Annotated in this window: 93 protein-coding genes and 1 tRNA gene (1 of these 94 cut by a window edge); 60 read left to right on the plus strand and 34 right to left on the minus strand. The window is 45.3% G+C overall.

From position 1 onward, the window contains the following. Positions 1-434: 434 nt before the first annotated feature. Together F0364_RS19860 and F0364_RS19865 are read right to left on the minus strand one after the other, a co-directional pair. Entirely contained in the window at positions 435-2,006 is a 1,572-nt protein-coding gene (locus F0364_RS19860) for a RagB/SusD family nutrient uptake outer membrane protein (protein ID WP_153799547.1), read from the minus strand. A 34-nt stretch (positions 2,007-2,040) separates the two neighbouring features. After that, positions 2,041-5,199, minus strand: a complete 3,159-nt coding sequence (locus tag F0364_RS19865) for a SusC/RagA family TonB-linked outer membrane protein (protein ID WP_153799548.1) — start codon at positions 5,197-5,199, stop codon at positions 2,041-2,043. Between the two features lie 707 nt (positions 5,200-5,906). On the opposite strand from F0364_RS19865, the gene F0364_RS19870 reads away from it, so the two are divergent. The 3 genes from F0364_RS19870 to F0364_RS19880 all read left to right on the plus strand — a co-directional run bounded on the left by F0364_RS19870 (position 5,907) and on the right by F0364_RS19880 (position 11,109). After that, entirely contained in the window at positions 5,907-6,947 is a 1,041-nt protein-coding gene (locus tag F0364_RS19870; protein WP_153799549.1) for a LacI family DNA-binding transcriptional regulator, read from the plus strand. Positions 6,948-7,148: 201 nt separating this feature from the next. Next, positions 7,149-10,478 carry a VCBS repeat-containing protein gene (locus F0364_RS19875; RefSeq protein ID WP_153799550.1) on the plus strand — a complete coding sequence of 1,110 codons (3,330 nt, stop codon included), beginning with the start codon at positions 7,149-7,151 and terminating at the stop codon, positions 10,476-10,478. 226 nt (positions 10,479-10,704) lie between these two features. After that, positions 10,705-11,109, plus strand: coding sequence for a DoxX family protein (locus F0364_RS19880; RefSeq protein WP_153799551.1), 405 nt, complete (start codon positions 10,705-10,707; stop codon positions 11,107-11,109). A 174-nt stretch (positions 11,110-11,283) separates the two neighbouring features. Here the strand turns inward: F0364_RS19880 and F0364_RS19885 are convergent, their stop codons facing one another. Further along, the gene (locus F0364_RS19885) at positions 11,284-12,306 is read right to left on the minus strand and encodes a LacI family DNA-binding transcriptional regulator (RefSeq protein WP_153799552.1); all 1,023 of its coding nucleotides are present in this window, start codon (positions 12,304-12,306) and stop codon (positions 11,284-11,286) included. Between the two features lie 473 nt (positions 12,307-12,779). On the opposite strand from F0364_RS19885, the gene F0364_RS19890 reads away from it, so the two are divergent. From F0364_RS19890 to F0364_RS19915, 6 genes are all read left to right on the plus strand, one after another. Then, positions 12,780-13,877, plus strand: coding sequence for a glycoside hydrolase family 43 protein (locus F0364_RS19890; RefSeq protein WP_153799553.1), 1,098 nt, complete (start codon positions 12,780-12,782; stop codon positions 13,875-13,877). 85 nt (positions 13,878-13,962) lie between these two features. After that, on the plus strand, positions 13,963-15,918 hold the full coding sequence (locus tag F0364_RS19895) for a sialate O-acetylesterase (protein ID WP_153799554.1): 1,956 nt from the start codon (positions 13,963-13,965) through the stop codon (positions 15,916-15,918). 346 nt (positions 15,919-16,264) lie between these two features. Then, the gene (locus tag F0364_RS19900) at positions 16,265-16,828 is read left to right on the plus strand and encodes an RNA polymerase sigma factor (protein WP_153799555.1); all 564 of its coding nucleotides are present in this window, start codon (positions 16,265-16,267) and stop codon (positions 16,826-16,828) included. Beyond that, entirely contained in the window at positions 16,812-18,275 is a 1,464-nt protein-coding gene (locus F0364_RS19905) for a porin family protein (RefSeq protein WP_153799556.1), read from the plus strand. The genes F0364_RS19900 and F0364_RS19905 overlap by 17 nt, the downstream gene beginning before the upstream one ends. A 106-nt stretch (positions 18,276-18,381) precedes the next feature. Then, positions 18,382-19,596, plus strand: a complete 1,215-nt coding sequence (locus F0364_RS19910) for an LVIVD repeat-containing protein (protein ID WP_207632784.1) — start codon at positions 18,382-18,384, stop codon at positions 19,594-19,596. Between the two features lie 10 nt (positions 19,597-19,606). Next, positions 19,607-20,203: a hypothetical protein gene (locus tag F0364_RS19915; RefSeq protein ID WP_153799558.1), complete on the plus strand. Its 597-nt coding sequence runs from the start codon at positions 19,607-19,609 to the stop codon at positions 20,201-20,203. Positions 20,204-20,465: 262 nt separating this feature from the next. Here F0364_RS19915 and F0364_RS29255 read toward each other — a convergent pair whose 3' ends face one another. Then, entirely contained in the window at positions 20,466-23,717 is a 3,252-nt protein-coding gene (locus F0364_RS29255) for a glycosyltransferase family 117 protein (RefSeq protein WP_235921164.1), read from the minus strand. Positions 23,718-24,134: 417 nt separating this feature from the next. Between F0364_RS29255 and F0364_RS19930 the strand changes: the two genes are divergently transcribed. The 4 genes from F0364_RS19930 to F0364_RS19945 all read left to right on the plus strand — a co-directional run bounded on the left by F0364_RS19930 (position 24,135) and on the right by F0364_RS19945 (position 28,390). After that, complete coding sequence (locus tag F0364_RS19930) at positions 24,135-24,779, plus strand: DUF502 domain-containing protein (RefSeq protein WP_235921167.1); 645 nt, start codon at positions 24,135-24,137, stop codon at positions 24,777-24,779. 242 nt (positions 24,780-25,021) lie between these two features. Next, positions 25,022-26,092 (plus strand): 3-phosphoserine/phosphohydroxythreonine transaminase, encoded by a 1,071-nt coding sequence (serC, locus tag F0364_RS19935; RefSeq protein WP_153799559.1) that lies wholly within the window; start codon positions 25,022-25,024, stop codon positions 26,090-26,092. Positions 26,093-26,126: 34 nt separating this feature from the next. Continuing rightward, positions 26,127-27,362, plus strand: coding sequence for a DUF1015 domain-containing protein (locus tag F0364_RS19940; RefSeq protein ID WP_153799560.1), 1,236 nt, complete (start codon positions 26,127-26,129; stop codon positions 27,360-27,362). An 8-nt stretch (positions 27,363-27,370) separates the two neighbouring features. Next, on the plus strand, positions 27,371-28,390 hold the full coding sequence (locus F0364_RS19945) for a tetratricopeptide repeat protein (RefSeq protein ID WP_207632785.1): 1,020 nt from the start codon (positions 27,371-27,373) through the stop codon (positions 28,388-28,390). A gap of 72 nt (positions 28,391-28,462) precedes the next feature. Here the strand turns inward: F0364_RS19945 and kbl are convergent, their stop codons facing one another. Continuing rightward, positions 28,463-29,650: a glycine C-acetyltransferase gene (kbl, locus tag F0364_RS19950; RefSeq protein ID WP_153799562.1), complete on the minus strand. Its 1,188-nt coding sequence runs from the start codon at positions 29,648-29,650 to the stop codon at positions 28,463-28,465. A gap of 441 nt (positions 29,651-30,091) precedes the next feature. Between kbl and F0364_RS19955 the strand changes: the two genes are divergently transcribed. Continuing rightward, positions 30,092-30,928, plus strand: a complete 837-nt coding sequence (locus tag F0364_RS19955) for a helix-turn-helix domain-containing protein (protein WP_153799563.1) — start codon at positions 30,092-30,094, stop codon at positions 30,926-30,928. Between the two features lie 426 nt (positions 30,929-31,354). Next, the gene (locus F0364_RS19960) at positions 31,355-31,852 is read left to right on the plus strand and encodes an anthrone oxygenase family protein (protein ID WP_153799564.1); all 498 of its coding nucleotides are present in this window, start codon (positions 31,355-31,357) and stop codon (positions 31,850-31,852) included. Positions 31,853-31,859: 7 nt separating this feature from the next. On the opposite strand, the gene F0364_RS19965 is transcribed toward F0364_RS19960, so the two are convergent. Both F0364_RS19965 and queG read right to left on the minus strand, forming a co-directional pair. Then, complete coding sequence (locus F0364_RS19965; protein ID WP_153799565.1) at positions 31,860-32,855, minus strand: hypothetical protein; 996 nt, start codon at positions 32,853-32,855, stop codon at positions 31,860-31,862. 217 nt (positions 32,856-33,072) lie between these two features. After that, on the minus strand, positions 33,073-34,002 hold the full coding sequence (queG, locus tag F0364_RS19970) for a tRNA epoxyqueuosine(34) reductase QueG (RefSeq protein WP_153799566.1): 930 nt from the start codon (positions 34,000-34,002) through the stop codon (positions 33,073-33,075). A 98-nt stretch (positions 34,003-34,100) separates the two neighbouring features. On the opposite strand from queG, the gene F0364_RS19975 reads away from it, so the two are divergent. Next, positions 34,101-36,146 (plus strand): DUF3858 domain-containing protein, encoded by a 2,046-nt coding sequence (locus tag F0364_RS19975; RefSeq protein ID WP_207632786.1) that lies wholly within the window; start codon positions 34,101-34,103, stop codon positions 36,144-36,146. Further along, positions 36,133-38,037 (plus strand): DUF3857 domain-containing protein, encoded by a 1,905-nt coding sequence (locus F0364_RS19980; RefSeq protein ID WP_207632787.1) that lies wholly within the window; start codon positions 36,133-36,135, stop codon positions 38,035-38,037. The genes F0364_RS19975 and F0364_RS19980 overlap by 14 nt, the downstream gene beginning before the upstream one ends. A gap of 229 nt (positions 38,038-38,266) precedes the next feature. On the opposite strand, the gene F0364_RS19985 is transcribed toward F0364_RS19980, so the two are convergent. The 3 genes from F0364_RS19985 to F0364_RS19995 form a co-directional block, all read right to left on the minus strand. Next, positions 38,267-40,927 (minus strand): TonB-dependent receptor, encoded by a 2,661-nt coding sequence (locus F0364_RS19985; protein WP_207632788.1) that lies wholly within the window; start codon positions 40,925-40,927, stop codon positions 38,267-38,269. Between the two features lie 382 nt (positions 40,928-41,309). After that, a complete protein-coding gene (locus F0364_RS19990) occupies positions 41,310-41,912 on the minus strand; it encodes a DUF445 domain-containing protein (protein ID WP_153799570.1) in 603 nt (200 codons plus the stop codon). Positions 41,913-41,969: 57 nt separating this feature from the next. Continuing rightward, positions 41,970-42,043: transfer RNA gene (locus F0364_RS19995), tRNA-His, on the minus strand. 329 nt (positions 42,044-42,372) lie between these two features. Between F0364_RS19995 and rpsA the strand changes: the two genes are divergently transcribed. Further along, on the plus strand, positions 42,373-44,373 hold the full coding sequence (rpsA, locus tag F0364_RS20000; RefSeq protein WP_153799571.1) for a 30S ribosomal protein S1: 2,001 nt from the start codon (positions 42,373-42,375) through the stop codon (positions 44,371-44,373). A gap of 81 nt (positions 44,374-44,454) precedes the next feature. On the opposite strand, the gene F0364_RS20005 is transcribed toward rpsA, so the two are convergent. Together F0364_RS20005 and F0364_RS20010 are read right to left on the minus strand one after the other, a co-directional pair. Then, the gene (locus F0364_RS20005) at positions 44,455-44,922 is read right to left on the minus strand and encodes a hypothetical protein (protein WP_153799572.1); all 468 of its coding nucleotides are present in this window, start codon (positions 44,920-44,922) and stop codon (positions 44,455-44,457) included. A gap of 356 nt (positions 44,923-45,278) precedes the next feature. Continuing rightward, positions 45,279-45,950, minus strand: coding sequence for a TetR/AcrR family transcriptional regulator (locus tag F0364_RS20010; RefSeq protein WP_153799573.1), 672 nt, complete (start codon positions 45,948-45,950; stop codon positions 45,279-45,281). Between the two features lie 133 nt (positions 45,951-46,083). On the opposite strand from F0364_RS20010, the gene F0364_RS20015 reads away from it, so the two are divergent. After that, positions 46,084-46,974 (plus strand): bestrophin family protein, encoded by an 891-nt coding sequence (locus F0364_RS20015; RefSeq protein ID WP_153799574.1) that lies wholly within the window; start codon positions 46,084-46,086, stop codon positions 46,972-46,974. Positions 46,975-46,992: 18 nt separating this feature from the next. After that, the gene (locus F0364_RS20020; protein ID WP_153799575.1) at positions 46,993-47,619 is read left to right on the plus strand and encodes a carbonic anhydrase family protein; all 627 of its coding nucleotides are present in this window, start codon (positions 46,993-46,995) and stop codon (positions 47,617-47,619) included. A 382-nt stretch (positions 47,620-48,001) separates the two neighbouring features. On the opposite strand, the gene F0364_RS20025 is transcribed toward F0364_RS20020, so the two are convergent. The 3 genes from F0364_RS20025 to F0364_RS20035 form a co-directional block, all read right to left on the minus strand. Then, positions 48,002-48,634 (minus strand): phosphatase PAP2 family protein, encoded by a 633-nt coding sequence (locus F0364_RS20025; protein ID WP_153799576.1) that lies wholly within the window; start codon positions 48,632-48,634, stop codon positions 48,002-48,004. 72 nt (positions 48,635-48,706) lie between these two features. Continuing rightward, on the minus strand, positions 48,707-50,071 hold the full coding sequence (locus F0364_RS20030) for an ATP-binding protein (RefSeq protein ID WP_153799577.1): 1,365 nt from the start codon (positions 50,069-50,071) through the stop codon (positions 48,707-48,709). Next, positions 50,068-50,766 carry a response regulator transcription factor gene (locus F0364_RS20035; protein ID WP_153799578.1) on the minus strand — a complete coding sequence of 233 codons (699 nt, stop codon included), beginning with the start codon at positions 50,764-50,766 and terminating at the stop codon, positions 50,068-50,070. The genes F0364_RS20030 and F0364_RS20035 overlap by 4 nt, the downstream gene beginning before the upstream one ends. A 60-nt stretch (positions 50,767-50,826) precedes the next feature. On the opposite strand from F0364_RS20035, the gene F0364_RS20040 reads away from it, so the two are divergent. Next, the gene (locus F0364_RS20040; RefSeq protein ID WP_153799579.1) at positions 50,827-52,554 is read left to right on the plus strand and encodes a M14 family metallopeptidase; all 1,728 of its coding nucleotides are present in this window, start codon (positions 50,827-50,829) and stop codon (positions 52,552-52,554) included. 156 nt (positions 52,555-52,710) lie between these two features. On the opposite strand, the gene F0364_RS20045 is transcribed toward F0364_RS20040, so the two are convergent. Beyond that, entirely contained in the window at positions 52,711-54,573 is a 1,863-nt protein-coding gene (locus F0364_RS20045; protein WP_207632789.1) for an alkaline phosphatase, read from the minus strand. Positions 54,574-55,241: 668 nt separating this feature from the next. On the opposite strand from F0364_RS20045, the gene F0364_RS20050 reads away from it, so the two are divergent. The 6 genes from F0364_RS20050 (at position 55,242) to F0364_RS20075 (ending at position 63,890) form a co-directional block, all read left to right on the plus strand. Continuing rightward, positions 55,242-55,868 (plus strand): TetR/AcrR family transcriptional regulator, encoded by a 627-nt coding sequence (locus F0364_RS20050; protein WP_153799581.1) that lies wholly within the window; start codon positions 55,242-55,244, stop codon positions 55,866-55,868. Continuing rightward, complete coding sequence (locus F0364_RS20055; protein ID WP_153799582.1) at positions 55,861-57,267, plus strand: TolC family protein; 1,407 nt, start codon at positions 55,861-55,863, stop codon at positions 57,265-57,267. The genes F0364_RS20050 and F0364_RS20055 overlap by 8 nt, the downstream gene beginning before the upstream one ends. Positions 57,268-57,304: 37 nt before the next feature. Next, entirely contained in the window at positions 57,305-58,471 is a 1,167-nt protein-coding gene (locus tag F0364_RS20060) for an efflux RND transporter periplasmic adaptor subunit (protein WP_153799583.1), read from the plus strand. A gap of 185 nt (positions 58,472-58,656) precedes the next feature. Further along, complete coding sequence (locus F0364_RS20065) at positions 58,657-59,040, plus strand: GxxExxY protein (protein ID WP_153799584.1); 384 nt, start codon at positions 58,657-58,659, stop codon at positions 59,038-59,040. Between the two features lie 34 nt (positions 59,041-59,074). Further along, positions 59,075-62,650, plus strand: coding sequence for an efflux RND transporter permease subunit (locus F0364_RS20070; RefSeq protein WP_153799585.1), 3,576 nt, complete (start codon positions 59,075-59,077; stop codon positions 62,648-62,650). 451 nt (positions 62,651-63,101) lie between these two features. Next, positions 63,102-63,890 carry a TIGR00266 family protein gene (locus F0364_RS20075; protein WP_153799586.1) on the plus strand — a complete coding sequence of 263 codons (789 nt, stop codon included), beginning with the start codon at positions 63,102-63,104 and terminating at the stop codon, positions 63,888-63,890. A 204-nt stretch (positions 63,891-64,094) separates the two neighbouring features. Here the strand turns inward: F0364_RS20075 and rbp are convergent, their stop codons facing one another. After that, positions 64,095-64,412 carry an RNA-binding regulator gene (rbp, locus tag F0364_RS20080; RefSeq protein ID WP_153799587.1) on the minus strand — a complete coding sequence of 106 codons (318 nt, stop codon included), beginning with the start codon at positions 64,410-64,412 and terminating at the stop codon, positions 64,095-64,097. A 242-nt stretch (positions 64,413-64,654) separates the two neighbouring features. Here rbp and F0364_RS20085 point away from each other — a divergent pair, with 242 nt between their 5' ends. From F0364_RS20085 to F0364_RS20095, 3 genes are all read left to right on the plus strand, one after another. After that, entirely contained in the window at positions 64,655-65,599 is a 945-nt protein-coding gene (locus F0364_RS20085; protein WP_153799588.1) for an aldo/keto reductase, read from the plus strand. A gap of 78 nt (positions 65,600-65,677) precedes the next feature. Continuing rightward, entirely contained in the window at positions 65,678-66,199 is a 522-nt protein-coding gene (locus F0364_RS20090) for a YdeI/OmpD-associated family protein (RefSeq protein ID WP_153799589.1), read from the plus strand. A 72-nt stretch (positions 66,200-66,271) separates the two neighbouring features. Then, positions 66,272-67,081: a glutaminyl-peptide cyclotransferase gene (locus F0364_RS20095; protein WP_153799590.1), complete on the plus strand. Its 810-nt coding sequence runs from the start codon at positions 66,272-66,274 to the stop codon at positions 67,079-67,081. Positions 67,082-67,092: 11 nt separating this feature from the next. On the opposite strand, the gene F0364_RS20100 is transcribed toward F0364_RS20095, so the two are convergent. The 4 genes from F0364_RS20100 to F0364_RS20115 form a co-directional block, all read right to left on the minus strand. Beyond that, entirely contained in the window at positions 67,093-67,581 is a 489-nt protein-coding gene (locus F0364_RS20100; RefSeq protein ID WP_153799591.1) for a GNAT family N-acetyltransferase, read from the minus strand. Positions 67,582-68,082: 501 nt separating this feature from the next. Beyond that, a complete protein-coding gene (locus tag F0364_RS20105; protein WP_153799592.1) occupies positions 68,083-68,685 on the minus strand; it encodes a phosphatase PAP2 family protein in 603 nt (200 codons plus the stop codon). Between the two features lie 16 nt (positions 68,686-68,701). Continuing rightward, entirely contained in the window at positions 68,702-71,455 is a 2,754-nt protein-coding gene (locus F0364_RS20110) for a valine--tRNA ligase (RefSeq protein WP_153799593.1), read from the minus strand. A gap of 138 nt (positions 71,456-71,593) precedes the next feature. Then, positions 71,594-71,851 carry a lipoprotein gene (locus F0364_RS20115; protein WP_153799594.1) on the minus strand — a complete coding sequence of 86 codons (258 nt, stop codon included), beginning with the start codon at positions 71,849-71,851 and terminating at the stop codon, positions 71,594-71,596. 404 nt (positions 71,852-72,255) lie between these two features. On the opposite strand from F0364_RS20115, the gene F0364_RS20120 reads away from it, so the two are divergent. After that, the gene (locus tag F0364_RS20120; protein ID WP_153799595.1) at positions 72,256-72,936 is read left to right on the plus strand and encodes a toxin-antitoxin system YwqK family antitoxin; all 681 of its coding nucleotides are present in this window, start codon (positions 72,256-72,258) and stop codon (positions 72,934-72,936) included. 5 nt (positions 72,937-72,941) lie between these two features. Here F0364_RS20120 and F0364_RS20125 read toward each other — a convergent pair whose 3' ends face one another. From F0364_RS20125 to fabD, 3 genes are all read right to left on the minus strand, one after another. Next, a complete protein-coding gene (locus F0364_RS20125; RefSeq protein WP_153799596.1) occupies positions 72,942-73,505 on the minus strand; it encodes a cob(I)yrinic acid a,c-diamide adenosyltransferase in 564 nt (187 codons plus the stop codon). A 493-nt stretch (positions 73,506-73,998) separates the two neighbouring features. Further along, positions 73,999-75,006 (minus strand): fatty acid desaturase, encoded by a 1,008-nt coding sequence (locus F0364_RS20130; protein WP_153799597.1) that lies wholly within the window; start codon positions 75,004-75,006, stop codon positions 73,999-74,001. A 154-nt stretch (positions 75,007-75,160) separates the two neighbouring features. Beyond that, complete coding sequence (gene fabD / locus F0364_RS20135; protein ID WP_153799598.1) at positions 75,161-76,054, minus strand: ACP S-malonyltransferase; 894 nt, start codon at positions 76,052-76,054, stop codon at positions 75,161-75,163. Between the two features lie 77 nt (positions 76,055-76,131). Here fabD and F0364_RS20140 point away from each other — a divergent pair, with 77 nt between their 5' ends. Next, a complete protein-coding gene (locus F0364_RS20140) occupies positions 76,132-76,674 on the plus strand; it encodes a Uma2 family endonuclease (protein ID WP_153799599.1) in 543 nt (180 codons plus the stop codon). On the opposite strand, the gene folE is transcribed toward F0364_RS20140, so the two are convergent. From folE to F0364_RS20160, 4 genes are all read right to left on the minus strand, one after another. Then, the gene (gene folE / locus F0364_RS20145; protein WP_153799600.1) at positions 76,671-77,270 is read right to left on the minus strand and encodes a GTP cyclohydrolase I FolE; all 600 of its coding nucleotides are present in this window, start codon (positions 77,268-77,270) and stop codon (positions 76,671-76,673) included. The two genes, F0364_RS20140 and folE, sit on opposite strands and share 4 nt — an antisense overlap. A gap of 41 nt (positions 77,271-77,311) precedes the next feature. Next, complete coding sequence (locus F0364_RS20150; protein ID WP_153799601.1) at positions 77,312-77,725, minus strand: 6-pyruvoyl trahydropterin synthase family protein; 414 nt, start codon at positions 77,723-77,725, stop codon at positions 77,312-77,314. A 75-nt stretch (positions 77,726-77,800) separates the two neighbouring features. Beyond that, positions 77,801-78,211: a 6-pyruvoyl trahydropterin synthase family protein gene (locus F0364_RS20155; protein ID WP_153799602.1), complete on the minus strand. Its 411-nt coding sequence runs from the start codon at positions 78,209-78,211 to the stop codon at positions 77,801-77,803. A gap of 516 nt (positions 78,212-78,727) precedes the next feature. Further along, positions 78,728-79,669 (minus strand): metallophosphoesterase family protein, encoded by a 942-nt coding sequence (locus tag F0364_RS20160; RefSeq protein ID WP_153799603.1) that lies wholly within the window; start codon positions 79,667-79,669, stop codon positions 78,728-78,730. Between the two features lie 115 nt (positions 79,670-79,784). Here F0364_RS20160 and F0364_RS20165 point away from each other — a divergent pair, with 115 nt between their 5' ends. Further along, the gene (locus F0364_RS20165) at positions 79,785-80,804 is read left to right on the plus strand and encodes a glycosyltransferase family 4 protein (protein WP_153799604.1); all 1,020 of its coding nucleotides are present in this window, start codon (positions 79,785-79,787) and stop codon (positions 80,802-80,804) included. On the opposite strand, the gene F0364_RS20170 is transcribed toward F0364_RS20165, so the two are convergent. Continuing rightward, positions 80,805-81,872 (minus strand): glycosyltransferase family 61 protein, encoded by a 1,068-nt coding sequence (locus F0364_RS20170; protein WP_153799605.1) that lies wholly within the window; start codon positions 81,870-81,872, stop codon positions 80,805-80,807. Between the two features lie 119 nt (positions 81,873-81,991). Between F0364_RS20170 and F0364_RS20175 the strand changes: the two genes are divergently transcribed. From F0364_RS20175 to F0364_RS20210, 8 genes are all read left to right on the plus strand, one after another. Further along, a complete protein-coding gene (locus tag F0364_RS20175; RefSeq protein WP_153799606.1) occupies positions 81,992-82,954 on the plus strand; it encodes a glycosyltransferase family 2 protein in 963 nt (320 codons plus the stop codon). A gap of 548 nt (positions 82,955-83,502) precedes the next feature. Continuing rightward, positions 83,503-83,985 carry a MarR family winged helix-turn-helix transcriptional regulator gene (locus tag F0364_RS20180; protein WP_153799607.1) on the plus strand — a complete coding sequence of 161 codons (483 nt, stop codon included), beginning with the start codon at positions 83,503-83,505 and terminating at the stop codon, positions 83,983-83,985. An 8-nt stretch (positions 83,986-83,993) separates the two neighbouring features. Beyond that, positions 83,994-85,505 (plus strand): histidine ammonia-lyase, encoded by a 1,512-nt coding sequence (gene hutH / locus F0364_RS20185; RefSeq protein ID WP_153799608.1) that lies wholly within the window; start codon positions 83,994-83,996, stop codon positions 85,503-85,505. Between the two features lie 49 nt (positions 85,506-85,554). Continuing rightward, on the plus strand, positions 85,555-87,183 hold the full coding sequence (gene hutU, locus F0364_RS20190; RefSeq protein ID WP_153799609.1) for a urocanate hydratase: 1,629 nt from the start codon (positions 85,555-85,557) through the stop codon (positions 87,181-87,183). 384 nt (positions 87,184-87,567) lie between these two features. Further along, a complete protein-coding gene (locus F0364_RS20195; protein WP_153799610.1) occupies positions 87,568-87,810 on the plus strand; it encodes a hypothetical protein in 243 nt (80 codons plus the stop codon). Between the two features lie 169 nt (positions 87,811-87,979). After that, positions 87,980-88,270, plus strand: a complete 291-nt coding sequence (locus tag F0364_RS20200) for a YciI family protein (RefSeq protein ID WP_153799611.1) — start codon at positions 87,980-87,982, stop codon at positions 88,268-88,270. A 413-nt stretch (positions 88,271-88,683) separates the two neighbouring features. Continuing rightward, positions 88,684-92,019, plus strand: a complete 3,336-nt coding sequence (gene secA, locus F0364_RS20205) for a preprotein translocase subunit SecA (protein ID WP_153799612.1) — start codon at positions 88,684-88,686, stop codon at positions 92,017-92,019. Positions 92,020-92,298: 279 nt separating this feature from the next. Next, the gene (locus F0364_RS20210) at positions 92,299-92,802 is read left to right on the plus strand and encodes a TlpA family protein disulfide reductase (protein ID WP_207632790.1); all 504 of its coding nucleotides are present in this window, start codon (positions 92,299-92,301) and stop codon (positions 92,800-92,802) included. Positions 92,803-93,052: 250 nt separating this feature from the next. On the opposite strand, the gene F0364_RS20215 is transcribed toward F0364_RS20210, so the two are convergent. Continuing rightward, positions 93,053-94,516 (minus strand): S41 family peptidase, encoded by a 1,464-nt coding sequence (locus F0364_RS20215; protein ID WP_153799614.1) that lies wholly within the window; start codon positions 94,514-94,516, stop codon positions 93,053-93,055. A 109-nt stretch (positions 94,517-94,625) separates the two neighbouring features. Here F0364_RS20215 and deoC point away from each other — a divergent pair, with 109 nt between their 5' ends. The 6 genes from deoC (at position 94,626) to F0364_RS20245 (ending at position 100,081) form a co-directional block, all read left to right on the plus strand. Beyond that, on the plus strand, positions 94,626-95,294 hold the full coding sequence (gene deoC, locus F0364_RS20220) for a deoxyribose-phosphate aldolase (RefSeq protein ID WP_153799615.1): 669 nt from the start codon (positions 94,626-94,628) through the stop codon (positions 95,292-95,294). 74 nt (positions 95,295-95,368) lie between these two features. Further along, on the plus strand, positions 95,369-96,622 hold the full coding sequence (locus F0364_RS20225; RefSeq protein ID WP_153799616.1) for an ABC transporter permease: 1,254 nt from the start codon (positions 95,369-95,371) through the stop codon (positions 96,620-96,622). Positions 96,623-96,962: 340 nt separating this feature from the next. Next, positions 96,963-97,631: a futalosine hydrolase gene (gene mqnB, locus F0364_RS20230; protein ID WP_153799617.1), complete on the plus strand. Its 669-nt coding sequence runs from the start codon at positions 96,963-96,965 to the stop codon at positions 97,629-97,631. Positions 97,632-97,667: 36 nt separating this feature from the next. After that, positions 97,668-98,108 carry a VOC family protein gene (locus F0364_RS20235; protein WP_153799618.1) on the plus strand — a complete coding sequence of 147 codons (441 nt, stop codon included), beginning with the start codon at positions 97,668-97,670 and terminating at the stop codon, positions 98,106-98,108. Positions 98,109-98,390: 282 nt separating this feature from the next. Beyond that, the gene (locus F0364_RS20240) at positions 98,391-99,248 is read left to right on the plus strand and encodes a 1,4-dihydroxy-6-naphtoate synthase (RefSeq protein WP_153799619.1); all 858 of its coding nucleotides are present in this window, start codon (positions 98,391-98,393) and stop codon (positions 99,246-99,248) included. A gap of 71 nt (positions 99,249-99,319) precedes the next feature. Next, a complete protein-coding gene (locus F0364_RS20245; protein ID WP_153799620.1) occupies positions 99,320-100,081 on the plus strand; it encodes a DUF5995 family protein in 762 nt (253 codons plus the stop codon). A 162-nt stretch (positions 100,082-100,243) separates the two neighbouring features. On the opposite strand, the gene purE is transcribed toward F0364_RS20245, so the two are convergent. Continuing rightward, positions 100,244-100,831 carry a 5-(carboxyamino)imidazole ribonucleotide mutase gene (gene purE, locus F0364_RS20250; protein WP_235921169.1) on the minus strand — a complete coding sequence of 196 codons (588 nt, stop codon included), beginning with the start codon at positions 100,829-100,831 and terminating at the stop codon, positions 100,244-100,246. 144 nt (positions 100,832-100,975) lie between these two features. Between purE and F0364_RS20255 the strand changes: the two genes are divergently transcribed. Then, the gene (locus F0364_RS20255; protein WP_153799621.1) at positions 100,976-102,343 is read left to right on the plus strand and encodes a methyltransferase RsmF C-terminal domain-like protein; all 1,368 of its coding nucleotides are present in this window, start codon (positions 100,976-100,978) and stop codon (positions 102,341-102,343) included. A gap of 84 nt (positions 102,344-102,427) precedes the next feature. Continuing rightward, positions 102,428-103,615 carry a thiolase family protein gene (locus tag F0364_RS20260; protein WP_153799622.1) on the plus strand — a complete coding sequence of 396 codons (1,188 nt, stop codon included), beginning with the start codon at positions 102,428-102,430 and terminating at the stop codon, positions 103,613-103,615. Positions 103,616-104,035: 420 nt separating this feature from the next. Here the strand turns inward: F0364_RS20260 and guaB are convergent, their stop codons facing one another. Together guaB and F0364_RS20270 are read right to left on the minus strand one after the other, a co-directional pair. Further along, on the minus strand, positions 104,036-105,535 hold the full coding sequence (guaB, locus tag F0364_RS20265) for an IMP dehydrogenase (protein ID WP_153799623.1): 1,500 nt from the start codon (positions 105,533-105,535) through the stop codon (positions 104,036-104,038). 21 nt (positions 105,536-105,556) lie between these two features. Beyond that, on the minus strand, positions 105,557-105,847 hold the full coding sequence (locus F0364_RS20270) for a hypothetical protein (RefSeq protein ID WP_153799624.1): 291 nt from the start codon (positions 105,845-105,847) through the stop codon (positions 105,557-105,559). A 15-nt stretch (positions 105,848-105,862) separates the two neighbouring features. On the opposite strand from F0364_RS20270, the gene F0364_RS20275 reads away from it, so the two are divergent. From F0364_RS20275 to F0364_RS20300, 6 genes are all read left to right on the plus strand, one after another. Then, complete coding sequence (locus tag F0364_RS20275) at positions 105,863-106,399, plus strand: RNA methyltransferase (RefSeq protein WP_153799625.1); 537 nt, start codon at positions 105,863-105,865, stop codon at positions 106,397-106,399. 1 nt (position 106,400) lies between these two features. Continuing rightward, positions 106,401-106,874: a DinB family protein gene (locus tag F0364_RS20280; RefSeq protein WP_153799626.1), complete on the plus strand. Its 474-nt coding sequence runs from the start codon at positions 106,401-106,403 to the stop codon at positions 106,872-106,874. 52 nt (positions 106,875-106,926) lie between these two features. Further along, a complete protein-coding gene (locus F0364_RS20285; RefSeq protein WP_153799627.1) occupies positions 106,927-107,844 on the plus strand; it encodes a UbiA-like polyprenyltransferase in 918 nt (305 codons plus the stop codon). 216 nt (positions 107,845-108,060) lie between these two features. Beyond that, positions 108,061-108,474, plus strand: coding sequence for a Holliday junction resolvase RuvX (gene ruvX, locus F0364_RS20290; RefSeq protein WP_153799628.1), 414 nt, complete (start codon positions 108,061-108,063; stop codon positions 108,472-108,474). 472 nt (positions 108,475-108,946) lie between these two features. Further along, positions 108,947-109,525: a peptide deformylase gene (def, locus tag F0364_RS20295; protein ID WP_153799629.1), complete on the plus strand. Its 579-nt coding sequence runs from the start codon at positions 108,947-108,949 to the stop codon at positions 109,523-109,525. Positions 109,526-109,582: 57 nt separating this feature from the next. Beyond that, a complete protein-coding gene (locus tag F0364_RS20300; protein WP_153799630.1) occupies positions 109,583-110,536 on the plus strand; it encodes a hypothetical protein in 954 nt (317 codons plus the stop codon). Positions 110,537-110,700: 164 nt separating this feature from the next. Here F0364_RS20300 and F0364_RS20305 read toward each other — a convergent pair whose 3' ends face one another. Then, positions 110,701-111,369 carry an FAD-binding oxidoreductase gene (locus tag F0364_RS20305; protein WP_153799631.1) on the minus strand — a complete coding sequence of 223 codons (669 nt, stop codon included), beginning with the start codon at positions 111,367-111,369 and terminating at the stop codon, positions 110,701-110,703. A gap of 108 nt (positions 111,370-111,477) precedes the next feature. Here F0364_RS20305 and F0364_RS20310 point away from each other — a divergent pair, with 108 nt between their 5' ends. The 5 genes from F0364_RS20310 to rplL all read left to right on the plus strand — a co-directional run. Then, a complete protein-coding gene (locus tag F0364_RS20310; protein ID WP_153799632.1) occupies positions 111,478-113,094 on the plus strand; it encodes a hypothetical protein in 1,617 nt (538 codons plus the stop codon). A 286-nt stretch (positions 113,095-113,380) separates the two neighbouring features. Next, positions 113,381-113,824, plus strand: a complete 444-nt coding sequence (gene rplK / locus F0364_RS20315) for a 50S ribosomal protein L11 (protein ID WP_153799633.1) — start codon at positions 113,381-113,383, stop codon at positions 113,822-113,824. A gap of 22 nt (positions 113,825-113,846) precedes the next feature. Beyond that, positions 113,847-114,542 (plus strand): 50S ribosomal protein L1, encoded by a 696-nt coding sequence (gene rplA, locus F0364_RS20320; RefSeq protein ID WP_153799634.1) that lies wholly within the window; start codon positions 113,847-113,849, stop codon positions 114,540-114,542. A 48-nt stretch (positions 114,543-114,590) separates the two neighbouring features. Then, complete coding sequence (gene rplJ, locus F0364_RS20325) at positions 114,591-115,124, plus strand: 50S ribosomal protein L10 (RefSeq protein ID WP_153799635.1); 534 nt, start codon at positions 114,591-114,593, stop codon at positions 115,122-115,124. Between the two features lie 171 nt (positions 115,125-115,295). Further along, positions 115,296-115,343, plus strand: the 5' end (the start) of a protein-coding gene (gene rplL / locus F0364_RS20330) for a 50S ribosomal protein L7/L12 (protein WP_153799636.1). Its footprint extends 327 nt past the window's final position; 48 of the gene's 375 nt are visible here — the first part of the coding sequence; the start codon lies at positions 115,296-115,298; its stop codon lies beyond the right edge, outside the window.

The raw sequence follows: 115,343 nt of genomic DNA on the forward strand, positions 1-115,343 counted from the left end.
TATTAATGGGCGCAACATTTGATTACGCGTATTTTTTTATGAGCCCAACTGGAGTAGTACTATGAAACCCAGTTGCGTCGCACTCGTGTACGTTCGGTACGTTATGCAGCTTTGCCCGCAATATAGCATTCGTTTCTGCCGCCTGCGGCGCCAAAAACTTTGCATGGCTTCTTACCCTAACCGCAGCTAATAATATTTCACTAACAGCAATGCAGCAAACATAACCGCCTGTTGCACCTTCGGGTGAGGGGTTGAAGCGGTTACCCCGGTGAGGCCATGGCAGCAGGGCTTTTGTGCCGGAGTAATAGCGGAAAGCCCGACCCCTTGCGATAGCTTGGGGGCACCCCCTTATTTTTTTTATTAAAAGCAAAGAGGGGAGCAAATGCCCCCCTCTTTTTACAATCGAAACTATTGAGTAACTGCTTGTGAACCGTTTAATAACCAGGGTTTTGTTTGGAAATGCCACCTTCGCCAAGCATGGGGTTGTTGTCAATTTCCTGCTGTGGGATAGGTAACAGTTCATCCCGGTTGGGTCTGAAGTAAGACAATGGGTCTGTAGTGTAATAACCTTTTTTGCGCCAGCGCAGTATATCGCGGTTACGCACTTCTTCATCACCCAGTTCAACCGTTCTCTCGTGCATGATGGCCCTGGTAACCTGGTCTTTATTGCCTGTTGGAAACTGTGCCGTTGGATAGTTGGGCATTTGAACAGAAGGCCTGTTTCTGATTTGGTTAAGGTAGCCTACCGCGGCGCCGGTGTTGCCGGTTTCATTTTCGCATTCGGCCAGCATAAGCAGCACATCTGCATAGCGTATGATGCGCTGGTTATTGCCACCAGGATGGAAGGAAGCCTGTGATAAACTTTGTTTGTAGATGATCATAAACTTGCGCCAGCTTACTTTTTTGGTAACGCCGTTAACTACTGAAGCGTTGCCGTTTTGCATACCGTCGGTCATAACATCCGCATCGTTGTTAAACCTGTCGCCGGTTTCGTATACCGTAAATTTATAACGTGGGTCTGTTTTAGTGGCGCCTGTGGCGGTTTTTTCAAACTCGTTTAAGAATTTGTTGGAAGGTATCAGGTTGCGCCATGCAAGCGGGCAGTATTCCTGGTTGCGTACGGTGCTCTGTGCTTCGCCAGAGCCATCGCCACTATAACCCCAGTTAAACGCGTTGTCTCCTTTGTCAAAAAACACGGCTTCAAAAATGGATTCAGCGTTAAACTCTGTCTCTTCCAAAAAGTTGTCCTCGTAGTCGCTCATCAATTGGTAAACGCCGGAATTAACCACTTTAAGCAGTGCCTCCTTAGCGGCGGCATAATCTCCCTTCTGCATCTGTACCCTGCCCAACATGGCGTTGGCGGCCCCGGAAGTTACCCGGCCCTGTTCAGCGGCGGGGTAGGTTGGGCTAAGCACAGCGGCAGCTTCTGTAAGATCTTGTACGATTTGCGCATAGATGGCATCTTCGGCTGTCCTGGGCTGAAACCCGTCAGGTCCATTTACGGTAGCGGTGTATAGAGGAACAGGCCCCCACAAAGTAACGAGCTCAAAATAGGCCCATGCCCTGAAAAATTTTGCCTGGCCAACACATTGGTCCCGTAAAGCGTCATTATCTGTAACGTTTGCCGCACTGCCAATAACAGTATTAGCCCGGTGGATGATAACAAAAAGGCCGTTCCACACATCGCTCATCACAGCATTGTCGGATGTGGTAGCGCCGTTCAATATCTGTGCACGGGGCACTTCTAATTGGCCGCCGCCGGATGATACATCGTCGCTCCTTAAATCGTGCAGGAAAAACCATTCACGGCCTACCAGGCGGGCGCTGTGAAAAATGGAGTAGATAGCGTTGGTGCCTTTTTGCAGTTCATCTGCGTTTTTAAAGTAATTATCTACCGTAATATAGCTGGGGTTGGTTTTATCCAGGTCTTTATTACACGCTACTATTAAGGCTGTTAATAGTAAACAGGCAATGGTAGCGTTCCTGTAAAAATGTATTTTTTTCATAATCAGTTTTTAAATATTCACAAACGGTTCCTTTTTAAAAGCCTACCTGCAGGCCCACCTGGAACGATCTTGCGGATGGGTACTGGCCATAATCTATGCCATTGGTAAGCGTTGTGTTTTTAGAACCTATCTCCGGATCCCAGCCTTTGTAACCGGTAAAGGTTAACAGGTTTTGAGAAGACACATACAAGCGGAAGCTGGTTACCGCGCCTTTGGTAATAGAACGCAGCGTTTGCTGTGGTATGGCATAACCGAGTATGATGTTTTTAAGCCTCAGGTAAGAGCCACTTTCAATCCACCTGTCAGATACACGGGCATTCTGGTTGGGGTCTCCGCTGATGGCACGGGGAATGTCTGTATTGGTGTTGCTCGGTGTCCAGGCATTGAGTACTTCAACACCGGCGCCGAACAGCCTGGCCATGCCTTCCCGCAAAACACGGGTGCCGTTGAATATCTTGTTGCCATGTACGCCCTGGAAGAAAAGGGAAAGGTCGAAACCTCTGTAGTTGGCGGTATAATTAAGGGCGTAAGAAAACTTGGGTATATAGCTGCCCAGGAAAGTGCGGTCTAACGCGTTAATAACGCCATTGCCATCTATGTCCTTAAACTTAATGTCGCCTGCGGAAGTAAGGCCTGCCAGTTGGGTAGGGCTTTTTGCCACTTCATCTGCACTCTGGAATATTCCTTCCACCACATAGCCATAAAAGGATTGTATAGCCTGGCCTGCAACGGTACGGGTCATGTTGCCGTTACCAAAGTCGGCATCTGCGCCGGCATCAACTGTAGCGTTGGGCGTGTTAAGGCTGTTTACTTTATTGCTGATAAAGCCGATATTGCCACTAACATTCCAGGTAAACTCGCCTTGCGTTTTGTTGTAGCCCACCTGAATATCAACACCGGTATTTGTCATGGATGCCGCATTTGCCTGTACGCCAGCGCCACCGTAGCCAATGCTGGATGGGGTAGGTACGGTAAGTATCAGGTTGTCTGTGCGGCGCCTGTACCATTCGGCGGTAAGGGTAATTTTATTCTTTAAAAAGCCTACGTCAATTCCGATATTGGTTTGTTTCGTTTTTTCCCAAACCAGGTCGGGATTAGCAATTTGGTTGTAATACGAAGCATTGCCTACGCTGAGGGTATTGCCGAAAGGATAGGTTGCGCCATTGGCCTGTACAATCGCCTGCCAGGGATACTCATTTGAAAGAATAGAATTCTGCAGGGCGGGGAAAATACCAATTGCGTTAAGACCAGTTATGCCCCAACCGCCCCTTAGCTTGAGTTCGGATATAAGGCTTACCGATTTCATGAAGTTCTCCTGGTCTATTCGCCAGCCGGCCGAAACAGAGGGAAAGTTTTCAAACTTTCTGCCGGGCGCCCAAACAGATAATCCGTCCCTTCTTATGGCGCCGCTTAAAAGATATTTACCGGCAAACTCGTAGTTAACCCTGCCGATATAGGATTGTATCAGGCTGGCTGTACGTGCAGAAAAAGCAGTTACGTTGGTAGCCCCTACCAGGGTGCGTATATCGTTGCTGCCCTGGTTACCGGTTTGCGATTCTCCAAAATTCCTTGCATCCTGGCGTTCAAAAACAGCAATGGCATTGATGTGGTGGTTGCCAAAGGTTTTATCAAAAGTCAACTGCTGCGTGTAAAGTAATGTGGTCCTGTTGGCACGTTGGTCACGTATGGTTGCAACGGCCGCATTTCTGCCCTTATCGTTATAGATGGGGCTGAATTCATGCTGGTATTGGCTGGAATAATCTGCACCAAAGGTTGACCTGAAGTTAAGCCAGGGTGTAAAGTTTACCTGTGCATATACGGTGCCCAGCAGTTTAAACAGCTCACGGTTGGCATCACCCAGCAATATGGCGTCTTCAACCGGGTTGGTGGGGTCGGCGCCATCTACGCTGTTCTCTGCGTTGCGAAAACCGCCCAGCGTGGTGGGGTCATAAACCGGAAGGTAGGGTAGCGCCCTAACAACATTCGCAATCCTTGTCCTGTTACCACCGGTGTTATCATAGCGTTGTTTTGAGAAGGCCAGCATCAGGTTTTGCCCAACTGTAAACTTGCTGCTTATGTTGTGCTCACTGTTTACCCTGAAATTGCCCCTGTTGTAGTTAACGCCAACGGCAATACCTTCTTGCTTAAAGTAGCCGCCGGATATGTAATACCTGGATTTTTCGTTACCGCCGTTAACAGACAGGTTGCTTTGTGTTATTATACCGCTGCGGAAATAAGCATCCTGCCAGTCAGTATTGGTTTGGGCAAATGTTTGCGATGCGCCGTCGTAGATGGGCTGGTTAAAGTTGGCATCTTCCAGCCGTGGTGGCTTGGCTATATTGGCGGCGCCGTTTAATGCCCTTTCGTATTGCAGGTATTGTTGAGTATTTAAAAGGTCAACGGTTTTCCATGCTTTCTGTGTACCTATATATGTGTCTAAGTTTACATGCGCCTTGCCATCTCTTGCCCCTTTGCGGGTAGTGATGATGATAACACCATTGGTGGCCCGGGAACCATAAATGGCTGCGGCGCTGGCATCTTTCAGCACTTCAACAGACTGTACGTCCTTACTGTCAAAGCTGGCCAGGTTGCCTGTGGGAAAACCATCTATTACATACAATGGGTCAGAGGCGTAATTGATAGAGCTGATACCCCTTATCCTTACAATAGGGTCGCTGCCGGGAGAGCCGTTGTTGGTTACCGTTACGCCTGCAACACGGCCTTGCAAAGCCTGCTGCACGCTGGCAACCGGCAGTTCATTTAATGCCTTGGCCGATACAGAAGCCACAGAACCGGTTAATGAGCTTTTCTTTTGTGTGCCATAGCCAATCACAACCACCTGTTCCAGGTTTTGTTGTTCGGCTTTAAGGCTCATATTGTATTCATTGGCGCTGCCAACAGTTAGCTCTCCCACGGCGTAGCCAACATAAGTAAACGTAAGTACCGCCCCTTGTTCAGCGCTGATGCTGTAGGTGCCGTCGTTTCCGGTAAGTGTGCCGCGGTTACTGTTTTTTATTGCAACAGAAACACCGGCCAATGCATTGCCGGATTCATCCGTAACCTTTCCCCTAATAGTTTTTTGTGCAAAACAGGTAATGGCAAATAAGGCCAATAGCAGGGTTAAAGCCGTTTTACCAACAAATCGCTTATTGGCAAATGCCGGCTGTAAAAAATCTTTCAGTAAAAATTTCATAAAGCAGTAATTGAATAGTTTAGATAATCAGGGCCAAAGCCCGTAGTTGAATAGCAGATGTCAGGCAGCAGTTTTAACTTGTATTCATAGCAAGCGTTTTGGTGAGTATTATGGTTATAAACTTTATTTAGAAAGGTTTGTGGTTGAATAAGTTATATGCCATGATAGCAGTTTCAGCACTCTCACGAATATGCCGTGCAACCCGGCGGCAGGGCAACTAAGGCTGCATACCTGTACACGCTTTTGCCGCTTAAGCAAATCCTGTGTATGGGCGTACCAATCGCCGGTATTTGTGCGGCAATAGATAGCATACACTTGCGCCGGCACGCTGCTTTAAAAGCATGCCTGTTACAATCTGCCGGTAGCTAAAAGCCCTTCTGTTATGTTCTGCCTGTCTGGTGTAATAGCAATTGCAATCCGTAAAAAAATCCAGAAAGAAAGTTCATGGCGCAATTCATCAGTTATGTTGTAAAAGCAGTTCCGTTTTATCTTGACAATTTAAAAGTAGGGAGTTTTTTTGTTTTAGCAACCGATTGCGTAAATATTTTATCCAAAATTTCAATTTTTTTATCATACTCTATTTTTAGATTGACTTTTTTGCAGAAAACAATGCTACTTTAGCAACGTAACCGATTGCGGCAGAAAACTTAGATAATTGTTTTTCCTTTAGACCGTCATTTATTTACAAGAAATTCCCCTACGCAACTATGAGCCGTGAAAAAGATATAACCATCTATGATATAGCTGATAAACTCGGCGTTTCTCCTTCTACGGTAAGCAGGGCCCTGAAAAACCATGCATCCATCGGCAGTTCTACCCGCCAGCGTATTATAACGATGGCCAACGATATGGGCTACCAGGCCAACACTTTTGCCAGCAACCTCCGCAAGCAAAAAACAAACACCATCGGTATTATCGTACACGAGCTAAACAGCAATTTCATCACTTCGGTGTTATCAGGTATTGAAAAAATCGCCGCCCAGGCCAACTACGATCTCATCATTGCACACTCTTCTGAAACTTCTAAAAAAGAGGCGGCCAACGCCAGTAACCTTTTTCATAAAAGGGTGGATGGCCTGATAGCCTCGCTGGCTTTTGACACCGACAACCTTGCTCATTTTAAACAGTTCAGGGATAAGAACATCCCTGTTATTTTCTTCGATCGTGTATTCGAAGAAATGGAAGGCACCAAAGTGGTTATCAATAACTTTAAAGCCGGTTACGATGCCACGGCCCACCTGGTTGACCAAGGTTGCACCAGGATTGCATGTGTTACATCCAACCTTAAACGCAATGTGTATTCAGAAAGGTTAAGAGGGTACAGGCAGGCTTTACAGGATAAAGGGATGCACTATGATGAAAAGCTTACCATAGTTGATGGCCTTGCTGAGGAAGATGCTATACGCTCTGCCAAAAAAATTCTGGCCATGAAGCCTTTGCCCGATGGCCTTTTTATCACCAACGATTTTTGTGCAGCCGTAATAATGCAAACCCTTAAAGATGCGGGCCTGCATATACCGGCCGATATAGCGATCGTGGGCTTTAACAACGATGTTATCAGTAAGGTGATTGATCCTAAGCTTACCACCATTAATTACCCGGGTTTCGAAATGGGGCAGGTGGTGGCCCGCAACCTGCTTAACCATTTGCGTGGCGGCTGGAACATCAACCATACCAATACGGTAATTATAAAATCCGAGTTAATTATACGTGGTTCCTCATTAAAGAAAAATGCAGGGCCACAATAAAGCGGATGAGATTTTAGGGGGTGCCCCCAAGCTATCGCAAGGGGTCGGGCTTTCCGCTCATACTCCGGCACAAGGCCCTGCTGCCATGGCCTCACCGGGGTATCCGCTTCAATCCCTCACCCGCTGTGTAACCTGCTGTTTTTTTCGCGTATAGCTCGCAGGTTAAACCGTAAAGTCCGTCCAAAAAATTACTGCTTAAGTATGAAAAATTTAACTGCTTTTGTTTTTGCCGCCGTCAGCCTGCTTTCCTGCAAAACAGGGGAGGAAAAACTCTTTACAAAACTGGCTCCATCACAAACGGGTATAAATTTCAATAATACCATAGATGAATCAAAGTTCAGTAAGCAGGCGCTGAATGAGTTTGCCTACATGGGCGGTGGTGTGGGCATTGGCGATTTTAATAATGATGGCCTGAAAGATATTTTCTTTTGCGGCAACCAGGCCAGCAGCAGGCTTTACATTAACAAAGGCCACAACAGTTTTGAGGATATTACAGAAAAGGCTGGCGTGTCAACAACCGCCTGGTGTACCGGCGTAAGCATCGTTGATATCAACCTGGATGGCTACGATGATATTTACGTGTGCAACTACGGCAAGGGCTTAACAGAAGCAGCCGCCAACCAACTGTTTATTAACCAGGGTAACCTTAGTTTTAAAGAGCAGGCCGCTGCTTACGGCCTTGCGGACACCAGCTATTCTACCCAGGCTGCTTTTGTGGATTATGACCGGGACGGCGACCTGGACATGTACCTCCTTAACTACCGGTTTAATGGCCCCAATGCCAATACCATTTTCCCCAAAGATTTAAGTGGCCGTTCTCCCGCCAACGACAAGCTTTTCAGGAACGACGGAATCTCCGCGGGGGCTTCAAATCCAGTATTTACAGATGTTTCCATGCAGGCGGGAATTAAGGAAGATGGTTATGGACTTGGCGTATCCATCAGCGATTTTAACAACGATGGCTGGCCGGATATTTATGTATCTAACGACTTCCTGTCTAACGATGTATTCTGGCTCAACAATAAGAACGGTACATTTACCAATCAACTGGATGCGGCCACCAAACACCAGAGCTACAGCAGCATGGGCAGCGATGCCGCGGACATTAACAATGACCTCTTAACAGATTTCGCTACCCTTGATATGATGCCGGAAGATAATGAACGCAAGAAGCTCACCTTCTCATTCATGAACTACGACAGGTATGAAACAGAACGTTCCCTGGGCTATTCACCCGAGTTTATGCGCAATATGCTGCAATTGAACAACGGCAATTACCGCAAGGGCGATACAGCCATACCTTTCTTCAGCGAGATTGGCCAATTGGCCGGCATGTCTGAAACAGACTGGAGCTGGAGCGTATTACTGGCAGACTTTAACAGTGATGGCAAAAAAGACATACATATCACCAACGGCATCGGCAGGGATTTTATCAACTCAGATTTTATCCAATTTACCAAAACCATCAACTTCAATAGCAGCGACGAGGGTGAACAACGCAGGCTGATGAACGAAAAACTGAAATCGCTCAACCATATTAACCTGCCCAATTATTTATATCTCAATGACAGCAATTACCATTTTAAAGACATTTCTGCTGAAGCTGGCATTAATGAAGCATCGCTTTCCACCGGCGCCGCTTATGCGGATATTGACAATGATGGTGACCTTGACCTTATTATCAACAACATCAACAGCCAGCCTTTTGTTTTTGAGAATAACAGCATTAAGGGTAATCCATCTGCATCGCATTACCTGGCGTTTAATTTACACGGCGATAGCCTGAATGCCCGTGGCATTGGCGCAAAGGTTTATGTATATGATGGCGGGCAAAAACAGTTACAGGAGCAGCAGCCGGTACGTGGCTATCTTTCAACCGTTGATAGCAAACTGATTTTTGGCCTGGGGAATAATACCGTTGCAGATTCCGTTAAAATTGTTTGGCCGGGTGATAAGATTGAAGTGCTGAAAAATGTAAAAGCAGATTCGGTTTATAACTGCTACAAGAACCAGGCTTTGTTACTGGCTGTGCCTCCACCCAAAGCAGCTCAAGCGTTGTTTACAGATGTAACGGGCAGGGATAGCATCAGTTTTCAACACAAAGACGTTTCTTACTACGACTATGCCAGCCAGCGCCTGCTGCCGCAAAAGTATTCCCAGCAGGGGCCTTACATAGCTACGGCGGATGTAAACAAGGACGGCCTGCAGGACTTTTTTATTGGCGGCGGCTTCAATTTCCAGGGCAGCGTTTTTCTGCAAAACAAGGATGGCTCCTTTACTGCAAAAAGCCTGTCAGAAGGTAATAAAATGCAGGAAGATATAGATTGTATTTTCCTGGATGCGGATAGTGACGGCGATGAAGACTTGCTGGTTACCGGCGGAGATACCCGCTATGCCGATACCTCTGCATGGTATCAGCCCAGGCTGTACAAAAATGATGGTCTGGGCAATTTTACCCTGGATGCACTGGCTGTGCCGGATTCTGTAAGAACCATTGCCGGTTGTGTGGCAGCAGGCGATTACGATAGCGATGGCGACCTTGATATTTTCATAGGTGGCAGGGTTTCCAAACAATACCCGCTGCCGCCAAAAAGTTTTATCCTGCAAAACAACAAGGGCGTTTTTAAAGACGTAACGGAGGCCGTATGCCCGGCATTGCGCCAACCCGGCATGATAACCGCTGCCGCCTGGGCCGATTATGATAACGATAAAAAGACCGACCTGGTTATTGCCGGTGAATGGATGCCTGTACGGTTTTTCAAAAACCAGGGCGGCACATTAAAAGAGGAAACGGTTGGGCTCGACAATATCAACGGCATGTGGCGCAGCCTGGCGCCTGCGGACGTTGACAATGACGGCGACCTGGACTTTGTGGCCGGTAACCTCGGCCTTAACTGCAAATACCATGTAACCGCCGCAGAGCCCATGAAGTTATTTGCCAAAGACATTGACGGTAACAACAGTATAGACCCTGTGATGTTTTACTACCTTAAAGGCAAGGATGGCCGCAAAGCCCTTTTTCCTGCCGTTAACAGAGACCAGCTTGCTGACCAGGTGCCGGCAGTAAAACGCAGGTTCCTGGAACATAAGGATTATGTGAATGCCGGGTTCGACCAGCTTTTCAATAACAAAGAAGGTATGCTGGAGCTTTACTGCGATGAAACTGCAAGCTGCTGGCTGGAAAACACCGGCACCGGAAAATTCGTAAAGCATGTATTGCCGGCAGAAGCACAGTTTGCACCGGTAAATGCCATTATCTGTAAAGATTTGGATGGCGATGGTATTACAGATTTGTTGCTCGCCGGTAATGAGTACCAAACTGAAGTGATGACTGGCCGTTACGATGCCTCTTACGGATGCTTTTTAAAAGGCAGCGGCGAGGGTGGCTTTACTTATTCTTCACCGGCAGATAATGGTTTTAGAGTTGATGGCGATGTAAAAGACATGGCTTCACTTACCAACGCAAGAAATGAGCAACTGTTACTGGTTGCCATCAACAATAGCGGGCTTAAAGTGCTTAAAGTCAGGTAAACATATTGTTGATTACGCAACCGGTTCCGCCTGGAACAATGCTAAATGTTGCAGCGCCCTGCACAGTACAGGTATACGTTGAAAAGATACCGGTTGCGATATAACGCGTAAAACAACTTTGTCGTAAAAGGTACCTCTGTTTGTCGTGGGCACACAGCAAACAGGGCTGTACTCTGGTCTAATTTTACTCTACAAAATCATTCAAACCACAGTAAAATTAGTCAACATGAAAAGTACAAGAATCACTTACTGGACAGCTACCATCATCATATTTTTGCTGGATGGCGTATTGCCTGCGTTAACCTCTCATACAGACATGGCCAGGCAAGGCATCAGCCACCTGGGCTACCCGGATTATTTCAGGGTATTGCTTACAGCTTTCAAAATTACCGGCGCTGTTATTTTGATAGTACCTGCCCTTAAAGGAAGGCTGAAAGAATGGGCTTACGCAGGTTTTACTTTCAACTTTCTTTGTGCCGCCATTTCTCATTGGGCCGTTGATGGCCTTGGAGGAGATACCCTTTTTCCGCTTGTAGCCCTGGGCATTTTGGCACTGTCTTATTTCTGTTATCATAAGCTACAGAATAAAGCGAAGGCTGCTACCTATAGCAATTTAGCGGTACAGCATTAAGCATAATCAACTTACCCGCAGCAATATACCTGCCTGGTGGAAAAAGCTGCGCAGCGAATCCAACCGCACAAGAGTGCGACGCAACGTCGGCCTCATTCATGCGCTGAAGCCGGGCTCATAATTTCTCTTTAACATACTTGGGAAAATAACCAGGGAAATGGTAGTGGCCAGCCACTACTTTTTTCTTAAGCTGGATGCCCTTATCAGCAACTCAGATTTCAATATAATTTTGTTGGTGGTGTGTATGCTGGCGGCGCCGGTTAAATGGTTAATCATATAAGTGGCAGCCAGTTCGCCCATTTGATGGGCCGGGTAATTAATGGTTGTAATGTTGGGTTCGGCAATTCTTGAAACGGGGTCGTTGTTAAATCCTGCAACGGCCATATCGTTGGGTATTAAAAAGCCATTCTGTTGCAATACGTGCATGCAAGTGGCGGCACATATATCGTTGGCAACAAAAATGCCGTCTGGTTTTTGCGGCATGGCCATAATTTTTTCAGCGGCATCTGCACCTGCCTTTTCACTCAGGTCAGTTTCCAGCAATAAATCGTTTGTCCATGGCAGCCCGGCCTCGGCAAGGGCTTGTTTATAACCATTAAAACGCTCGCTGTACACATTGCGTTTAAGGTTGCCTGTAATGTGCATAATGCGCCTGCAGCCCTGTTCTGCCAGGTGTTTGGTAATGTCGCAGGCATTTCTGAAATTATCAATAACAATGCTGGCTATGTCGCCGCCATCAAATACGCGGTCAAAAAAAATAACGGGTATGCCTTTGCCGGCGAATTTTTCAAAATGCTCGAAAGAATCCGTGTCGTATGCCAATGATACTATCAGGCCGTCCACCCTGTTTTCAAACATGGTTTTGGCATTCATGATTTCTTTGGCGCCAGATTCCATTGACTGGCTGATAATGATATTATAACCTGCGTCGCTGGCTATTTTTTCCATAGCGGCCAGGGCTGTCGAAACAAAATGGCTGTTAAGGCGTGGCACAATAACGCCCAGTGTATTGGTTTTACGGCGCCGCAGGTTGCTGGCAAACTGGTTGGAGCGGTAGCCCATCTCTTCCGCCTTGGTAATAACTCTTCTCTTGGTATTTGCGTTAATGGCCCGGTGATCTTGCAGTGCCCTGCTTACGGTAGCGGCAGAAACGCTAAGTTCCTTTGCAATGTCGTAAATCGTTATTTCTTTTGCCATCCGTAGTAGTTATTTTTCGCCTGGGTTAAAAATAGTTTTGCAATCGGTTACAAATTAAAAATAGTTATCTACATTAGCATGGCTATAATAATATATAGCGGCAGATAAGAAAAATTTTTATGGGCCCGGCAGGAAGAACTACTATGAGGCTTTGCTTGCGTCGCACTCTTGTACTGGCAGATGTTCTACGCAGCTTTTCCCGCAGGGTAGCAGGCAGTAATGTTGCCGGACGGTTGGCATAACAAATGTTGTGCTTTTTTTAAACATTGCTCCGCAACCGATTGCGTTTTTTAATTGCTGCCGGCATTCAATCAACAAAATTATCAAATGAACAACCTGTTCATCCGCTTGTCATACTGCTTGTTGCCGCTACAAAAAATAGCAGGCGCAAAACCAGGGCATTACCCGTTAAAGCAACTGCCTTATTCTACTTCACGCAGCCTCATTTCATTCATCATAATAAACATTGTTACATGCAAACAAAAACAAAGTATGCGCTAATCCTTCTCGCATGCTCCAGTTCGTTTATAACAGGTTGTGGCGGCAGCGCAGAAACTAAAAATGATGCGGAGGACAGCGTTACCGCTGCTACAGCACCAAAGAAAGAATATTTGTCGCAGCCGCTGGTCTCTCATATTTATACTGCAGACCCTTCTGCTCACGTATTTAATGGGCGCATCTACATCTATCCTTCTCACGATACCGCCACGGGTACGCCGGAAAACGACAATGGCGACCATTTTAACATGATGGACTATCACATCCTTTCAATGGATTCGGTAGGTGGCAATGTAACTGACCATGGAGTGGCGCTGGATATTAAAAACATCCCCTGGGCCGGCCGCCAGTTATGGGCGCCGGATGCCGCTTTTGCCAACAATACTTACTACCTGTATTTCCCGGTAAAAGATAAGCAGGATGTATTCCATATTGGCGTAGCTACCGGCAGCAAGCCGGAAGGGCCTTTTGTGGCGGAGAAAGAACCCATCAAAGGCAGCTACAGTATAGACCCCTGCGTGTTTAAGGACGATGACGGCGCCTTCTATATGTACTTTGGTGGAATATGGGGTGGCCAGTTGCAACGCTGGGACAACAATAAGTATGATTCAGCAGGAAAACTTAAGCAAGCCGGTGAACAGGCCATATTACCACGTGTGGCAAAGCTTGATAAAAGCATGAAACAGTATGACGGGCAAGTGAAAGAGATAAAAATAGTTGACAAAGATGGCCGGTTGTTTACCGAAAAAGACAATGATAAACGCTTCTTTGAAGCTGCCTGGATGCACAAATACAACGGTAAATACTATTTATCATATTCCACCGGGGATACGCACAATATTTGCTATGCCACTGGTACCAGTCCTTACGGCCCCTTTACTTACCAGGGTGTACTTTTGAAACCGGTGGATGGGTGGACAAATCATCAGTCAATCGTGGAGTTTAACGGAAAATGGTATTTGTTTTATCATGATGTGCAGCTAAGTGGAAAGACACATTTGCGCAACGTAAAAGTAACAGAGCTTAAGTACAATGATGACGGCAGTATACAAACAATAGATCCATATAAGTAGGGACGCGGTTGTCGAACATTTTTAAGAGATGCCCCCCGGCTCGTAACATAGCAAAGTGCAATCATCATTAAATAACGTTTCTGGCATGCTTAACAGGTTCTTTTTTTTGCTTGTAACTTTTACCTTTTGTATTTATGAAAGTTACAGCCAGTTAAAGTTGCCCAGGCTTGTACGGGATAGCATGGTACTGCAACGGGATGTTGATATAAAACTTTGGGGCTGGGCCGGTAAGGGGCAAAGAGTAAACCTGCAGTTTAACAAAAAACGTTACCAGGCAAAAGCAGGCGAGGATGGTAAGTGGACAATAATGATACCCGCCATGAAAGCAGGCGGCCCCTACGAGATAACCATTACCGCAGGAAATTCCATTACCCTGCATGATATACTGGTTGGCGATGTGTGGCTGTGCTCCGGGCAGTCGAATATGGTGCTGCCTATGGAGCGTGTAAAAGAAAAATACCCTGAAGAAATTGCACAGGCCAGCTATCCGCAGGTGCGCCAGTTTTTTGTACCCATGCTTACCAATTTGGTAGAACGGGAAGAAGATTTACCAACCGGCTATTGGAAGAGTGCAACAGGGAAGGATGTGCTGCAATTTTCGGCCACCGCTTACTTTTTCGCTAAAAATATATATGACAAATACCATGTGCCCATCGGTCTTATCAATGCCAGCGTGGGTGGTACCCCTATCGAGGCATGGATGAGTGAAGAAACATTGCGGCAGTTTCCGCCGCAGTACAGCAGGTTGCAGCAAAATAAAGATACTGCCGCTATCGGCGATAATAACCGTAAAGCTGCCGCTTATACTGCCGCCCTGGGAAAAAAGCAACAGGAAAACGATGAAGGCCTTACCGCTGCCACACCCTGGTACGATAGCGCTTACCAACCCAAAGGCTGGCGGTCTATAAATATACCTGGCTATTGGGAAGACCAGGGCCTTAAGGACCTGGATGGTATTGTTTGGTACAGGAAGGTTGTTGATATTCCTGCTTCTTTTACGGGCGAGCCTGCTAAGCTGATGATGGGCCGCATTGTTGACGCTGACCATATTTACATAAACGGCCAGCTTGCGGGCAATATTACCTACCAATACCCCCCGAGAAGGTATGATCTGAAGCCGGGTACGTTGAAGCCAGGAAAAAATATTATCACCATACGGGTAGTAAACTACCAGGGCAAGGGTGGCTTTGTGCCGGACAAACCTTATTACCTAACGGATAGTAAAGACACAATAGACCTCAAAGGCGGATGGCAGTATAAAGTGGGGGAGGTGTTTGATGCGCCTGCCAATCCCGTTAATGCCATATCCCTGCAAAACCAGCCGGCTGCTTTGTTTAACGCGATGCTGGCGCCGCTGGTTGGCTATTCCATCAAAGGCATGTTGTGGTACCAAGGCGAATCTAATGCCGGTAACCCCGGTGATTATGAACGGTTGCTGCCGGCATTGATCAACGACTGGCGTTGCCAGTGGCAACAACCACAGCTACCTTTTCTGTATGTGCAGCTCCCCAACTTTATGGACAGGCAGTTTACACCCACTGAAAGTAATTGGGCCATTATGCGTTCCGCGCAGTTAAAAGCCTTGTCTGTTGCTAACACCGGTATGGCCGTTACCATTGACCTTGGTGAATGGAACGACATTCACCCCTTGAACAAAAAAGATATCGGCTACCGGCTTGCATTGGCAGCACAGAAAGTGGCCTATCATGAAAACGGCCTGGTTTACTCAGGCCCGGTTTACCAGTCATGTGTAGCGGAAGGAACTTCCATAGTGCTCACATTCACCCATACAGGCAGCGGGCTGGTAAGCAATGATGGAGGACCGTTGCAGCAGTTTGCCATTGCAGGGGCTGATAAAAAATTTTATTGGGCAAAAGCCACGATAAAAAACGAGAAGGTAATGGTTTGGAACGATGCTGTACCCGCCCCCCGTTATGTGCGTTATGCCTGGGCTGATAACCCTGCCGGCGCCAACCTGTATAACCGGGAAGGCTTGCCGGCATCACCGTTTGAGTGTACTGTAACCCCAACTGAAAAATAGCTGGCTGTTATAGAAAGAAACCTTCTGCGTTCTATCATACGTTGTTTATACTGGTATCGCTGGTAAGCTTTGGCTTGCCGGGCAGGTCGCAAACAGAAATACCTAAACTTATAGCTAAAAACAAACCCGTTCAATTGCTGTTGGATGGCAAACCCTTCCTGGTATTGGGTGGCGAGCTGTGTAACCGCCATCTGTCCTATGCCACAGAAGCACGGAAAAGAACAGGGCGAAAGCAAACACAATCATTCTATATACCAACACCGGCCCGCACAAAGGGAAAAAAATTATTTACCCTTGTGCAATGAATTTGCATAAACTCCGGTCATATACCACGTAGCTACGTTGCATGCACGAAAAACAACTGATAAAGGAATGTATTAACGGTAACCGGAATGCCCAGCGCCTGCTGTATGAACAATACGCAGACAATATGCTGGGGGTTTGTTACCGGTACACCAAAAGCCTGGAAGACGCGGAAGATATACTGCAGGAAGGTTTTATTAAAGTGTTTACCCGGCTGGACCAGTTTAAGTACCAGGGCGACCTGGGTGCATGGATCAGAAGGATTATGGTTAATACCTCCATTACTTACCTTACCAAACACAACCGTTACAAAAGAGAGCTGCATATAGAAGATATTCATGTGCACCCGGTAAGCTATGAAACGCCGGAACTGCATGTAGATACCAAACAACTGGTGGAAGTGATCCGGGAATTGCCGGTGGCCTATCAAACCGTTTTTAACCTTGTAGCAGTAGAAGGCTTTAGCCACGTGGAAATAGCAAAAATGCTTAACGCCAAGGAAAATACTATTAGAAGCCAGTACAGCAGGGCAAGGATGCTGCTGATACAGGCCTTGCACAAAATTTCTGACAAGCCCGAAAAGCAAAATTATGCCGGGAGAATTTGAAAAAAATATACAACAACGCATGCGTGACTTTAAGCTCACACCATCGCCACAGGTTTGGGGTGAGATTGATGCCGCATTGAACGAAAAGAAACGGCGCCGCTTTGCGTTGTGGTGGTGGTTGCTGCCGGCCTTACTGGTTACCGGTGCTGGCGTATGGCTGTACAACAATGCCGGAAAGCCGGGTAAAAAACAGGCTACCGCGCAGCAAAAAGATATACAGCAAGCCGTCACCAGCCAGTCTGCGGATACCGGTTACCATTTAACGGGTGCAGGCAACGAAACACCGGCAACAAACGAGACTGCTGAAAGTGGCAGCCATGTGGAAACGAAGGCTGATGCCGCCAAACCTGCAACAAGCGCTAAACCCATAAGAAAAGTTTACAGGAGACAACAAACTGCTACGGGAAACCTCCTGCAGCCGGCAACTGGCAGCCAGCAGACTACAGCCAACAACCTGCAGCTTGTTACCGGTAACCAGCAACTATCAGCCTCCTCCGCCGGGGGGAATAAGGAGGGGGCTGTTGTTGCAGGCAACACCGACCAGGCTATAGAAAAAAGCTTGATGCAACAGGCTGTTGACAGCAGCAGCAATGATCGTACTTCGTTAGCAGAAAATGAGGTTGTGCCAGCTACAACAAATAAGACTGGTGCAGCAACAGCCCAGGCAACAACACCAAAAACAATCAAAGCTTCCAATAAGGGAAACTTTTACATACAGGCGGGTGGCGGTGCATTTAGAACAGTGACTGTTACAGGTAGCAGCCGCCCGCTTGCACAGTCTTTATACGATGCTATTTATGCGCCCAGCAACGGCAATGTGGTTATTGCGCCTGCACCACAGGATTCTGCATACAGCATTGTGCAGCCTTCGGCAGGGTATCACATGAATGTTACCCTGCAATACAACCACGTAATTAATAAAAGATGGAAATTATCTGCCGGCATAGGTTACCGGTATTTATCCAATACGCAGAAAACAGGCAGGATAATAGATTCCGTACAGGGGCTTCAATACGCTGGTTCTTTCAACTCACGCAAGAACGCGGAAGTGGAGGGATATAGTTATGCCGGTTTTTCAAACACATCTGTTAACAGGGCGCATTGGCTGGAGGTTCCGGTGATGATACAGTATTACATTAAACCATCTGCGAAAAGAAAGATTTTTATAGAAGCGGGTGTTTCGTATGCATGGATGTTTAGCTCCCGGTGGCTGATACCCGACGCGGAAATTAACCGGCTTTACTACAGCAACCAGCTTTTAAACAGGAATATATTTAGCTGGCAGGCAGGCGCCGGGCTGGAGCTTGCCAACCGCTGGAAGCTGGGCCTGCTGTACCAGCAAAGCATATCAACACTGGCTGACAGGACCATAAAACCAGGGCTGCACTGGCAAAACCTTTCCCTGCAGCTAAGTGCCCCCTTAACGCACGGCAAAAGAAGTAAATAATAAAACCAAATACTTTGCTATGAAAAAGATGCATCTGCATGCCTTAGCCGCATGTTTATTAATAGTTTGCGCAATTGTATTACCCGGGTGCGTAAAAGACCGTGGTATGAAAAGAACGACAGTTTTTGTGCCGGTTCTTAAAACAACGGCTGAAGTGCGGGACGCTATTAAAAGCGATGTTCCTGAGGATGTATCCCAGCCGGGCAAAATATACCTGTACGGCAAATATATTTTTCTTAACGAGCTTGGCAAGGGCGTTCATATCATAGATAACTCTAACCCGGCTGCACCGGTTAACAAAGCATTCATTCATATACCCGGCAACGAGGACATTGCGGTAAAAGGCAATATACTTTATGCTGATTGCTTTACAGACCTGATGGCAATTGACATCAGCAACCCGGAAGCTGTTAAACTGCAAAGCTTTGTACATAATATATTTCCGGAACGCCAGTATATTTTTGGTTACGATATGGGCGCTAACAATGTGGTTACCAAGTGGGAGGCCAGGGACACCGTTATGGAAATTGAAGTAGCGGATGGGCAGGGCATTTGGCGCAATGGTAACTTTTACAGCCCCTACTATTATGTTACAGACAATATGATGTACCTGGCATCTTCTTTTAACGGCGCCAAGAGCGATGCAGTTACTATGCCTAACGGTAAAGGTGGCTCTATGGCAAGGTTTGCCCTGATGAACAATTACCTGTACACGGTGAGCTGGAGCAAACTAAACGTAGTGAATGTTACCAACAGCAGCGCTCCTGAATGGAATAAAACGGTTGACCTTGCCAACTGGGGTATTGAAACCATTTTTCCGTTTAAAGAAAAATTGTTCATTGGGTCTCAAATGGGCATGTACATCTACGATGTTAGTAACCCGGAAGCACCGGTTAAACAAGGTACGTTTGAACATGTGCGTACCTGCGACCCTGTGATTGCTGATGATGATTATGCCTACGTAACATTGCATGCAGGCACCCGCTGCGGTGAAAACTTTAACCAGTTAGATGTGGTTGATATTAAAAACCTGGACGCACCGCAGCACGTAAAAACTTACCCGCTTACCAACCCGCATGGTTTAAGCAAAGATGGCAACCTGCTTTTTATATGTGATGGAGAAGACGGCCTGAAAGTTTTTAATGCATCTAATGTAACCAGCATTCAACAGCTTGCTAAAATAGATATGGCGCCAACATACGATGTTATCTGTTACAATGGCATTGCCATTGTTTCTGCCAAAGATGGATTGTACCAGTACGATTACAGCAACAGCAGCAATATAAGATTGCTGAGCAAAATTGTTTTAAAGCAACAGTAAAAAAACAGGCATGAAGATTTACTTATTATTGCTGTTGCCATGGCTTCCCGCATTTGCAACAGCCCAGCAGGATAAAAAGCTGGCAAATAAAATTAGCTATGCAAGCAGCTACGAGTTAGGCATACTTGCGGGTAAGGCATATACACCCTTTACCGCCAGGATAATACAGGGTGTAAGGTATCAAAATTACGAGGCCGGTATTGGAGTTGCACTGGACCCCTATGCTTTCAGGTCTGTTCCCGTTTTTATTCATGTAGCGTATCATCTTTATAACGGCAGGAACACACCTTATGCATACGGTGATGCAGGTATTTCCTTTCCGTGGAACAATGGCGCTTTACCCGAAAAATATACCGACCCCCGGTCTGGCCAGCAAGGCGAAGACTGGCATATCCTGCACAATGGAGTGTATGGGGAAGCTGGTATTGGCTATAAAATAATGCTTAATAAGAGGAATGCCTTTATTATGAATGCAGGCTATAGCTATAAGAAATTTAAGTACGATGAGTTTGTAAATATCTGGAACGGCAATGAGTCCATACGTATAAAACAGGGGTATAGTTTTGATTACAACAGGTTGGTGTTCCGCCTGGGTTTTACCTTATAACAATGTGGCTGCAGCTTTATGGTGTTAGACCGGGGCTAATCGTTTCTGCCGCCCCGGCGGCAGAAACGGTTCACTAACATGCGGGAAAAGCTGCATAGCGAATCAACAGTACAAGAGTGCGACGCAAGGGACGCCCAATGGCAGGTTATACAGCCGGGGTCATAAAAATTGTTTTGATACAGCTTTTGCTGACTGCTTATAACAACAAAGCCTTCGTAACAGAAGGCTTTGTTGTTATATTACTTCTACTTATAAGGGAGAATTATTGTATTGTATCCCCGCCTGTAACCGCACCGCCTTCCAGCGATGCACCCGGCAGTTTGCTAAAGGTTTTTTCCATCTCGGTTAAATCCTGCAACAATCTTTCTGCGGAGCTTTTGTCGTAGCTCATCATGTCAGCCTTATACCCGGTTAAAGAGTTATAGAATTTAACCTGTTGTTGCAAATCAATCTTAACACTTTTTGAAACCTTGGCGGCCAGTGTGGTATCGCCCGCCTGGTAGCAGGCCTGTAAGAACAGCAGGGAAAGACGGTTATGCTCGTTACCCCTGGAAACCATACCATAAGGAAAGTTCTCCTGCAGCATCATTTTATCCGCTTTTTCCAATGCCTTCCTGGCGTCTTCTTTCCTGTTTTTGAAAGACAGGTCAAGCGCTATTTCTGTATGCGCCCTGCGAATGGTATTCAGGTGGCGGCGGTTTTCTTCATCATAATACACACCCCTTAAATCAGCATTGCCATAGGCGAATTTATTCATGATGTTTTCAAACATCTTGTTGGTGTTAAAGAACTCACCGGCAACAGGCACCAGGCGGTAGCTTAAACCATCTTTGCGCAAGTAATTACCAAAACCCAGCTCCGTATAATTCTGCGTAAAGTATATAGGACGTTTCCACTGGTTGGCAGCTATCACGTCCAGCACGGCCAGGTCGTTTTTCATAATGATGTTCTTGGGTATCTCAAACTTCACTTCCGTTACCACGCTGTCCGTAGCATTAACGGTGCCATTGGCTTTTACAGCGTTGGCATCAACAGGAATGGAAACCCTTCTTACCGGGAAGGTGTTAATAAACTCACCATCGCCCTGGTTCATCACTTTGTCAGGGTCGTCACTGGCAACATATTTCATCACATCGCTCAGGTAATAATACTGGCTTTCAGGAAACTGCGGTTTAGGCTGGTAGCGTATGTAATCCCTTTTGCGGCCTTCAATTTGTGCGGCGCTGAGGGTGAGGTCAATTACGGGGCTCTGGTTTACTTTGTAGCGCATCTGGTTAATGTACCAGTCAATACCCAGTAAGGAAGTGTTAATTACGCGTATATCGGGCCTTATGCCTTCTACCTCCTGCGCATACCAGAGCGGGTAGGTATCGTTATCGCCGAAAGTAAAGAGGATGGCATTTTTGTCGCAGCTTTCCAGGTAATCTTTAGCCAGGTCGCGGGCAATTACTTTGCGGCTGCGGTCATGGTCGTCCCATTCCTGCTGCGCCATCAGCACAGGTACTGCCAGCAGGCATAAACCGGTGGCTATCGCTGTAGCGATTGTCGGGTTAAGTTTTTTGCCAAACCAGTCTTTTACCTGCAATACGCCCAGGCCAATCCAGATAGCGAATGCGTAGAAAGAACCCACATAAGCATAGTCACGCTCCCTGGGCTGGCGGCCTGCCTGGTTAAGGTATAACACGATGGCGAGGCCGGTAAAGAAGAAGAGCAGGAAGCTTACAAGAGCATCATCTTTTCTTTTTCTGAAATGATAGAACAGGCCAATCAAGCCAAGTATAAAAGGCAATGCAAACAGCGTATTGTGTGCCTTGTTGTTTTTTAGGCTGTCAGGCAGGGTGCTTTGGTCACCATAGAGCAGGTTATCAATAAAGCTTATGCCGGTAATCCAGTTGCCGTCACGGGGCTGGTGAATAAACTCGCCCTGCACATCGTTCTGCTTGCCGCTAAAGTTCCACATAAAGTACCGGAAGTACATAAAGTAGTTCTGGTAGGCTACAAAAAAGCTCAGGTTATCGCCGAAGTTAGGCGCCCTTTCGTAGCTGCCGTCTTTGTTCTTGCCAATGTTCATGAATATGGCATAGTAATCCGCATGCCCCTGGTCGTTGCTGGCATCCCACATACGGGGGAAAACCATTTTATCCTCCGCGGCATATACATAGTGGCCGTTTTTGCCGCTGGGTATATAGCTGTCTTTACCTTTCTGGTATTTGGTGGTGGTTTCTTTATAATCAATTGGCTGCGCGGTAAACTTCTGGCCGTATAATAAAGGAAAATCGCCATACTGTTCACGGCCCAGGTAGCCCACAAGGCTCATAGGGTTATCCACGTTGTACATATCAACAGATGGGTCGGCGCTGCTGCGTATCATGGTGGTTACGTACGTGCTGTAACCAATCAGCATAAAGGCAAGGCTCCATAAAGAAAGGCGCAGGTAGGGCCAATTTTTACGGGCAGAAAAGCGCAGGCCAAACCATATTCCGAATGCCAGCAAGGCAAAAAAGAAAATAAAGCCTGAGAAAAAAGGCATTTTCAAACTGTTCACAAAAAAAATGTCAAATGCGCCGGCAGCTTTAATGGAGTATTGTATAACACCTACCTGTACAATGCCCGTAAGCACACAGGCAATTACCAAAAATATATAAGCTCCGCCGGCATATTCTTTCTTACTCTTATTGAAGGATTCCACTACGTTCAGCAGCACAATAGCCAGTACCGTGCCTACCAAAATAAGTCCGGATACGGTGCCATCCATGGTAACGCCGCGTTCTGCGTTAACTTCGCCGCTGGCCATAACAAGAGAAGCTATAAATCCTAATCCGCCACCAATAGCCAGGCACCAAACAAAATATTTGCGCAGCAGTTTGTAATTAAAGTCTTCCCTTCTTCTAAAATAGTACACCAGTACAATAGCAGGTATGGTTAACAGGTTTAACAAGTGTACGCCTATGGAAAGCCCCATCAGGAAAAAGATAAACACAATCCACCTGTCGGCGCCGGGTTCATCGGCTGTATGTTCCCATTTTAAAATGGCCCAAAATACAATGGCTGTAAAGAAAGAAGATAAGGCATATACTTCACCTTCTACTGCGCTGTACCAGAAAGAATCGCTGAAGGTATAAGCCAGGGCGCCAACAACACCAGCCCCCATAGCAGCCCATACCTGCGGCATGGTAAGCTCCACATTACGCACAGGTTGTATAATACGCCGTGCGAAGTGGGTAATTGTCCAGAACAGGAACAAAATAGTAAAGCCACTGGCCAGGGCACTCATAACGTTAACCGCTTTGGCGGCGGTTAAAGGGTTATTACCAAATAAAACAATAAATATCCTTCCGATTAATACAAACAGCGGTGCGCCGGGCGGGTGCGGTATCTGCACTTTAAAGCAACTGCTCACAAATTCGCCGCAATCCCACAAGCTGCCGCCGGCTTCGGCCGTAAGCACATATACACTACAGGCAATTAAGCACACTACCCATCCGGTAATGTTATTAACCTTTTTAAAGCTCATATTCACGTTTGGTTTGTTAAAAGACGGGCAAACCTAACGTAAACTGGCGAAATTTGGAAATGCTTGATAATATTAGCGGTATTTTATAAACCGGGGCATTACGGCACGGGTATAACCGGTTAACACAGCGGCTGAAAGAAGGTGGTTTTGGGCGTGTCCCCAAGCTATCGCAAGGGGGCGGGCAGAACTACGTTCGCAACCTTCGTCAAAGCAACATTTAGTTGCTTTTTCTCGGTTGTGCTCATACTCCGGCACAAAACCCATGCTGCTATGGCTTCACCGGGGTATCCGCTTCAATCCCTCACCCGAAAGCCAGTTACCGGTTACCGGATGCAGGTTGCCGGTCTGTTGAACATTGAGCATGAAACAAGAGAACACTAAACTGTTGATTGGTTACTTTTGCGCAAATAACATACTATGACTAACATGAAGCGTAGGCTGATGGTTAAATGGCACTGGAGAAGGTTGCTTCAGTTTTTTTTACAGGGGCTGGTTGTAATTGCGCCCATCGGCGTTACCATATACGCGGTTTATTTTTTGTTTACGACTGTAGATGGCATTTTGCCTAACATTATTTACAAGATTTCGCCTGAAATGATTGGCGTTGATGAAACCGGCGAGCCTAAAAGAATACCGGGACTGGGTTTTATAGTGGTGATACTGATTGTAATGTTTATTGGCGCTATATCCTCTTCATTTTTTGTGGGCAAAATGGTGGATGTGCTGGACACCGTACTGGAACGCACGCCGGGCATAAAATTCATTTATACTTCCGTTAAAGACTTCCTGGAGGCTTTTGCGGGTAATAAAAAGAAATTTGACAAACCGGTACTGGTAAATGTTGACGCCCATGATGTATGGCGGCTGGGCTTTGTTACGCAAAATGACGCAGAAAACTTTGGTCTTATAGACCATGTGGTGGTATATATACCTCATTCCTATGCCATATCCGGCATTACGTATTTCGTGCCCAAACAAAACATTAAGCCCATAGAAAACATTCATTCCGGCGAGGCTATGAAGTTTGTTGTTTCCGGCGGGGTTACCCATTTGGTAGAGTAGAGACACGATGCATCGTGTCTCTACCCGCCTAACCCGGGTCTGAAAAGATGCCATGAAATACCAGCCGATGAACGTAGTGCGACGCAACGAAGTCGCCACAAGGCTATAACGCCGGTATCATAAAATGCCTGCCGGTACGGCTGGCGGCAAGCCGGGCAGCGGTTTTACACGGCTAATTGACTATCGGCAACCCCACTTTGTTACTTTCCTTTACTTTTGCAGCGCAATAACCGGCTTTTAACATGAAGATGCACAATTTTAATTCTGGTCCTTCTATCTTACCCCAGGAAGTATTGATACAGTCTGCGGAAGCGATTCACAACTTTAATAACCTTGGTTTATCTATTCTTGAAATAGGCCACCGTACATCGTGGTTTAAAGATGTACTGGATGAGGCCATAAGCCTTATAAAGGAGCTGATGCAACTGGGCAGCGATCATGAAATTCTTTTTCTACATGGCGGCGCAACTACACAATTTATGCAGGTGCCCATGAACCTGCTTGACAATGGCGAAACAGCATCTTACTGCGACAACGGCATTTGGGGAAGCAAAGCCATAAAGGAAGCCAAGCTTTTTGGTAATGTGCATGTGGCTGCATCGTCTAAAGACAAAGGCCACACCTACATTAACAAAGGCTTTACCGTACCTGCTGACAGCAAATACCTGCATTATACCACCAACAATACTGTTGAGGGTACCCAATGGCATAGCCTTCCGGAAACAGAAGTACCGCTGGTGGCGGATATGAGCAGCGATATCTTCAGCAGGCCTTTGCCCTACTCCAATTTTGGGCTGATATATGCCGGCGCCCAGAAAAACATGGGGGCCGCAGGTGTAAACCTGGTAGTAATACGTAAAGATGTGCTGGGCAAAGTACAAAGGGCCATACCTGCCATTATGGACTACCGCAACCATATTGAAGCCGGTTCTTTACTGAACACACCCCCTGTTTTTGCAATTTATGTAAGCCTGCTTACGTTAAGGTGGATAAAAAAAGAAGGCGGCCTGGCAGAAATGGAAAAAAGGGCAAAGCAGCGTGCCGGTCTTTTATATAATACCCTGGAAACACTGCCGGCATTTAAGCCTACCGTTGCCAAAGAAGACAGGAGCCTGATGAATGCTGTATTTGTGATGACCAACCCTGAACTGGAGGCACCCTTCCTGGATGCGTGCAAGCAAAACGGTATGATTGGCGTAAAAGGCCACCGCAGCGTAGGCGGATTGCGGGTTAGCATGTACAACGCACTGCCTATGGAAAGCGTAGAGGCATTTGTACAACTGATGAAAGATTTTAGCGACAAACATTCTTAACTGATAAAATATTACTAAACCATAGCAACTATACATGAGTATAATAAAACCTTTCAAAGCTCTTCGCCCGCAGGTGCAGTTATCTAAACAGGTAGCCAGCCGGCCTTATGATGTGCTGAACAGCAAAGAGGCCAAAGTGGAAGCGCAGGGCAACCCACATTCTTTTCTGCATATTACCAAAAGCGAGATAGACTTACCGGAAAGCACAGACATACATTCGCCTGCCGTGTATGAGAGGGCGAAAGAGAACCTTACGGCTTTTATTAAAAGGGATGTGCTTTTTAGGGAAAACAAAGAGTGCTATTATATATACCGGCTGGTTATGAATGGCCGCAGCCAAACCGGCCTGGTTTGCGTTAGCTCAGTAGATGATTATGAAAACGGTGTAATTAAAAAGCATGAATTTACCAGGCCTGAAAAAGAGCAGGACCGCATTAACCATATAAAAACCACGGGCGCCCAAACCGGTAATGTTTTTTTGGCCTACAGGAACGAAGAAGAACTGGATGCACTGATTGACAAGTGGATGACCACCAAAAGCGCTGTTTACGATTTTACGGCCGATGATAACATACAGCACACCATCTGGCTGATTAGCGACGATAAGATTATAGCAACCATTACAGATATATTTGCCACAAAAATACCCGCAACGTATATAGCTGATGGCCACCACCGTGCCGCATCCGCAGCCAAAGTTCGCCAGGCGCTGGGCGGCAATGCCAAAGAGGGTGCCGGCTACTTTCTTACCACGTTGTTCCCCAGTAACCAGTTGTACATTATGGACTATAACCGGGTGGTAAAAGATTTGAACGGGCATAGTGTTGAAAGCTTTTTGGCGGCACTTAACGATAATTTTGAAGTTATGCTGGTGGGCGAAGAACCGGTACAGCCTGCCCAATTGCACGAATTTGGCCTTTACCTGGATGGTAACTGGTATAAGCTTACCGCCAAAGAAGGCACTTACAGCACAGACCCCATCGGCGTGCTGGATGTAACCATCCTGCAAAACAACGTGCTGGAGAAATTATTAAATATACAGGACCCGCGTACCGACAAGCGCATTGATTTTGTGGGCGGCATAAGGGGGCTTAAAGAACTTAGCAACCGCGTTGACAGCAAGGAAATGGCGGTAGCATTCAGCCTTTACCCGGTAAGCATACAGCAGTTATTTGATATAGCAGACAGCGGTAACGTAATGCCGCCTAAAAGCACCTGGTTTGAACCCAAACTTCGTGATGGCCTGCTTACGCACCTGATTGACGAATGATTTTCTCTATGAAAAAATTGTTTTCTGCACTCCTGTTTCTTCTAGTGGCCAGTTTTGCCTTTACCCAGGAACAGGACCCCGAAAAGCTGCACGCCACTGCAAGAACGTTTATGCAACAGGGTGATTACGATAATGCCCTGCTGGTACTTAACCGTGCACTGGAACTAAAGCCGGGCAACCCGGATATATCCAAAGACATAGCCTATGTAAGCTTCCTGCGGCGGGATTATGCCAAAGCTATTGAAGTAAGCAACTCACTTATTAACAGTGGTGAGGCTGACGTGCAATGCTACCAGGTACTGGGGCTTACCTACAAAGCTATAGCCCAGTATAAGGAAGCGGATGAAATGTATAAAAAAGCTTTAAAGCTGTTTTCCGGCGCCGGCTCAGGGGTGTTGTACAGTGAATATGGAGAGCTGCTGTTGTCTCAAAAAAATCCTGCCGCGGCCATAAAACAATGGGAAAAAGGAATAGAAGCCGACGCCAACTACAGTGGCAATTACTACTATGCGGCTAAGTATTACGCAGAAAACAGCAACCTTTTATGGGCGCTGTTGTATGGGGAGAACTTTATTAACATAGAAAGCCTCAGCGCCAGAACGGTTGAAATAAAAGACCTCCTTTTCAACAATTACCAAAAACTGTTTGCCACGCCGGATGTATTGCCGGCCATAGCCAAAAAAGGCAACAGTTTTGAGAAAGCTGTAGCATCTACGCTGGCAAAATTCAGTGGTACAGTAAGCGAGGGTGTAACGCCGGAATCTTTAACCGCCCTGCGCACCAGGTTTATACTCGACTGGTATAGCAAAAACGCCGCAGCCTTGACTTTTCGGTTATTCGACCACCAGCGCCAGTTTTTACAGGAAGGCCTGTTTGATGCCTACAATCAATGGGTTTTTGGCTCTTCTGCCAGCAGCGCGGCCTTCCGTATTTGGGTAAACACCCACGATGAAGAAATGAAAGCCTTTCAAACCTTCCAGCGCAGCATTGTATTTAAAATACCCAGCGGCCAGTATTATATGCATTAAAAGCGAGTGGGAAATGGCCAGTAGCTACAGGGTTTACCCACTGGCCATTTCCCACTCCCCACTAGCCCCATATTATTTCAATACTTCCAGTTCCTTACCCACTTTTGTAAAAGCTTCTATCGCTTTATCCAGGTGTTGTTGCTCATGTGCGGCGCTTAACTGCACCCTTATGCGGGCAAGCCCCTTGGGTACCACCGGGTAAAAAAAGCCAATTACATAAATACCTTCTTCGAGCAATCTTGCCGCAAAGTTTTGTGCCACCACTGCGTCATACAACATAATGGGCACAATAGGGTGGTCGCCGGGCTTTATGTCAAACCCCGCTGCTGTCATTTTTTCGCGAAAAAAGCGGGTATTGTATTCCAGTTTGTCCCGCAGCTCTGTTGTTTCAGTAAGCATGTCCAGCACTGCAATAGAAGCGCCGGTAATGCTTGGTGCAAGGGTATTGCTAAACAGGTAAGGCCTTGAGCGCTGGCGCAGCATTTCAATAATTTCTTTTCTGCCGCTGGTAAAACCACCGTTAGCGCCACCCAGGGCTTTACCCAGTGTGCCCGTTATAATGTCAATGCGGCCTACCACATCGCGGTATTCGTGGGTACCGCGGCCTGTTTTACCTAAAAAACCGCTGCTATGGCTTTCATCAATCATTACAATGGCATCATACTTATCGGCCAGGTCGCAAATTTTGTCCAGTTGGGCAATGGTGCCATCCATGCTGAAGGAGCCGTCGGTAACAATAATGCGGCTGCGCAGGTGGGCGCTGTCCAGCAGTTTAGCTTCCAGGTCTTCCATATTGTTGTGCTCGTAGCGGTAACGCCGGGCTTTGCACAGCCGCACCCCGTCAATAATAGAAGCATGGTTAAGCGCATCGCTTATAATGGCATCCTGCTCATTAAAAAGAGGTTCAAAAACGCCGCCGTTAGCGTCAAAAGCGGCACAGTAAAGAATGGTGTCTTCCGTACCTAAGAATTCGGAAAGCTTGCTTTCCAGTTCCTTGTGAATGTCCTGCGTGCCGCAAATAAAACGTACGCTGCTCATGCCATACCCATGCGAGTCAACGGCCTTGTGCGCCGCTTCAATCACCTTAGGGTGCGATGAAAGGCCCAGGTAATTATTGGCACAAAAGTTAAGCACCCGGTTGCCGTTAACGGTTATTTCGGCCCCCTGTTCACTGGTAATAATGCGTTCTTTTTTTAACAGGCCCGCGGCTTCAATGTCATTCAGTTCCGCGAAAATGCGTTCAACGAATTTCTCATTCATGGGTATGTAACATTTTAATGCCCGCAAAGATATAGGTATGCACATTGCAGATAAGTATTGTTTGCTTTGTTCTGCCAGGGCCGTAAAATTTACTGCTGCAGCAAGGGCTGGCAGTAGGTATTCGTCCTAGAAAAGTTTTTTAGGGGGTGCCCCCAAGCTATCGCAAGGGGTCGGGCTTTCCGCTATTACTCCGCCACAAAGCCCGGCTGCGAAGGCTTCAGCGGGGTAGCCGCTTCAATCCCTCACCCGAAAGTGCGGCAGGCTGTTGCTCAGGCGAGCAGGTTCTTGCATGTAAATTAGGATGCCATAGTTCTGTATTAACCCTGGGTAACAGCCATACAGCAACCGCAGGCGCAGCCCATAGAACCTGGGTTTGCTTTAGTAGTTACCAGTCATGTAGTTTTGATTTTTAATCAGCATGCCCGTTGGTAACTTCAGCCAATGCATTACAGGATGTATGCGCCGGCAGCGGCCCTTAAGGATTATGTGCGGTATTTTTGGGAATCTGATTTTTACAGTGACCAACCTGCCGAAACTGTTATAGAAAGCTTTGCGGACAGGTATCCCCAGCTTATTTTTCAAAACCTTGACGGGCGCCAGCCCATCGTTGGCAATAATGGCAATACCCTTACCGGCATTTACCTGCGGGGCGTTGTAACCGTTAACCCAAGCTACACGCTAACCAATTCTTTTTCGCACCTGGGCATCAGCTTTTACCCCCATGCCATACAGACTTTATTTCACGTAGATGCCCATGAACTGGTTAACCAGTGGCCGGATATCTGCAATTTTTGCAGTTGGGATATTAGCGAGGCATTGCATGAGGCAGCAGATAACCGGGAGCGCATCAATATGCTTAACCGTTTTTTGATGGACAGATTGCGGCGCCGCCGCCCTGAAGACAAACTAATCAAACATCTGTTACAGGCCAGGAACCTGCCGGTAAACAGTTCCGTACATGATATACTCAGCAACTTCAACATTTCTGAGCGGCAACTGGAAAGAAAATTCAAAAGCGTGATAGGTATACCGCCAAAAACATACCTGAGGATAATACGCTTTGAAAAGGCTGTAAATATCCTTAACAGTGCAATACCAGCAAGGCTCTCATCTATAGCGTACGAATTGGGGTATGCAGACCAATCTCACTTTATCCGCGATTTTAAAAAGTCCGCAGGTATTACCCCGCTTGCTTTTCTGAAAAAACAACGCACCGGCGAGGAAAACTCATCGTTTGTTATCAATACTTCTTTCAGGGATGCGCAGGGTGATGAATAAGTTGCGCATAGCTAAGGGCTATATGGGTCTGAAAAGCCGCCCAATGAACCGGACGATGAAAGGATTGCCGGGCAGCATTGTTAATATATTTTGGTGCTGGCGAACCTCCTTCGTCGGTTTACGACGCAAGGGACGATGCTATGAAAAACCGAATGCTGGTATTAAAATCCTCAATGGTTAAGCAATGTCGTTTAGTTAAGGATGTCAGCCTGAGCCCGTCGACGGCGGATCCTTGAAAAGCGAGGGCCATAAAACGGTTTCACAAGCTCAACCTGACATTAGTTTTTTTTAACGGGGAAACCTACCTACAAGATTGCACATAACCAGCGGCTTCTTGCCTGCCCGTGTGTCGGGTTTGTTCTATTTAATACTGGGTTGCCAAAATACATTTGGGTTCTGAAATAAAAGAGCCGAAAAAATGTAGTTATGCAGGTATTTTATAACGTAACCTTGTTATCGAATGTAATTCTCTCCGGGCTTGTTGCCGGCTTGTTTTACGCATACAGTTGCTCTGTTAATATTGGCCTGGGCAATTTGCCTGATGCGGAATATTTAAGGGCCATGCAATCTATTAACAGGGCCATTCTTAACCCTTGGTTTTTTACGAGTTTTATGGGCGCACTTATTCTGCTGCCTGTAAATGTATGGCTGGCATTTAAAAGCAATGCCAATACCGGCGCCATTATTTTACTTTTTTTATCGCTTGCGGTATATGGCATTTTTGTTTTTGGTATTACCGCCGGCGGTAACGTACCACTGAATGAGGCGCTTGATAAGTTAGATATAAGCACACTTACTACAGAGCATGCGGCAACGCAGCGTAAAGCTTTCGAAATTCCCTGGAACAATTATCATTTTATCAGAACAATCGCCTCGGTAGCAACCTTTATTTTAACAGCAGTTGCCTGTTTTAAATACAGGTAAAGTATTACTATTTACCATCAATACTTTTTAAATAGCTTTTTAATAGTGCAAGGCCTTTTTCGTCAATAACGGTTGTGCCCAATGCAGGCATCCTGCCTTTTTTGATAGCGTTAGCCGCTTTTGCTATTAGCTTTCTTGCATTCTTATTATGCCCGTCGCCTTCTTCAAATGCAAACCTAAAACGTGATTTTGCGCAAAAGCCATTATCATTGTGGCAGTGGGCGCAATTAACATCCAGGTAGGCCCGCACCCTTTGGTACAACACGGCCGTTGTATCTGTGCCTGAGGGTAATGCGGTAAAGATGCCGGGGTTAAAACTGTTGATAATGCCTTGTTGCTGCAGGTATAATAGCTGGTTAATAAGGCTATTACTTCTTACTACATTCATGTTAAGATTGCCGGGTTTAAAGCCAAGCGGACTTATTTCGCCACCCTGTGTATGACAGTTGTTACATTCGTTACCGGATGGGATATGGTATTCTATTTTTTTTATAATACCATTTTCATCAGTAAAGCTCAGTGGTTTATTTACAGCTTTGGTTGTAAGGGTTGCCGTCTCCTGGTTGCCGCTCCAGTTGTAGGTGCCTGTTTGCCATCCATATTTACCTTTTAGCAGCACCCTTGTTTCTACCAGTTGCCTGCCTTTGGATGTATCCCGACAGTCAATAAAATAGTAAAAAGTTTTTACCAGCATAGTGCCTTCCGGAAACTCAGGTACACCGCCACCTGGTATAGCCAGCGGAACATTTTTTGGCAACATAATGAGCCGCTGTTTTTCCGCATAGTCAGTAAATAAACCTGTGGAAATTTCATATTCTGTTAACCTTGCATCCGGCCGCAGGCTTAAAGGGTTATCCTGGAAGATGTGTAAGGCATATATGTTTTGCGGCAGTAAACTATCCGCATACTCAACAGCGGGCATTTTGGGGTTATTAAAGTGCAGGTTAGCTGCTGCTGTGTAAATGCTTATCATGGCAGCGGCGATGGTGATTTCACGTTTCATTGCTTTCTAATTTCGGCTGCAAGTTAACCAGGCGTAAAGGGGTGGAATAGAACAAAACCGACAAGTGTTTTGTGGCAGGGGTGCCGGTATGTGCCAATGCTTTCTGTAATCCAAAGTTTCGGAACTCAGGCTGGTATTCTTAATTAAACGACATTGATTCTCAATTATCTGCAAAGTGAAAATCAAGACACAAAGCGGTTAGAAACAAAAAAGGCTACTACTGCTGCTGCAAAAACTTCAGGTTTCTCTGTATGCCTTTAAATTTTGTACGCTTAAGCGCGGAGTTTTTGAAAATGGTACGAAAGGACTCCTCGGTCATTTCTTCCCACTGGCGGGTAGATAAGTTCAGTATTTCCGGGATGGGTGCAAAGTGGGGTTCGTTATGGGGCTGGCTGAAGCGGTTCCAGGGGCACACATCCTGGCAGGTATCGCATCCAAACATCCAGTTACTGAATTTACCTTCCATTTCAGAAGGTATCAGCATATCTTTTAACTCAATGGTAAAGTAAGAGATGCATTTGCTGCCGTCAATCACTTTGTCTGGCAAAATAGCTTCTGTGGGGCAGGCATCAATGCACCGTGTGCAAGAGCCGCAGAAGTCTTTAGCGAACGGCGCATCAGGTTGCAATGGTATATCAACAATCAGCGTGGCGATGAAAAAGAACGAGCCCTGCTGCCGGGTAATCAGGTTTCCGTTGCGGCCCAGCCAGCCCAGGCCACTTTTTTGCGCCCAGGAGCGCTCCAAAACCGGAGCAGAATCAACGAAGCCCCGGCCATTAATTTCGCCGATTTTATTATTGAGCAATTGCAGGAAACTATTGAGCTGTTCGCGTATAACGTTATGGTAGTCTGCACCGTACGCATATTTGGAAACCTGTGGTGTACCAGGTTGTTGCGCCTGGGAGGGGTAATAGTTTTTCAGTACAGTAATAACCGATTTGGCGCCGGGCACCAGCAGGGTAGGGTCAATGCGCATGTCAAAGTGGTTTTCCATGTAGGCCATGCTGCCATGCCTGCCTGCCGAAAGCCAGTTTTCCAGGCGGCGGGCATCATCATCCAGTTTAACTGCCCGGGCAATGCCACAAAAACTGAAACCACATTGGATGGCCAGGTTTTTTACAATATCTGTATGTTGTTCTATGGTCAAATAAGGAAAATTTAAGCTGTAATTCAGGTGGTTGGCCGGGAAATATTTTAATATTGCGTTTCTAAATTCTTTAAAAAACTCAACATTTAATGTACAATATGAAACGTTCAGCCTTGTGCCTGTGTGTTTTTATTTTGTCCGTATCCACCGCCGTATATGCGGGAAAAGACAAATCCACCGCCAAAATTAAGTTCGGCGACGTGAAGCCGGAGGATTTTTCCAACAAAGTTTATAGTATTGACAGCAGCGCCAATGCAGTGGTATTGGCTGATATTGGCAGTACGGAATTTGAAGGGAATACCAAAGGCGATTTCTCCCTGATTTTCAAAAGGCATAAAAGAATCCACCTGATTAACAAGAACGCTTTTGACCTGGCAACTATTGAGGTGTTATTGTATATTCAGAATTACAGTTATGAAGAAAAACTGGAAGGACTTGAAGCTGTTACATACAACATTGAAAATGGACAGGTGGTAGCTACAAAACTGGATAAGGAAAGTATTTTTAAGGATAAGTATGACAAGAACCACATGATTAAGAAATTTACTTTTCCAAATCTAAAGGAAGGTTCTATCATTGAATACAAGTACAAAATAGTTTCACCGTACTACGAGAACCTGCAGCCCTGGGAATTTCAAAGCAACATACCCCATTTGTGGAGTGAGTATACGGTTACCATTCCCCAATTATTTGACTATGTGCTGGATAAACAAAACTATCTCCCTTTTGAAATAGATACTGTTTCCACCTCCAGGGAGTCTTACAATATACTGGACCCCAGTACTTCAGCCAGTGGAAGTAGCCGGACTTTAAACATACAATCCAATACGGTTACCGCTAAATGGGCCATGAAAGATGTGCCTGCGCTTAAGGAAGAAAGCTATATAACATCACTTGATAACTATGTGCAAAGAGTAGGCTTTCAGTTGAGGCGTATTAAATATTCTGATACTTATACCAAGGATGTAATGGGTAACTGGTACCAGGCATGCGAACGCATGATGAAAGCGGAATATTTTGGCGAACCACTTACCCATGGTAATAACTGGCTGGATGATGATTTGGAGAAAGCTACAGCGGGTACCACCAACAATCTTGAAAAGGCGCAAAAAATATATGCTTATATAAGGGACAATTTTACCTGTAAAACCAATAACGGGAAGTATTTAAGCAGCACTTTGAAAAAAGTTCACCAGGACAAGAGTGGAACTGTAGCAGATCTTAACCTGCTGTTAGTTGCGGCATTTAAAACACAAGGTTTTGAAGCTTTTCCTGCTATGTTAAGTACAAGGGCCAATGGTAAAGCCAGCGAATCATTTCCTCTGTTTGATAAGTTTAATTATACCATTTGCCGGGTTAAAGTAGATGACAGCTATTACATGCTGGATGCATCGAACCCAAAATTGGGTTTTGGTAAATTGCCTCTGAAGGTGTATAACGGAACGGCACGGGTAATAGACCCGTCTTACCCCATATTGGTTGACTTGTCGGCAGATTCGCTGGTTGAAAAAAAGCTCACCACTGTTTTCATTTCTGCTGACGGGAATAAAAAATTGCAGGGAAGTTTTGCAAGTAATCTCGGTTATTTTGCTTCACTGAAACTGAGGGAAAATGGCGGAATAGGTAATGGGGATGACTACCTGAAAGAATTGAAGAAGCAGTATAATATGGAAGTAGAACTTTCTAATGCCAGCGCTGACTCTATCAAAGTTCTGGAAATGCCCACAGCATTACGCTATGAAATGAAGTTTGACTTTAACGATGAGGACGTTGTTTACTTTAACCCGTTGTTTGGTGAAGCGCAAAAGGATAATCCCTTTAAAAGTGCGGAAAGGTACTACCCGGTAGAAATGCCATATTGTACAGACGAAACTTATGTGTTTAACATGGAGATTCCAGAGGGATACAAGGTGGAGGAATTACCAAAATCTGCCCGGGTGAAGTTGAATGAAGATGACGGGATGTTTGAGTACCTGATTGGCGCAGCCGGAAACAGGATTCAGTTAAGGTGCAGGCTGCAAATAAAGAAAGCACTTTTTGAACCGGAAGATTACCAGACACTACGTGATTTTTATGCTTATGTAGTAAGCAAAGAAGCCGAACAGATTGTGTTTAAGAAAAATGATGGCAATGCAAAAAATTAGTTGTTTACTAATCGTAATAGTGTTATTATCGGAATTATCCGCACAAAAGTTTTCTGCTGACCTAATATCAGATTCTTTAATTGTGAATGCGCATGCAGTTAAACGCTATGATGAAAAAATATATGAAATAAAATCTCCAGGCAGGGCCAGTCTTAAAGAACGTCATGTATATACAATTCTAAATGAAGAAGGGATAGGTTATGGGATTTATAAAAGTTACTATGACCAATTCACTTCAATAAATTATATATCCGGTATTTTATACAACGAGTTCGGAAAAGAAGTAAAGCGTATAAAGACAAAAGATATGCAAGATGTTAGCGTTTCCGATGGATTCAGTCTCGCAAATGATGATAGGGCAAAAAAAAATGAATTTTATAGTAGAACTTTTCCTTACACTGTGGAATACGAGGAAGAGGATGAAATTAATGGAATCCTTGATTTGTCGGATTGGCAACCTCTATCAGCTCCTGGTCTTTCTGTGGAATATAGTAAATATATTATAGTTGCTCCGCAAAACTATTTGGTTAGGTATAAGTTATACAATGGGGCGCCGCCTCCTGTAATAACGGAAAAAGGTGACAAGAAAATTTACACCTGGGAAATTAAAAATGTACCTGCAAAAAAAAATGAAATCTTTTCTCCTTATTGGAGAGAGCTTGTGCCATACGTAATGGTTGCACCATCCGAATTTGAGGCGCAAGGTTATAAAGGAGATATGACTACTTGGAAGAGTTATGGTCAATACATGTATCAATTGATAAATGGGAGAGATGTTTTACCGGAAGATATCAAAAGAAAAGCTCATGAGTTAACAGATAATCTAAAATCTATTAGTGAGAAAATAGCTGTTCTTTACAAATTTATGCAGGATAATACTCGGTATATAAGTATACAACTCGGAATTGGGGGATGGCAACCTTTTGACGCTAAATATGTAGCGGAAAAAAAATATGGTGATTGTAAAGCGCTCTCAAATTATACAATTTCTCTCTTAAAGGAAGTGGGGATCAAGGCTAAGTATGTTGAAATAAATTCTGGAAATGATAAGGCCCCGCTTGTCGAAGACTTCCCTAGTAATCAGTTTAATCATGTTGTTGCTTGTGTTCCGTTAGGAAAAGACACCATTTGGCTTGAGTGTACTGATCCGACTAGATCGGCCGGGTTTATGGGAAGTTCAACCGGAAACAGAAAGGCTATTTTAATTGATGAGAACGGCGGTCATGTTGTTTCTACGCCGAGATATGCCTCTAAAGATAATTTACAGATAAGAAAAACAATAGCAACTATAAATGATAAAGGTGATTTAAGCGCGGAGCTAAACACCACCTATACAGGAATTCAGCAACAAATACCTCATGCTCTTATTTATGCAACATCAAAAAAAATGAGAGATGAATATTTGAATAGCCTGTTTGACTTACCTACTTACCAGGTTGAAAAAAGTGAGTACACCGAGATTAAGGCGATATTGCCTACCGTAAATGAATACCTGTTAATTACTGCCAGTGGTTATGCAAGCATTACAGGAAAACGTTTGTTTATACAACCAAACATCTTCAATCTCTCGGGTGCAAAAATATCAACAGATAAACCTCGCCAATACGATATTGTGTATAGGGAGGCTTTTAAAGATATAGACACTATTCAAATTAAAATTCCCGACGGCTACGTACCAGAAGCGGTGCCTAAAAATGTAATCATTGATAACCAATTTGGGCGATATAGCATCAGTTATGTAATTAAAGATAATCTTATAGAACTGGTAAGATTTTATGAAAGAAACCCTGCAAGATATCCAGCGAAAGATTATCCCGATTTTGTAAAATTCTACAACGACATCTACAAAGCCGACCGTGCAAGAATAGTTTTCGTAAAAAAGGAAGGATAATTTATCCTTCCTTTTTCCTTTCCTGTTATTACTTCGAATGTAAAACCGTGGTTATCTCAAATCAACCGGAGCATGATGCAATGCCAGGTCAGTATTGGTGAAGCTGAATGGCTGCCGGATTGAAACGGAAACCCCGCTGAAGCCTCAGTGCGATGGCTTTTGCGGCGGAGTTGCAGTGGAAAGCCGGAACTGAAGCCTACCATGGCAAAATAGCCGAAAGCCCCTGATCCTATTGCCCCATCATATCTGACCCCCCACTCTGGTCTGCCCGGGTATTTTTGCGTTTAAACAGGTTGGCATCAAATTTTCCGAAGCGGTAATTGAAGATAAGCCTTGCCACCTGTGGGTCACGCCTGCGCTGGGAAACCTGGTTGAAAAACTCTGACTCCGAATAAGTTTTATATACCTGCGCACGGGTAAAGTCGTTCATGCTGAGGATGATGGATGCTGTGTTGCCACCCTTCCAGGTAAAGTCTTTGCGAATGGCTATATCAAAACTATACCGCGGAAAAACATAACCCTGGGCAGAAGATACGGGGCCACCGAAAAAGCCGCCACCGCCTCCGCCACCACCGCCACGACGCCCGCCGCCGCCACCTGACTGCGGCAATACTGTTTTGGCCTGGTAATCTGCTGATAGCTGAACAGAAAAGCCTTTGCCGAGTTTAACGTTGTTATTCATTTTTACAAACCAGCTCCACCGCTGCTGGCTTAGGTTGCCTGTAATATTATCACCATTTATTTTGGAGTTGAAAATGTTTACGTTCATGGTCATATCCCAAATTTTGTAAACGGTAATCCTGTTGGTTAGTTCAAGCCCGTAGCTCATGCTGCTGCTGGCATTTACATAGGTGCTGAAGAAAACACTGTCTGCCTTAACGATGCTTGTATCCGGGTTGCCGGCCTTATAAATGTAATTGGTAATAAGATCGGTACTGTGTTTAAAGAAAAGCGAAGCCAGGAAGTTGGCGCCTTTGGTATAGGCGTTATTGTAATTTAACTCGAATGAATTGGTGAACTCAGGCTTTAACCCAGGGTTGCCAATGCTTAAGTTAAGCGGGTCTGAGTTGTCAATAAACGGCAATAACTGAAAGAAATTGGGCCTGTTAATGCGACGTGAGTAGTTGGCCTGGAAATCCTGCTTATCATCTATCTTGTAGGTAATAAACGCACTGGGGAAAAGGCTTAAAGGAAAATCTACTTTAAACGCAGAATCCTTGCCCAGCAAAGTGCCATCGTAGCTGGAGCTTTCTGCCCGTAAACCTAACTGGTAGCTCCATTTTTTGGTTTTAAGGCTGTAAGTGGCATAAGCGGCGTACACCTGGTCTTTAAACTTGTAACGGTTGCTTAAAGAGCCCGACAGTACGTAGGTTTGCGTGGCGTGGTCGAATGTGTACTGGTTATTATCGCTTTGAAAATCGCGTATGGCGGTTCTTACACCAGCCTCCAACTTTGAGTTTTCAGTAAGCGGGTTTTCATAATCACCCTGTATGGTTAGAAATTTATTGTACCCGCTGCCATCTACTTTTTGTATCAGCGAGGGGTATTTGGAAGAGTTAGATTCGTTAAAAAAGTTGGTAGTGTAAGTGCCCTCATTATCGTTGTTGCTGGAGTTATAGTTAACATCAGCGCTTAAATCGTGGCCTGTTTTAGCAAAATTGTGCTTGTAGCTTAATTGCGATCCAAAGTTTTTGAAATTCCTTTTGCTAAAGGTATTCCTCCGGCTGTTGGTAAGCAGGCTGTTGTCAACGGTGGAGTCAATAATTTGGTCTTCCTCGCTGTCAAACTTTCCGCGGTTGTAATTGGCGGAAACAGAAATGGTATTCCTGTTGTCCATAAAGTAATCAAAGCCGCCCCTTAAAAATCCAAAATAGCCATCGTTTTCACCCTTGCTGTCCTGGTAAACATTGCTGGCGGGGTTAGAAAAATTATTCCTGTCTGTATAACCCCAGGATTTCGATTTGCGCTGGTTAAAATTCGCGCTGGCAAAAAAGTTCAATTTGTTTTGGCGTACATTAAGGTCAAGGCCGGTATTTATCCTGGCGCGGCTGTCTATGCCTGCTCTTATGCCCCCGTTGTAACCCACCTTTTTATTTTTTTTCAGGATAATGTTTAGTATGCCCGCATTACCGCCAGATGCATCGTATTTGGCGGAAGGGTTAGTAATCAATTCTACTTTCTCAATTATGTCCGCGGGTATCTGGTCTAATGTAAGTGTGGTTGGCCGGCCATCCACAAACAGGGTAGGGGCAGCGTTACGCAACGTTACATTACCGTCAATATCAACGTTTAAAGAAGGTATCTGTTTCATCAGTTCGGCGCCCGTTTGCCCACTGCTTACAATGTTTTTGTCAACGTTAAAAATTTTGCGGTCAACACCCATTTCAAAAAAAGGCTTGGTAGCTGTAACTGTTACATTGGCTAAAGTGGCGTCATTCTGTACCAGTTTTAAATTGCCCAAATCTTTATCAATGGCGCCCATCATTTGTTGCATACGGTCGCCGCCGTCACCTTGTCCGCCGCCTTCCTGTGGCATTTTCAGGTCAAAAGAAACCTGTTGGTCAAGGTCAGTATATCCAATGGCAGAAGCCTTAAGCCTAAACTTGCCAAATACCGGCAGGTTCTCTATACTAAAATCACCGTTAGGCTGGCTTATAACGGTTGCGAGAATACTTTCTTTCATCTTTTTGGTAGCGGTGTCAAATCGGTTGCCTACCAAAACAACACTCACCCCATCAATTCCTTTATTGGTTTTGCCGTCAACAACTTTACCATAAAAGTGGCCTATGTTCATGTTTTGCCTGCCGCCGGGCCTTCTGCCTTGCGGCGCCTGTGCATAAAGCATGTTAAACGATGCGGCAATTAAAACAAGTGTACAAATGAGTTTCATAAAGAATTGTTTAGTAAAAGGGTAAGGCATTTATAAGTTTAATGAAAATTGTTCAGCAATTCTTGCCAGCATTAACTGGTTGTGCAGGTTATAGCTTTGCCTGCGGCAAATAAAAAGCATTTGGTACTTAGCGTTCGGAACATGTATTAAACTTCGTTGTGTCACTCACTTGTACTGCATATCATTATTGGGCAGGTTACCCCCATGTCCCGGGGCATTACGGTGAATTTTACCATTGTATAACAACCGGCCTTAACCGCTTTTGCAACAAAGGTTCAGCCATAAGACCATGACCCGCTGTGGCGGTTCTGGTAACTAAACATTGCAAAGGAAACAAAGGTTTGAAGTGTAATTTTATTTATTCGGCTGCCAATCTAAATTATTAGGCAATCAGCGTTATCAAAACCTGCACAATTCCTATGATAAAACCAAGTACACCGCCAAGAATTTCCACGAAACGGAATTCTTTTGACATGATCTGGTTAAGAATGTCTTCCAGCTTGCCGGAAGAAAAAGAAGCTACTTTGGAGATAACAATTTTCTCAAGGTCAAGGTCGTGCTCAAGTTGTTGCATGTAGTTTTTCATTAATTCGGGGAAAAGCAGTTTTAGTTCGGCAATAAAGATTTCTTTTAATTGATTAATCGTCTTATCGCCGATAAACATACTGATTACAGGCATTGTTTCTGCAAGCTTTACACGAAGAAAATGATCAATGTGCCGCTCTACCAGCGGCATTAATTTTTCAATGTTTTCGGGGTTAGTTATTTTTTGTTCAATGTCAGAGAAAGATAAAAGTTCCTGGCTTACCAGCTTTCCCAGCTTTTCGGCAAAAATGTGCTGGCGTTTGGGGAAAATACCCTGTATGGTAAAGCCGAGTATTTTTTTGGGTTCCCTTGGGTGAAACAACATTTTTATGGCAATCCAGTTGGTAAACCAACCGATAAAAGCGGAAATGATGGGAATAGACAATAACCAAATGTTCATAGAATGGTGTTTTAAAAGAAAAACCTTGTAAACGGTTAAGCTTACAAGGTTTGCCGGGGAGATAAATGGGGTTCGAACCCACGACCTTCGGAACCACAATCCGACGCTCTAACCAGCTGAGCTACTACCTCCATTTTTAATTGCGGGCTGCAAAAATAGGTAAATTCAAATATCAGGCAAAACTTTCTGAAAGGATGTTTGGTGATACACAGGTTAGTAGGCTTTGAAACCTGTAAACACAAGGCTGGCCTAACAAAAGCAGGCCGGGAAAAATAACACCGGCACGTAAACATGCCTGTGCTTATGATGCATGATGAACAATGCTGCGTAGAATTACAAGGCGTATAAGTGACACAACAGGCGACTCCATGAAAAACTGTAGCTGGTGGCCAAAAAATGCCATTTTTTCAGTAATTAAGCATAATTTTGCAGCCCCGTATAAAACCACGGGATTTTTATCATGAGCGAAAACAATATTGTTAATCAAAACGCTGAGCAACAGGAGTCTGCGCCGGTAGCTGAAAATACAGCCGCTGAAGCAACTACAGCGACAACAAATGAACCTGTTGAAGAACAATCTGCCGCCGCTGAACCGGTAGCAGAAGCAGTAGCCGAAACAACCCCTGCGGCCACTGAAGTTAAAGCCGCCGAGCCAGTGGCAGAAACCATTGCCGCACACGACGACTTTGACTGGAGCATTGACAAACGCAACGTATCCCACTACGCTGCAGAAGAAAAAGCCAAATACGATAAAGTGTACGAAAACACTTTTGTTAGTATTGAAGATGGTGAAATTGTTAGAGGCGGTGTGGTAGCCCTTACCAAAACAGATGCCGTTATAAACATTGGCTTTAAAAGTGATGGCCTTATTTCCCTGAACGAATTTCGTGATTTAGCCAGCCTGAAAATTGGTGATGATGTGGAAGTAATGGTGGTTGAAAAAGAAGACCGCCAGGGCCACCTGCACCTTAGCCGCAAATCTGCCCGCATTTACCGTGCCTGGGAAAGGATTGTGGAAGTGCATAAAACCGGCGAAGTGGTTACCGGTACCGTTACCAGCAAAACCAAAGGTGGTCTTATCGTTGATGTATTTGGTATGGAAACCTTTCTGCCAGGTTCTCAGATTGACGTTAAACCTGTTACAGACTACGACCAGTTTGTGGGCAAAACAATGGAATTTAAAGTGGTTAAGATCAACGAAACCATTAAGAATGCCGTGGTATCTCACAAAGCGCTTATAGAAAGCGATATAGAAGCACAGCGTGCCGAAATCATCAGCAAACTGGAGAAAGGCCAGGTGCTGGAAGGTACTGTGAAGAACATTACAGACTTTGGTGCTTTTATGGACCTGGGTGGCCTGGACGGCCTGCTGTACATCACCGATATTTCATGGGGCCGCATTTCTCACCCAAGCGAGGTGCTGAAACTGGACCAGAAATTACAGGTGGTTGTTCTGGACTTCGACGACGACAAACGCCGTATAAGCCTTGGTTTAAAACAATTAACACCGCACCCATGGGATGTGCTGCCTGAGTGGATACACGAAGGCGCTACCGTTAAAGGTAAAGTGGTTAACATTGAAGACTACGGCGCATTTCTTGAAATTCAGCCGGGCGTAGAAGGCCTTGTTCACGTAAGTGAAATTACCTGGGCTAACACGCCAATCAATGCCAAAGAGTTCTTTAAACTGAACGATGAGCATGAAGCTAAAGTGGTTACACTGGATAAAGATGCACGCAAAATGAGCCTTTCTATCAAACAATTGACAGAAGACCCATGGAGCACCATCGAAACCAAATTCCCTGAAGGCAGCAAGCACAAGGGCCTTGTTAAAAACATTACCCCTTACGGTGTGTTTGTTGAGCTTGAGCCGGGCATTGGCGGCATGATTCACATCAGCGACCTTAGCTGGTTGAAACGCTTTAACCATCCTTCTGAATATACCAAGGTTGGTGAGCACATTGACGTGATCATCCTGGGTATTGATAAAGACAACCGCAAGCTGCAGCTTGGCCACAAACAACTGGAAGAAGACCCCTGGAATGCACTGGAAGATACCTTTGCTACAGGTTCTATCCACGAAGGCACTGTAGTACGCAGGGATGATAAAGGCGCTGTTGTTCAGTTGCCCTACGGCCTGGAAGGCTTTGCCCCTGCACGTCACCTGGGTAAAGAAGACGGCAAAACCATTTCGGCTGATGAAACCAACCAGTTTATGGTTATTGAGTTCGACCGCAATGAAAAACGCATTCTTCTGAGCCATGCACGTGTTTGGGAACAGGCTAAAATAGAAGAGAAAGAAGCAGCGAAGAAAGAAGCCAGGTCTGAGCAGGATAAAGCAAGAAAAGCGGTTAAAAACATCCAGAGCAAAGTTGAAAAAGCAACTTTGGGTGATTTGGGCGCTCTTGCTGAAATAAAGGAAAAATTGCAGAAAGAAGAAGAGAACAAGGAACAGAAATAAGCAATGCCTTATATGTAAAAAGCCACCGGTAACCGGTGGCTTTTTTTTGCCCTTAACTATCCACATACAAGTGGTTTATCCTTACCTTTTACCACGGTCGTGCCCACGGCCCTTGTTTTCTTTTTTCCCTTGCTTTTTATATCCTTTCGCTACTTTGTATTTTACCTCTTTACTGTCACGAATAATAACCTGCCTGCCAAAATTGTTTTTGTAGTTTTTGTATTTAACACGGTACACATTGTTGTGCAGGTAAGGCCTGGGTTCGTTAATCACCACTTTGTAACCACGGTAGATATCATAGTTTCTGTAGCGGTAAGGAAGCGCTGATGCAAACATCCACCTGCCGTTATCAAAGTACACGTATTGCTTTTGCGGCACATTGTAATAAACATCAATATCGGGTAAGTAGTAATAATCAACATGGTCATACCCAACAGGTCCCCATACAGGCTGTGCGCCTATGTTAATATTCACGTTAACCTGGGCCTTTGCGTTGCCGGTAAACATAACTCCTGATACAATCGCGGCGAGTAAAATAAACTTTTTCATAACTGCTCCTTTTTTGTTTTAAGACACAGCCTGGGCATTTGGGATTAATGATTATTTGTTATAAAACGGGCAAAGCGTTAACAGTTGTTACCAACCCAGCAAATTTTGCTGCCAAATCATAATTTTTTGCGCAGCAATGCCGCATGTACATTATTGGCAGATTAACAGCGGGTAAATGCGGATACCAGCGTTCGGTTTTTTATAGCAGCATCGTTGCGTCGCAAGCACTTCATCGTTCGGTTCATTGGGCAGCTTTTCAGACCCGGATAGCGGTGGGTGCAAACATGTACCATTTCGGTCATTACAAAGCATTGCATGCTTTGTAATCCGCAGCAGGAACAAGGCAGCGCCAGCCATCAGCCCAATACTTTGAAAACCAGGCTACTTATAAAGCGGCTTGTAAACTCGTCCTTACCGGCTTGGTCTGCATCTGTTAAACGGGGCAGGAATTCAGAAAAATATTGCTGGTGGTGAGATGTTTCAATAATGGTACTGCTTAATGACTTGGGAAACGGGTAAGCCGGGTTATACTCAGAAATGATGCTGGCTATTTTAGCGCAAAGGTCTTTGTAAGGTTTAAAAACCTGGTGTTGGTTTATCTCTGTAACTTCCTTTATTAAGTACACTTTGCTGCTCTCCGCTATCACAATGCTGTTAAGGTACTTTTTGTTATAGTCCAGTCCGCCGCTGCCCTCCGGTAGTTCGTGGGTAAGCAAATCAATAACAGCTTCCAGCTTTTTACCTGGGTTTGTAATATTCTGCAGGTTATAATCAAGCAAAAAATCTATGTAAAACCAGTACCAGCTAATAATGTATAACAACAGGCGGTGTTTATTTTCAAAGTAACGGTAAACGGTCGCTTCGGTAGTTCCGGCCTGGGTTGCCAGCTTTTTGAAAGTAAAATGCTCAAACCCCAACTCATAAACCAAATCAATGCTTTGCTTTATAAGGTTTTTGCCTATTTCGGATGTCTCCGGGTTTCTCAAATACACCGATTCATTTACCTGGAAGGTTACCTTATACTCCATTCCTGAAAAGTTTTATCAAAATTAAAAATAGTATAGTAAATAAATCAATCGTAGAAATTTAACATATAAAAAAGATAGCTTTACTATCACATGAGATAGTATTTAGTATAATTTTGATGAAAAGTCTGCTGCCATGCTGTTGGACAAAAAAATTCCCTTCAATTACATTTTAAAAAAAATCAGGCGCAACCTGGTTTATGTAACGGTAGTGGGTTTAGTGGTTCAATACGTTACATCTACTTTTGCCAACATGCTGCCAGAGATGCCGTTAAGTATCCCGGTATTTCTGGGTACCGCCATTTCTGTTTTACTTTCCTTTAAGATTAGCCAGTCTTACGACAGATGGTGGGAGGCAAGAAAAGTGTGGGGTGCCATTGTTAACGATTCAAGAAGTTTTGTATTACAGTTGCAGACGTTAATAAATGCGCCTGCCAGCCAGGTTAAAGTGATGGCCTATCGCCAGATTGCCTGGTGTTATTCGTTAGGGCAGTCGTTACGCGGCCTTAACCCGCTTGATAACCTTGAAAGGTTCATCAGCAATACCGATAAAGAAATGATTTCCGGGCATTTAAACAAACCTCTTGCGCTTTTGCAGTTAACAGCATTGGAACTTAAACAGCTTAAAGAAAGCGGAGCCACAGACAGGTACAGCCACATACAGATAGACAATACGCTGGTACGCCTTTGTGACTCAATGGGCAAAGCGGAAAGGATTAATTCTACGGTATTTCCGGTTACTTACCGTTTATTTTTACACTTTACCATTTACCTTTTTGTTATCCTGCTTTCTATTTCCCTGCAAGATGTAAAGGCTATCTTCGAAGTGCCTTTGCTGGTAGCCATCTCAAGCGTATTTTTCCTTCTTGAAAAAACGGCTTATCACCTGCAGGATCCTTTCAGGAACCGCCCCAGCGACACTTCGGTAACAGCTATAGCCACCACCATAGAAATTAACATCAAGCAATTGCTGGGAGAAACCAATGTACCGCCGCCTGCTTCTTCAGACACTTTCTATATACTTTAATTAAAAAACCATAACATTATGTACACGCATTCTAAAGAAACGCAAAGCAAATTAACGCCGGACTTAGCGATTGAAATACTGAAAGAAGGAAACGACAGGTTTGTTAAAAACCTGAAAGCTAACAGAAACCTGCTGCAGCAGGTAAATGAAACAAAAACCGGCCAGTTTCCATTTGCTACCATTTTAAGCTGCATGGATTCCAGGACTTCGGCAGAACTGATTTTTGACCAGGGGCTTGGCGATATTTTCAGCATACGGATAGCAGGCAATGTACTTAATGAAGATATTGTAGGCAGCATGGAATTTGCCACCAAAGTAGTGGGTACAAAAGCCATTGTTGTGCTGGGCCATACCAAATGCGGCGCCATTGTTGGCGCTTGTAACAATGTAGAGCTTGGGCACCTCACCACGGTTTTAAACAAAGTAAAACCTGCTATTGAAGCAGAAAAAACCACTACGGAAAACAGGACTGGGTCTAACGCAGCATTTGTTAATAATGTAACAGAAAACAATGTGCGTTTAACGATTGAGCAGATAAAAGAGCAAAGCCCTATCATTTCAGAACTTATTGCAGAAAACAAACTGAAAATTGTTGGCGGCGTTTATGATGTTGATAACGGAGGGGTAACCTTCTTTAATGATTAAACCACATTGTGGAAAGCGCCTAAAAAGCAAAAGAGTTGCACTGTGTGAAGGATAAATTATGCCATAGCCCAAAGGGCTAGATGTGAATTGCCCCGGATTTCATCCGGGGTTTGCATTTAATGATGGAAAAACTCTTACTCGAAGGGGTTGAACAATGTGGCGCACAGTTATTTTGCCTGCGGCACAATACAAAAGATAGCGTGGTTTCAGCAAAAGCAGCAGCGTGTTGCACCTTTCGGGTGAGGGATTGAAGCGGATACCCCGGTGAGGCCATCGCAGCAGGGCTTTGTGCCGGAGTATGAGCGGAAAGCCCGACCCCTTGCGCAGCTTGGGGGCACCCCACAAAATCTAACTATCTCACAACACCAATAATCCCCCCAGTTTACCGGGGCACCCTTCTTTTTTCAAATCCTTTTTGTATTAAAATGGATAACAGCACCGAAACAAGGGCGGTTATCATACCGGCCGCAAGATCAACCGGAAAATGCTGGGCAAGGTAAATTCTTGAATAAGCTACCAGCAGCGCACAAAAAGCGCCCACTGCAAGCCAGCTTTTTTTGGGAAGTAACAGGCAGAGTAACAGGTAAAAGCTAAACGCGGCAGCCGTATGGCCAGAAGGAAAACTGGAAATGGTGTGCAGCTCAACACCTGGCACTGTATGTATCAAAGAAGTATCGGGTATGGCTTTGATGGGCCTGGGCTCATCCGGAACGATTATGTACTTACAAACCTGGGTAAACAGCGTAGTGAAAACAAAGCAGGAAATAAGCAGCGGCAAAGCATCCTTGCGTTTTAAAATGTACAAGAGTACAAACAGCATTACAGCCCACATAATACCATCCCCGCCATTAGTTACCAGCCGGAAAAACCAATCTGCCAAAACGCCCAGGTTGCTGTTTAGTGTTAGAAACAAATCAATATTTCCCTTAACATACACGCCTGTAAATAGTACCGCTGCAAACAGCAGGGTAATAATTGCGCCTGCCTTAAAATTTTTATAATTCAATGGTTGCATACGGGTTAAATATAGAAGTATTTACAACATACCGTACAACTATAAAACAATTGTGTTTAAACGAACAGGTTGCTACGCCGCATGGTCTATAAACCTGATGGTAAAACAGTTCTTACCATCTTTAATGCCGTAGGTAACGCTGCCCTTGTGCACATCCAATATCCTTTTAACTATGGAAAGGCCAAGGCCATACCCTTTTTCGCCTTTGGCATTGCGGCCCCTGAAAAAAGGGATAAACAGGCGGGAGGCTTCGTCTTCAGAAAGCAGGTCTCCGTTATTGAGGAATAACAGGGTGGTGGCTGTTTCATTTTCCTCTATCAGTATATTAATGCTTTTATCAGACGAGTAGAGGTACGCGTTTTTGATAAGATTGGAGAAAGCTGAACGCAGTAAAGGCTCGCTGCCACGTACGGAGAGGTAATTTTCTTTTTCAGGAACCGTAAGAAACTCAACAGAAACATTAATGCCCGGCAACGATTTTTTAGACGAGGCGATGGCATCATACAGAATTTCATCAAGCCGCACAAAGCCCCATTCGTTGGAAGCATTAATACGGTCGTACTGGGAAAAGGCAAGCAGTGAGTTGGTAAGGTCAATCATGCCCTGTTGGTCTTCTTTAAGGGAATGCAGCACTTTAACATACTCTTCATTGGTAAGATCGCGGCGCAGCGCAGCTTCTGTTTGGGAAAGCATGCTGGCCAGCGGGGTACGTAATTCGTGAGAGGCGTGGTGTACAAAACTTTTCTGGCGCTCAAAGGCTTTGTCAAGCCTGTCCAGCATGTCGTTAAAATTAGCGGCAATAAGGTTAAGCTCCATGTAATTGCTTTCGGCATCCACCCGCTCGTTCAGGTTGTTTTCTGATATTTTCTGCATTTGGTCGCCCATGCGTATAAGCGGCCGGGTAGCCTGGTTGGCATAGACAAACGCTATAAAGCCGGTAACAACGATACCGCCGAGGGTTACGAAGCCCATAATCCAGCGGAGACGGGCAAGCCTTTTACGGCCAATCATATCCGCACCGGAAACAATAATAATATGCTTAACATCCTTAAAATAAACACCCATTACTTCCCTTCTGTTTAAGCTAAAACCATACTCCCCTTTCTGTTTTATTTTATTAAGCAATTCAATACCCGGCTTATAATTAAGTGCCGGGGGCTCGCTGTAAATTATCTTGTAACTGCTGTCCAGTATAGTTAGCTGTGGCTGATAGATATTGCCTGCCGGAAAACGCTCCATTTTTTCTGTAACGCTTTCCGGCAGGCCCATTATATTAAAATGCTGTTTATAACTTAACCAGGCCTTACTCCACAGACGGTTTTGATAGTCACCGCTTCGTGTACCGGCATAAAGCAGGTAAATTACCGCCACGCAGGACACAAGTACTACCGTTACAAGCAAACTGAAAAAAAGGGAAAATTTTAGTTTAAGGTTCATGACAGAGGCGTTTCCCGCACGTAGTAACCAAAGCCGGGTTTGGTATGAATGAGCTTGGTTTCAAAGGGTTTGTCAATTTTATTCCTTAAAAAACTAATGTACACTTCAATGGTATTTGTGCCGGTATCAAAGCTTAAGTCCCAAACTTTTTCCAGGATATCCTGCTTGGCAATAACTTTTCCCTTGTTCCTGCACAGTAAAACCAGCAAGGCAAATTCTTTAGCCGTAAGGTTAATGTTCTTACCGTCACGTGTTACGGTTTTGTTTTCCATGTCAATTTCCAGGTCTGCTACGGCAATTTTTTCGCCGGGCTCGCTGGTTGCATCAGCACGTTTTAAAAATACTTTTATACGGGCGAACAATTCATCAAAATGGAAAGGTTTTACAACGTAGTCATCGGCGCCCAGGTTAAAAGCATCCATTTTATCCTGTATTTCGCCCAGGGCGGTAAGCATGATAATTGGAATATTTTTATTAATGCCCCTGAATTCCTTGCACAAGGCCAGGCCATTTTTGTAAGGAAGATTAATATCCAGTATAACAAGTGAATAATTATGCTGTTTGAACATTTTTTCAGCAATCAGTCCGTCATAGGCAACATCCGTATGATAACCCTGCCTTGAAAGTTCATCCTGTATAACCTGGCTCAACTTAGGTTCATCTTCGGCTAAAAGAATCCGGTAAGTGTTATCCATACTATAACTTTGAAAACTTTAAGGAAAATTAAAATTTTATCGAAAATTAAAGACAATTTAATGAAAATCTTGATTTTAACATTATCTATTTTCCTGATACACACAAGTTTCGCTCAAAAAATACAAACTCCTTTTGAAAAAAGCAATAATACTCAAACAACAACATATAAAGAATGTATCCAATGGTATAAACTACTGGCTGCCACAAATGGCAACATCAAGGTTGTGACCCGGGATACAACCGATGCAGGCTATCCGCTCCATACCATTATTTTTAGTTACGATAAAACTTTTGATGCCGATTTATGGCATACCCAAAATAAGGTGGTTATACTCGTTAATAATGGTATACATCCCGGAGAGCCTGACGGCATTGACGCAAGCATGATGTTGTTAAGGGATTTGGCGGATGGAACGCTTATCATTCCACAAAACGTAGTACTGGCTGTTATACCCATTTACAATATTGGCGGCAGCCTTAACCGAAACAGCTTTACCCGTGTTAACCAGAACGGGCCGGAAAGCTATGGCTTTAGGGGTAATGCGCAAAACCTGGATTTAAACCGGGATTTTATTAAGGCTGATTCCAAGAATGCCCGGGCCTTTACCCGTATTTTCCATTGGCTTAAGCCAGACATACTTGTTGACAACCATGTAAGCGACGGTGCTGATTACCAGCATACTATGACTCTTCTATCTACCCAGCACAATAAACTTGGCGGGCCTGTTGGCGAGTTTATGCACAATGTTTTTGAGCCTGCGCTGTTTAAAAGTATGCTGCAAAAAAATTGGCCCATGTGCCCGTATGTAAACTTCGAGGAAGGTAATCTTGAAAAAGGCTGGGATGCATTTAATGATGCACCCCGCTACAGCACGGGCTATGCCGCCCTTTTTCAAACCATTTGCTTTATGCCGGAAACACACATGCTTAAGCCGTTTGCAGACAGGGTTAAAAGCACCTATGCCTTTATGCAAACCGTGGCCGAGCAAAGCGGTGCTTTAGCCGAAGATTTACTGGCTGCCCGCCGGGCTTCTGCTGAAGCGGTTAAGCAACAGCAACGGTTTGCGCTTAGCTGGCAGGTTGATACTGTACACTATGAACTGGTTAACTTTAAAGGCTATGCCGCAGACAGCGCCGTTAGCCAGGTTACGGGCATGAACCGGTTGTTTTATAATCACCGGAAACCGTTTGAAAAACAAGTAAAATTTTACAATACATTTTTGCCTGGCCAGGTGGTTACCAAACCTAAAGCCTATATTATTCCGCATGGCTGGCAGGATGTTGTGGAGCGGTTACAACTCAATGGCGTTAGGTTGCAGCAACTGCAAAACGATACGGCCCTAACTGTTGAAGTTTACCACATAAAAGATTATAAGAGCCTGCCCAGGCCTTATGAAAAACACCACCGCAACTATAACATACATCTTGAAACGACGTTGGAAACCATTCATTTCCTGGCAGGAGATTACATTACTTATACCGGCCATGAAACAGACCGGTATGTTGTGGAAACTTTAGAGCCGCTCGCCGATGACAGTTTTTTTAGCTGGAATTTTTTTGACGCTGTTTTGCAGCAAAAAGAAGGTTACAGCGATTACCGCTGGGAGGATATCGCAGCGCAATACCTGCAACAGCACCCTGAGGTAAAGGAACAACTGCAAGCCCGCAAAAAGGCAGATAGTACTTTTGCCGCATCGGCAAGTGAACAATTACGTTTTGTTTACACACACTCCCCCTGGTACGAGCCCGCACATAACCGCTACCCTGTTTACCGGCTCGTAAATTAGGTTTCGGTTGATACAGAATAAGAATTTGTGGTGGCATGCGAAGGAAGAAGTGCGAAGTACTTGCTTATGTTAGATGTTTGATGTGGGATGGACGATGTAAAAAAATGCACCCCCACTCGCCATTTACCACTTACCCACTTGCCCCTATTAATGTAATTACTTAACGCTGATACCAGCCGCTTGTAAAATCTTGAAGAAAAGTTCAGTGTTTTCGTACACCCCGCTGAACAGTTGCGACTGAGGGCCGTAGGCAAATACCGGTACGGGTAAGGCGGTATGATCGTTGGTGGCAAACTGGCCGCTTACGTAACCGGTGTTGTAGTCGCCATCCAGCAAGGTAAGGCCGCCGGTTTCGTGATCGGCGGTAACTATAACAAGTGTTTCGCCGTCTTTATCGGCAAACTCAAGCGCCTTGCCAACAGCCTGGTCAAAGTCCATAACTTCGGTAACAACATAAGGCAGGTTATTGTCGTGGCCGCCGTAATCTATCTGGGCGCCTTCTGCCATTAAGAAAAATCCTTCTTTGTTTTTAGACAGCCTGTCAATGGATTGTTCCACCGCCTCCTGCAGCCAGTTGCCACGCCCGTTGCGCATAGATAAGCCGGCCTGTTTATCTACCACGATAACTTTGTTGTTGCCCGGCGGAATATTATTTAGTGATGACACAATGCTGTACTTTTTGCCAAGCTGCTGTAAAACACTGTCAGAAATTTTCGTCTTTTCAGACTTGTCGAGTATCGCCACATTCTGCAGGCTTTCATCGCCGGAGCCCATCAATAAATCAACAGGTGCGTTGTTTAAATCATTCAGTATGTCAGCGGCATGTTCCCGTTCGCTCTGGTGAGCGTAAAAATCGGCTGGGGTAGCATCTGCAATATCCCCGCAGGTTACCAGCCCTGTCTTCATTTTTCTGCGGCTAAAATAAAGTGGCAGCAGGGGTAATGCCTTGCCGGTATGGTCAACGCCAACAAAACGGTTATTGGTTTTTTCGCCGGATGAGATGGCAGTAGAGCCTGGCGCCGAATCTGTTACGTAGCTGTCGTGGGAACTTGTTTTGGAAGTGCCTGTACGCCGCATGTTGAATATGTTTAATGCGCCTTTATTGGCAGTATAACCGGCATATAATTGCGGGTAGCTGGTGCCATCCCCAATAAACAGAATGATATTTTTTACCTGCTTGTTTTGCCCGTCGTTTTTATAGGTTGGCTGGTAGGTTTTGTAAAAATTATTGCCGGGTATATAAGTTGTTGCCGGCAGTTTGTTAAGAAACGAAGCCAGCTCTGGTATATGGTCTGTATTAAGGTAATCTACCCCGGCATGCATAAGTCTGTACCAGGCATTAATATAATCCGGTGCACCCCAAAAGCGTACCGGTTTGCCGGCATTGTGTGCTTTTTTTACCGCGGCATTAAGGGCTGCAGCTTCTCTTTCGGGCACTATGCCCTTGCCGTTCCAGTTGGTGTAGCTGCGCAGGTTATCACTAAGCAGAATTATTCTTGATAGTTCTGCCGCACTGTAATTTTTGTTAAGTTCCCCGTCGAAGTTGATGAAAGCCGGGTAACCGGTAAACAATTGCGGAGAAGGCCGGTTGCCGGTGATGGTAAATTTGAGTGTGCGGCATGCAACTAAATCCGGGTAATTTTTCAGCAGTTCCACCAGCGTATTAAGGGTGTTGATAGAGTCTGTTTTTATATCTACCAGCAGCAACAGCCGGCGGCTGCTATCCGCATAAACGTATCCTTTGTTTTTTTTAATGCAGCCTTGCAATGGCTGCAGGTATAATGTTTCCAGTGTTTTTTGCGGGTCTAAATATTTTTCCTCATGGGCTACAAGCAATTGCCCGTCCTTCAAAAATATATCTGCCTCAATAGAGCCAAAACCTGCATGCCATGCGGTATAAAATGGAACAGGCTGTTCATAATCGTTGTGCGAGTGTGCGTTGGCAACAGTTAGCAAACGGGGCTGCGCCAGAACAGTAACAGCGCATAGCAGAAGTAACGGCAGAAATAGTTTTTGCATAACGGCATTTTTCAAAGCGGCTAAGTAAATGTATATGCGCCAATTATCCTTTTTGAACAAGCATCTTTTTGCGTAATTCATAATTGTTTAATCATTTAATGCTGTCCTTTTGCACCGCGCAAGCCAGGTTTGGACGTGACACAAGACACACACATCGTACATCCCACACCTGACACCTAACATTTGTTTGGGGGTGTCCCTCGTACCTCGGGTCGGGCTTTCCGCTCATACTCCGCCACAAGGCCGGGCTGCGAAGGCCTCAGCGGGGTAACCGCTTCAATCCCTCACCCGTTGGTGACGCCTGTTGAGTCTTTTCAGGCAGGTTGTTTGCTACCCCTGTTGCTAATGCCTTCGGCTCCGGTAATTATTATCCATAGTATAAACCAGCAAAGGCCGGGGTTTCCGCCTGTCGTCAGAAGCTGCAAAGCAAGTCTACCCGGTGGGCAAAGCTGCATAGCGAACTAACAGCACAAGAGTGCGACGCAAGTAAAGTCTCATGGGTGTTCCTCTTGCCGGGGTCCAAAAAATCTTGTTGCAGGCTATACTTTAATGCACTCATCCTTGTGAAATGCCGTTCAGCACGAGAGATGAGAAATTTTTTCAATGGAAACTAATATTACAAAAAAAGTTTCCTTAGTTTTGTTCCTCAAATTTGAGCAGCGAAGGAAATGAAAGAAAGAATACAGCAAAAGGCCAAAGAGCTATTTATGCGTTACGGGTTTAAATCTGTAACCATGGATGAAATTGCCGGCCAGTTAGGTGTTAGCAAAAAAACCCTTTACCAGTTTTTTACAGATAAAGATGAGTTGGTGGAAGCGGTAATGCAGGCCGAAATAGAATACATGCGTACAGAATGTATAAGGCAGAATACAGAAGCGGAAAATGCAGTGGAAGAGCTTTTTAAAGACATGGATTCTGTGCAGGCCACCTTTAACGCACTTAACCCCCAGATTATATTTGACCTGGAAAAATTTTACCCCAAAACCTTCGAAAAGTTTAAAAAGCACAAACATTCTTTTCTGTTAGATGTAATAAAGAGAAACCTTGAACGCGGAAGGGAAGAGGAGCTTTACCGGCAGGATTTTGACCTGGATGTAGCGGCCCGCTTCAGGCTGGAAAGTTCTTTTGTTATGTTTAACCAGGATGTTTTTCCCTATGGAAAATACAGCCTGGTGCATGTTTCCAACGAAATATACTATCTTTTCCTTCACGGTATTGCCACAACCAAGGGTAAAAAGCTGATAGAAAAGTATATACAACAACGCGTAAAAAATAAAACCAATACTTATGCCTGACTTGAAAAACATAAGCACGGTATGTTTACTATTATTCGTTACCCTTACAACCCACGCACAAACAAACAGTCACGAATTTTCCATACAGCAGTGTATTGAATACGCCAGGAAAAACAACCTGCAGGTAAAGAATGCACTGTTGGATTATAAAATTCAGCAGCAGACTAACCGTAACATAACATCGGCGGCATATCCGCAGCTAAACGGCTCTCTTGGCACTACCTATTATCCTAATATACCGGTGCAAAGCTTTCCCAACTTTATAGCGCTGGCCACTTACGGCGTACTGGAAAATGAAGGGGTAAAAGACGGTAATGGAAACGCGATTAAAACACCCGATGATATTGGTTTTATTAATGCCGCTTTTGGTACCAAGTGGGCTGCAACGGGTGGTGTAAGCCTTTCGCAGATTTTGTTTGATGGGCAGGTATTTGTAGGGTTACAGGCCAGGCAGGCGTCGCTTGATTTCAGGAACAAGGCTTATGAAGTAACGGAAGAAAGCATTAGGGCCAATATTTATAAAGTGTATTACCAGTTAGTGGTTAGCAAAACGCAGTTGGAGCAAATAGAAGCCAATGTGAACCGTGCCGATAAACTGGCACACGATACAAAAGCCCTTTTTGATAATGGCTTTGCAGAAAAACTGGATGTTGACAGGGCTTCTGTACAACTGGCCAACCTTCAGACAGAAAAACTTAAACTTGAAAACACAATTAACAACGGTTACGTTGGTTTGAAATTGCTGATTGGTATGCCGGTAAAGGATTCGCTGGTATTAACGGAACAAATAACAGAAGATAAGATTAAGGAAGATGCTTTAATGGATACAGCCGGCTACCAGTACAGCGATAGAAAAGATTTTCAACTGGCCACCATTACCAATACGCTGAATGAATACAACATCAAGCGCTACAAGTTTACTTACCTGCCATCTGTTAACCTGTCAAGCCAGTTCTCAAAGAATGCCTATCGTAACGAGTTCAGCTTCTTTAAAAAGGGAGACTGGTTTAATAGCTGGTACATTGGCCTGAATATATCGGTGCCCATATTTGATGGTTTTGCCCGTGCTTCTAATGTAAGAAAAGCGGAACTGGAACTTGAGCAAACAAAAAACCAGATGCAGAACCTGAAGAACACGATAGATAATGATGTGGCATTGGCAAGGAACAATTTCAGGTCGGCCATTCTTACACTTGATTTTCAGAAAAAAAATATCACACTGGCCGAACAGGTGTATAACCAATCAAAGAAAAAATACGAATCAGGGCTGGGTTCCACTATAGATATCACCAATGCGCAAACAGATTTAAAAACGGCGCAAACCAATTATACCGGGGCGCTTTACGATGCTGTTATTGCTAAGATTGATTACCTGAAAGCCATTGGCAAACTGCAATAGAAATACAATACCCAATCACTAACTATAAAAGATTTATATGCAACGGTTCCTGAACATTCTTGTAGTAACGGCTGTGGTAACCACGCTGGCATCCTGCGGGGCTGCAAAAGATAAAAATGCGGCAGTAGCGGAGAAGAAGGCGGATTTGGATGCCCTAAAGAAAGAGCAGGCTTCTTTAACGGATAAGATAGCCAAACTGGAAGCAGAGATTGCTAAGCTTGACCCTGCTTCTGCAAAACAGGAAAAAGCAAAACTGGTAAGTATAGATACCATTACCCCAGGCAGCTTCACACATTTTATTGACCTGCAGGGCAAAGTAGACGCCCAGAACATTGCTTTTGTAACACCGCAAAACCAGGGTGGCCAGGTAAAGGAACTCTACGTGAAGCAAGGTGATTATGTAAAGAAAGGGCAGTTGCTGATGAAGCTGGATAATGAAGCATTTAAAACACAATTAGGTCCGTTGCAGGTGCAGCTTGATAACGCCAAAGACATACTCCGCCGCAGGCAAAACCTTTGGGAGCAGGGTATAGGTACGGAAGTGGAGCTTATTTCTGCAAGAACAACAGTATCCAATCTTCAAAAACAAATAGACGCGGTTAATACACAGATAGGGCAGTACAATGTGTACTCGCCTATGAATGGTGTAGCGGAAACAGTAAACATAAGAGTGGGTGAAACATTTAGTCCTGCAACGGCTAATGTGATGGGCATAAAACTGGTTAATACGGGCGATTTGAAATTAACAGCTAATGTGCCGGAAGTTTACCTGGATAAGGTAAATGAAGGAACCAGCGTAATGATTTCGCTGCCGGATGTTAATAAGAATATCAGCGCCAGGGTTACCGTTAAGGGCAAAATAGTTGACCCCAACAGCCGCTCTTTTTACATTGAAGCTAAACTGCCGGCTGATAAAGATTTGAGGCCCAACCAGCTTGCCGTGGTAAAAATACAGGATTATGCCGCGGCCAATGCCATTACGGTTCCGGTTAACACCCTGCAAACAGACGAGAAAGGAAAATTTGTAATGGTAGCGGCCAAAGAAGGCAACAAGCTGATTGCCCGCAAACGTACGGTTATGGAAGGGCAGATGTATACGGATACCCTCGAAATAAAAAGTGGCCTGCAGCAGGGCGATGCGATTATAGTTGATGGATTTCAGGGGCTGTATGAGGGGCAGTTAATTACCACAGATGCAAAATGATGGTAATGAGTAAATGATTTTTGTATGGAAGGATAAGGATTCCCCAAAGCGTGAGGGATAGTAACGGAAAGCCCGCAACGGAGCTTAGCGGAGTGAGGACTTGAAGTGGATAGCCCGACCCGCAGGGGCACGCCCTGAAAACTATTTATAACGCGGTATCAACAGCCGTCAATTATTCCGTACCAATGATAAACGAAACATACAAGTATTCTGATATTACCGGGGCTGTGATTGGGTGTGCCATGAGAGTGCATACAAAGCTCGGTCATGGATTTCCTGAAGTTATTTATCAACGGGCATTGGCGATTGAGTTGGATAAAATCCTGATGCCATATGTAAGGGAAAAGGAGTGGGAAGTTTATTACGATGCTTTGTTAATTGGAAAGAGGCGGGTAGATTTTGTTGTAATGGAAAAAGTACTGGTAGAGCTAAAGGCTATAGGGAGCTTTGAACCTGGGAACTACACCCAGATACTCAATTACCTGGAAGCGTTTAAGATGGAAATTGGGCTTCTGCTCAATTTTGGGAAGAAGAGCCTTGAATTTAAAAGATTCACTAAAAACAGATGAGCCAAATATAAGTTCACGCAAACGATTCTTAATCATGAAATCATTAAAATCATTGGAATCATCGTTCAAGCAGTTTAAGCCCACCACCTGGAGCATTAAAAACAAAACATCCATCTACCTGATGATGATTTTTGTAAGCTTATGGGGGGTGTACCAGTTTGTTACTTTGCCCAAAGAACAATTCCCTGATATAGTGATCCCCACCATTTATGTGCAAACCATTTATGTGGGCAACTCCCCAAAAGATATTGAAAATCTGGTTACCAGGCCCATTGAAAAACAAATTAAGGGCATAACCGGCGCCAAGATTAAAAAGTTTACCAGCACTTCACAACAAGACTATTCGGCCATCATAGTGGAGTTTGATACAGAGGTGAAAACCGATATAGCCCTGCAGAAAGTAAAAGACGCTGTTGATAAAGCCAAGCAGGACCTGCCCACCGACCTTACCGAAGAGCCCACTGTACTGGAAGTGAGCTTTAGCGACCAGCCAGTAATGTATGTAAACATAAGTGGCGATTATGACCAGCAACGCTTAAAAAAGTTTGCCGATGATATGCAGGACAGACTGGAAGACCTGCCCCAGATTAACCGGGTTGACCTGGTGGGGGCCCCTGAACGTGAGTTTCAGATTAATGTGGACAACTACCGCATGCAAAGCGCCGATGTTACATTTGATGATATAGCCAATGCTGTGTCCCGTGAAAATCTCGATATCTCCGGCGGCTTGCTGGATGTAGGTAATATGAAACGCAACCTTCAGCTAAAAGGCCAGTTTAAAACAGCTTTTGATATTCAACAGGTGATTATCCGCAACAGCCATGGCGCCCCGGTGTACCTGAAAGATATCGCTACCATCAAAGACACCATTAAAGAGCGTGAGAGTTATGCCAGGCTTGATGGCAAGAATGTGGTTACACTCAACATCATCAAACGCAGCGGCGAGAACCTTATTGAAACCAGCGATGATGTAAAAGAGGTAGTGGAAGAAATGAGGGCCACACAGTTTCCCAAAGACCTGAACGTAGTGGTTACCGGCGACCTTAGCAATAAAACCAGGGTTTCTTTTAATGACCTTGTTAATTCCATCGTTATCGGCTTTATACTGGTATTGATTATCCTCATGTTCTTCATGGGTGTGGTAAATGCGTTCTTTGTTGCGTTGAGTGTTCCATTAAGCATGTTTGTGGCCTTTGTGTTTTTGCCGGCGGCGGATTTAATCATCGGTACGCATGTAACGTTGAACTTTATCGTGTTGTTTGCCCTGTTGTTTGGGCTGGGTATTATTGTGGATGATGCCATTGTGGTAATTGAAAATACACACCGCATATTTACACAGGGTAAAGGAAAGATCAATGCGTCTAAATCGGCCATGATGGCTGCCGGCGAAGTGTTCATCCCCGTATTGGCCGGAACGCTTACTACGCTGGCGCCGTTCTTTCCGCTGCTCTTTTGGCCGGGCATTATTGGTAAGTTCATGGTTTACCTGCCCGCCATGCTCATCTTTACATTAACGGCATCCTTGATTGTGGCATTCATTATGAACCCCGTGTTCGCTGTGGATTTCATGACGCATGAAGAAGGGGAACACAAAGAGCCCAAATCAGCCATCTTTAAAAAGCCTGTGTTTTGGGTAGGTGTTGGCGTTGGCTTACTGCTTGATTTATTCGGCCAAACCTTTGCCGGCAACCTGCTGCTTTTTATAATGGTATTGATTGTATTTAACCGCTATGTGCTGGATGGGGTGATACATTCCTTTCAAAACCGTGCCCTGCCCTGGATTATGGGCCATTATGAAAACCTGTTGCGTTGGGCACTTGCCGGGTGGCGTCCGGTATGGCTTTTCCTGGGCACGATAGTATTGCTGATATTCTCTGTTATGTTGTTCGGCGTACGTAATGGTGGGGTGGTGTTTTTCCCTAAAGGCGATCCCAACCAGGTATTTGTTTACCTGAAACTGCCGGTAGGTACTTCAGTTGGATATACCGATTCCGTAACAAAGGTGCTGGAACAAAGGGTGTACAAAATACTGAACATGGAGAATGGCAGGAAGAACCCTGTTGTGGAAAGCGTTATCACCAACATAGCTGTTGGCGCCAGCGACCCTATGAGTGGCGACCGCAGTACCCGCAGCGAATTAGGCCGCGTACAGGTATCATTTGTGGAGTTTGAAAAAAGGCACGGGGAAAATACACGCAAGTACCTGGATGAAATACGCAAGGCCATGAAGGGCATACCCGGCGCCGAAATTTCGGTTGACCAGGAAAGCAGCGGCCCTCCTACAGATCCACCCATTAATATTGAAATATCCAGCGAAGATTTTGATAACCTCATCAAGACTTCCGTAGCGCTTAAAAATTATCTTGACTCTATACAGGTGGATGGCGTGGAAGAACTGAAGATGGATGTTGATTTAAACAACCCGGAAATTACGTTAACTGTTGACAGGCAGCGTGCACTTATTGAAGGTGTTTCCTCCGGCCAGATAGGCCAAACACTTAGAACAGCCTTGTTCGGAAGGGAAGTGTCTAAAATAAAGGAGGGCAAGGAAGAATACAAGATACAATTGCGCAACCAGGAAATGCAGCGCAAAAACCTGGTAGAGTTGTTAAACCAGAAAGTGTATTTCAGGGATATGGCTACCGGCGGTTTTAAAAGCATACCCATCAGCAACCTGGTAAAAATTGATTTAACAAGCACGCTCGGCAGTGTTAAACGCAAGAACCAGAAGCGTATGATTACCCTGCGCTCTAATGTGCTTACCGGCTACACGCCCACGGCGGTTAACCAGGTGATAGCAGGGCATATTAACGACTTCAAAAGTAAGCCGGATGGCGTTACCATTAAGCAAACCGGCGAAGGCGAGCAACAGCAGGAAACGGGTGAGTTTCTTGGTATGGCCCTGGTTATTGCGCTGATGTTTATATTGTTCATACTGGTATTGCAGTTTAATTCTGTTAGCAAGTCGGTAATCATTTTGTCTGAAATTATCTTCAGTGTTATTGGTGTGCTGCTGGGTTTCTCCCTTACAAAAATGGAAGTGTCTGTGGTTATGACGGGCCTGGGGATTGTAGGCCTTGCGGGCATAGTGGTTAAGAACGGTATCCTGGTTATTGAGTTCGCGGATGAGTTAAGGGCCCGCGGCCTTAAAACAAGGGAAGCTGTTGTTCAGGCAGGCAAAACACGTATCATACCCGTATTGTTAACAGCCCTGGCCGCCATTCTTGCCCTTGTGCCTTTGGCGGTAGGGTTTAACATCAATTTCATCACCCTTTTCAGCCACTTCGATCCGCATATTTTCTTTGGTGGCGATAACGCTGTGTTCTGGAAACCGCTTTCATGGACCATCATTTTTGGCCTTGCCTTCGCCTTTTTTATGACACTGGTAATCGTGCCCAGCATGTACCTGATAGCAGAACGTTTAAGAAGGCCCATGCGCAACATGTATGGCGGCAAATGGATAAGCATGCTCGGCATACCGCCGCTTACCATAGTATTCTTCCTGCTTATGCTGGCAACCATGCTTAAGCACCGTATAGCCCGTGCCCGCAGAAGAAGAAAGCTGGCCGGTCAAAAAGTAAACGAAGCGTTTATTGGTAGCTGGTTTTAAGAGAGGGAAGAGGGGGAGTGGTAAATAGTGAGTAGGCAGGCAGTAAGAATAAGTTCTAAAATATTATAAGCTGGCTGGCAAAATGGAATCTCACTAGCGGTTCCCCACTTGCCACTGGCTAAATTTTTACAGTTGGTTTTGGTTAAATCGTCCGAAAGGATATCCCGCCCCTGATTCTTCAGGGGCGGCTTTTATGTACAGATCATTGCTTCGCTGCGCTTGCAATTTTTTTTGGGGGGACGAGCTCTGTTGCTACTATTGGGCTTTGGTTGTGTCACTCACTTGTACGTTCTGTAATCCTATTCGCCACTGTGCAGCAACCGCCGGTTACTCTAATTTACATGTAGCGCAATACCACACATCAAAATGCATCCATTCATAAAAATCATTGCAATCAATCGTTACACAAATTCTTACATTAGCCAGCAATTCAAAAAATCATTTACCAGTTATGATAACCAATCACGAAATAGACTACCGCATCATTGGCGAAGAGATGCAGTATGTGGAAGTAGAGCTTGACCCTAATGAAACAGCCATTGCTGAAGCCGGGGCATTTATGATGATGGATGACGGCATACAAATGCAAACCATTTTTGGCGATGGCAGCCAGCAGAAAAACACCGGATTTATGGGCAAACTTTTCAGCGCCGGCAAAAGGCTGCTGGTAGGGGAAAGTCTTTTTATGACGGCATTCACCAATACCGGCCATGGTAAAAAAAGGGTAAGCTTCGCGTCGCCTTACCCCGGTAAAATAATACCGCTGGATTTGTTGCGGCTTGGCGGTAAGGTAACCTGTCAGAAAGATGCTTTTCTCTGTGCGGCAAAAGGCGTAAGCATCGGCATAGAGTTCCAGAGAAAACTGGGTACCGGCCTTTTTGGCGGAGAAGGTTTTATTATGGAAAAACTGGAAGGCGATGGCATGGCTTTCGTGCATGCCGGCGGCCATGTGCTGGAAAAAGAATTACAGCCTGGCGAGTTACTAAAAATTGATACCGGCTGCCTGGTAGCGTTTACACAAACCGTTCAATACGATATACAGTTTGTGGGCGGCATTAAGAATACGTTGTTTGGTGGCGAGGGTGTTTTCTTTGCAACACTCCGTGGCCCCGGCCGTGTATGGATACAAACATTACCCATCAGCCGTTTGGCGAGCCGTATTTTAGCTTATGGTACGGTTAACCGAAAAGAAGAAGGCAGCATACTTGGCGGTATTGGCAACTTGCTGGATGGTGATTAGTAAGCAATAAAACCGTTACTGTTTCTGCCACCGCAGGTGCCGGAAACATACTACCCCGGTCTGAAAAGCCGCCATGAGAACAGAACGTACAAGTGAGTGACACAAAGGAACGATGCCATGAAATACCTCTGCCCGTAACATAAAAAATAAAGCCCCGGTAACGGGGCCTTATTTCTTTATTTCAACAAATTGTGCAGTTGAATATTACCACCTGCTGCCGCTGTTGCTGTAAGAAGAGCGCCTGTTGTTACCGTAACCGCCGCCATTGCCAGTTTTTTCTTCCCTGGGTTTAGCTACTGTTACGCTGATGGCCCTGCCTTCTACATGTGCGCCGTTCAATTCTTTGATAGCTTTTTCAGCGGCTGCATCGTTAGGCATTTCAACGAAACCGAAACCACGGCTGCGCTGAGTGAATTTGTCTAAAATAACTTTAGCAGAAGATACGTCACCGTATTCTTCAAAAAAACCTCTTAAGTCATCGTCTTCAACGTTGAAACTTAAGTTTGAAACGTAAATGTTCATGTTAAAATATTGATTATAAAATTTTCTGAGAAAAAACAGGAGTAAAGAAGACTAACTATTAGCAGCTTATATGCGTAGCAGAAAAAATCGTTCACTTACTAAATACTGTAAAACTCAAATAACGTGGCAAAAGTAAGCGAATAAACAATGCCTGTCTAAATTATTTTAAAAATAGTTTGTTATCTTTTGATTAACGCCTTTTTGCAGTACCCGTCTTAATTTTAGTTGCTAAATATTAATCTATGGAAAAACGTAAGCTTGGCAATTCTGGTTTGGAAGCCGCACCCCTGGCGTTTGGCGGCAATGTATTTGGCTGGACGATTGATGAACCCTCTTCCTTTAAAATACTGGATGCTTTTGTAGGCGAGGGTTTCAACCTTATAGATACCGCAAATGCTTACTCCCGCTGGGCGCCGGGTAATAAGGGCGGAGAATCGGAAACCATTATTGGAAACTGGATGAAGAAGAATAACAACCGGAGGCAAGTACTCATTGCCACAAAAGTGGGCGCCGACATGGGAGAAGGGAAAAACCTTTCTAAAGCGTACATACTTAAGGAAGCGGAAAAATCTTTGAAAAGGCTGCAAACGGATTATATTGACCTGTACCAATCTCACTACGACGATGAGGTTACGCCGGTTGAAGAAACGATGGAAGCTTATGCGCAACTGGTAAAAGAAGGTAAGGTACGTGCGGTGGGCACCAGCAATATGAGTCCTGAGAGGTTGTTGCAATCCCTGGAGGCAAGTGAAACAAACCACCTGCCACGGTACGAAACCCTGCAGCCTTTGTACAACCTGTACGACCGTGAAAAATTTGAGCGTGAATATGAGCCTGTTTGCCTGGAACGCAATATCGGCGTGCTGAATTACTACGCTTTGGCCAGTGGTTTTTTAACAGGTAAGTATCGCTCTGAGGCCGACCTCGATAAAAGTGCCCGCGGCCAGGGTAGCAAAAAGTACCTTAATGCCAAAGGGTTTGCCATATTGGAGGCGTTGGATAAAGTGTCTGCGGAATACAATACAACTCCAGCCGCGGTTGCTATTGCGTGGCTGTTGGCAAGGCCATCTGTAACGGCGCCTATTGCCAGCGCCACCAGTGTTGAGCAATTAGAGTCACTGGTAAATGCTACAAAACTTGTGCTGAGCGGGGAGGCGCTGGCGCTGCTGGATGTAGCAAGCTCTTAAACATGTGAGATGTTAGATGTAAATGTCAATGTACATCCCACATCTAACATCTAACATATTTTTTACTTTTACCCTTACATGATAAAGTTCACCGCTACCATAGAACAGTTTAAAGAAAATGCCGATAAAACCGGTTGGACGTACATTACTATCCCTGTTGATGTTGCTCAAAAGCTAAACCCGGGCAATAAAAAAATTTTCCGTATCAAAGGAAAACTGGATAGCTACAACATCAGCGGAAAAAGCCTGTTGCCAATGGGCGATGGCAGCTATATACTGGCGCTTAATGAAGCTGTGCGCAAAGGCATTAAAAAAAGAAAAGGAGCTACACTGCAGGTTCAACTGGAAAAAGACGAAGCCCCTGTTGAATTTTGTGCCGAGCTAATGGAATGCCTGGAAGATGAGCCTGTCGCCAAAGAATACTTTAACAGCCTTACCAAATCTCATCGTAAATATTTTTCAGACTGGATAATGTCGGCCAAAACAGAGCCTACCAAAACAAAGCGTATAGCGCAGGCCATCAACGCTATGCAAAAAAAATTCGACTTTGGCCAAATGCTCCGCAGCCTGCGGGATGAGCGCCGGGAGCTGAATGGTTGAAAGCCCCGGGCTACTTGATAAAACTTTGTCAATTTAACCGGCCGATATATGCCAGAATAATATTTTTGCGCTATGAACCAATTGATGACAACCGGCTTTTCTGCTTTGTTGCTGCTCGCTGTAGGCTGTGGCAATGATACCCCGTCCGGTGAAACTATTGAAAACAGTAATACCGTTCCAGCCCCTCCTGTATTAACATACAGTGTAGTAAAAGTATATCCGCACGATACCACTTCTTATATCCAGGGTTTAATATGGTACAACAACAGCCTGTACGAAGGCACAGGCAACTACGGCGAAAGCCGGTTAATGAAGGTGGATATAAACAGCGGCAAAGCCAGCCAGGCTATTGATCTTGACAAGAAGATATTTGGAGAAGGTATTACCATATTGAATGATAAAATATATCAGCTTACCTGGAAGGAACATAAAGTATTTGTTTATGACACTAAAACATTCAAAAAACTACAGGAATTTGAATGGCCTTACGAAGGGTGGGGCATTACCCATAATGGTAAAGAACTTATCATTAGTACCGGCAGCAACAGTATTTACTTTGTAGAGCCCGCCACCTTTAAAATTTTGAGAACCATTGGCGTTTCAGACAATTACGGTCCGGCAGGTATGATTAATGAGCTGGAGTACGTAAATGGGTTTATTTATGCCAACCAGTACGAAACAGATTATATACTCAAAATAAACCCGCAGACCGGTACTGTAGAAGGTAAACTTGACCTTGAAAACATCCTGCAGAAAAACCAGGTTAAGTACAACCCGCAGGCAATAAATGTATTGAATGGCATAGCTTACGACAGTGCTAAAAACAGCTTCCTGGTTACCGGTAAATGGTGGCCTGCGTTATTCGAAATAAAGGTTAACTAAGGCTGAAATTGCTACAACCTTTTTCTCATTACATAATCATTCATGTAAAAACCGCTGCCAATGGCTACATCCACTGTTTCTACAATGTCAAAGCCTTTTTTGCGGTAATAACTGCAGGCAGGGTTGTTGCGGTTTACGTTTAAAATAAGTTCAGTGGCAAGGTGGGCTTTGGCAGTTTCAATCACTTTTTCAAGCAGTGCTTTGCCGGCGCCGGATTTTTGTATGTCAGGAAGCACATACAGTTTTTGCAGTTTCCACCTTTTTTGCGGTTCCACTACATTACAGCTTGCAAAACCAATGGGTTCGTTACCCTGTTCGGCTATGTAAAAATGATGGTGATGGGCAAACTGTTCTTCCAGGGATGAAGTACTGTATATCAGGTCCAGCATGTAATCCAGTTGTTCCGCGGAAAGTATGCTGCCATACGCCACAGGCCATGTAGCATAAGCTATCTGCCGTATTACAGGTATGTCGTTTACAGTAGCGGAGCGGATGTTCATAAACGTTGGATTGTGGTGCAAAATAACCAGAGATTATTAAAACTAATACTATTGGTTTTTTATAAGCAGAAGTTTTTTAGGGGTGCCCCCAAGCTATCGCAAGGGGTCGGGCTTTCCGCTATTACTCCGGCACAAGACCCCTGCTGCGATGGCCTCACCGGGGTAGCCGCTTCAATCCCTCACCCTCAGGTGCGGCCTGCTGTCTCTGCCACACAGTGCCAGAAACATGAACGTAGCCTGCCGTCTCTGCCACGCAGTGCCAGAAACATGAACGTAGCCTGCCGTCTCTGCCACGCAGTGCCAGAGACCACAGGCCGCCTGTCGTTTCTGCCACGCAGTGCCAGAAACATGGATACAACATGCCGTCTCTGCCACACAGTGCCAGAGACATACATACAGCAACCTATTATAAAAGACTTACAGCTCCACAGAAGCCACCCTCAAACTAAACGTGTTTACTTCGAAACGGTAAAACCAACCAAAAATTATAGCGGCAATAAGTTATTTGCGGCGGAACAATTTTTTATTCAGCCAATGGTTTAAATAGCCGCTGCCAATACCAACAGCAGCGCCGCCCAAAATATCGGTGGGATAATGTACACCCAGGTACATCCTCGAGTAACCAACGCTGGCAGCCCAGGCGTATGCAGGTACGGTTATATACCATTTTTTATATTCCAGCGCCAATGTGGTGGCTGTGGCAAACGCTACGGAAGTATGGCCGGAGGGGAAAGAACGCATGTCATTGCCTGCTTCATAAGGGTGTATAAGGTCGGGATAGGAAGCTACCGGCCTGTCTCTCCGGATGATACGCTTGGCGCCTTGCGAAATAATGGTAGATACCAGGAAAGTGCCAGCCAGTTCGTACGCGTTAAGTTGGGTTTCTTTATTGGACGATAATGCCCCCGCTATCCACAGGCCAACCGGCAGCCCCGCTCCAATGTAATAAGCCGATGCAGAGGTTGTTTTCCAATAGCCTGAACTGGGGTTATCCGGATTAATGTTCTTAAGCGTGTTGATATCGAAATTCTGCCCCTGCACCCCAAAGCAGGCTGTTAATGCCAGCACTGCGGTAATAATGTAACGATGATAATATTTTTTCAAAGTATTGCTTTAACGGTTATACCAATGTTGCCAGGCTTTCCTCAATGGTTTTTATGCGGGCTTCCGCATCGGCTTGTTTTTTTCTTTCATACGCTACCGCCTCGGGTTTGGCGTTTTGTACAAAACGTTCGTTACCCAGTTTTTTTTGTACGCTTTCCAGGAATTTTTTCTGGTATTCCAGGTCTTTCAGTAGTTCCTCCTTCAATGCATCCGTATCAACCTGTTTGCCGGTTACAATAAAGAACTTGTCTTTTTCTACAGCAACAACAGTTGAATGGGCAATGGGTTCGGCAGTATAGGCAACAACCGCGGCGTTTACCTGCCGGGCCAGTATGCCTTCAATGGCTTTAAACATGGTGCCTGAATCCGTTTGAATATGCAGCTCAATGGCCTCTTTGGGCTTTAACTGGTTTTTGTTACGGGCATCACGTATGGCTGAAATTACTTTTTTCAGCAGTTCGCCTTCCTGCAATACCAGCGGATCTGCGCTGGCGGCAGGCTCTAACTGTTTTACGCACAGGTCGTCTGCTCTTTCCTGCAACTGGTGATAAATTTCCTCTGTTACAAAGGGCATGTAAGGGTGCAGCAACTGCAGCAGTTTATCAAAATAAGTCACAGTTTTATCATACACTGCGGCGTCTATTGGCTGCTCAAAGCCAGGCTTCACCCATTCCAGGTACCAGTTGCAAAAGTCGTCCCATACCAGCGAATAGATAGTTTTAAGCGCTTCACTAAGCCTGAACTGCTTCATCAACCCGTCAACCTCGGCCGTAGCCTGGTTCAGCCTGTTTTCAAACCAGGTAACCGCAAAATGAGTGGTGAGTGGTGAGTGGTGAGTAGAAGAATCTGTTTCGTCACCTACTGACTTCTTGTCTCCTTGACTCGTTGACTCTCCTTCCTGGCTTTTTGACTCCTTGTCTCCCTGACTCCTTGACTCCTCGCTTTCCTGGCCGCCTGATTTCTTCCCTTCCCACATTTTTACCAACTTTAGCGCATTCCATATCTTGTTGTTGAAGCTACGGCCCTGTTCAAGGCTGGCTTCATCAAACAGCAGGTCGTTACCGGCAGGCGAAGAAATCATGATACCGAAGCGTACAGCGTCCGCACCGTACTTGTCAATCAGTTCCAGCAGGTCGGGGGAATTGCCCAACTGCTTGCTCATTTTACGGCCGAGCTTATCCCGCACCATACCGGTAAAGTACACATCGGCAAAAGGTTTTTCCTTTTTGTATTCCATGCCGGCCATAATCATGCGGGCCACCCAGAAAAATATGATATCCTGCCCGGTTACCAGTACAGAAGTGGGGTAGTAGTAGTTAATGTCTTCATTGCCGGGATTGGTGATGCCATTAAATACTTCCATAGGCCACAACCAGGAGGAGAACCAGGTATCCAGCACATCTTCATCTCTTGTAAGCTGCATGTCGCGGGTTTGCGGTTGCTCTTCGTGCAGGGCTTCCAGGCTTTCCGCTACGTAACAATTGCCTGCTTCGTCATACCATGCGGGTATTTGCTGCCCCCACCAAAGCTGCCGGCTAATGCACCAGTCTTTTACGTTTTCCAGCCAATATTTGTAGGTTGCCAGGAATTTATCGCCGGGGTGTATCCGTATATCGCCACTGGTAACAGCCTCCAGCGCCGGGCCGGCCATTTCCTTCATCTTTAAAAACCATTGGGTAGAAATGCGGGGTTCTACTACCGTATCGGGATTGCGCTGGCTAAAGCCCAGGCGGGTGGTATAATCTTCTTCTTTAACCAGCAGTCCATCGGCTTTTAACTGCTCAATGGATTTTTTGCGGGCCTCAAACCTGTCAAGCCCTACAAATACCTGCGCGGCTTCGCTTAATGTGCCGTCTTCGTTCAGGGTGTCTATTACTTCCAGGTTGTGCTTCAGGCCCAGGTTATAGTCGTTAATGTCGTGGGCAGGTGTAACTTTTAGAGCGCCGGTTCCAAATTCCTTGTCAACATATTCGTCAAATATTACCGGCACGGCGCGGTTAACCAGTGGCACAATCAGTTTTTTGCCTGCCAGGTGTGCATATCGCTGGTCTGTGGGGTTAACGCAAACGGCTGTATCGCCCATAATGGTTTCCGGACGCTGGGTAGCAATAACTACATGATCGCCGGATGCATCAGGGCTGCCTGTTTCGCTGGCCACCAGGTATTTTACATAATATAGTTTACCCTGCAGGTCTTTATAATCTACTTCTTCATCGCTAAGGGCAGTCAGCGCCTTGGTATCCCAGTTTATCATACGGGCACCCCGGTAAATAAGCCCTTTTTTAAACAGGTCAGCAAACACTTTCATTACGGCTTTGTAATAATGGTCGTCCATAGTAAAGCTAACCCTTTCCCAATCTACGCTGCAACCCAGTTTTTTAATCTGGCTGTAAATGATGCTGCCGTATTTTTCTTTCCATTCAAACGCGTATTTCAGGAATTCCTCACGGGTAAGGTCGGCTTTTTTAATGCCCTTTTCCTTGTCCAGCATCTGCACTACTTTGGCTTCGGTGGCAATGGAAGCATGGTCGCTGCCGGGTACCCAGCAGGCGTTAAAGCCGCTCATACGGGCCCTGCGCACCAGTATATCCTGTACGGTTTCATTAAGGGTGTGGCCCATGTGCAGCACACCGGTAACATTGGGGGGCGGTATTACTACGGTATAAGGTGGGCGGCTATCGGGTTTGCTGTTGAAATATTTTTTATCCAGCCAGTGGCGGTACCATTTATGCTCGGCTAAAGAAGGTTCAAAATTTTTGCTCAGTTCCATTATTCGCTGTTTGCTGATATATTGAAGTTTCAAAAAAACGGGCTGCAAAAGTAAGCATTCCGGCGGGCAGTAAAGAGGGGCGCAACAAAAAAGCCCTTCATCAACTGAAAGGCTTTGAAATTTTTTGCAGAAACAGCATTACCACAACAACATTTTGGTATCCCAGCGGCCCGCGTTGGTTGATTGAACCGGGGCGTCAGGTTCACTGGTTTCGCTAAACTCTTGCACCACTTTAGTGGCCTCCTGTATAGTAGTAGCTGATTCGTTGCAGATTTTTTTAGTGCAGTCTTGCACAGAAGTCTTTACTTTTTCTTTGGCTTTACTTACCAGGCTGTAACCGTTTGTGCAACCCGTAAGAAAGGCCAACAAAACAATTAGAGATAATAGTTTACGCATACAGCAGGTTTTGCCCGACAAATGTATAAAAGAAATTCCGGATAGTGGCTGTTAAAGAATTGTTGTTTGCAGTGGTATTATCGGTTAGCAGACTTTTTTTGACGATGAACGTGTTAGAAAAAAAATTCTATAATGCGGAAAAAGCCGGGCTTTTGTCAATGCTGAATGGCTGCGGGATTGAAACGGAAACCCCGCTACCCCTGAAGGGGGAATGCAGCGCGGCGGGGTAGCGGAGTTGCAGTGAAAAGCCCGGACCACCGCCGATTAGAAATTCTTTACCGAAAGCCCCAAAATTCTTACCGGCACATTCGTTGCAGTTATCATAATATTTGGAAACGCAAAACGTTAACCTGGCTATAAACCACAAATTGTGTGAACTTAGCTATAGATTTAAACCAGTGAGCATGAAATACCTGTTACTTTTTTGTATGGTTGCTGCCGGCGGCAACCTTAGTGCACAGTGTAAAACTTTTACCATTGGTGTAAAAGGCGACACGCTAAACTGTATTGACGTAAACAACATGAAACAGGGCAAATGGGTGGAACACATTGAGCCCTTGCGTGGAGAGCCTGGCTATGAGCAGGAAGGGGTTTACAAAAACAGTAAAAAAGATGGGTTGTGGCGCAAATACAGTTTGCAGGGCGATATACTGGCCATGGAAAACTACCGCTTTGGCAATAAAAATGGCCGCTGCCAGTATTTTAACCTTAATGGCCTGGTACGGGAAGAAAGCTGGCGGGCCATAGACCCTGCCAACCCTTACGACACCATTAATGTGTACGACCTGAAGGATGAAAATAAAATTTACGCCAAGGTGATACGGGTAGACGCATCTGTGGTAAAACATGGCGAATGGCGCTATTATGACCCCGTTACCGGCGCTTTGGAAAAAACAGAAAATTACCAGCTTGGCCAGATTTATGAGCCTAACAAAAAAGTTACAGTAATTGATGCGTCAGCCGGGGATTCTACAAAAACCGCGCAAGCTGACAAAAAGGTGAAGCCTAAAGAAATAGCCGAATGGGAAAAGAAAAACTCCGGCAAGAAAAAAATTAAGGTGAGGGATGGCAGAACCGGTTACTAACCCCCTTATTTCACCCTTGGCTTCCAGGCAACTTCCTCCACATTTAATAAATGGCCGGTATAACGTGCCAGCACAAAAAGATAATCACTAAGGCGGTTAAGGTATTTAATAACCAGCGGCTCTACAAAGCTTTCCTCCAGCTGCATGGCCACGCAAATTCTTTCGGCACGGCGGCAAACGCAGCGGGCAATATGTGCGGTTGAAACGGCTGCATGCCCACCCGGCAATATAAAATGTCGCATAGGCGGCAACACTTCGTTCATGGCGTCTATCTCTTTTTCCAGCAGGATAATGTCGGTTTCCAACAGGTCGGGAATTTTCATCAGCGGTTCTTTGTCGGGGTCGCAGGCAAGCGAAGAGCCGATGGTGAACAACCTGTCCTGTACTTCTTTTAAAATAGCTTTGGAAGGTTCGTGGGGTAATTGATCACCAAGCAGGCCAATGAAAGAATTCAACTCATCCACCGTACCATAACTTTCAATACGCAGGCTGCTTTTAAGCACCCTTGTGCCGCCGATAAGAGATGTTTTGCCGGTATCGCCTGTTTTGGTATATATTTTTAAAGCCATAATGATATGTTTTGTCGAGTTGTTGAGTGACTAAAGGTCTGCAAAAAACTGGGAGTGGCTGATGAGATTTTTGTTTGAAGAAACACGGGAGTAATAATAATGGCGCGACACCCTAACCGGCGGTTTTGGAAGTACCGGACTATAGGTTTTGCAGGACGGTATGCAGCCACTAATATTAATAACAATGCACAACAGCCAAAGCCCCGGGGCAACATGTTTAGCAGTTAAAAGTTATGGTGACCGGGAACGCTGTAGTGCGATATGTTTACCAGTTATTTTGTAAAGGTTGCCAACACCCGCTACGTGTAACCGGTACCGTGCTTTCGGGTGAGGGATTGAAGCGGTTACCCCGGTGAGGCCATGGCAGCATGGCTCTTGTGCCGGAGTAATAGCGGAAAGCCCGGCCCGAGGAACGAGGGACCCCCCCAAAAAAATATCAAAAAAAGCCGCAGGCATTTTTTGCTGCGGCTTTTACTATAGGAGTAATACAATTTTACTTTACTTCTTCGGCAAGTAATTCTTTGTCGGCCATTTGTGCCGTGGCCACTTTTACTTTGCCACGCTCTTTGCGTATGATGCGGGAGAACAGGGAAATCTCCTGGTCGAACAAAAAGCGGAAAAACAATTTAAACCACGAAGTATGGTAATATAAAGAGTTGTAGTAAGCTGGCGCTGTTTGCCTTATCTGCGGCAACTTGTTCCAGGGGATGGAAGGAAAATCGTGGTGCTCATTATGATAACCTACGTTAAAAGCCACCGTATTGAGTGTGCCGTAATAGCTATAGGTTTCCTGGTTTTCTTTTACAATATAATGTTCCTGTATCCAGCGGGCGCCCAGCGGGTGCAGGCCTACGGAAAAGAAAAAGCTTAACAGCAAAAAAGCTACGGCTTTCCATCCAAACAACATCCACATGGCAGTGGTGAAAATAATTTGCACGCCAAAATTGAGAGCGCTCCATTTATCAAAAGCCTGTATTTCCTTCAATCTTGAAATGCGGAACAACTGGAAGAAGGGGTACAGCAGCAGCCAAAGAACTTTGCCTATAAAGTAATTGTTGATGAGTTTAGCCTCCCAATGATTGGGCAGGTCGGCATCCAGTTCATGCACACCCTGGAAAGAATGGTGCTTTAAGTGATAACGTTCAAACGCCACAGAACTTGGCAATACCTGCGGCACGTTGGCAAAAATACCGGCCAGCCTGTTGGCTATTTTGCCTTTAAAAAGCAACTGGTGTGCACATTCGTGAATCATTACAAACAGCGCATGGTCAGCAAAGGCACCTACAAAGTAGGCCACCGCAATAATAAGCCACCAGCTTTGGCTGGCCAGCAAAATGGCGAGTGTAACCTGCAATGCCACCAACCCGAGAATGGCAAAAAAAGTATACGGGTTTTTACCTATCAGTTTCCTGATATCGGGGTGCTGTTTTAAAATCTGCTTGGTGCGGTCGCGGTGCGGTTCCGGCACGTTGGAATGGATAAAGTCGGTTCTTTTGGCCAAAATGATAAAGTTTGTTGATGCTTTGAATTGAACAAGATAACGCTATATTATGATGCCAGAAGCGTTTTGCGCATTATTTTTCGCTTAAAGGAAACAAATGCGCCTGGCAATGGTTTGCAACAAACCGTTAAAGAAACCGGTGTTGCAACCTGTGCTAACTAACACCATTAGTTGCTGCTTCTTTGTGGATTTTGCCCACCAGGCCCTGTAACACTTTTCCGGGGCCGGCTTCTGTAAATTCTTTAGCGCCATCGGCAACCATGGCCTGTACGCTTTGCGTCCACCGCACGGCGCCGGTAAGCTGGTTGATAAGGTTGGTTTTTATTTCGGCAACATTTGTTACAGCTTTGGCCACGACGTTCTGGTAAACCGGGCAGGACGCCGGGCTGAATGTTGTGGCATTAATGGCGGCAGATAATTCTTCTTTAGCCGGCGCCATTAACGGGGAATGGAAAGCGCCGCCTACCGGCAATATCAACGCCCTTTTTGCACCGGCGGCTTTCATTCTCTCACAGGCAATTTCGACGCCTTTTACAGAGCCGCTTATTACAAGCTGGCCCGGGCAATTGTAATTGGCAGCAACCACTATCTCACCGGTTTCGTTTTGTACTTCGGCGCATATTTCTTCCACTTTTTCATCGCTGAGCGCTAATACGGCAGCCATGGTAGAAGGGCGCATCTCACATGCTTTTTGCATGGCCAGTGCCCGTATGCTTACCAGCTTAAGGGCGTCTTCAAAACTTAGTACATTGTTGGCAACCAGGGCAGAAAATTCGCCGAGGGAGTGACCGGCCACCATATCGGGACTTGCATTTTCCAGTGTTTTAAACGCGGCTACTGAGTGCAGAAAAACGGCAGGTTGTGTAACCCTGGTTTGTTTCAGCTCTTCATCAGTTCCTCCAAACATAATATCACTAATGCGAAAACCTAGTATATCGTTGGCCTGTTCAAAAAGTTGTTGTACAGTTTCATTAGATTCATACAGGGCTTTGCCCATACCACTAAACTGCGATCCCTGCCCGGGAAACACAAATGCATGTTTACTCATGTCGGTTTGGTTAAGTGGGCAAAAATAACGTTGTTATTGAATGAAAAAACAAAAAAAAAGCTACATTTAAAACGGATATGAGCTTTGAATTAACCATACAGGATATACCTCACTATACTTATAAAGATTATGAGATATGGGATGGCGACTGGGAGTTGATAAGGGGTATTCCCTATGCTATGGCACCTGCGCCAGACTGGAAACACCAAAACACCGGTGGCGAGTTTGTTTACAGGTTTAAAGAGGCGTTTGAAAAAACAAAAGCGAACTGTGGCTGCGTGGTATTATATGAATGCGATTGGAAAGTTACTGATGATACTGTTGTCCGCCCTGATGTAATGATAGTATGTGAACCAATCGAAGGCAAGTACCCCGTTAATCCTCCTGCCCTGATAGTTGAGATATTGTCGCCTTCCACGGTTTTAAAGGACAGGAACACCAAATTTAACCTGTACCAGTCCTACGGTGTAAAATATTACCTGGTAGCCAATATGGAAAGAAAGGAGCTGGAACTGTACACGTTGCAGGACAATGTGTATAAACAGCAGCACGGCTTAACATGCTTTAATCTTACCGGCAACTGCAGTATTGAGGTGGATGTATGGCGACTGCTTGTTTAATCCAGCTTGGCGCTGATAAGTTTAAGAAACTCATTGCGGGTAATATGGTTGTCCAGAAATTCCCCATCAAAAGCAGAAGTAGTGGTTACGGAGTTTTGCTTGCTTACCCCACGCATCATCATACATAAATGTTTGGCTTCAATTACTACGGCAACACCCAGTGGGTTAAGGCTTTCTTTTATGGCAGCCATTATTTGTACGGTAAGCCTTTCCTGCACCTGGAGCCTGCGGCTAAACACATCTACAACCCGGGCTATTTTGCTGAGACCGGTTATCCACCCGTTGGGTATGTAGGCAATATGCGCTTTGCCGATGAATGGCAGCATGTGGTGTTCGCACATGCTGTATAACTCAATGTCTTTTACAATCACCATTTCGTTTACGGCCTCGTTAAATTTGGCTGAGTTTAAAATGGCCACGGCATCCTGCTGGTAGCCCTGGGTTAAAAACTGCATGGCTTTGGCAACACGTTCCGGTGTTTTCTGCAATCCTTCCCTTTCCGCGTCTTCACCCAGCAACTCAATAATGTTTTTATACGAACCAGAAAGTTGTGTTGTTATATTTTCATCGTAGTGGTCTGTTTTGCTGTATGCCATCACTTTTGTTTTACTGATAGTTCTAAAAGGTAACCCGCAGGCTATGCAGGATATTCTACAAAATTCCGTTCTGTTTCGTACAGGCGTACCTGCAGGTCGAGCCTGGTATCAATATGTGCCCGCAGGATACGGTAAATAACAACGGCAATATTTTCTGCGGTGGGGTTTAGCTGGCGGAATTCTTCCGTATCCAGGTTAAGGTTTTTGTGATCAAATTTGTCGAGAACATAATCCTTTATAATATCGCTGAGCAGTTTCATGTCCATCACAAAACCGGTACGCACATCTGGCTCTCCGGTAACTTTTACAATCAATTCGTAGTTATGGCCATGGTAATTGGGGTTGTTGCATTTGCCGAAAACATTATTGTTTACTTCATCCGTCCAGCCGGGATTGTGCAGCCTATGAGCCGCATTAAAATGCTCTTTGCGAAAAACGGCTACTTTATTGCTCATACTAATTCCGGTTTATAATGTTCAATAATTGCCTGGCCCGGGACATTAATAACAGGCTTACCGCCAAAAAAGTTGTCAGTTGCCAAAATATTCTACGTAAATCCTGGCGGTTTCAAACAGTTTTATGCAATGAAGTTGTACCTGTGGGGGAAGGTGCGGTTCCAGTTGTTTCCAGATACCTATGGCCAGGTTTTCGGTGCTGCATATCTGGCCACGCAAAAATTCAACATCAAGGTTAAGGTTTTTGTGATCCACCTTGCTTATAACGTGCTCTTTAATCAGCACTTTTAGCTTCTTTACATCCATTAAAAAGCCGGTATCGGGGTCAACCTCGCCCTTAATGGTAACGTAAAGGTCAAAATTATGGCCATGCCAGTTTTCGTTGGCGCAAACACCAAACACTTCCTCGTTCTTTTCGGCGCTCCAGTTGGGGTTATACAACTTGTGAGCGGCATTAAAATGCTCTAACCTTGTAAGATAAACCATCGCTCTGCTCCTCAAAATTTGCGCAAAGGTAAGGATTAGAAAAATAAGCGGATGGGAGTATATAGGTGGGGTGAATTTCGAATTTTCATGCTAAGCTACCAGGTATTTTTGTAGGCCGGCGACATATCCCTATGGCATCGCCTGTTGCGTCGTCGCGAAGTTTCGGGATTCATCTGCAACAATACTATTAAACTTTTATTTAAGCGAAAATCTGAAATGCACCCTATGGGCTCGGCTACATTCCTGGCATTGGTAACCCGATACGATAAGTTCCCGGATGGCGTGAGAGGGTGATAACACAGGGTTGTTGCCCTCTAACCGCCACGTATACAAGCTGCCCGGTAACGCAGCGGCGTGCTGCACTTTCGGGTGAGGGATTGCAGCGGTTACCCCGGTGAGGCCATCGCAGCAGGGCTTCTGTGCCGGAGTATGAGCGGAAAGCCCGGCCCGAGGTACGAGGGACACCCCCTAAAAAATCTTATGAAAGCAGAGTTGACTTCCTATAACTACGGCTTGCTATCCCACTTTCCACCCAAAAGGCACATATTCGTTATCGAAGGTCCCATCCTCGTATAAATTAACCATGGCGTAACCATTATCCGTTTTATAGCGCATGCCTTTCCACCAGTTGCCGGACACGGCCCCGTTGCTTATGTAGGTTACCCCGTTGTATAAAACCTGCTCATAAAGATGAATATGGCCGCTGAGGCAAAGCTTAACATTCGGGTGTTTGTCAAAAAGGCTGATAATGCGGGCCGCATCGGTATGCAGCGATGCCTGCCCCAATACAAAGCCCTGGTCCTGTTTAAACTTATTGTCAACCACAACCGTTGCGGCTGATACAATCGGCACGTGCGATGCCACAAGTACCGGTGTTGTTAATGGCGTTTTTGCAAGGTCGGCTTCCAGCCAGGCAAACTGTTCTTCATCAAGCTGGCAGGTGTACCAGGTGTCGTCTGTTTTGGGTTGTATGCTGTCAAGTATAATGAAATGCCAGCCGGCCTTATCAAAACTGCGGTATGGTGCGGCCAGGTGCATCTTTTCCAAAGCATACTTTTTGCCGTATAAGGGATCGTTCTTTTCTCCAAAGCCCCAGCAGTCATGGTTGCCAATACAGTATTCAATCGGCAGAGAATTATCCTTTTTAAAGATGTCATGCCAGAGCTTCCATTGGGTTTCAACCCTGTCTTTTGGTTGTTTCAGCGCATCAAAAATTGAGTCGCCGCCACTTAATATAAAAGCTGGTTGTTGCTTTTGAGACTGCAAATGGTGCAGGCAGGCGGCCAGCCCGGCAGGGGCGTTTAACTCAGGTTCCATGTGTACATCTGTAAGGTGGGCAAAGCGCAATACAGGTTTTCCGCTATATTCGCTTTTAACTGAGGCAAAACTGCGTAGTGCCGGAAACATACCGGCCAGGGCCATTAACCCCGACTGTTTTAAAAGTGTGCGACGGTTCATAACTATGTATTTTCAGGTTAAGCAAGGCAAACTTATTGATTATTAATGCCATGTGTAACCGTAACCTTACAGTTAATAATAACTTATTACCCGGATAATATTTTTGTACCCCTTTATGAATAGAAAATTAATTTATATAGACAACTTTCTTACACAGCATGGCCGAACGCCTACCAGCGGTGTGGCAATGGTTGACCTGTTTAAAAAAGAAGGCTATAATATCGTGTACGCCAGTAAAATTAATAACAGGGTTTTGAGGCTGCTGGATATGTTATTACTGGTACTTAAAAACCGCAAAAATTCTGTTGCACTCATTGCCACCTACAGCACGCAGGCTTTTTATTTTGCTTACCTGTGTGGCTGGCTGTGCAGGCTTTTAAAAATACCGTATATACCTAAACTGCATGGGGGCGATTTGCCTGGCAGGATTAAGCGTTCTCCCGGTATGTGCCGCCGTTATTTTGGAAAAAGTGTTGTTAACGTAGCTGTATCCGGCTACCTGGAAGTTTGCATGAGAGAAAACGGTTGGAACTGTACGGTAATCTCCAATTACATACGTATTGCCAGCTATCCTTTTAAGCAGCGCACCCACTGCAGCCCAAAGCTTTTGTGGGTACGGTCTTTTCATATAATTTATAATCCCTGGCTGGCGCTAAAGTTGCTAAAGGAGTTATTGAAACAATACCCCGATGCTCAGCTAACCATGATAGGCCCGGATAAGGATGGCTGTATGGGTTCCTGTAAGTTGTACGCAAAAGAAGCGGGTATAACAGAGCATGTGCATTTTACAGGGTTGTTAGGTAAACCTGAATGGACGGCCCTGGCGGCGGAACACGACATATTTATCAACACTTCCAATTTTGATAACCTGCCGGTTAGCGTAATGGAAGCAATGGCGTTGGGCATGGCCGTTGTAAGCACAGATGTTGGGGGTGTTAAATACCTTGTTACAGACAATGAAAACGGGCTTGTGGTTGCCCCGGACAACCTGGAAGAAATGCTGAAAGCGGTTAAACGTTTTTTACATGATGACAGCCTTACGCAAAGCCTTAGCCTGGCTGCCGGGCAAAAAGCAAAGGAGTACGATTATGAAGCTGTAAGCGCCAAATGGAAAAAACTGCTGGCGCAGTTCTGATTATTGTTCCGCTTTTTTATTGTGCAATAGGCTTACTACAACTTCGGCCAACTGCCCTGGTTCAACAAAGAAGTTGGAACGGGACTTAAAGTACGGTGTCAGCGCCTTTGCAGTAAAATAAGTATACGGCCTGTTAAGTGCCGAAGCGATTGAGATAAAGCTGTTGTTTACTTTTTGCGGCGGGCCTATTTCGGCAAGCTCCGCATGCTGTGTGAAAATTAAGCTGGCCAGTCCTGCACCATGGCCGCCAATAATAAGCCTGGCATTAGAAATGGCTGCAACCTGCGCGGCAATGCTCATTTGTTCAGGGTAAAGCACAACTACTTTTACGCCTTTACTTCGTAGTGTTTCAAAACAATCTTCTTCATTTTCAACATGGCGGCTGGCAGTATATTTCCGGCTTATCCATGCGCAGTAGTCACCGCTTTCCATAGGTATGGTCATACGGCTGATAACTTCTGCCAGTTTTTGTTGTAGTAAGGTTAGTAGCTGAGGGTGTGGAATGCTGTAGTTAAACAGGTCAATAAAAATCCGCCTTGCCGGAACATGGTACATCTTTCTTGCAACAAACGCTGCTGTCACCTGTTCGTAATGTAGCTCAAACATTTGCAGCAAGTCTTTTTGCCACCGGTATTTGCAAACTACCCATGAATAGATGGGCAGCCCTTTGTCCTTTGCATACAGCATAGCCGGCAAATCTTCTACTATAAAATGATAGTATCCCCTGGACCATTTGTTGCCCCATACATAAATGGCATTTATGCTGCTGTGGCTAACCGACGGGTTTATTTTCTCAGCCAGCACATCTTTGGCAAAAAGGTGGGCATACCTGTTGCGGTAGTTTTGCGGTAACAGGTGATGGAGGAAAAAACTGCCGTCCGCGGTTTTAACAATGCCAAACCTGTGAGATATGGTGCAGCCGCTTACAATGCTGAACAAATCTTCATTTTCTGTTTCCGGTGCTGCCGGTTTACCTGGGTTAAGCAATATTTTGGCCGCGCCGTTATCTATATTTCTTAGGGTGCCGTAAAAAGCAGTACGCAGTATGGCCGTCCAATGATTAATCATTTTTTAAACTCAATATTTGCGGGTATTGCATGTAATATAAGAACCATTCTTTAGTTTTAATTTTCAAGGCACTGCTTATAGCCGTTTAACCCAATCGCAGGTCCAATATTACATTATTCATGATAACCATCATTTGCCCGGTATATAACGAGTCAAGGTATATTAAAAATGTACTAGATTTTTATATTGGCGCTATGCCACATGAAAAAGAAATGATATTGGTTGATGGCAGTTCAACAGACGATACCTGCGCTATTATAAAGTCTTATGCTGAAAAACATCCGGGTATAAAACTGTTGCATAATCCCAAAAGGTATGTGCCACATTCCCTCAATATGGCCCTGCAGCAGGCCAGCGGAGAAATCATTATCCGTATGGATGCACATACGGAGTATGCCGAGGACTACTTCGAAAAAATTATAGAAACTTTTAAAAAGAGCGGCGCCGATATTGTGGGCGGCCCCATGCGCATAGCCCGGGGCAATTTTGTGCAGCAGGCTATCGGGTATGCCACTTCAACTATTTTCGGAATTGGCGACAGCTCCTTTCATTTCGAGGATTATGAAGGTTTTACTGACAGTGTTTATCTTGGCGCATGGAAGAAACATATATTTGCGCTTACCGGTGTTTTTGATGAAACCCTTAAACGCAACCAGGATGATGAGTTTCATTACCGTGCCAGGAAAAACGGGTTTACCATCTATCAATCCCCGCAAATAAAGCTGCAGTATTACCCACGGGATTCATTTGCTAAAGTGTTTAAGCAGTATTACGAGTATGGTTTGTACAAACCCTTTGTGCTAAAGAAAAATAAGTCTGCCATACGCTGGCGCCACCTGGTTCCTTCCATGTTTGTGACGTATTTGGTTGTGGTATTAGCCGCCTTGCTGGCGCCTTACTACCTGCTGTTGATACCCCTTTTTTGTTATGCTACGCTGGATGCCTTTTTCAGTATTGCCAGTAAAAAAACATTTGCGGTAATGTGGCGCATAGCAGTTGCATACCCTGTTATTCATATAGCGTATGGCTCCGGTTTTATCGGTGGTTTGCTGCGCATGTGGCTAAAAAGAAAAGAGGTTTAGTTTGGGTTAGTAGGCAACTCACCAGGTCATATAAATACATGTTTTTCCTGTTACAGTTTTATTTTGGGGGTGTCCCCAAGCTGCGCAAGGGGCCGGGCTTTCCGCTCATACTCCGGCACAGAGCCATCGCACAAAACCTTCACCGGGGTATCCGCTTCAATCCCTCACCCGAAAGGCAGTTGCCGGTTGCAAGTTACTGGTTACCAGTCTGATGATGTGTAAGTGGTTGAGGCTGTTTAGGAGTGTTGATGTGCAAGTTCTCCAAAGCCGCAGAGCCGCAAACATTGAACATTAAACAAAAGAACATTGAACAGTAAAGCCATAGAAACGGCAGGTCAAACTAACCTGCGGGAAAAGCCGCGTAGCGAATCCAACAGTAGAAGAGTGCGACGCAACGATGCTCAATAACTGTTCCTGCCGCCGGGCTCATAAATACTCCCCGCCGTTAAATCAACATTAAGTTTTCAGCATTTGCTTGCATCATATAAATAATCGGTACTTTTGAAATTGTGTAAGTGCTTATATAATCAATAAAGCTTGCCAGTTATATGAATTTTTACCAGCAACTTGGGTTCCTTGTATTCGGCAGCCGGTTAAAACGGTTGGGCGAAACACTCATTGGCGATATCAATAAAATCTACCAATCGCACCGCATAGCATTTGATGCATCCTGGTTTCCGGTTTTCTATATCTTATCTCAAAAACAACAGGTATCTATTAAAGAAATTGCAGACGAACTGAATGTTTCTCATTCGGCTGTAAGCCAGTTGATAAGCAGCCTGCAGCAGAAAGGCTTTATCGCATCCGTTGTATCAAAGGAAGATGCCCGCCACCGCGCCATCACATTTACCGCGGAAGGGGAGAAGCTGCTTGCCAAAATACAACCTGTATGGCAGGCGCTGGAAAAAGCCATGCAAAACCTGGCGCAGGAATCTCCGGAAAGCGTCCAACTGCTGGGGGCTTTAACAGCTTTGGAAAATAACCTTCAGCAGGAAGCATTATTCGACAGGATAGAAAAAAATCTTAATTAATTGTTGCCATGAGTTACAACTATTTGCCGCTTGACAGGAAATGGCTAAGCTTTCAGCAGGTTAAAAACCTGCTGGATTACCAGCAACTGGTTTCCATTACGTTTGATGCCCATGAACGCATAACGCGTTGCCGGCAATACCTTGATGAAAAGATGGATACTTCGGATGTGCTGATGTATGGCATCAATACGGGCTTTGGCTTTCTGCAGAACGTAAAAATTGACAGCGGCCAGGTTGGGCAACTGCAATACAACCTGCTTACATCTCATGCCTGTGGCCTGGGGGAGGAAGTGCCTGCCGATATTGTAAAGCTGATGCTGATGCTGAAGATAAAGTCGTTAAGCTATGGCCACAGCGGTGTGCAGATTGATACGGTAAAGCGGCTGATGGATATGTATAACCACAACGTATTGCCTGTTATTTACACGCAGGGTTCTTTAGGCGCTTCCGGAGACCTTGCACCCCTTAGCCACCTTAGCCTTCCGCTGATAGGTCTTGGAGAAGTTTATTTTGAAGGCGAGAAACAGCCATCGCAGCAGGTGCTGGATAAGCTGGGCTGGCGGGCTATACAACTACAGAGTAAAGAAGGCCTGGCACTTATTAATGGTACACAATTCATGAGCGCCTATGGCATGTACTGCCTTAAAAAAGCTGAGCATCTTTACGCTGTGGCTAACCTGGTTTGCGCTTTGTCTTTTGATGCGTTTAATTGTATTGTTGAACCGCTGCATGAGCGTATTCACCGCATCAGGCCACATAAAGGCCAGGCAAGCGCGGCAAATGACATAAGAAACTATCTGCATGGCAGCCAGGTAATGCAGCAGCCTAAAAAAGAAGTGCAGGACCCTTACTCCTTCCGGTGTGTACCGCAGGTGCACGGCGCAACCAAAGACGTACTGGAAACTGTATTGAATGTTTTTCTTACAGAGATAAACTCGGTAACAGATAATCCCAATATTTTTCCCGACGAAGATCTGATTGTGAGCGGGGGTAACTTTCATGGCCAGCCGCTGGCGCTGCACCTTGACTTTCTCAGCATTGCTATGAGTGAACTGGCCAACATAAGCGAAAGGCGTATTTACCAGCTCATCAGCGGCCAGCGTGGGTTACCGCTGTTCCTGGTAAAAGATGCGGGGCTTAACTCCGGTTTTATGATACCCCAATATACGGCCGCGGGCATCGTAAGCGAGAACAAACAATTGTGTACCCCATCCAGTGTTGACAGTATCTCATCGTCCAACAACCAGGAAGACCATGTTAGCATGGGCGCTAATGCCGCTACCAAATGTTTGCGGGTCATCAACAACGTAGAAAAAGTACTGGCCATAGAGCTGATGAGTGCTGCGCAGGCATTGGATTTCAGGCGGCCTTTAAAAACATCGCCGGTATTGGAAAATTTATACCAGGCATTCAGGAAAGAAGTAAGCTTTAACGAGGCGGACAGGGTATTACATGACGATATGATGAAGGCGATAGCGTTTGTAAGCAACATAAAAACGCCAAGCGGAACAGAAGTGTAAACGCAAAAAATCTCAATTCACCCATTTCCTCACTTAAATCATTTACACCATGGATTGCAAAGGATGGATACAGGAAGCCGCTTTGCGTATGCTGCTGAATAACCTTAACCCGCAGGTGGCAGAACGGCCGGATGATTTAATAGTGTATGGTGGCCGTGGCAAAGCAGCCCGTAACAAACAGGCGCTTAATGATATTGTCGCTGCCCTTAAAGTGTTGGAAAATGATGAAACCCTGCTGGTGCAAAGCGGCAAACCGGTGGGAATATTGCAAACACATGCCGATGCGCCGAGGGTACTTATCTCTAACTCGCAACTGGTGCCCAAATGGGCTACCTGGCAGCACTTTGATGAACTGGAAAAAAAGGGGTTGATGATGTACGGGCAAATGACTGCCGGTAGCTGGATTTATATTGGCTCGCAAGGTATTGTACAGGGTACCTATGAAACCTTTGGGGCGGTGGCTGCAAAGCATTTTAATGGCAGCCTGTCGGGCACTTTAAGCGTTACTGCCGGCCTTGGTGGCATGGGCGGCGCCCAGCCGCTGGCCATAACTATGAATGATGGTGTGGCCCTTGTAGCGGAAGTGGAAGAATGGCGCATAGACAAACGCATAGAAACAAAATACCTGGATGAAAAATATACGGATATTGATGAAGCCATCAATGCAGCCCTCCTGTACAGGCAGCAGTCAAAGGCGGTAAGTATTGGCGTGTTGTGCAATGCTGTGCACCTTTTACAGCGGCTGCTGGAAAGAAATATAACTGTGGATATACTTACAGATCAAACCTCCGCCCACGACCCGCTTATTGGCTACATACCGCATACTCTGCCACTTGATCAGGCCAATGAATTGCGCACTTCAGATCCACAGCAATACCTGGAGCACAGTTACAACAGCATGAAACTGCACGTTGAACTAATGCTGCAGTTACAAAAAAATGGCGCCATTACTTTTGATTACGGCAACAACATACGTGCAAGGGCGCAGGAGCGTGGCTTGCAGAATGCTTTTGATTTTCCCGGTTTTGTGCCGGCATACATACGGCCGCTTTTTTGCGAAGGCAAAGGGCCTTTCCGCTGGGTGGCGCTTAGCGGAGACCCCAACGATATTGCCGTTACAGACGAGCTTATCGGCAACATGTTCCCCAACAATGCAGGCTTGCAGCGCTGGCTCAAGCTGGCTAAAGAACGTATTGCTTTCCAGGGGTTGCCGGCACGCATCTGCTGGCTGGGCCAGGGCGAAAGGGAGATGGCCGGCCTGGCTTTTAACGAGTTGGTGCGTACCGGCAAGGTAAAAGCCCCCATTGTTATTGGCCGGGACCACCTGGATACGGGCTCCGTGGCCAGCCCCAACCGCGAAACGGAAGGTATGCTGGATGGCAGCGATGCCGTGGCCGATTGGCCCCTTCTTAACGCATTGGTGGGTACAGCCGGCGGTGCAAGCTGGGTAAGCCTGCACCATGGCGGCGGGGTAGGCATGGGGTACAGCATTCATGCCGGTATGGTAATAGTTGCCGACGGTACCGAGGATGCTGCCCGCCGTTTAAAGCGTGTGCTCCGTAACGATCCCGGCATTGGCGTTATACGGCATGCCGATGCGGGCTACGAACTGGCCAAACAAACATCATTACAGCACGGTCTTGATATACAAACACGTATTACACGGCGCAGGTTGTAGAAAATTATACAGGGCGTGTCCCTCGTACCTCGGGCCGGGCAGAACTACGTTCGCAACCTTCGTCAAAGCAACGTTTAGTTGCTTTTAACTCGGTTGTGCTATTACTCCGGCACAGCGCCCCGGCACATGGCTTCACCGGGGTATCCGCTGCAATCCCTCACGCGGTTTACCGGCATCCCTGGGTTTATACTATACATTTTTGGCCAGGGCGCAGCGGTTGTTGTGTTAGCGCCAGGTTTAGGTTGAAGCTAAGAGTACTCCATAGAGACCTGTAAGGCAAATCGGCTAAACAATCATTAGCGAAAAAATGTTAAACCACCCAAATTCGCTATGTTCCTTTAACTTTTTGGCAGCCCGGTTGGCACGGTTTTTAAAACATATATCATGTTAACCAAAAAGATTGATATGAAAGCACAATTTATCAAGTTAAACACGCTGGAAGAAACAGAAGATGGCATTGTAACCATTAATGCTCATAACATCTCCTCTATCAAGCGCATAAATTACAACGATGTGGTTCAGACCATGATATTGATGATTGGCGGTGAAAAGTTTGGCGTAAACGAGTCACCTGAAGATATTGTGGCTTTAATAGAAAAGGATCAGCCTCAGTTCAGCCATTCATAATGTTTTACATACTACAGTAAAATACACGAGCTTCATGTTTTAAGATTGAGTTTGACAGTTAAAAAAGCGCTGCCGTTTTACTGGCGGCGTTTTTTGTGCCCACAACTTTTATAAAATAAAGCTTAAGTCCAACTATCGCATTTCAGGGCTATCTTTCGCAAAAAATAATATGCCACAGTTTTTGATTTTAGCTAATGATTATACTGACGGTGAAGCCCTTAACCGCCGGCTGGCTGTACGTGGAGAACACCTGGAAAGGCTGCGCCGGGAAAAAGCAAAAGGTACTTTTATAGTAGGGGGTGCCAAATTAAATGCCGAGGGGAAAATGCATGGCTCTATGATTGTGCTGCAGCTTGATGACGAGGCCGCAGTACAGGAATGGATTAGCCAGGAACCCTATATAACCGGCAAAGTGTGGGAACATGTTGAAATTTTGCCCTTCAGGGTGGCGGAAGTGTAGATGGGGCTGCACCATACAATTGCAAAACAACCTTTTGATTATTGCTAACGTTGCCGCCTTTAATCACCCGGAATAAGATAATGAGGGATGGCCGCTATTTGCTTGAGGGATTGAAACGGTTACCCCGGTGAGGCCTTGTGCCGGGGCGCTGTGCCGGAGTAATAGTGGAAAGCCCGGCCCGAGGCACGAGGGACACGCCCTGTATATATTCGTGCTATACCGCTGCACGCCGTGTACAGCACATCTGGCATGTGGTACCAGTTTCACACTTTACATGGGTTCAAAATGGTTAACTTTGGCGCCCTGCTACAGCCAATTATGACATTTTGGCTAACGGCAGGGCCGTTGCATAATTTTTGCCAACAGCAAAGATTCCGTAAATCAATCATAATCAACACCCAATATAACATTCTATGTTAGGATTTTTAAGTAAACTGTTAGGGGGCAATAAGAGTGAGAAGGATGTAAAACAACTTGAGCCTGTTATTAAACAGGTAAATGAATTTTTCAGCCAGTACCAAAGCTTATCTAACGATGCCTTGCGCAACAAAACCGCTGAATTTAAACAGCGTATAAAAGCCCACCTTTCTGAAATAGACGCAGATATTGAAAAAAAGAAACAGGAAGCCGATGCCCTGCCTGAAGAAGACATACAGGGAAAGGATGTTGTTTACCAGGAAGTGGACGCCCTGAAAAAAGACCGTGATAAAAAGATTGAAGAGATACTGAAGGAACTGCAGCCCGAAGCTTTTGCCGTGGTTAAGGAAACGGCCCGCAGGTTTAAAGAAAATACGGAAATAACAGCTACGGCTACCGAACTTGACAGGAACCTGAGCGTTCAAAAAAATTATATTACCATACAGGGCGAACAGAGCGTATTTAAAAACACCTGGACGGCTGCCGGAGGACAGGTTACCTGGAATATGCTGCATTACGATGTGCAGTTAATTGGCGGCAGCGTATTGCACCAAGGCAAAATTGCCGAAATGGCCACCGGTGAAGGTAAAACCCTTGTGTCCACACTGCCCGCTTACCTGAATGCGCTGGCAGGAGAGGGGGTTCACATTGTAACCGTGAACGATTACCTGGCCCGCCGCGACAGTGAATGGAACGGGCCCATTTTTGAATGGCTGGGCCTTACCGTGGATTGTATTGACAAACACCAGCCCAACACCCCATCCCGCCGCAATGCCTACCTGGCTGATATTACTTACGGCACCAATAACGAATTTGGCTTTGATTACCTGCGTGACAACATGGTGCATAACCCTGATGAAATGGTGCAGCGTAAACACCATTTTGCCATGGTGGATGAGGTGGACAGCGTATTGATTGACGATGCCAGAACGCCGTTGATAATCTCTGGCCCAATTGGCCGCGATGACAATACCCAGCAGTTCTTTGACCTGAAGCCCCGTATTGAAAAACTGGTAGAAGCGCAAAAACGTGCTACCAACCAGTTTTTAAACGAAGCCAAAAAGAAAATAGCCGATGGTAATGATGATCCCAAGGATGGTGGCCTGGCCCTCTTCAGGGCGCACCGTGGCTTGCCCAAAAGCAGCGCTTTGATTAAATTCTTAAGCGAGCCCGGCATGCGGGTGAAACTGCAGAAATCAGAAAACTACTACCTGGCAGACCAGCAGCGTGAAATGCCCAAGGCGGATGAGGAGCTTTATTTTTACATAGATGAAAAAAATAACTCTGTAGAGCTTACTGATAAAGGCATACAGTTAATAACAAGAGCAGGGGAAGACCCCAACTTCTTTGTAATACCAGATATAGGTGTTGACCTGGCGGCCATTGACACTGATGCCGCCACCGATGCCAATGAAAAACTCCATAGAAAAGAAGCCTTGCTGAATGATTATGCAGTAAAGGCAGACCGTATACATACCGTTCAGCAATTACTGAAAGCTTACACGCTTTTTGATAAAGACGTAGAGTATGTGGTAATGGAAGATTCTGTAAAAATTGTGGATGAGCAAACCGGCCGTATTTTGGAAGGCCGCCGCTACAGCGATGGCCTGCACCAGGCCATTGAAGCAAAGGAGAATGTGAAGATTGAGGCCACCACCCAAACTTACGCTACCATTACTTTGCAGAACTACTTCCGCATGTACCACAAGCTGGCCGGTATGACAGGTACAGCCGAAACAGAGGCTGCGGAATTCTGGAGCATTTACAAGCTGGATGTGGTTACCATACCCACCAATGTGCAGGCTATAAGAAAAGATGAGCATGACCTGGTGTATAAAACCAAGAAAGAAAAATACAGCGCCATTGTAGATAAGATTGTGGAACTAAAAGAAGCCGGCCGCCCTGTACTGGTAGGTACCACTTCTGTGGAAGTGAGTGAACTGCTTAGCCGCATATTGCGCCAGAAACAAATTGTTCATAATGTGCTAAATGCCAAACAGCACGCCAAAGAAGCGCAGATAGTGGCCGAAGCCGGTTTGAGCGGCGCTGTTACTATTGCCACCAATATGGCAGGCCGTGGTACGGATATTAAACTGGGCCCCGGTGTAAAAGAAGCGGGTGGCCTGGCCATTATAGGTACAGAGCGCCATGACAGCCGCCGTGTGGACAGGCAGTTACGTGGCCGTGCAGGCCGTCAGGGAGACCCCGGTTCTTCCCAATTCTATGTATCCCTGGAAGATGACCTGATGCGCATGTTTGGCAGCGACCGTATTGCCAAAGTAATGGACTTTGCGGGCTACAAAGAGGGCGAAGTGATACAGCACAGCATGATCACCAAATCAATTGAAAGGGCACAGAAAAAAGTGGAAGAAAACAACTTCGGTATACGTAAGCGTTTGCTGGAGTACGATGATGTAATGAATAAACAGCGCACCGTTATCTACACCAAGCGTAACCACGCTCTGTTTGGCGAACGCCTGGCGCTTGACCTGGACAACGCTTTTTACGATGTTGCCGAAGGCCTGGTAAACACTTTTAAAGAAAACCGCGATTACGAAGGTTTTAAGCTGGAAACGATTGTAAACTTTGGACTGGAAACAGGTATTACCAAAGATGACTTTGAAAAAGGCCACGACAAAGAACTGGTGGAAAGATTATACCAGGAAGCTTCAGCCAATTACAACAGGCACAAACACAGAATAATGGAAAACGCGGTGCCTGTATTTAAGAACATACGCCAAACACAGGGCGCCAATATTGAAAATGTGGTAGTGCCGTTTACTGATGGCCGAAAAGGCATTCAGGCCCTGGCCAATTTGGATAAAACTATCGCTTCCAACGGTGGCGAGCTTACCTCGGCACTGGAGCGTACGCTTACACTTGCGTTTATTGATGATGCCTGGAAAGAGCACCTGCGTGCCATGGACGATTTAAAGCAGAGTGTGCAAACTGCCTATTACGAGCAAAAAGACCCGCTGGTAATTTACAAAGGAGAAGCTTATAACCTCTTCAGGCAAATGGATAGCACGGTAAACAAAGACATTGTAAACTTTTTGTGCCATGCAGATTTACCGGTTGCAGACAATGGCAACGGGCAACCGCAGCAGCAATTACGTGAAGGCCGTGAGCAAAAAACCGATATGAGCAGTATGCGCAGCAACAAAGCAGAAGTGGATGCCCGTGGTGAAGACTATGCCGCTAACGAGAATGATTACTACGATCCCACACCGGTTAAACAGGAGCCTGTTAAGGTAGGCCCTAAAATTGGCCGCAACGATCCCTGTCCCTGCGGAAGTGGAAAAAAATACAAGAACTGCCATGGCAGAGAGTAGTGAATATCGAACAAGGAACAGGGAATGTTGAATGATGAAGTGGAATGCAACCCACTTGCGATTCACGATTCACCACTTGCGAATTAAATATCTAACAAAAGAACCGCCTCTTAAAGGGCGGTTTTTTTATGAACCCGGCTTTAGGTTTTTCATGGCGTCGTCCCTTGCGTCGCAACAGCGTGTACTGTATCGCTTTGGGCGGCATGCAGCCCGGGTAGTATAATGGGTTGTTCCGCAATAAACAAAAGCCATTACCTTTATCAGCTAATAAAAAATACCATGAATAACAGGCGTATAAACAGGCTTAAAAGATTGTTATGGTTGATACCGGTGCTTTGTTGCAGCATGAATATTTATGCGCAGTCAACTTCAAAAAAAATTGCGCCGTTTAAAATGGAGTTAACCAATAAAACCCTGTTCAGCGCAGGGGATCTTAAAAAGAATGCACCGGCCATGCTGGTATACTTTTCACCCACCTGCGACCATTGCCAGGCATTTACCAAACAAATGCTGGAAAAGAATGAAGAGTTTAAAAACGTACAGGTTATTATGGTAACGCACCTGCCTGTTGCGGATATTAAAAAGTTTGAAGAAGATTTCCATTTAGCCAAATATCCCAATATCAAAACCGGTACGGAAGGCAATGCCTACCTGGTACCCAGGTTTTACGACATACGCACTTTTCCCTTTGTGGCGCTGTACAACAAAAAAGGCGAGTTACAGGCTACTTACCGCAAAGAGCCTTCTGTTGACGCAATTATAAAAGAGCTGAAGAAAATGTAATAAGCTGTGTAATATGGCACAGTTGCAAACATTAAGCTTGAATTAAGGTAGCTCTTAAAAGCTAAAGCATACTGCACATTGCCGCATAGCGACTAAAGCCTACAAGAGTGCGACGCAAGTGAAGCTTCATAGTAGCAATTCTGACGGGCCCATAAAAAAAGTCCGTGGCCTATGCCACGAACTTTACCAGGTTTGATGTTTGTGTTTCCCCTTAGCTCCTGATTAACTTTTATCCTTTATATCTGCCGTCTTACTTTCTCTCTATAAACATACCGCTGAACTTGTTTTTGCCTAGGTTTTGCATAACCGGCTTAAACAACTGCTGCGTTTTCATTTGCCTTGCAACCTTATTATCATCTAAAGTGTTCCTTAACCTGAACGAGCCTGTGGTAATATATTTTAGCGCATAATAAAGACAGGGTTCTTCTACATCGCCCCAATCTTTGTTAACGCCATCAGGAGAAAGTTTGTCAGGCGCAAAGCCGTCATAGTAATCGGCGTTGCCTGCGCTGTTAATGGTGCGGAAAGAGATGGGGTAGATGGAGTAATCAAAAATGTCAATACCAAAGAAACCAACGGGCTTGCCATATGTGGTATCGCCAATCAGCTTAACATCCATATAAGGTTTCAGGTTATTAACCAGCAGTTCACTTGCAGAAGCCGAACCGCTGCCTACAATTACAAATACCCTGCTTAAGTTAAGATTACCTGCTTTTTCGAAGTTAACCGTGTTGTTGGCTTGCGAAAATGAACCGTTTCCCCAGCCGAATTTGTTCTTGAGTAACGGGAAGTTATTGGCCTGCAGGCTGTCGTTAAACTGGTAAGTGTACATTTTCTGGCTATTGGCAGAGAGTGGGGCTATAAGATTTGCCAGGGTATCCTGCGTAGCCGTAGCGCCGCCGGGGTTATACCTCAGGTCAACCACCAGTTCATTAATGCCCGCACTTTGAAAATCTGTAAAAACTTCCGCCAGTTCATTACGCGATGTTTGCCCGAAAAACTGGTTAAACACAAAATAGCCCACCTTTTTTCCACCTGCTGATATTACACTGTGGTGCAATACTGAATTGGCTGTAAAACTTGTTTTGGACAGGTTGGCTGTAGCGGTACTGCCGTCAGGTTTGGTAAACTCAAAAGAAGCACTCTCCGTAGTTCCAAAAAACACTTCATTCAAAATGTCTATACTTGGGTCATCGTAGCCTATGGATGTGCCATTTATTTTGCTGATATACCACCCCCGTTTAATGCCGGCCTGCCCCGCGGTGGATTGATCATACACATAGCTTACAAACCAGTGTATGGAGTCTGAATCAACGGGGTCGGCTTCGTCAACGGAGGCAGGTTCTATAAAAAATCCCAGGTCTTTGCTGGCGCCGGTTTGTAAACCGTCAGATCCTTCTTTGGTGGTAACAAAACTGTACCTGTCAAGCGGTTGCAAAGCACGTATGGCACTCATTACGTTTTGTGCGGTTGACAGTTCATCGTCTCCGGTGTATTGCCTTGGATTAAACTGTGCGTAAGTGGGCAACAGGCTGTTCCAGAAATACACTTCTTCAGAATAGAGGTAAACAGAATCTCTCAGTAAATCCAGTCTGGATGGTGTGTCGGTGCTGTCAACCGGGTCTGTGATGGAAACATCTTCAATTTCTTTTTGGCAGGAGGTAAGGGAGCTTAAAAAAAAAGCGAAGAGAAATACCGCTGTCAAGTTCTTCATATATGAAACATTTACTTTATTGGTAACGAAAAAGCCATGCAATAATAATATAGATACGACAAAAAACTACTTTTGGTATATCAAGTAAAAAAAATCCGATACATCAGTCATGAATTTAGCGCCGTATATAGATCACACTGTATTAAAGCCGGTTACATTAACCGCTGATATCAACAAATTATGTACCGAAGCGGTTCAGTACGGTTTTGCTGCCGTTTGCGTTCCGCCACCGTTTGTAAAACTGGCGGCCGGTTTGCTAAAAGACAGTAATGTAAAAACAGCTACGGTAATAGGCTTTCCGTTCGGGTATTCAGCCATTGAAGCAAAGATTGCCGAAGCTTTGCTGGCAATGGTGGATGGCGCCGGTGAGTTGGATGTAGTAATAAACTTAATCGCCTTAAAGAATAACGACTGGCAGTACCTTGCCAACGAAATAAACCATCTTGTGCCTGTTATTAAAAGCAGGGGAAAAGTGGTGAAAATTATTGTTGAATCTGGCGTGTTAACCGATGATGAATTAAAAAAATGCTGCGAATTGTATGGTGCAGCCGGTATAGATTACCTGAAAACATCCACCGGCTATGCGGAAAAAGGTGCTACGCCGGAGGCTGTTAAGCTGATGCGTGAAAACCTGCCACCTCATGTTCAAATTAAAGCTTCCGGCGGCATTAAAACCTATGCGTTTGCCAAAGAACTGGTAGATGCCGGCGCCACCAGGCTGGGCTGCAGTGCCAGCGTTGCCATTATAGAGGGTACACCCGCCGGTAGCGGATATTAGCAAATACATTACATCCATCTTCCGTTCATCTAAAATATGCGGCAGCCTTAACAAACTATCACTACATTTGAAACATGCTGAAACTGCTAAGCATATTATGGAACAGTTTTAAAATGGCTATGCAGGAGCTAAGGGTAAATAAGCTCCGCACGTTCCTTTCGCTTTTTGGTATTACCATAGGCATATTTTGCATTATCAGCGTGCTGGCTACCGTAAACAGCCTTGAATACAAACTTCAGAATGATATATCAGCTTTAGGCACCAATACCATATACATAGATAAATGGGAGTACGATGGCGGACCCGATTATCCATGGTGGCGTTTTGTAAAGCGCCCACAGCCAAAATTTGAAGAAGTAAAATTTATTAAAGAAAAAAGTACACTGGCGGAGGCTGTATGTTATTTCAACTCGTCCGGCATAAGCTTGCAGCACGAAAATGATATATTGAATGGTGTAGCCGTGTATGGTATAACAGAAGAGTTTAACCGCATTCAGACCATCAACATAGCTTATGGCCGGTACCTGAACGAAACAGAGTTCCTGCGTGGTAACCCCGTAGGTGTATTGGGTTATACCAACGCGGAAGACCTGTTTGGCAAGCCTGAACGTGCCATTGGCAAAACGGTAACTTTTAATGGTAAAATTGTAACCGTTGTAGGTGTTATTGAAAAGCAGGGCCAGAGTTTTGTTGGCGGTTTTGATTATGACCGCAGCCTGATAACCACTTACCGTTATTTTGCCAGTATTTACGATATGAAGAGCCGCAACTTCGACCCCTTTATTATGGTAAAGGGCAAAGCCGGCATTCCCACCACAGCCCTTATGGATGAGTTGCGCGGTATAATGCGGCAAACAAGAAAGCTAAGCCCTAAAACCGAAGATGATTTTGCCCTTAACGATGTAAACCTGTTCAGCCAGCAGGTAAGTTCATTTTTTGTATCAGTAAATATCGGCGGCGCCATCATTGCAGCTTTAAGTCTTATAGTTGGCTTGTTTGGAGTGGCCAACATCATGTTTGTAACCGTACGGGAGCGTACAAGCCAGATTGGCCTTAAAAAAGCCATAGGCGCAAAAAAGCGTACCATCCTTACAGAGTTTTTGCTGGAGAGTGCCTTCCTTTGTATCGTAGGCGGGCTGATAGGTTTAATGTTTGTTTATTTGCTGGCCTTTATTTTAAGCAGCGTGATGCCGTTCCCTATTGTCATATCCATCAACATTATTATTTTGGCTTTGGCGCTTTGCATAGGGCTGGGTGTGTTAGCCGGTATTATCCCCGCATTTATTGCCGCACGTATGAACCCCGTTGTAGCCATCCGTACTAAGTAGTGTTTTACATCATACATCTCGCAATCTATCCTCTTGCACATTTAAGTACTTCGTAAAAACTTCGTACATCCCACATCTAACATCTTACATAGAAAAGTACTTCGTACTTCACTGTTCGTACTTGCGGGGGCGCCTGCCCAAGCTGCGCAAGGGCACCGGGCTTTCCGCTCATACTCCGGCACAGGGCCCTGCCACAATGGCTTCACCGGGGTAACCGCTTCAATCCCTGGCGCGGTAGTGATACAGCCTGTCAGCCTGCAAAAAAGCTTCTGTGTAAGCCGGTAAAAATTAATGTGGCAAAAGCATCTTTAACCACATTTCCGCCGACCTTTGACCATCTATGCGGGTAGTTATAACAGCGGCAACGGTTGGCGAATGGATGCCATCTTTCCTGGCAGTAAACACTTTGTACACCAGCGACAGTACAAGGTTTAAATTATCTTTTCACCAGTCTGGCGTGGGTATGCTGGCCAGCAGCGTGGCTATTACCAGGCTGGTAATAGAGGAAAAGCCAGATTTGGTTGTGCAGGCAGGCATCGCGGGTTGTTTTAACAGCAAATACCCTTTAGGCAAAGTGTTCGCTGTAAGCGACGAAACCATTGGCGATATGGGCGTGGAAGAGGAGGGCAGGTGGAAAGATATTTTTGAGATGAAGCTTGAAAAATCAAGCTATCCGCCTTATGAAAGAAGGAAGCTGCCTAACAGCCACCTTGGTAAATACAACCTGCTTAAGTTGCCGGCAGTACCGGCCATAACTGTCAACCAGGTAACTACCGGCAAAGAACGCATTAGCCAGCTAACCCGCAAGTACAACCCTACGCTTGAAAGTATGGAAGGTGCCGCCTTGCACTATGTATGCAGGGAGTTGAATGTTCCATTTCTCCAGTTAAGGGCCGTGAGCAATTATGTTGGTGAAAGAAATAAAGAAAACTGGGAAATAAAAAAAGCCATTGACAACCTGAACGAGGTATTGCTGAAATATATTGATAAGCTGTATAAGCTAAAATAACAGAACCTGTTAGTTTAACGCTAAATTTTATCAAAGATGAATAGTGGTTTAGAAGCCCGGCACAACGTTAAGCAGGCTGTTCCATTTTTTATGGTGGTTAGTATGGATAGGTCCCTTGACTTTTATGTTGAAAAGTTAGGGTTCACATTAAAGCATCAATGGCAACCGAACGGAAAAATTGAATGGTGTTGTTTGCAGCTTGGCAATGCATCCATTATGCTGCAGGAGTACAGGCAACCGCCTGCTGAAAGGTTAGGAAAAGGTGTAAGTGTCTGTTTTATATGTGAAGATGCATTGGCAATCTATAACCAAATTGTTGTAAACCAACTCCCCGTATCTGAACCATTTGTTGGTAATAACATGTGGGTGGTTGAATTGAAAGATCCTGACGGCTATCATATACTCTTTGAAAGTCCCACTGCTGTACCCGAAGAAACAATGTACTCAGATTGGGTAAAGACAAACAGGGCCAATTGAATCACGTTGCCCTTATGTTTCCGGTGCCAGGGTTTCCGGAAGCATCATCTACCCGGGGCTGAAAAGACGCCATAAAAACCGAACGATGAAGTGCTTGCGACGCAATCCCGAAGTTTCGGGACTATGAAATACCTCAGCCGGTACCATAGAAATCATCGCAGCATTCATTAAGCCAGAATAAAATAACAGATACCACAGGTGATACCTATAAATGATGCTGGCAAGGCCAAACAAATAACGAAATTTGCCGCTGACAGTAAAGCAAAACGAACGGATTAGCACATGAAATATACACTTGGTTTTTCCCCCTGTCCTAACGACACTTTTATTTTTGATGCCCTGGTTAACGGCAAAATCGATATGCAAGGGTTGGATTTTGAAGTAGTGCTGGAAGATGTACAAACCCTTAACAACTGGGCGCTTCAGGGCCGGCTTGATTTTTCCAAGATAAGTTATGGTGTGTTGCCGCTTGTGGTACAACAGTACGTTTTACTTAACAGTGGCGGCGCCCTTGGGCAAGGTGTAGGCCCACTGCTTATTACAAACGATAATACCTTAACTGAAGCTACTATTCAGGATGCAGTTGTAGCCATACCTGGTAAAAATACCACGGCCCACCTGTTGTTTTCACTGGCTTTTCCAGAAATGCACAACAAGCAGTTTAAAGTGTTTCATGAAATTGAAGATTGGTTGCTGCAAACGCCTGCCAATGAAAAAAGGGCGGGTGTTATTATACATGAAAACAGGTTTACTTATGCCGCCAGGGGGCTGCATAAAATAATAGACCTTGGCGAATACTGGCAACAGCAAACCGGCTCCCCCATACCATTGGGCGGTATAGTGGCTAAAAGAAATATAGACAGCGCAACTGTTGCTAAAGTAGATGGCCTGATTAAAAAGAGCCTGCAACATGCCTATGAACATCACTATCAGCAACTGGCGGATTATGTAAAGCTCCATGCCCAGGAAATGAGCCCCGGTGTTATGCGCCAACATATTAATCTGTATGTCAATGATTATTCAGCCGGCTTAGGCAACGATGGTAAAAAAGCGGTATTAACACTAATGGATGTTTATGCCCGGCAACACCCGGGTTACCAGTTTACTCCACAGCATATCTTTCTTTCTGCCGAGGGATAATTTTTAAATGGCATTAACCTTTCCTCCTGTTGTCAACATGCGTTACATTAGTAAGGTTAAAATACTCATACATGCCATTGCAAACCATCGGAGATGTTATCGCAGAACTTAATACTGTTATAGATTATTGTGTGCAGCACCGCCACAGGGCGGGGTTCTTTGCTGCACTGTACAAACGTATGACGGTGGCTGTAAGCGACGGCATTACAGCAGGAGTATTTGAGGATGGTAAACGTATGGAGCAACTGGACATCTGCTTTGCCCAAAGATACCTGGATGCCTGGCGTTTTTACGGTTTAAAGCAGCCTTGCACGGCTTCCTGGCAGTTTACTTTCGATGGCTGTTTTCACCAGCCCAATACGGTGCTGCAGCATTTGTTGCTGGGCATTAATACGCACATTAACCTCGACCTGGCTATAGCCGCGGCACAGGTGGCGCCAGGCAGCGCCATAGATGCGCTGGAAGAAGATTTCAACCGCATTAATAATGTTATTGCAACCCTGGTGGATGATGTGCAGGAATCACTATCAAAAGTGTGGTTCCCCATGCGCTTTATTGCAAAAATTGCTAACCGGCGGCACGAGCCGGTATTGAACTTTAGTATTGAAACGGCCCGCAAAGTGTCGTGGGCCAATGCCGTTGTGCTGGCTCACCAGGATGATAATGGCCGCCGGGAACAGGTAAACCTTATGGACAATACGGTAAAGCAAATAGGGCAGCGCATACAACAGCCGGGGCGTTGGGCGGGTTTCCTGCTATGGCTGGTACGCAAAACAGAATATGATGATGTTGCCAGGACGATAAAGTTGATAGATACAACGGTTGTTCCTTAAGTAGCAGCCATAAAAAAAATGAATTTTTTTTTGGGACCAACTACGTTACTACTATGAGGCTTCGTTGTGTCACTCACTTGTACGGCTGGTAATTCTATTCGGCAATTTGCAACCAGGCCGCACTTTTAATAAGGGCCTGATGTGCCGGAGAGTATCATTAAACTACTGCGCTGCCCCTGCTGCCTTTTCGTCAAAATTATTCGGCCAGTCTTTAGCCAGTTTGCCGGCTTTTTCTATAACGGAATCTTTCAGGCTTTCTTTGTAAGCAATCATTTTTAAGGCAACGGTATCATCGGCTGTAGCAATAATTTGTACTGCCAGCAGGCCCGCGTTTTTTGCGGCGTTCAAAGCCACGGTGGCAACAGGCACGCCATTGGGCATTTGCAGAATGGACAATACAGAATCCCATCCGTCAATACTGTTGGATGATTTTACCGGCACACCTATCACCGGCAACGGCGTTATGGATGCAACCATGCCTGGCAGGTGAGCGGCGCCGCCAGCCCCAGCTATGATAGCTTTTAAGCCACGGTCATGCGCATGCTTGGCGTATTCAACCATACGCAGCGGGGTACGGTGCGCTGATACGACAGTTAGCTCAAAAGCAATATCAAAGTCTTTTAAAACCTCCGCGGCCTGTTGCATCACGGGTAAATCACTGTCACTACCCATAATGATGCCCACAAGAGGTGTTTTAGAGATTACTTCCTGCTTTGGCGTATTGCTGCTGTGTTGCTGTTCCATTTCCATGATGTCCGTTTTTAACTGTTGCTGTTATTTTGAGACGGTAAAATTATAGGTAAGTTTTGATACCTGCCGCCGCTGTATTTAGAAGATATCACTCATCGTTTAACACGTATCATTCAAAGCTATCTTTGCCCAAAATAATTACCATTGCAGTTACCGGAACAGTTATTGAAATCGTTAGAAACAGTAAAAGGGTTTAACCGTGAAGCTTTTGAGGCTGTTCATACTTCCGGCGGGCAGGTAACTTCAATAAGGATTAATCCGGCCAAATGGCCCGGTCAGCAACCGGTTGCCGCCCATTCGCCGTTCAGCAATGCTTCTCCCGTTCCCTGGTGCCCGCATGGCTTTTATCTGCCGGCACGGCCTTCCTTTACGTTAGACCCCTGGTTACACGCCGGTATGTATTACGTGCAGGAGGCAAGCAGCATGTTTTTATGGCAGGTACTGCAACAGCTTTGCGGCGGGCAAACGGCAGGGCTAAAGGTGCTGGATCTTTGCGCAGCACCGGGCGGCAAAACCAGCTTGCTGGCATCTTATTTTCACGATTCACTGGTGGTAGCCAATGAGGTTATCAAACCCCGGGCCGCCATACTTGCGGAGAACATTACTAAATGGGGTACCGGTAATGTAGTGGTTACCAGCAACGACCCAAAGGATTTTCAACGGCTGCCCGGTTACTTTGATGTGCTGGTGGTTGATGCTCCCTGTAGCGGCAGTGGGTTATTCAGGAGAGATGCGGATGCTATTGAAGAGTGGAGTGAACAGAACGTACAGTTGTGCAGCGAACGCCAGCAACGGATACTGGCCGATGCCATGGATTGCCTAAAAGAAGACGGCATTCTTATTTATTCTACCTGCTCTTATTCGGTACAGGAAGATGAGGAAATACTGGATTGGTTAAGTTCCGCCTATCCGCTTTCTGCGCTGCGGTGTAACCTGGATGCTGCATGGAACATCATAGAAACGCATACCGGCAAAGGTGCTTATGGCTACCGGTTTTATCCAGACAAGGTAAAAGGCGAAGGCTTTTTTGTTGCCGCTTTCAGAAAGGCAGGTGGGCAGGCTTTCAGCCAGCGCAAACCGGTACTTTCGCCCGTGAGCAAAACAGAAGAAGCTATTGCCACAGAATGGGTAATACCCGGTGATTTGTTTTTCTTCAAACAGAGTGAAAATATCCTGGCTATATCCCGGGTGTTTCAGCAGGATATTGCTTTGCTGCAGAAAAACCTTTACCTGCGTAAGGCCGGTGTGGCTATTGGCGCGGTAAAAGGAAAAGACCTGGTACCGCATCATGAACTGTCGGTAAGCCTGTTGCCCGCAGGCCATCTTAACCACGTTGATCTTGAACTTGATGAGGCGGTTTCCTACCTGAAGAAAAAGGGGTTTTTAATACCGCCTGGTAAAAAGGGCTGGTGCCTGGTTAAATACAAAGGCGCAGGGCTTGGTTGGCTAAAAGCCTTGCCCAACAGGTTCAACAATTATTATCCTGTAGAATGGAGGATACTAAAGGAGTAATAGTGCCGTTAGTGCTGGCTTTCTTAACAACTATCTCGTGCTAACAATTGTTATCTTCGCCGCTCAATTAATTATTCCTGCTATATGACAGATAGAACTGTTTACGTTGTTTCCGCCGTGCGTACGCCTATTGGCAGTTTTGGCGGCTCCCTGAAAGATTTTTCCGCCACGCAACTTGGGGCGGTGGCCATAAAAGCGGCTGTTGAAAAGGCTGGATTACAGCCAGGCCAGGTTGAGGAAGTATTAATGGGCTGTGTTATACAGGCCAACCTTGGCCAGGCCCCGGCCAGGCAGGCTGCAAAATTCGCCGGGCTGCCAGACAGCGTGGTTGCCACCACAGTAAACAAGGTTTGCGCCAGCGGTATGAAAGCCATAGCGCAGGGGGCACAGAGTATTTTACTGGGTGATGCGGATATAGTAGTTGCAGGTGGTATGGAAAGCATGAGCAATGTGCCTTATTACTCCCCCAACATGCGCTGGGGTAACAAATATGGTAACGTTAACCTGGTTGACGGGCTTGCCAAAGATGGCCTTACAGATGTATATCACAACTATGCCATGGGCAATGCCGCGGAACTGTGCGCTAAAGAATGCAATATCAGCCGCGACGAGCAGGACGCTTTCGCTATTGAAAGTTATAAACGGAGCCAGCAGGCCTGGGAAGCCGGCAAATTTGCTGATGAAATAATACCTGTTGCCATACCGCAACGCAAGGGTGAGCCATTGTTGTTCGCTAAGGATGAAGAGCCTTACAATGTGAAGTTTGACAAGATACCTGAACTAAAACCGGCCTTTATAAAAGATGGCACCGTTACCGCTGCCAATGCCAGTACCATGAATGACGGCGCTGCCGCTGTGGTGCTGATGAGTGCGGCCAAGGCTAAAGAGTTGAACATTAAGCCGCTGGCTGTTATAAAGAGTTATGCAGATGCTGAACAGGCCCCTGAATGGTTTACTACCACACCATCGCTGGCGCTACCGAAAGCCGTAGCCAAAGCAGGGTTAAAAATGGCCAACCTTGATTATGTGGAACTGAACGAAGCTTTTTCCGTGGTGGGTATTGCCAACATTCAAAAGATGGGGCTTGACGCGGCAAAGGTGAATGTGCATGGTGGCGCTGTATCGTTAGGGCACCCGTTGGGTTGCAGCGGTGCAAGGATTATTGTAACCCTGATAAATGTGCTGAAACAGAACGGCGGTAAGATTGGCGGCGCCGGTATTTGCAACGGCGGGGGAGGCGCCAGCGCAATGGTGATAGAGATACCGTCTTGACCACGATTTTATGCTGATGTGACTGATTGCCCTGATACGATGCTGGTAATAAAAAAGTCCTGCAAAACACTTACAGGACTTTTTAGTTATGTATAGGTATGCTCATTCAGGATTCACTGCCGTTTCCTTTAGAAAATCAATGGCTGACATCACCAGGAAAAATTAGCAACTTATTATTCGCCATTGACAATTGACCATTCACCACCCTATCCGGGCTGCAAGCTGAATAACGAACAAAGCGCACAAGAGTGCGACGCAACGGAAGCCTCATACCTGTTCCTTCTGCCGGGGCCATAAAAAAATGCCAACAAACACAGCCAGTGATAAGTAAATAACAGTTACAAAATTTAAACCGACTTCGCCAGCTTAGGCTGATAGCGCCGAAGTGACGGTAATCCGTTATTCACCACTCACCACTCACTACTTTCTGCTATAGTTAGGCGCTTCCCTGGTTATTTCCACATCATGCGCATGGCTTTCACGCATGCCCGCATTGGTTATTTTTACAAAAGTGGCCTGCTGTAAAGCGGCAATATCTTTGGCGCCACAATACCCCATACCTGCACGCAAGCCACCCGCGTATTGCGCAATTACTTCGCTTAAATAACCTTTGTAAGCAACGCGGCCTTCAATGCCTTCGGGTACCAGCTTTTTAATGTCGTCTTCCACATCCTGAAAATAGCGGTCGCTGCTGCCCTGCGCCATAGCGCCTATACTGCCCATACCACGGTATTCTTTAAACTTGCGGCCTTCGTAAATAATGGTTTCGCCGGGGCTTTCTTCAACACCCGCGAACACGCTGCCCATCATTACCACATTAGCGCCAGCGGCAAGCGCCTTAACCATATCGCCGGTGTAGCGTATGCCGCCATCCGCAATTACGGGTACGCCTTTTGCCTTTAACGCATTGGCCGCTTCCATAACGGCTGTAAGCTGCGGCACGCCTGCACCTGCAACAATGCGTGTGGTGCATATACTGCCGGGGCCAATACCCACTTTAACGGCATCCGCGCCGGCATCTGCCAGGGCTTTTGCACCCGCTGCGGTGCCCACGTTGCCGGCGATTACCTGCAATGTTTTAAAGCTCTTTTTTAAAGATTTCAAGGCATCTATAACACCGCGGGTATGGCCATGAGCGCTGTCTAACGTAACAATGTCAACACCCACCTGTTGAAGGGCTGCAGCCCTGTCGTGCAAATCTTTGGTAATACCCAGTGCTGCGCCTGTAAGCAGGCGGCCAAAATTATCCTTAACGGCATTGGGGTAGTTGCGCAGTTGAAGAATATCCCTGTAGGTGATGAGCCCTATCAGTTTACCCTGTTTGTTAATAACGGGCAATTTTTCAATTTTATATTGGCGCAGAATTTTTTCCGCTTTTTTAAGGTCAGTTCCTTCCGGTGCTACTACCAGGTTTTCTTTGGTCATCACCTCACTTACCTTACGCTTTTTGTCGGTTTCAAAACGCAGGTCGCGGTTGGTTAAAATACCTACCAGTTTGTTATTGATATCAACAATGGGTATGCCGCCAATTTTGTTTTCTTTCATCAGCCGCAGTGCATCGCCAATGGTGGCGTTATCAGGCAGTACAATGGGGTCTATAATCATGCCGCTTTCGCTGCGTTTTACTTTACGTACCTGTTCGGCCTGCTTTTCAATGGTCATGTTTTTGTGCAGAATGCCAAGGCCGCCTTCCCTTGCCAGCGCAATGGCCAGGTTGGCTTCGGTAACGGTATCCATTGCCGCGGAAAGCATGGGTATATTTAATGTAATGCTTTTGGTAAGCTGCGATTTAATGTTTACTTCACGTGGTAAAACTTCGCTGTAAGAGGGAATTAACAACACATCATCGAAGGTGAGCCCTTCTCCAAAAAATCTTGATTGTGCCTGACTATTACGGGGGGAATTAATTCTTGTTGCCATGTGCAAAGATATAGCGGCAGTTTAATTACATCCAAAATATTTTTTGTTAAAGGGGCTGAAACGCAGGCTGGTATTGGGTTTGGTGGTGATATGAGCTATACCCGGCAATATTTGGTGGCCGGCGTCCGGTACTTTGTGGCGACCCAGTTGCGTCGCACTACTTTCATCGTTCTGTTTTTCATGGCGACTTTTTACCACGATTTTTGACGACGATTGTAAGCTGATTTTGCTGATTGCCCTGATGTAGAGAATTGTATCATGACTTGATGGCTTAATGTCTTTTTGACTCCCTGACTTTGACTTTTTTCTCATCCCTATCTTTGCCCTATGCGAAAACTAAGCATGGACGAACTGGGCCGCAAGACCATTGAAGAATTTAAACAGGCAGGAAAAAATTCAATAATAGTAGTATTGGATAACATACGCAGCATGCACAATGTAGGCAGCGTGTTCAGAACGGCGGATGCGTTTTTAACAGAAGCTATTTGCCTGTGTGGCTACACGCCACAACCACCACACAGGGATATACATAAAACGGCGTTGGGCGCAACAGAAACCGTAGATTGGTTGTACTACGCCAACACTATGGATGCAATAACGGAACTGAAGCAAAGAGGGTACAGGATATTCGCGGTGGAACAGGTGGAAGGGAGCATTTCTCTTGAGCAGTTTAACATGCCAGGCGAAAAGATTGCCATTGTTTTTGGTAACGAGGTGGAAGGCGTAAACAGCGATGTGCTGAAGCTTGCTGATGGCTGTATAGAGATACCGCAGTTTGGCATGAAGCATTCGCTGAACATTTCTGTGGCCGCAGGCATTGTACTCTGGAAACTTACCGAACCGGTATTAAAACAATTAAAGTAATATGGGATATTGTGTGCAGCAATACCAGATGGTGCAGGGGGCCCGAAGCGCCTTGCTAAGTTATTGCAGTTCCATTTCGCAGGTGCATTTAAACAGCGTTTTACCTGAGTTTGGCAACCGCTCCATGGCTGCCCTGCTGCTGCATGTTGCTGATGTGTATTTTGGTTGGCTGAAAGAGTTTGCCCTTGGGCAGCAGGTAATACCTTTTGCGATAACGGCCGATACCAACATACACGATATTACCAATGCGTTTGAGGAAGTGGATGCGCTGGTGGCCATTTTCCTGGAGCATTTCCGCCATAAGGAACAGGAGCCTGTAACGGGCAGGCTGCGTAATGGCAATGCTTACCAGGCTACGCCTTTTATGCTGTTTACGCATGTAACCACCCATGAGTTTCACCATAAAGGGCAATTGCTTACCATGAGCAGGTTATTGGATTACACACCCGTGGATACGGATGTGATAAGGTTTTGACTATAAAAGGGCAGTAAAACCGGGTTAATAAAAACGTTCTACATTTGCAGGTATGTCAACAGTTAAGAACTACTTATCTCTCATAAAATTTTCCCATACCATTTTTGCGTTGCCCTTTGCGATGATTGGATTCAGCCTTGCTTTTTACAGCGAAGATGCTATAAGGCATTTTATGGGTGGGTCGTTGCCTTCTTCGTACAGTATTTACTTTGGCCCATCCCTTGTGCTGTGGAAATTATTTTTGGTACTCATCTGCATGGTCACTGCCCGCAGCGCTGCCATGGCATTTAACCGCTACTTAGACAGGAGCTTTGATGCTAAAAATCCCCGTACAGCCATCAGGGAAATTCCTAAAGGTATTATAGCCCCTAACAGCGCCTTAAGGTTCGTTATTCTAAATTGCATCCTGTTTATGGCGGCTACTTTTTTTATCAATACCATTTGTTTTTACCTGTCGCCGGTGGCCCTTTTTGTTATCTTGTTTTACAGCTATACCAAAAGGTTTACTGCGCTTTGCCACCTGGTGCTGGGGCTGGGTTTGTCACTGGCGCCCATTGGTGCTTACCTGGCGGTAACGGGCCGTTTCGATATTTTGCCCATCCTCTTCTCGTTAGCGGTAATATTTTGGGTAAGCGGTTTTGATATTATTTACGCCCTGCAGGATGTTGATTTTGATAAAAGCCAAAAGCTGCATTCCATGCCGGCCGCTTTGGGCAAGAAAAACGCTTTAAGGGTATCTGAACTGCTGCACCTGTTAAGTGCAGCCTGTGTTGTTGCGGCAGGCATTTACGGTGGATTTCATGCGCTGTATTGGGTGGGCATTGCAGTGTTTGCCGGCATGTTGTTTTACCAGCATTCTATTGTAAAGCCAAATGATCTAAGCAAAGTAAACATAGCATTTATGACGGCCAACGGCATAGCCAGTGTTGTTTTTGGCGTACTGGTAATAGCGGATTTGCTCTTGTTGTAGTTGGGTGGTGAATGGTCAATGGTGAATGGTGAATATGGATGAGGGGTTAGGGTGTTGATGGTTAGTTAACAGCTTACAAGTTTTTTGCCTAAAACATTTTATTGATAATGCTTTATTAATTCATTCCTGCTACTTTATTTCGAAAACCTTGCTTTGATAAGTTCAGAAGGAAAGTAAACCATATTTATTCACCTTTGACCATTCACCATTCACCACATGCCTCGCATTCTCTGCATAGATTACGGTGCTAAACGAACCGGCATTGCCGCTACAGACCCGCTGAAGATTATTGCTACGGCCTTGGGCACGATTGATACCAAAGAATTATTCCCCTACTTAAAGGCTTATTTTTTAAAAGAAACAGTGGAACTGGTATTGGTGGGCGAACCCAAAAACCTGGATGACAGCGATACTCATGCCACGCCGCTGGTGAGGGCTTTTATTAAAAAGTTTCAGAAAGATTTTCCGGCCATACCTATACAAACGGTGGATGAACGTTACAGCTCTAAAATGGCATCACAGGCTATGGTTGAAATGGGGATGAAGAAAAAAGACCGGCAGATAAAAGGCAATATAGACCAGGTAGCCGCTACCATGATGCTGCAGGAATACCTGAGAACGCATGGATGATTTTACCAGCGAACCTGGACCAATGTGCATAGTATAAACCTGTTATATATCGCTGAGTAAAGAACAAGGATCGCAATGCTGCGGGGCGATGTCATTAAGTTAAGAAGAAAGACATTGTTCTTTGCGCCGTAGGTGCTACATGTTTGTAGAAATAGCATACAACAAGGGAATTATGCCGCATAGCTGCTACCCTTGAGCAACGATTGGGTAGCCACCCTGTGGCATCCGTTCATCTAAATGATGTTGTTTCTACAAACATACAGCCCCGATGGGGCTTAACTTAATGACATTGTGCTGCGGGATGCTGGCTTAGTTGCTCAGTAGAGATGTAGAGTACAAGTGAGTGACACAACGATGATTTATAGTAGCAATACAGTCCGTCCCATACGCTGCAAAAGCCGGCGGCTTTTGTCAAAACGCTTTGTTAACATTCTAACAATTATCTTCGCAGTTAATTTTTGCCGAATAAAGTATGATTTTACCGATAGTAGCTTACGGGGCGCCGGTTTTACGCAAAACCGCTCAGGACATTGACAAGGATTATCCCAACCTGCAAAAGTTTATTGAAGATATGTGGGAAACCATGTATGCCAGCAATGGTGTTGGCCTTGCCGCACCGCAGGTAAACCGTGATGTACGCATTTTTGTAATGGACAGCAGCCAGATTTTTGAAGGCCAGGAAGAGCAGGATAAAGGCAAATACCCCGATGAACCGGGTATAAAAAAAGTGTTTATTAATCCGCATGCCGTTGAGTTAGAGGGGGAGGAGTGGAGCTATAACGAAGGTTGCCTGAGCATACCCAAAATAAGGGAAGATGTGATGCGCCCCGAATCTGTTACGCTGGAATATGTTGACGAAAATTTTGAACCGCATACCGAAACTTTTCATGGCCTTACGGCACGCATTATTCAGCATGAGTACGACCACCTGGAAGGAAAACTTTTTATAGATTACATGAAGCCATTCAGGCGTAAGATGCTGCAGGGTAAGCTTACGGATATTACCAAAGGGAAGATTAAGGTGGATTATAAAATGACGTTCAGCAAATGAAAACAGGCATGATAACTGCGTTACATTCATCCGGCAATAAACTACAAATCTGAGCGGATGAAATGGCTGAATGTACTTCTTGTTTTTACTGTTACTATTGCCCGTGCCCAAACCAGCGACACGGCATTGAACCGAAAAGATACCTCTGTTTTTTTTGAAGGAAAGGTGTACCGCCTGCCGGAAGTGATTGTGCGTAATAACCTTGATTATAAAGATGTATTGCGCCGTATTAAAGAAGATACTACTTTTTACAAAGCTTTCCGCAACCTTAAAATAATTGAATACACAGCGTATAACGATATACGCATGCTTGATAAAAAGGGTAATGCAGAAGCTACTTACAACAGTAAAACACGCCAGCACCGGCAAAATGGCTGCCGCTCTACCGAAGTGCTTGAGCAAAAAACCACCGGCGATTTTTTTGATAAAAAAGGCAACTTTAACTACACTACCGGCGAAATGTTTGGCAGCCTTTTTTTTGCCAAAACACCAATATGCGGCGAAACCAATATTGTAAAAGGCGCAGCACCCAGCACGGCCGGTAAGAAGGGTATTGAAAAGCATAAAGAACAATTGAAAATGCTGTTCTTTAACCCTGGCAAAAAAATTCCCGGCATCCCATTTATTGGCAACAAGCTTGATTTGTATGACGATAAAGCGCATAAGCTGTACGATTATACACTGGATTATGTTGCCTATAAAGGCAGTTTTGCTTATGTGTTTACAGTAAAGGCAAAAGAAGACCTTGGCTTCTTTCGCCGCGATGATATTGTGGTAGACGAAATGGTTACCTGGTTTGATTATAAAAACATGGAAGTGCTGGCCCGCAATTACTCCCTTAGCTATGGCGCCGGCGTGTACGATTTTGATGTAAAGATGGAAGTGGAAATGGATAAAGCCGGTGATTTGCTGGTGCCCAAATTCCTGCGTTATAAAGGCAACTTTAAAGTAATATTTAAAGGAAGGGAAAGAGGTGAGTTTACCGCTACGTTATTTGATTATAAGAAATAGCAAAGCCGGAATTTTTTTATGGGCCCGGCAGGACTGCTACTATGAGGCTTTGCTTGCGTCGCACTCTTGTACTCTACCGCTTTACGCAACAACTAATCCCGCATCCCGCTGCATTTCCTGGATACGCCTTACTCTTTCCACGACAATGTGTCCCCGATGCCGCCTTACTTTTCAAAAACCAGCGCATCAGCATTTGCGCCAAGTTCTTTTAACGCTTCCAGGATGGCTTGCGTAAAAGCATCCGGCCCGCACACATAAAATGGCTGGTTGAAATTGCTGATGTGTTGCTGCAGAAAACTTTTATCAATGCGGCCATGAATATAGGAGGTGTTGGTTTCTCCTGTAATAATGTTGATGAAGTTGCTGCCCAGTATGGCCTTAAACTCTTCTTCGAGTATAATATCTTTCGTGGTTTTATTGGAGAATAGTAACTGGTTGCTGCCTATAGCGCCTTTTTTGTGCAAGTCTCTGAATATGGCGATAAACGGCGTTACCCCGGCCCCGCCGGCAATAAATACACCTTCACCTTTGTATTCAATCGTTCCCCAGGAGTCGCCGATTTCAAAGCGGTCGCCTGGCACTACCTGCGCCAGTTGATTGGTAACACCATCGTGGTCGGTATAACATTTAATGGTAAACTCCAGGTTGTTATCATCTGTTAAAGAGGTAAAAGTGAAGGGCCTTTTTTCTTTTTCCCAACCTTCTTTCAAAAGTGATAATTCTGTGGCCTGGCCGGGTTCGTAGTTGTAGCCTTCCGGCTTTTCAATAGTAAAGGAACGTACGTTATGGGTTACCTGTTTAACGGAAAGTATTTTTAGATGGAAGGTTTGCATAAGTTAACTGTTTTAATGGCTGTTAAATTTAGCATAACAAAAGTTCTTTAACACATGTTTTGATAATGGAATTTTAGTTTGCCTTATAGCTGAACTAAACCTTACTGCATGAAACTTTTATACGTTCCCTTGGGCTGCTTGTTGATTGCAGCCTGTAACAACAGTGAAAACAAACCTGTTACCGCGATTTTGGGGAAGGATTCTGTAAATTCTCCGGTTAAAGACTCAGGCGCAGGCCAGGAACCTGCTAAGAACGTGCCCGACAGTAAAAAGCAAACTTCAAAACAAAGAACGCTCAAGAGGCCTCAACTACAGAACCTCTATGCAAATAAACCTATACATGGCGGGGATACAATTATGTTCACCGCAGTAAGCAATGATTCGCTGGATAAACAGCTATCTGCAGATATTCCCGCATCTGCTTATTTCCGAAGTTACTTTCTCAAACAGGAGCCAGCGGAGAGTTTTGAACTTTCTTTAAAAGAAAGAAAAACTTATATTACAAAAGGCGGTACGGAAATTACCATAGATGCAGCGGACCTTGTTATGGAAGATGGCAGCCCGGTAAATGGAAATATTACTATTACCGTTAAAGAAATGCTGCGGCAGGAAGATATGCTGAAAATGCAGGCGCCAACAACAAGCAATGGGGAGTTGTTGGAGTCGGGAGGTTCCTGGTTAATAGAAGCAAAAAGCGGTGAAAGGAAAGTCAATGTAAAAAATGGCCGCAGCTACGCAATCTCGTTGCCTGATACAAGATATAATGGTTACGATGTTTTTTATGGAAATAATGCCCTGGATTCTGCCATTGATTGGAGTTTAAGTGAGGGGAAAAATGAGTTCAGCATCGGCGTGTACAGTATGTCTGGTGTTGGAATAACTGGTCACCTCTTTAAAAGGCATTCTTTCTCTTCAGACGATAGAACAGATGCTTTAAGTGCCAGTTTTGTGAACCAGGCCTGGATAATTACACCTACAACTATTCAGAAATACTCCATCAGGAAAAAGAAATTATTGATACAAGGTAAAGAAAGAATGTTTGCTGAAGAACGGTACAAATCATCAGAAATTTACCTGGCTGAAATGGAAAAAAAGGATATTGATTTCCTTGAACGTTTTTCCCGTCAGTGTTCCGTAGTTGAGTACATCAGGGACAACAGGTTTGCTTCCAACACCGGGTATATTTTGGAAAATGAATGGCAGGGAAAATTCTACCAGGTGGTTATAGATTCAACATTATTGGCAGGAACGAGCAGGCTATTTCCCGATGGATTAAGAAAGTCATTTTCAAAAAGGGTAGAAGGTTTTATAAAGGCAGCTATAATGGCCTCTGGCCAACCCGCTTCGTTAGTAAACAATAAGCCTGTTGCGTATGTAACCACGTTTGGCTGGATAAATTGCGACAGGTTTTATAAATCGCCTGGGCCTAAAATGAATTATTATGCAAAGTTGTCAACCCCTAGTAAGCTTAGCGCTTTGCAACCATTTCTCCTGTTCAGGAATATCAAATCACTGCTTTCCGGCACGACGAGTAAAGGCCGCCTGCTTTTCTCAAAGATCCCTAAAGGAAACGAAGTAAAATGTATTGTGCTTGCGAGGGCAAATGATAAAACCCTTGTGGGAGCAACTGATTATTTTAAGCTTGGGTCGCCTGATGAACCAGCGATGGTAACCTTACAAGAAAAGACCGATGCAGAGATTAAAAAACTGCTTAATGAATTGTAGATTTTATCTTCAACCGTAGCAAATTTGTAATTATTTTGAATAAGGGCCAGAAAGTCGCCATGAAAACAGAACGTACAAGTGAGTGACACAACAGGCGATGCCATGATAATCCTGTCGCCCGGCTCATAAAAAATCTTGCTCAACACTTGTTCAATTCAATCAAATACTTACCTTTGCCGCCCCAAAAAGTTCTTTTTAGATAAGACTAATTGAATTTGGGAGTCCTTCGACAAGCTCAGGATGACATCCGGCGAGTAAGGACGTTTGAACCAATAAAATTGAAACAATGGCTAAAGAAATTTCAACTTACGTTAAGTTGCAGGTAAAAGGCGGCCAAGCCAACCCTGCACCGCCCGTAGGCCCTGCACTGGGTTCTAAAGGTGTGAACATCATGGAGTTCTGCAAACAGTTTAACGCCAGAACCCAGGACAAAATGGGAAAAATCCTCCCTGTTCTCCTCACAGTTTATACAGACAAGTCGTTCGACTTTGTTATCAAAACCGCTCCCGCTTCTATCCAGCTACTGGAAGCAGCTAAAGTTCAAAAAGGTTCCAAGGAAAGTAACCGCGCAAAAGTTGGTAAAGTTACCTGGGCACAGGTTGAGGCTATCGCCAAAGACAAAATGCCCGATCTTAACTGTTTTACCATTGAGAGTGCGATGAAAATGGTAGCCGGTACAGCCCGCAGTTTGGGCCTTACCATTGATGGCGCCGCTCCTTGGGAAAATTAATTAACACTAAACTTTTTGTACAATGGCAAAGCTTAATAAAAAAAGAAAAGTAGCGGAAGCGAAAATTGATAAAACAAAAATCTATTCTTTAAAAGATGCGTCTGCACTGGTGAAAGACATTAACACCACTAAGTTTGACGCTTCTGTTGACCTGCACATACGCCTGGGTGTTGACCCTAAGAAGGCCGACCAGCAGGTTCGTGGCACCGTAACTCTTCCCCACGGTACCGGTAAAACAAAACGCGTATTGGTTTTGTGCACCCCCGATAAAGAAGAATCTGCAAAAGCAGCTGGTGCTGACTTTGTGGGCCTGGATGAGTTCATTACCAAAATTGAAGGCGGCTGGACTGATGTAGACGTTATTGTGGCTACGCCTTCTGTAATGCCTAAAATTGGTAAACTGGGTAAAATATTGGGCCCCCGTAACCTGATGCCCAACCCCAAAACAGGTACTGTTACCAACGATGTGGCAGCCGCTGTTAACGAGGTAAAAGGTGGTAAAATTGCGTTTAAAGTTGATAAAGCCGGTATTGTACACGCTTCTATCGGCCGCGTATCTTTTGCCCCGGAAAAAATTGCCGCTAATGCGCATGAGTTAATTAACTCCATCATAAAACTGAAACCAGCTACCGCTAAAGGTGTTTACCTGAAAGGTTTAAGCATGGCCAGCAGCATGAGCCCCGGCATAGCCATCGAAACAAAATCATTAATGAACTAATCCTGGTGATCCCGCAAGGGAAGTGACCCGGGTTCTTAAAAGTTAGTTATGACTAAAGACCAGAAAAATGAAGTGATTGAAATTCTTAAAGAGAAATTCAACCAATATAACAACTTCTATGTTGCCAATACGGAAGCCCTTACAGTAGCACAGGTAGGTAAGCTGCGCCGTATTTGCTTTGATAAAAAAGTAGAAATGAAGGTGGCTAAAAACACCCTCATCCGCAAAGCCCTGGAATCAATTGATGAAAAAAGGTACGAAGGCGTTTACGAAAGCCTGAACGGTGTTACCGCCCTGCTTTTCAGCGAAAATGCAAAAGAGCCGGCTTTGATCATCAGTTCTTTTCGCAAAGATGCGAATACTGAAAAGCCCATCTTGAAAGCTGCTTACATAGACAGCGATGTATTTGTTGGCAACGACCAGTTGGAAACACTGAAATCTCTGAAAAGCAAGCAAGACCTTATCGGCGAGATCATTGGCTTACTGCAGTCTCCTGCAAAGAATGTTATCAGCGGCCTGAACGCTGGTGGCAAGCTGGCCAGCCTGGTAAAAGCGCTGGAAGAAAGAGGAGCCGAAGCTTAAGAAGAATAGCCATGAGTAATGAACTGTGGGCTGTGCGGGTATTACTCACAGCTTATAGCTAAAAGCTCGTAGCTTATAAAATAACCGGTCCAGCCTGAGGACTGATTTAAACAAGTTTTTTTAAACCTCCGCCGGAGCGCAGGCAATGAAGGCGGAAAAAATTTGAAAACAATGGCAGACTTAAAAGCATTTGCTGAACAACTGGTTAACTTAACAGTA

This window comes from Foetidibacter luteolus (genome assembly GCF_009650435.1).
GTDB classification, from domain to species: Bacteria; Bacteroidota; Bacteroidia; order Chitinophagales; family Chitinophagaceae; genus Foetidibacter; species Foetidibacter luteolus.

Bases quoted from the DNA above. Each gene is read 5' to 3' on its own strand.
- F0364_RS19860 (WP_153799547.1), bottom strand. From the start codon at position 2,006: ATGAAAAAAATACATTTTTACAGGAACGCTACCATTGCCTGTTTACTA.
- F0364_RS19865 (WP_153799548.1), bottom strand. From the start codon at position 5,199: ATGAAATTTTTACTGAAAGATTTTTTACAGCCGGCATTTGCCAATAAG.
- F0364_RS19870 (WP_153799549.1), top strand. From the start codon at position 5,907: ATGAGCCGTGAAAAAGATATAACCATCTATGATATAGCTGATAAACTC.
- F0364_RS19875 (WP_153799550.1), top strand. From the start codon at position 7,149: ATGAAAAATTTAACTGCTTTTGTTTTTGCCGCCGTCAGCCTGCTTTCC.
- F0364_RS19880 (WP_153799551.1), top strand. From the start codon at position 10,705: ATGAAAAGTACAAGAATCACTTACTGGACAGCTACCATCATCATATTT.
- F0364_RS19885 (WP_153799552.1), bottom strand. From the start codon at position 12,306: ATGGCAAAAGAAATAACGATTTACGACATTGCAAAGGAACTTAGCGTT.
- F0364_RS19890 (WP_153799553.1), top strand. From the start codon at position 12,780: ATGCAAACAAAAACAAAGTATGCGCTAATCCTTCTCGCATGCTCCAGT.
- F0364_RS19895 (WP_153799554.1), top strand. From the start codon at position 13,963: ATGCTTAACAGGTTCTTTTTTTTGCTTGTAACTTTTACCTTTTGTATT.
- F0364_RS19900 (WP_153799555.1), top strand. From the start codon at position 16,265: ATGCACGAAAAACAACTGATAAAGGAATGTATTAACGGTAACCGGAAT.
- F0364_RS19905 (WP_153799556.1), top strand. From the start codon at position 16,812: ATGCCGGGAGAATTTGAAAAAAATATACAACAACGCATGCGTGACTTT.
- F0364_RS19910 (WP_207632784.1), top strand. From the start codon at position 18,382: ATGAAAAGAACGACAGTTTTTGTGCCGGTTCTTAAAACAACGGCTGAA.
- F0364_RS19915 (WP_153799558.1), top strand. From the start codon at position 19,607: ATGAAGATTTACTTATTATTGCTGTTGCCATGGCTTCCCGCATTTGCA.
- F0364_RS29255 (WP_235921164.1), bottom strand. From the start codon at position 23,717: ATGAGCTTTAAAAAGGTTAATAACATTACCGGATGGGTAGTGTGCTTA.
- F0364_RS19930 (WP_235921167.1), top strand. From the start codon at position 24,135: ATGACTAACATGAAGCGTAGGCTGATGGTTAAATGGCACTGGAGAAGG.
- serC (WP_153799559.1), top strand. From the start codon at position 25,022: ATGAAGATGCACAATTTTAATTCTGGTCCTTCTATCTTACCCCAGGAA.
- F0364_RS19940 (WP_153799560.1), top strand. From the start codon at position 26,127: ATGAGTATAATAAAACCTTTCAAAGCTCTTCGCCCGCAGGTGCAGTTA.
- F0364_RS19945 (WP_207632785.1), top strand. From the start codon at position 27,371: ATGAAAAAATTGTTTTCTGCACTCCTGTTTCTTCTAGTGGCCAGTTTT.
- kbl (WP_153799562.1), bottom strand. From the start codon at position 29,650: ATGAATGAGAAATTCGTTGAACGCATTTTCGCGGAACTGAATGACATT.
- F0364_RS19955 (WP_153799563.1), top strand. From the start codon at position 30,092: ATGCATTACAGGATGTATGCGCCGGCAGCGGCCCTTAAGGATTATGTG.
- F0364_RS19960 (WP_153799564.1), top strand. From the start codon at position 31,355: ATGCAGGTATTTTATAACGTAACCTTGTTATCGAATGTAATTCTCTCC.
- F0364_RS19965 (WP_153799565.1), bottom strand. From the start codon at position 32,855: ATGAAACGTGAAATCACCATCGCCGCTGCCATGATAAGCATTTACACA.
- F0364_RS19975 (WP_207632786.1), top strand. From the start codon at position 34,101: ATGAAACGTTCAGCCTTGTGCCTGTGTGTTTTTATTTTGTCCGTATCC.
- F0364_RS19980 (WP_207632787.1), top strand. From the start codon at position 36,133: ATGCAAAAAATTAGTTGTTTACTAATCGTAATAGTGTTATTATCGGAA.
- F0364_RS19985 (WP_207632788.1), bottom strand. From the start codon at position 40,927: ATGAAACTCATTTGTACACTTGTTTTAATTGCCGCATCGTTTAACATG.
- F0364_RS19990 (WP_153799570.1), bottom strand. From the start codon at position 41,912: ATGAACATTTGGTTATTGTCTATTCCCATCATTTCCGCTTTTATCGGT.
- rpsA (WP_153799571.1), top strand. From the start codon at position 42,373: ATGAGCGAAAACAATATTGTTAATCAAAACGCTGAGCAACAGGAGTCT.
- F0364_RS20005 (WP_153799572.1), bottom strand. From the start codon at position 44,922: ATGAAAAAGTTTATTTTACTCGCCGCGATTGTATCAGGAGTTATGTTT.
- F0364_RS20010 (WP_153799573.1), bottom strand. From the start codon at position 45,950: ATGGAGTATAAGGTAACCTTCCAGGTAAATGAATCGGTGTATTTGAGA.
- F0364_RS20015 (WP_153799574.1), top strand. From the start codon at position 46,084: ATGCTGTTGGACAAAAAAATTCCCTTCAATTACATTTTAAAAAAAATC.
- F0364_RS20020 (WP_153799575.1), top strand. From the start codon at position 46,993: ATGTACACGCATTCTAAAGAAACGCAAAGCAAATTAACGCCGGACTTA.
- F0364_RS20025 (WP_153799576.1), bottom strand. From the start codon at position 48,634: ATGCAACCATTGAATTATAAAAATTTTAAGGCAGGCGCAATTATTACC.
- F0364_RS20030 (WP_153799577.1), bottom strand. From the start codon at position 50,071: ATGAACCTTAAACTAAAATTTTCCCTTTTTTTCAGTTTGCTTGTAACG.
- F0364_RS20035 (WP_153799578.1), bottom strand. From the start codon at position 50,766: ATGGATAACACTTACCGGATTCTTTTAGCCGAAGATGAACCTAAGTTG.
- F0364_RS20040 (WP_153799579.1), top strand. From the start codon at position 50,827: ATGAAAATCTTGATTTTAACATTATCTATTTTCCTGATACACACAAGT.
- F0364_RS20045 (WP_207632789.1), bottom strand. From the start codon at position 54,573: ATGCAAAAACTATTTCTGCCGTTACTTCTGCTATGCGCTGTTACTGTT.
- F0364_RS20050 (WP_153799581.1), top strand. From the start codon at position 55,242: ATGAAAGAAAGAATACAGCAAAAGGCCAAAGAGCTATTTATGCGTTAC.
- F0364_RS20055 (WP_153799582.1), top strand. From the start codon at position 55,861: ATGCCTGACTTGAAAAACATAAGCACGGTATGTTTACTATTATTCGTT.
- F0364_RS20060 (WP_153799583.1), top strand. From the start codon at position 57,305: ATGCAACGGTTCCTGAACATTCTTGTAGTAACGGCTGTGGTAACCACG.
- F0364_RS20065 (WP_153799584.1), top strand. From the start codon at position 58,657: ATGATAAACGAAACATACAAGTATTCTGATATTACCGGGGCTGTGATT.
- F0364_RS20070 (WP_153799585.1), top strand. From the start codon at position 59,075: ATGAAATCATTAAAATCATTGGAATCATCGTTCAAGCAGTTTAAGCCC.
- F0364_RS20075 (WP_153799586.1), top strand. From the start codon at position 63,102: ATGATAACCAATCACGAAATAGACTACCGCATCATTGGCGAAGAGATG.
- rbp (WP_153799587.1), bottom strand. From the start codon at position 64,412: ATGAACATTTACGTTTCAAACTTAAGTTTCAACGTTGAAGACGATGAC.
- F0364_RS20085 (WP_153799588.1), top strand. From the start codon at position 64,655: ATGGAAAAACGTAAGCTTGGCAATTCTGGTTTGGAAGCCGCACCCCTG.
- F0364_RS20090 (WP_153799589.1), top strand. From the start codon at position 65,678: ATGATAAAGTTCACCGCTACCATAGAACAGTTTAAAGAAAATGCCGAT.
- F0364_RS20095 (WP_153799590.1), top strand. From the start codon at position 66,272: ATGAACCAATTGATGACAACCGGCTTTTCTGCTTTGTTGCTGCTCGCT.
- F0364_RS20100 (WP_153799591.1), bottom strand. From the start codon at position 67,581: ATGAACATCCGCTCCGCTACTGTAAACGACATACCTGTAATACGGCAG.
- F0364_RS20110 (WP_153799593.1), bottom strand. From the start codon at position 71,455: ATGGAACTGAGCAAAAATTTTGAACCTTCTTTAGCCGAGCATAAATGG.
- F0364_RS20115 (WP_153799594.1), bottom strand. From the start codon at position 71,851: ATGCGTAAACTATTATCTCTAATTGTTTTGTTGGCCTTTCTTACGGGT.
- F0364_RS20120 (WP_153799595.1), top strand. From the start codon at position 72,256: ATGAAATACCTGTTACTTTTTTGTATGGTTGCTGCCGGCGGCAACCTT.
- F0364_RS20125 (WP_153799596.1), bottom strand. From the start codon at position 73,505: ATGGCTTTAAAAATATATACCAAAACAGGCGATACCGGCAAAACATCT.
- fabD (WP_153799598.1), bottom strand. From the start codon at position 76,054: ATGAGTAAACATGCATTTGTGTTTCCCGGGCAGGGATCGCAGTTTAGT.
- F0364_RS20140 (WP_153799599.1), top strand. From the start codon at position 76,132: ATGAGCTTTGAATTAACCATACAGGATATACCTCACTATACTTATAAA.
- folE (WP_153799600.1), bottom strand. From the start codon at position 77,270: ATGGCATACAGCAAAACAGACCACTACGATGAAAATATAACAACACAA.
- F0364_RS20150 (WP_153799601.1), bottom strand. From the start codon at position 77,725: ATGAGCAATAAAGTAGCCGTTTTTCGCAAAGAGCATTTTAATGCGGCT.
- F0364_RS20155 (WP_153799602.1), bottom strand. From the start codon at position 78,211: ATGGTTTATCTTACAAGGTTAGAGCATTTTAATGCCGCTCACAAGTTG.
- F0364_RS20160 (WP_153799603.1), bottom strand. From the start codon at position 79,669: ATGAACCGTCGCACACTTTTAAAACAGTCGGGGTTAATGGCCCTGGCC.
- F0364_RS20165 (WP_153799604.1), top strand. From the start codon at position 79,785: ATGAATAGAAAATTAATTTATATAGACAACTTTCTTACACAGCATGGC.
- F0364_RS20170 (WP_153799605.1), bottom strand. From the start codon at position 81,872: ATGATTAATCATTGGACGGCCATACTGCGTACTGCTTTTTACGGCACC.
- F0364_RS20175 (WP_153799606.1), top strand. From the start codon at position 81,992: ATGATAACCATCATTTGCCCGGTATATAACGAGTCAAGGTATATTAAA.
- F0364_RS20180 (WP_153799607.1), top strand. From the start codon at position 83,503: ATGAATTTTTACCAGCAACTTGGGTTCCTTGTATTCGGCAGCCGGTTA.
- hutH (WP_153799608.1), top strand. From the start codon at position 83,994: ATGAGTTACAACTATTTGCCGCTTGACAGGAAATGGCTAAGCTTTCAG.
- hutU (WP_153799609.1), top strand. From the start codon at position 85,555: ATGGATTGCAAAGGATGGATACAGGAAGCCGCTTTGCGTATGCTGCTG.
- F0364_RS20195 (WP_153799610.1), top strand. From the start codon at position 87,568: ATGTTAACCAAAAAGATTGATATGAAAGCACAATTTATCAAGTTAAAC.
- F0364_RS20200 (WP_153799611.1), top strand. From the start codon at position 87,980: ATGCCACAGTTTTTGATTTTAGCTAATGATTATACTGACGGTGAAGCC.
- secA (WP_153799612.1), top strand. From the start codon at position 88,684: ATGTTAGGATTTTTAAGTAAACTGTTAGGGGGCAATAAGAGTGAGAAG.
- F0364_RS20210 (WP_207632790.1), top strand. From the start codon at position 92,299: ATGAATAACAGGCGTATAAACAGGCTTAAAAGATTGTTATGGTTGATA.
- F0364_RS20215 (WP_153799614.1), bottom strand. From the start codon at position 94,516: ATGAAGAACTTGACAGCGGTATTTCTCTTCGCTTTTTTTTTAAGCTCC.
- deoC (WP_153799615.1), top strand. From the start codon at position 94,626: ATGAATTTAGCGCCGTATATAGATCACACTGTATTAAAGCCGGTTACA.
- F0364_RS20225 (WP_153799616.1), top strand. From the start codon at position 95,369: ATGCTGAAACTGCTAAGCATATTATGGAACAGTTTTAAAATGGCTATG.
- mqnB (WP_153799617.1), top strand. From the start codon at position 96,963: ATGCGGGTAGTTATAACAGCGGCAACGGTTGGCGAATGGATGCCATCT.
- F0364_RS20235 (WP_153799618.1), top strand. From the start codon at position 97,668: ATGAATAGTGGTTTAGAAGCCCGGCACAACGTTAAGCAGGCTGTTCCA.
- F0364_RS20240 (WP_153799619.1), top strand. From the start codon at position 98,391: ATGAAATATACACTTGGTTTTTCCCCCTGTCCTAACGACACTTTTATT.
- F0364_RS20245 (WP_153799620.1), top strand. From the start codon at position 99,320: ATGCCATTGCAAACCATCGGAGATGTTATCGCAGAACTTAATACTGTT.
- purE (WP_235921169.1), bottom strand. From the start codon at position 100,831: ATGGAAATGGAACAGCAACACAGCAGCAATACGCCAAAGCAGGAAGTA.
- F0364_RS20260 (WP_153799622.1), top strand. From the start codon at position 102,428: ATGACAGATAGAACTGTTTACGTTGTTTCCGCCGTGCGTACGCCTATT.
- guaB (WP_153799623.1), bottom strand. From the start codon at position 105,535: ATGGCAACAAGAATTAATTCCCCCCGTAATAGTCAGGCACAATCAAGA.
- F0364_RS20270 (WP_153799624.1), bottom strand. From the start codon at position 105,847: ATGAGAAAAAAGTCAAAGTCAGGGAGTCAAAAAGACATTAAGCCATCA.
- F0364_RS20275 (WP_153799625.1), top strand. From the start codon at position 105,863: ATGCGAAAACTAAGCATGGACGAACTGGGCCGCAAGACCATTGAAGAA.
- F0364_RS20280 (WP_153799626.1), top strand. From the start codon at position 106,401: ATGGGATATTGTGTGCAGCAATACCAGATGGTGCAGGGGGCCCGAAGC.
- F0364_RS20285 (WP_153799627.1), top strand. From the start codon at position 106,927: ATGTCAACAGTTAAGAACTACTTATCTCTCATAAAATTTTCCCATACC.
- ruvX (WP_153799628.1), top strand. From the start codon at position 108,061: ATGCCTCGCATTCTCTGCATAGATTACGGTGCTAAACGAACCGGCATT.
- def (WP_153799629.1), top strand. From the start codon at position 108,947: ATGATTTTACCGATAGTAGCTTACGGGGCGCCGGTTTTACGCAAAACC.
- F0364_RS20300 (WP_153799630.1), top strand. From the start codon at position 109,583: ATGAAATGGCTGAATGTACTTCTTGTTTTTACTGTTACTATTGCCCGT.
- F0364_RS20305 (WP_153799631.1), bottom strand. From the start codon at position 111,369: ATGCAAACCTTCCATCTAAAAATACTTTCCGTTAAACAGGTAACCCAT.
- F0364_RS20310 (WP_153799632.1), top strand. From the start codon at position 111,478: ATGAAACTTTTATACGTTCCCTTGGGCTGCTTGTTGATTGCAGCCTGT.
- rplK (WP_153799633.1), top strand. From the start codon at position 113,381: ATGGCTAAAGAAATTTCAACTTACGTTAAGTTGCAGGTAAAAGGCGGC.
- rplA (WP_153799634.1), top strand. From the start codon at position 113,847: ATGGCAAAGCTTAATAAAAAAAGAAAAGTAGCGGAAGCGAAAATTGAT.
- rplJ (WP_153799635.1), top strand. From the start codon at position 114,591: ATGACTAAAGACCAGAAAAATGAAGTGATTGAAATTCTTAAAGAGAAA.